Here is a 115,343-nt window from a genome sequence, read left to right on the forward strand (position 1 = left end):
AAACTTTCTTTCTATCCATCTGAACCAAAATCAACTTCTCTGTTTGAGAAAAATTCATAATCAGCGGAATCTTTTTTGTAAGAAAGATTTCCAGTGCACTTAAACGTGAATTTTCCTGTTCTAAGAAATGCTGAAGTTCGTATTGTTCACCGACTTTGGCCGTGTCGCGGTCTTTTCTTTCGTGTTCTTTGTACTCTTCACTTTTCACATAGTCTTCAAAGACATCTTCAAAGCCTTTAAGGCCTTCAAAAACTTCTTTAGAGACATTGGTCGTTCCGATTTTTTTACTCATCTATTAGGCCCTTTCTTTCGTTTTAGTTTTTGGTTTATCGTAGAAAGCAGAGTTGAGCACTTCTAAAAAATGCAGCTCTTTAGTTTCAGAATACAGTCTTCTTTGAGTGTCAGAGGAGTCTCTTAGCTCCTGGATGATTTTATAAAGCTGAAGGTTTTTAATTTTATCCACTTTAAGGGAAAGCTTGTTTAGGAGCTGCAGCTCTTTGTTGTTAGGACGTTTGACTTTTTTAAAGTAGTGTTCCGGCAAATCTTTCACTGATCTCACAGTTGGGAAAAGTGTTCTGACAGTTTTTGTAGTGATGATATAAAGCGGGTAAGGGAAGCGTGGATGCAAGGCCGCTTCGAGAATCACTTGCTCGAGGTTAATGATGGCATTTTCCAGGTCTGCACCAGTGTAATTTGTAAGATTGATATAGCAGGGAACCTTCCCGATGCGGGAGTCTTCCACTACTAATTGTATATCTGAAAGAGCAGCTCCCTTTAGGAGTATTTCTTCAAAAATTGGGATTTTCATGCGCCATCCATTTCGTTATTGAGACAAGTTCTACTTCAGTATAAACTAAGTGAAAGTGATCTCCAATTGATGGCAATTTTAAGGGCAACATGATCAATTTTCCCTACATCTCGCTTCCCGAGTATTATACTCGATTATTAGTGAGCAATATTCAAAACAGCACTCAGGTAAATAACAACCTGGAGATGTACATCAATGAGAACAAAGAGCTCAATGCTATCGTCAAAAAGATCTTCCGCGATATTGATCCCGATGGATTTTTAGGAAAGATTCTTTCGATCTCTGGATGGAATGGCATCAGAAACCGTCTGGCCGCTGTGTTCTTAGAGCACGCGATGACAGGCAAGTTTCCAGAGATGGCCAACTTGAACCTTGTGACAGACTTAGTGTCTGTCGAAAATAAACTCCGTCACTTTACTCCCGCAGGAGGAAACCGCGCTTTTCTTCTGGCGTTTTATGCCAAGATGTCACTGATTCATATCAAGATGAAGAGTGATTCAAGAGAGCTGACTCCGCTGATTATTAAAGACGAGCATATCGAGTTCATGAAGCTTTCAAAAGCGAAGTCAGTTCGTATTGACTGGCTGATGTTACAGCTGATTCAGTTCGAGCAATTTTTAGGACAAGAAAGGCTTTATGGCCTTTTAAAAAATGAAACAAGATACGCCTCACTTTTTTCTCTACTATCAAGAGACGAACAAACCCAGATGATGAACAACTTCCTGGCGTATGGCGCTTCGATCAACGATCCCGAAATTTTCACCAGTGATGTCTCAACTCAATAGGAATTTTTATGAGTAACAGTATTTGGAATTTACTTAATGACCTTAGTAAAAAAAATGGCATTACAGAAATTCTCATCAATGGCCCTAAGAGTGTATTCGTTGAAAGAGGCGGAGAGTTCATTCAGTTAAATGCGAATATCCCGGCCAGCGATATCAAATTATTCATTAAAGAAGTTGCAGACCTCAATCATAAGCACTGTGATAACGATAATCCGATCATGGATGGAACTCTTCCGGATGGGTCGCGTATCAATATCATCAATGAGCCTTTCGTTAACGGAAGCCCAGCGATCTCCATTAGAAAATACTTAAAATTCATTTCTAGTTTTGAAAACAATCCGACAGTATTTGGATTAACTCCTCACTGGATTGATTTCTTAAAGGCCATTATGGCCTCGAGATTAAATGTGGTTGTTTCAGGTGGAACAGGAGTTGGTAAAACAACTTTTTTAAACCTGATGATCAATGAAATTTCTAAACAAGAACGAGTGATTGCCATTGAAGACACGCCTGAACTTTCGATCAATATGCCGAACGTGGTTCGTTTAGAGTCCGGTGCAAAAGCAATGCAATCAAAGTCAGCTCTTTCAACCAGAGACCTGGTGAAAAATACTTTGAGAATGAGACCTGACCGAATCATCATCGGTGAGACTCGTGGAGGAGAGTTGTTTGATTTACTTCAAGCAATGAACACAGGACACGATGGAAGTATGACCAGCGTTCACGCCAGTAGTGGTGGTGAGTGCCTCTCTAGAATGGAGACATTGTTTTTACTTTCAGGTATAGAGATCCCTTTGAATGTTGTAAGAAGACAAATGACTTCTGCGATTCAATTTATTATTCAACTTGGACGAGACAAAGAAGGCAATCGAGTTATAAACGAAATTATCGAAATATGCGGGATGGAAGGTAATACAATGCTTATTCAACCTATAGCAGTCAGAGAAGAAGGCTTCCTTGAGTTCAAAGGTATTGTTCCTAAGAACATGGAAAAACTTCATCGCATTGGTGGACTTCCACTGAATTTTTTTGAAAACATGTAGTCCTTTTTTATTGGTGAGATAATTTTACCGATTTGATAGAACAAAGATGCGACGTATACTAAAGTATGTAGTTTTAGTAGGAGCTCTTAATGTCTTCGATCGTAAAAATGGGTACAGCGCTTTATTTAAAAGTTAGTGTTTCTTTGCAACGTGAAGACATGGATCGTCTCGAAGAGATCTACAAAGAATTTCAAAGAAGCGGGGATGAATCCTTCGTATTTGATTTTTCAGATCTAAGATCAGTAAGTGAAAAGGCCTGCTACTTATTGGCCTCTATTCAAGAAGTCGCTCGCAGTAAAGGCAAAGTTTACGTCCTTACACCAAAGACGGTAGTGCTCGACCAGCTACTCGAATTAAAAATTATTAAAATTTCTGAAGTTTATGAAAACCGAGCGCTTATTGCTCAGGCCATGAAAAGCAAAGTGAAAGGAAATATCCCGGAACTTTAAGCTTAGTAGAAGTCTTGAGTAGTGAATCCTTTTATAATGGCCACACCCGCACTTGTACCTAATCTTGTCGCTCCAGCGGCCAGCATTTTTTTAGCTGTTTCAAGATCTTTAATTCCACCACTTGCTTTGATTTCAACAGTTGTCGAAACACTTTCTTTCATTAAAGTGATATCTTCAATCGTTGCCCCACCACCATTAAAGCCGGTAGATGTTTTAACAAACTTTGCCCCTGCTTTTTCGGCAAGCTGACAAGCGACAACTTTTTCTTCGTCAGTTAAAAGTGACGTTTCGATGATCACTTTAACCACTTTTCCTTCAGCTGCGGCCACGACATCACGGATATCTTCTTCAACTAATAATATTTTTTGTGATTTTAGCGCACCGATATTGATCACCATATCGATTTCATCAGCACCATCTTTTATGGCATGAGCAGTCTCAAACGCTTTAGTGGCGCTAGAATTGGCCCCAAGAGGAAAACCGACCACTGTACAGACCTGAACCCCAGAACCTTTTAAAAGCTCTGCACAGGTCGCTACATAAGAAGGATTTACACAGACCGAGAAAAAGCGGTAGGTTTTTGCTTCTTCAATCAGATTATGGATCTGAGTGATGGTAGCGTCTGGCTTCAAAAGAGTGTGATCAATGCTTCTCGCAATTTTCTCTTCAACAGTTGCCGTTTCCATAGTGCTCCTTTACAAATTCAGTGTATTTCACAACACTTCTAGTATGATAAAGTCACGGTGGTTTTACCATCCCTTATTTATTTTTATTTTCTCGCTTCTAGCGTTGGCGCTGTCGCTGTTTCTCTATATCCGCTCGTATTTGCAAGTCAACGAGGCGCTGCAAGACGTCGTTCTCAAATACAACCTGAATGCCAAGCAGATTTTCCAGGGAGAAACCTGGGTTCTCATTTTGACATTGTCACTTTTAGTATCAGTTATTCTGGCAGGACTTCTGATCATTTATATCTACTACCAAAAAATGATTCAGCTTTATCGGTTACAACAAAACTTCATTAACGGGTTTACCCACGAGCTAAAAACTCCCATTGCCTCCCTGCAATTATTTCTTGAAACATTTTCTCGTCATGAATTAGAGCGCACTGAGCAGCTCCGTTATCTCGATTACATGAAACGCGATACAAAACGCTTGTCTGACAACGTAAATCGCATATTACAGCTTGGCCGTCTTGAAGACCGCGACGTGAAGGCCGAATTCAGAGATGAAGACGTGGTTAGCGTCATCAGCGATTTTATTAAAAATACTCCTCATCTTTTTGATGAGGGCAGAGTACTTTTTGATAGTTCTTTAGAAAGTTATTTCATGCAAATCGATTTTGCTTTGTTTGAAATGCTGCTGATGAACTTAGTAACCAACGCTTTTATTTATAATAAATCCCGCGAAAAAATCGTTACGATCAAGCTTGAAGTTATCGGTAAAAATTTAGTGATGGATATTATCGACAATGGTATTGGTTTGGATAAAACTGAATTAAAGAGAATTTTTAAAAAATTCTACCAGGTGGGGAAAACTACCAAAGGATCCGGTCTTGGTCTCTACATCGTTCAAAGTATCGCCAGACTTCACAAAGGTGAAATCACGGCCTTCAGCGATGGCATAGGAAAAGGGACGACATTTAGAGTAATTTTTAAAGGAACTCAGTAAGCATATGGCCATCGTTACACACAATACAGCTAAGAAAATTCTCATCATTGATGATGAAAAGCATATCGCTGAAGCGATTAAACTCAACCTTCGTATGTTAGGCCATGATGTTCTTCACGCCATCAATGGACTTGAAGGATTAAATTTCTACAGCGAATACAACCCTCAATTAGTCATCGTCGATTTGATGATGCCAGAAATAGATGGTTTCGGAGTTATTACCGAAATCAGAAAGCGCGATGCTAAAATTCCTATTTTAGTTATTTCAGCAAAAGAGCAAGTAAAAGAAAAAATCAAATGCTTAAGCCTTGGTGTTGATGACTATTTATCAAAGCCATTTGACCTGGATGAATTTTTATTACGAGTAGATAGACTCTTAACGAGAATGGAGTGGAACAATTCAACTCCCGAAGGAAAACACGAAATTGAAGTTAATGAAGTAGAAGCATTAGGGGAGAGTTTTGACTTCGGTGATCACACTGTAGATTTTAAAAACCTTAAAGCATTCTGTTTTAAATCGACTAATCCTCAAACCTTCGATCTGACATTACAGGAAATAAAAATCTTAAAAGTCTTTTTCGCCCATCCTAATTTGCCAATGACCAGAGAAGAGATTCTGGAGACCGCTGTGGGGTATCAGCCTGGCGTGAGTACGCGAACTTTAGATAATTTCATTGTGCGTTTTAGAAAGTATTTTGAAACTGATCCTAAAGATCCGAAGTTTTTTAAGAGTGTCCGCTCTGTAGGCTATCTTTTTGATAAGTCTGGCGAGCAGTAAAGACTCTGTTTCTCCACAGATTACGCACCCGCACATCACTTCTTTTTGACAGACAAAGTGATCTAAATTACTCTTTCCATCACATTATTATTAAGGAGTTAAAATGGGTCTTCTCACAGGGAAAAAAGCATTAATTCTAGGCGTTGCAAACGACATGTCTATTGCATGGGGAATTGCAAAAGCTCTAAAAGCTGAAGGCGCTCAAGTTGCTCTTTCTTACTTAAATGAAAACTTACAAAAACGTGTTGATCCACTAGCGGCAGAAGTTGGTGCAGATTTTACATTCGAAATGGATGTAACAAATAACGAGCACTATGAACGCATTCAAAAAATCGTTGAAGAAAAATGGGGCAAGTTCGATATTCTTGTTCACTCACTTGCTTTCGGCGATAAAGCAGATTTAAAAGGACGTTTTGTTGAAACTTCTCGTGAAGGATTCAAGATGGCCTGCGATGTTTCTGCTTTCTCATTAATTGGTCTATGTAATGCTCTTAAAGGCAACATGAACGATGACTCTTCAGTTATCGCGATGACATACCACGGATCAACTAAAGTTCTTAAAGGATATAACGTTATGGGAGTAGCGAAAGCTGCACTTGAAGCGTCTGCAAGATATTTAGCTGACGATCTGGGTCCTCAAAACATTCGTGTAAACTGTATTTCAGCAGGTCCAATTAGAACTCTTGCAGCTTCAGCTGTTCCTGGTCTAAAAGACTTCTTAAAAGTTATCGAAGAAAAAGCTCCGATGAGAAAAAATGTCACTCAAGAAGATGTGGGCGGGACAGCTGTGTACCTGTCTTCACGACTTTCTTCAGGTGTAACGGGACAAGTTATTTATGTTGATTCAGGTATCAACATTATGGCGCAATAATACAATTAAGTTTTCGTCTTAAATACGTCTCCTGAGGCCTTGGCTTCAGGAGATTTCTAAACCACTCCGTTAGACATTTATCCAAATGTGAATTAAACTTATTTATATATTTAAGCTTAATGCGTGCATTTTTTTAAAGGAGTATGAAAATGTTTAACAAAAAAAACTATCTTATTGCTGCGGGAGTTATCTCTTTCACAGCGCTAGGTACATTCTTAGTTTTGAAACCTGTGCATAACAACACAGGAAGTACTCTTCTTTCAAACATTCTTGCGGTTAAAACTTACTCGCTTAACGAGTTGGTGAAAGGTCTTGATTGGAATAATGACGGCTACGAGATCATGGTTAATCAGACCATGACAGATGAGCTGACTTTCCAGCAAGTTCAAAAAAGTCTTTTAAACCCACTTGAAAAACAATTTACAAAAACTGGCGAAAAAGATTTTCAATCTTTCTTCACGAAAGAAGGCGTACAGATTTTTGGTATCAATATTAATCCTTCAACTGTAGTTGATGAACATGATGGAATAAAAAGACTTTCATGGAATGAAACAACTCCAACAATTACAAAAGAAATTAATTTAAATAACTACGCTGCTAAGTTTTCACATGTTGAAGATTTTAGACTGGATATAAAAAACTTTAATATCTCAATGGATGACAGAAGAGATTCGGATGCCACGACTTCTAAAATGGTTCTGGAAGGATTCATGGATCTTAGAGGTCAAACGACTGAAGGCACTCGCCGTCAGGACGTAGGGCCGGTTAAACTGGTTGTAAAATTAGTTGATGGTGAATGGAAAATCCAGGAAATGGCCTTCAAGAATGTCGTGACAACTACAAGCAGTAGAGCACCGGCATTTAAATCAGAAACAGCAACCGCTTTCAATGAAGGAGCACCTTCTGTTTATCTTCGTCGTGAAGCGATTAGAAGAGGTGGGTATGCATTATCTCTAACAGACATCAATCAAGATGGTGTTTTAGATATGTACGTTGGAACTCAACAAGAATCAGAAATCTGGATGTTTGATAAAACAAAAAACAAATATGTCAGAAGTATGCAAGAAGCTTTAAAAGGCGAGAAGATGGTAAAGACTGCAATCTTCACTGATCTTGATAACGATAAATTCGAAGACCTTTTTCTAACGACATTCAATCCAATTTATCAAGGTGATGGACAGAATGAAGACCTGGTTCTTTATAAGAATAGTAAAAACACACTGACAAAAGTGGTTGATCCAGCAAAAGGAATGAGAAAAATTTCTACTTATTACCCAATGCCAGCAGTGGCCGGAGATTTTAACGGAGATGGGCTAACTGATATCTACGTAGGATTTCCAGGGAAAAAAGATTTTACGTTCACTAATTTATCAGGTCATGAAATTGACGGTGATATCGCAGTTCAAGGTTTATTCATGAACCGTGGAAGCATGACCTTCAATGGAAATGAAGCACATTTTCCAACGATCAAAGAAGGTAATAGACAGCACTTGTTTCCACACGCTGCTTTAGCAGTAGACTGGAATAAAGATCACAATATAGATATCGTCGTTATCGATGATCAGGAAAATTTAAGTCCGTTTTATTTAAATAAAGGGAATGCTAAGTTTGAACAAGTCGCAGAGAGAATCGGTATCCGTGATACATTAAATGCTATGAGTATCGCGGCCGGAGATTTTAATAATGACGGTCTGATGGATTTTGTAATGACATCAATCAGTCTTGATGCCGGACAGAGATCTGAAAATGCGATGATTAATCACTGGCATAAAGTAAAGGACAAATTTAGAACTGGAGTATCTGGAAACGGAATCAGATTATTTCAACAAGCAAAGAATGGAAACTTCGATGAAGTGACAAATATGGCGGGACTTAATTATCCAGGTCAGGGTGCCGCTGGAGTTGAATTCGTAGACTACAATAACGATGGTAAACTTGATATCTATCTTGCAAATGGATTGTGGTCAGGTAACGATAGAAACCAAGAGGTTGGTCATTACTTCATTAATATGATAAGAAAAGAGTTAGGTGCAAATGAAGCTGATTTAAAAGACCGCGCTGACAAGTCAGCAGCTTCGCCATTCATGAACTTGCTGATCGACTTTAGAGGAGATATTTTCAACTCAAATCTATCAGGAGATAAAACTTTATCACTTGGTGGATACCAACGTAATCGTCTTTACAGAAATAACGGCGATGGAACTTTTACAGATGTCGCTTTCATGGAAGGCGTAGATTCAATCAGTGACGGATATGTTGTAGCATTAGGTGATCTGGATAGAGACGGAAAAATGGATATGGTCCTTAGAAATGGTGACCCTGCTCAAAAGGATTACACATTCCCGGCCGTAGAAGTTTTACATAACAATGGACCGTGGGAAGGAAAATCAATTGATCTTGCTCTAAAAAATAACAGAGGCGTAGATGCTATTGGTGTTGGTGCGACGATTGAATATGAAGGTACTACTCAGTACAGACAATTAATTTCAAATAATGGTGCAGCTCAAAGTGAAAGAGTTCTGCATTTTGGAATTGGTAAAAGGGACACGGTTCCAAAACTTACGATTCACTGGGCGTCGGGCGATAAAGTTTATACAAACTTAAAGGCAGGCAGACATGAGTTTTCAGAAATCTCATCTATTTTAAGTCAGCAATAAATAAACTCCCTCTTGTTGATTAAAATTATCAGCAAGAGGGATATTTGATAGTTACTTGCATTTTCATCATCTTATCTAGATAAAATCTAACCAAATCCCATTTTCCATTGGACCTGGAACCTTAAAAAAATGCTATAATAAACCTATGGCGCTTATACGAGTGCTATAAAAGGAATTTATTATGAGTGAGAGCTGTTCACACGATCACGGAGTTGGTCACCACGATCACAATCACACTATCGAGTATGATCCAAAAAATACCGCCTTCAAACGCGTCCTTTGGATTTCACTTATTCTAAACTTCGGAATGTTTTTCGTTGAACTTATTTACGGAGTTCTTTCCGGCTCATTATCACTTCGCGCTGATGCCATCGATTTTTTAGGTGATGGAACAAATTATTTCGTCACACTTTTTATTTTAAACTCGGCCATTCAAACGAAAGCAAAAGTCTCATTAGCTAAGGCCTTTTTTATGATTGGTTTCGGAGCATGGATTTTGGTTGAAGCGACAATGAGATTTTTTTCTCATCAAGTCCCCGAATCATCCATCATGAGCTGGGTAGGATTTGCAGCTCTTTTAGTAAATGCTTTTTGTGTTCTTTTATTATACAAATTTAAAGACGGCGACAGTAACATGCAGTCCATCTGGTTGTGCTCTAGAAACGATGCTATCGGGAACGTGGCCGTTATTGGGGCCGCGGGAATGGTCTACTGGCTTGGAACTCAATGGCCCGATTTAGTGGTCGCTATATTTATGGCCGGTTTAGCTGTGCACTCAGGTTTTCAAATCATCCGCTCAGCTAGGAATGAATTGACTCATGGCCACCACACAGGTAAACCAAAGCTCAAAGAACATAAGCATGGTGCCAGCTGTAACCATGATCATTAAAGACTAGAGTGTATGGTAAAAAAACTTCATCAATCAGGCCTGAAGCTAACAGGTATTGCTCCTAATATTCTTCTTACTCACGTTATCAATACGGCACCTTTTTTATTTGCCGGTGAATTGGATACGAGCGGACCAGAGCGCGAGTTTTTAGCAAAACTCGTGTTCTACAAAAAGAATTTAAACGCTCTAAAAAATATCGACCTGACAGAATACTTTCATATTTGTATGGCCGCTCATTGGACGACAGCAGGAACATTTGTTCCAACTGACGTCGACAACCAAATCCGTGAAGGACTTTGGAAACACTCTGATATCAAAAAAAATATCGAAAGAATGGCGAAACTTACGATCGCTTCATGGACTTGGGATTACGAACAAGTCACAAATAGAAAATCATACAACCCTGAGCGCGGACAAGTGATGAGTACGCACGAAGGAACATGGTTGTCTGTGGCCATCGGTGCCTATAATGCTTTGATGAAGAATAAACTTTTTGATCTGGCAAAAGATGTGGCCGACGTTATTCTTGCTGAAGCTGATAAAGAAGAAAAACTTTTATTAGAGCTTCAGGAAAAAAGAGATCACGTAAATTTTCTTAGATCGTCAGCTCTAATGGCCCACAACTTCGGCGACCTTGATCGAGTGATTGATCAATGGGAAATGCCGGAAGACGATGCTTTTAGAAAACGCATTTATAAGTTAGGCCATAAACTTAACGACGCTCAAAACCCAATTCTTGTTTTCACCGGACAAGTTAATAAAGCATTCTGTTCAGTTGAAAACCACCGTCACATGTCGATGAGACAACCAAAATGTCTTCGTCGTTCAAATAAATTTTTAATTCCAGTTGGACCATTCATGGACAAGTGGGGAAGAGATTTAGGAGAGTCCAAGAATCTCACGTTAGATGAGAAAGGCGAGATCATTGCGGCCTTCGTAGAAGGTTTTAAACGCCAGGATACAGCACTTGGGTATGTTCGTGCTTATCATGGATTGTTGAGTAAATTACCTAATGGACTTGAATCTCTTGAGCAGAATCTTTCATACGATTTCGTACAAGAATTAAAAACATCAAAGTTTGGTGAGCTCGCAAAAATTTCTGAAGAAGAGATGATAGCGGATTACAAAAAACGTTTGGATGACTTCATTTGTCCAGTAACCAATATGAAATTCTAATGGAGTCGCATTTGCATTAATCTTATTGATTGCCTGAAAAAAGTTTTTTCGGGGCAAGAAAGGAGATTTGTATGTCACTCAAAGCGTGGTCCAGTTCACTAACTCCCGGTAGAGCAGTACCAGAAAATTATATTTTTAATGGTATGGGATGCTCGGGAAAAAATATTTCACCTCCCATTGAATGGAAAGATGCCCCTGCAGACACCAGAAGTTTTGCAGTCACTGTCTTTGATCCAGATGCCCCTCAAGCTGGGGGATGGTGGCATTGGGCAGTCGTGAATATCCCTCCTGAAGTCCATCTATTACCTGAAGGCGCTTCAACTAACGACGCTCTTCCAGAGGGCGCAGTCGAAGTTGAAACTGATTTCGGAATAAAACATTACGGTGGCCCTTGCCCGCCAAAAGGAGATCGTCCACACCATTACATTTTTACGGTGTACGCTCTGAAAAATAGACAAGTGCCAGTCACGCCCCATTCGACGCCCGCTAGCATTAAAAAGCTCCTTGAGCAGGATTATTTAGATAAAGCGAGCTTTACAGTTGAGTATGGCCGAAAGTGAGATGTGAAATTGATGATTTACGTTTTTATAAGCGATTGAAGCTTACACCTGATTCTGGTAAAGTAGACCTATGAGTTATAAAGCTTTAATCCATTTTCAAATCTCTTCTCGCAAAACGATCGCACTATAAGTTCGACTGGGCCTTATTAACCTCAGTCACCCCATACATTGAATCTCTCTTAACCCCTAACAACAGGAAGTCCGTATGTACGACGATGTGATTTTACTCACAGAGCGCGACTACTTAAGAATTAGACACATTCTTAGTACTCAAAACTCTGATGATTTCGAAAACTTAGAAATTGAAATTGAACGCGCAAAAATTATTGAAGAAAAGGAAATTCCTTCGGACTTAGTTCGAATGAATACGACTGTAAGATTCATGACTCTTCAAGATGAAAAAGAAATGAAGCTCACGCTGGTTTTTCCAGAGGACGCAAATTTCTCTGAAGGAAAAATTTCTATTCTTGCTCCACTAGGATCAGCATTGATTGGTCTGCGAGTGAACCAGGAAATTAACTGGATGTTTCCGGATGGAAAAACGAAAACGATTAAAATTTTAGAAGTTCTCTAAAATGATTTTGCCAGACTTGGAGAGGACTCTGAGTCTGGCGGATTTGTTCCTATGCTTATCAATACTTGATTTCACTTCCCCAATCATATTAATAATAAGAAGAGATTAGATTCCTCCTTGTTTTGTTTATCTTTGCAATTTTACATGGAAATAGCGTTGATTGATAAATACGTCAAAATGACGTATAATGAGGAAGTCCTGTGTATAAAGTTGATTTTACTTTAGTTGATAAAGATCTTTCGAGGTTGCCAAAATATATAAGAGACAAAGCTTATGAGTGGGCAGGCTCTGTTGAGTATGCAGGTTTGGAAGAGATGAGAAAGAAGCCTGGGCTTCATGATGAACCCTTAAAGGGAAGATTGGCAGGACTAAGATCAGTGAGATTAAATCGTGCCTATAGACTTATTTATAAATTAGAAAAAGAAGCTATCATCCACGTTATTGTTATTGAGGTAAATAAACATGAATACTAAATCAACTACCAGATTCGGAATCAAAAATTTTGAAGCTAAGTTTGGTAAATTAACAATCGCCAGAATGTTAGAGGCACACCGCCTGGCAGATGAAATATCATTAAAGGATATGGCCAAAAAATTAGGAATGTCTCCTTCGAGTCTTTGCGATTTAGAAAAAGGTAGACGAATTCCAACACCCAAGAGGGCAGCAGCTTTAGCTAAAAAATTAGGAGTATCGGAAAAATTTTGGATTCAAACTTCCCTGCAAGACCAATTAGACAAGCAGGGATTCGATTTGAAAGTATCAGTAGCTTAAATTAATAAACGAAATTCTTATGAATATACTCAACAGTCTTCTTCACATTTTCTTCAGGAGTCTGTTGAAGCACCCCATGCCCAAGACCACAAATCCAACGATCAAGATTTTTAAGATCTTTAAGCGGTTCCCAGAATTGAGCAAGTTTTTGCTCAACTAGAGGCCATTCATAGTGAAGGTAGCTCGGATCAAAGTTCCCTTGAATCATGTAATCGTTCCCAAGCGTCTTTAGCGCTGTCGGAAGCGACATTCTCCAGTCAATCCCAAGCACATCAATATTCTTATCTTCAATCGACTGAAGGTAATCAAGGTGAGTTAACTTAGAGTAGTAAACAACTTTCTTAGTTGGATGACGTTTCTTAAATTCCGCCGTCACTTTACGAAGCACTGGAAGAATAAATTCTTTAAAGTCGGGAAGAGTTAATTCCCCAACTGCTGTATCAAATAAACAAACAGCGTCCGCTCCACCTTCAGCTTGAAGAGACATCTCTTCAATCAGGTTTGTGAATAATAATTCACAGAACCCTTGCCAGCGTCCATCGTAGAATCCTTTTTTAGAACTCGTTAAGTTCCCAGCATGAGATCCTTCAACAGCGTATGTATAAAGAGTCCATGGTGCTCCAACAAAACCTAGTAGAGATTTAGTTTGCGGAAGAGCAGCACGAAGAAGCACAGTCGCTTCTTTTTGAAAGTTAAAATAGTTTCTCGGTTCAGCTAGAAGCTTACAGTTTTTTAAATCAGCAATCGATTCAAGTTTAAACTTCAAAATCGGGCCTGGATTATAAGTTAACCCCAGTCCCATTTGCTCTAGAGGAAATAAAAGGTCCGAAAACAAAATAGCAGCATCAAAGTTAAAATCGTTGATTGGCCCCATTGTGATTTCACAAGCAAGCTTTGGATCCTTACACATTGTCATGAAGTCAGAATCTTTTTTGATGTTCTGATAATGAGAGTGGTAACGGCCTGCCTGGCGCATGAACCACACCGGCACTTGAGTTTTGTTGTCAGCTGTCTTTAAACGATCATTGAATAATCCCATTTCTTAATCCTTAATATCTATTGAACAATTAATTTATAACCAATACTTCTTATACTTTGAATTTCTAAACTCTTTTTCGAATCAGTCTCACACCATTTACGAAGCTTAACGATATAGTTATCAACTGTTCTGTTTGATGGAAATTTATCTTCCCCCCAAATCTTTTCAATAATCTCTTCGCGGTCAACAGCTTCATTTTTCTTTGTGTAGAGTAATTCTAAAATCGCGCACTCTTTTTGAGACAGCGATAAAATATCACCTTGAGCATCCTGAACTTCATAACGCTTAAACCAGATCTTTAAAGGACCGTGGTTAATCTCTTCAGGAAGTTTGCTAATCTCACTTTGAGACGAAAGGATTCTATTTAATCTTAAAATCAATTCCTTCAAAGCAAACGGCTTTGTAATATAGTCGTCAGCTCCAATTTCCAATCCTTCCACTTTCGTTTCCGGATCATTCAGCGCTGATAAAAATAGCAACACAAAATCTTTTCTTATTTTTCTAAATTCGCGGGCCAGGTCAAGTCCATTGCCATCAGGCAAACCGATATCCATTAAAATGACACCCGGTTTTTGTGAAGCAAAAAGCTCACGAGCAGTTTTAGCGTCCTTTGCCCAAAAACATCCATGCCCTAAACCTTTCAGGTATTCAGACAGGGTTATCCCTAAATTTTCTTCATCTTCAACAATGAGGATATTAAGCATTGATTTCCTCACTACGTTTAAATGTTAAATCAAACTGCAATCCACCGGCACGGGGAGTGACTGTTAAATCACCATCCATCTTCTCCAGAAGTTTCTGACTTAAATAAAGTCCGATTCCAGATCCCTTCGTTGAGTTGTGCTTGTAAAAAATCGTCCCAAGTTTTTCAAGTTCACCTTTAAACTCACCATGATCAAAATAAGAAAATTTAAGAACTTTCTTATCTTCAGTGATTTTAATTTGAATCTTCTTACTTGTTGTATGAATTCGAGTGTTCTCTAAAAGATTTTTCATAATCAACTGTAGGGCGAATTCATCCACTTCAATTGACCCCAGCGTATCATTAGCGATAATTTCCACTTCATGATCAGGAACCCAGGTCTTAGCAAGTTTCTTGATGAAAGGAACTAATGATAGGGAAGTGAGATTTAATTCACCACCGCGCTCAATTCTAGACAACTGCAGGATTTTATCCATTTGAGTTTCAAGTTTGGCCGTATCATCAATCAATCTTCCAATTAATTTATCTAAAGTCGGATCATTCTTTGATTCTAGAATTTCGTTGATCACTTCACCTTGAAGCCTGATGCTCGCTAGCGGAGTTTTTAATTCATGAGTAAGTGAAGCAAAAAACGCCTGAAGCGATTTTGTCTTCCCTTGGTCTTTTAAATAAAGAATTAAAAGCGAAAATGAAAGCAGCATAAGCAATACGAGAAAGCTTCCACCTTCCCATGCCAGCATTTTTGTAATTCTTGGACGATCCGCGTGTCCTAAAAAACTCTCAAAGTTGATCATGACATAAACCCACCACGCACCAATCAAAAGCAGAACTCCCGCCCACAAAAGTGAGAGCGTAAAGAGCATCTTCGATGAATTGTTAAATGGGTTCTTCTTAATCATTATAGTTTGAAGTCCAGTCTCTTCGCCAGATCTGCCACAACACTATCATCGTGAGCTAAACTCACAAATCCAACTTCGTAAGCATTTGGTGCCAGATAAATCCCGCGCTCTAACATCACTTCAAAAAGCTTATTAAAGTTTTCTGTAAGGTTTGCTGGAATATCAGAGATCTTTGTTACGTTATCTTTTGGAACAATCCAAAATAGTGAAGAGTATGTTGTCACTTGGAACATTGCGAATTCACCATTGTTATATGACTTCATCCAGTTCGTAAGTAATGTCGTAATCTTTTTTGTTTGCTCTTCAATTTTTTTATAAGCTTCAGGAGTCATCTGCTTTAATGTTGAAAGACCACCAACCATTGCTAGTGGGTTAGCTGACAACGTTCCCGCTTGGTAAACTTTTCCAATGGGAGCAAGGTGTTCCATAATAAACTTAGAAGCTCCAATCGCTCCCACTGGTAAACCACCACCGATGATTTTTCCAAGAGTCACGATATCAGGTTTAATCCCTGTCACTTCTGCCATTCCACCGAAAGCAACACGGAAACCAGAAATAACTTCATCAAAAATTAAAAGTGATTTGTTCGCTGTCGTAATATCGCGAAGGAATTGTAAAAATTCTTTCGGTTGAACCATCAGACCATTGTTAGCTGGAAGAGGCTCGATAATGATGGCCGCGATTTGATCTTTGTGATCAATAAAGCATTGTTTTAATCCGGCGATGTCGCCAAGTTCTAAAATCAGTGTATCGTGAGCAACACCTTCTGGAACACCAGCAGATGAAGCTTCAGCTTCTCCAGCAAGACCAGATCCAGCTTTAATCAGCATTGAATCAACGTGCCCGTGGTAGCAGCCATTGAACTTAATAATTTTGTTTCTTCCTGTTACTCCACGAGCAAGGCGAAGCGCTGTCATAACAGCTTCAGTCCCAGAGTTCACAAAACGAAGTTGCTCAACGTGAGGCAGGCGAGAGATCAGGTATTCAGCAAGCTCTAATGAATAAGGCTCGCATGCTCCGTAACTCCATCCACGAGTTAATCCTTCTTGAAGAGCTTTTTCAACGATAGGATTTCTATGTCCTAAAATCATCGGTCCAAAACTCATACAAAAGTCGACATAACTTTTATCTTCAACGTCGTAAATATAGGCACCTTCAGCGCGCTTAAAAAAGCGGGGAGTGCTTGTTAATCCCTTAAAGCTTCTAACCGGCGAGTGAACTCCACCTGGAACAAGCGTTTTAGATTTTGTAAAAAGATCAGTTTGAATATTGCTCATATGTAATCCTTAAGATTGGGTCCATGACTTGAACTCTTCCATTCCGGCCATCGGAAAGACTTCAATGCCATTTGATTTAAATAAGTCGTATGTTTTTCCAATTCCACAAGCGTGAAATTTAGATTTAATTTCCGGAAAACGATTCACGTAAGCTTCGTATTGGAAAAAACTTGTCCAATAAAAAACTTCAGTCTTTAAAATTTCAGATTTAAATTCTTCTGAAACAGTTTCGTTAATTTCTCTTTTATAACAAGCAATCACTTCAGCATCAGTTAAAGTACTTTTCGCTTCATCATTAGATAAAACAATTAAAGGTGCTTTAGTGTCGACCATTAAAGAAACCGCATGAGAGGCACGAAGGTTTTGAACTTCTTCATCACCAATAGCGTCTGCAGTCGCATTTACCCAGTACCCAAGAGCGGCCAGGTCTTTCATGGTTTTTGTTCCTGCGGCCCAAACAGACCCAGGGTTACTTCCAGAAATAGCGTCCAGGCAGTACTTACTTGTAATATAAAGATTAAGCCCCTGATCTAATGTCACTTGAATATTCTTTTTAGAAATCAATTCATCATTAGTAGGGTGCCCGTTAAAAACTTTTGGAGCAGTAAAAAAAGCAGGGAGGTTACGTCCTTCAAGTTCAATAAATGAAATTTCTACTCCATCCAGATTTCCATGATGGTTATGAAGGAAGAATTCACCTTTCGCACTTTCAAGTTTACGAACATTTATTCCAACAGCAAGGTGACATCCACCTCCGTATTCATTAAATGCTTTTCTCTCACGGGCCACTTCTTCTTTTGTTTTTTGATCGATCATAAGCGCAAGCTTTCTATGAAGCTCACCACCATCAGAGCGCTCAGATTTTGTTTCAATCGCTAAAGCTCCCTGAGAAGCTGACGAAGTGAACACCGATTGTGGAAGAATCATAAAGTTGATTCCATCCAGAAGTCTTTTTAACTCCTCTAATGAAGAAGGAGTCAGAGCAAGTCTTTCAATCCCGGGAAGAGCTAAAGTAATCGCATCGTATTCACCATCTCTTAGTTTCTGAATACGTGTATTGATATTTCCACGAAGCATTTTTGTTTTAACAACAGCGTTTTTTCCTTTCGGTAAAAACTCAGCAAGATTTTTTTCAAGGTTTACAACTCGTCTTGGTGACGATGTCCCAACGATAAACTCTGTTCTGTTTTTAATTGTAGGAATGGTTTCGTTTTTAATGAGTAAAATATCGTGAGCAAAAGTTCTTTTTGTAACGGCCGCAAGAGTGATGCCTTCAGGGCGAATAGATCCTAAGTCTTTATATGAGTGAACAACAAGATCCACTTCACCTTTAAGGAGTGCTTCATCCAATTCTTTAGTGAAGAAGTTATTTCCTTCCATCTGCCAAAGAGGTTGAGAGGTTTGAATATCGCCTTGAGTTTTAATCGTGACTAACTCGAAAGTGTCGCCAGTGATTTTTTCTAATTGATCTTTAACTTGTCCGCATTGAGTAAGTGCCAGAAGGCTTCCGCGGGTTCCGATTTTATAATGAGTAGGCAAAATGTAACTCCTCCCAATCAAATGGTGTGCTGGATAAAATAGGTGTTCCGCGCTTTTGCGCTAAGTGAAGAATGGCATTCTTCGCTTTATTCACCTTTTCCATCTTTTCGATATTGAGCTTCGCACTTTGTCTGAAAATATCTTCCAGACGAAGGACGCCGTCTCTTTCTGTGAGATTAGTTTCTATCACAGAGGGAGAGCCTAGATCAATAAAGAGCTTCATTTGTTGAGTCAGAGTTTCAAGAAAATTGAGACCGAAAAACTTTGAAAAGAAAATATCATCGAATAAAACGTCGTTTGCACCAATAGTATTTACGATAAAAGGAAACTTCGCATACGTGTCTTTGTCGCCCCAGCCAATAGCTTCCAGGCCGTATGCTGCACTAAGCTCAGCAACGCGTTCGTTGTTTCTAGCAGAGATGAAAACATTATGTTTTTTCTTAAGCAGTTTAATTAAGTCTTCAGCAAGAGTCCCAGATCCTAAAACAAGAACATCGCCATCGTTAACAGCGCTGTGAATTAGTTTTCTAGCGATCCCTGCGTAAGTAAGCTGACCAATCTCAGTTAAATGATCAGTGCGGACTTTTTTATTGTCCTGGAAAAGTTTTTCCAGAATCGACATGACATGTGTATTTCTCTCAGGAGTCTTTAAAAATTCCTGATAAGCATCTTTAAATTGACCGACCACTTCATACTCAGCAACAACTTCCGAACGAAGCCCACAAATTGTTTCAAGTAAAAAAACGTAAGCATCCTGTCCTTCGAAAATATCTGTAATGACATCTTCTCTAAGAGCATTATCTCTTAAATGTAAAAACGGAGCTTCACCAACGCCCATAATTAGGGTACGCTGGCACGTCTTCAATACGAACACGTCACCCTTAGATGGGTTAGCATGCGAATTGGCCTTGAGGTTAATGACGGTTAAATTTTTAATCATAAGTCTTAACTAGTTATAACTCCCGCTACACGCCGATTTGTCATAAAAGTGTAGGTTTTATCATTTTTTATTATCAGAATTTTTGTGTTATTGTTTGGGCCTATGAACATATTTCAGAGAATCAGTTACCCCTTAAAGCAGGCTTTTTTAGCCTTTGATAGGAAAGTAGACGGATCTATTAGTTTTTTCGTGAAACATTACGGTAAAAGCAAATTTATGATCGCCATGTCTAAGAAGGCCCAGTATCTGGGTCTCGAAAAACTTTGGTATAAAGGACCGAAGGCCTTCGTATATTTCTTTTTGTTTTATTTAGTGCGTGACACCATTCTTTATATTCTTATTCCGATCTTTTTTGCCCGTATAGCTACAAATTAATTTTGTCAGTCTATTCAAACAGTTCTATTCTTTAACGTATTTTATTTTTTTGGTTCATTCCAACGGGAGAAGTCATGGAATTAATGTTCAGTCCTAAAGAAATTTTAAATAGAGGTATCGGTCTTACTTTTGACGATGTTCTACTAGTGCCAAGATACTCAGAAATTTCTTCAAGAAAGCACCCAGTGCTTAAAACACAAATTACAAAAAACTTTACGATCGACCTGCCGGTGATTACGGCCAATATGGATACGATTACTGAAACAGAAATGGCCTGTGCAATGGCGCAAATGGGAGGGATTGGATCTCTTCACCGTTTCATGACAGAAGCTGAACAAGTGGCGATGGTAAAAAACATCCAAGCTTATATGAAAGAAAAAAATCTTAAGACTCCAATCGCTGCAAGCATTGGTGTGAAAGAAGAAGGGATGAAACGTGCTGATCTTCTGGTTGAAGCAGGTGTTCAGATCATCACTTTAGATATCGCTCACGGCGACTCTATAATGATGCTGGAAACTCTGGACTACTTAAAAAGAAGATTCCCACAAGTCGATGTTATCGCCGGAAACGTTGCAACAGCTGACGGAGTAAAACGCATGATCGACCGCGGAGCTGACGCTGTAAAAGTTGGTATCGGGCCCGGATCAATGTGTACGACAAGAATCATCACAGGACATGGTGTTCCTCAGCTTTCAGCAATCGCTCTTGCGGTTTCAGTTGCAAGCAAACACGGAATCCCGGTTATCGCTGATGGTGGATTAAAAAATTCTGGAGATATCGTAAAAGCACTTTGTGCTGGAGCTTCTTCTGTAATGGTTGGATCACTAGTCTCAGGAACTCTTGAAACTCCAGGTGAGTTAAAAGGTGGAATGAAACAATATAGAGGAATGGCATCAAAGGCCGCTCAAGTTTCATGGAGAGGGGACATGCCTCAAGGTATGGCCGCTGAAGGTGAATCAACTCAAATCCCATGCAAAGGATCAGTAACAAATGTTATTGAAGAATTAATGGGAGGACTTCGTTCTGGTATGACTTATATTGGTGTAGATAATATCGCAGCAATGTCTGAAGCAGGACTTTTCATTCAGATGACGGCATCTGGAATGAGTGAATCTAAACCTCACGGAGTTCGCTAGTCATGGATATTTCCAAGCTGATTAAACTTTCAAAAATGGGAGGCTTTTTTGGAGGCATTCCCAATTTCTTTGATAACTTCAAAGAGATGGAAGAAATCGTTTTAAGCTATCCAAAATTAAAAGATCGTTTAGGAAATAAAGAAGACGATACTGAAAAAGCATTAAAATGCTTAAAAGAAATCAGATCGGAGTTATCACTTCCTTTTCTAAAAGGTTTTGAGAAATTTTTAGATGCTTCGCTAGGACAAATCTACGACGGAATTAATTTCAACGATAATGGTTACAACCTAAAAAAACTTTCGAAAGAAAACAATATCGTTTTAGTGCCCAATCACCAGTCTCACGCAGATTACTTAGCAATCAATTACGTTTATTTTAAAAAATATAAATCACCACTCTTTGTAGCTGGTGGAAACAACCTCAACATTTTCCCCATTGGGCCAATGTTCCGCCGTTGTGGATGCTTCTTTATAAGAAGAACTTTCGCCAACGACATCATCTACAAGTTAACTCTTGAAGCTTACCTTTACTACATGCTGGTAAAAGGAAACCCAATCGAGTTTTTCTTTGAAGGTGGACGCTCTAGAACGGGAAAACTTCTTCCGCCTAGATACGGTTTATACCAAATGTTAATTGAAGCTCACCAGGCGATTCCTGAAGATAAGAGACGTGATTTAAAATTCATTCCAGTCTCAATCGTTCACGAATACGTTCCAGAACAAAAATCTCTGGCGCGCGAGCTCGATGGTGGAAAAAAGAAAAAAGAAAGTGCCGGCCAGGTTTTTGGTCTGGTGAAACTTTTATCTTACCAATTCGGAAACGTGCACATCAATATCGGGCATCCCGTTACGATGCCACCAGTTGATCACGCCAATTTAAAAGCTCAGACTCAAAAAATCGCTTTCGAGTGCTTTTTTGAAGTCGGGAAAAACATGCGTGTGACTCCAACTTCACTGCTTGCGATCATCCTTTTAGATGAGCCGTCAGGAGCATTGAAGTGGGAAGAGATTTTAACGAAAGCTCGTCACATTATCACTTATTGCCAGAAATTTAATGTGCCGATTACCGACTCATTAAAACTAGAAAATATGGAAAAATCTCTTGAGAGATCAATCGATATTTTAATCGGAAATAAAAAAGTAGAAGCGATCGGAAACCCTAACGGAAACCACGTTTTTTACTCAATTAAAGACGATTCAAGAAAAGAAATTCTTTATTTCAAAAACACAGTTCTGCATCACTTTTTAGTGCCGTGGATTGTGAATATGGGATGGGTAAACCTTTTCTCAGGTCACATTTCAAACGTTGATGATCTAAAAAAATTCTTCATAGTTCAAAGAAAACAATTGATGCATGAATTCTATTTACCGACGGTAAAAGTTTTCTTGAGTGAGACACTTGCAATTGTTTCGGACGCTGTCGGAAGAGAAATCACGACTCTTGAAGAGTGTATGGAGCTTTCTCACAAAGAACTTTATTTAATTCTGGCAAAGGTGAGTTTATTCTCGCGCGCTTGTAATTATTTACTCGAAGCTTATTACGTTTGTGGTTTAACTCTGACTGCTCTTTCTAAAGAGTATAAAGAAGGCTTTAAGATGGAGACATTTTTAAAGCGCTACAAAGAAGCTTTTGATAGCGAAAGAAAGCTTAAACGTATTATTAAATACGCTGAAAGTTACTCTGTACCACTTTCTAAATCGAGCCTTCAGTACTTCATCCATACAGGGGTTGTAGCGAGCAATAATGGCTATTACACGGTTGCAGACTCAGTTAAGTTAGCTGAGACCCTGGCAAAAGTTGAGTCTGATTTAACCAGCCAGCTCAGCATCAATCTTCTAAATTAATATGGCCGCCTACAAAATAAAAAAGTCAGCACGTCTACGAAAGCGCTTCATTCAAAGTGAAGCGCTGGATAGATTCGAGTCATGGTTTGATATTTCCGAAAAATTAAAAGACCAGATCAAGACCGACTCAACTTTCCAGTTGGTCGGCGACAAAACTGTCATCAGCATTAATCCAAAGACAGGAATCAGTCACGTACTGGTGGAAGTCCTTGGTATTCCAAAGGATGGGTTTAAAATAATGGATCAGGAGCCTAGTGAGTTACTCCTATATGCCTGCCCGGAAACGCCTTTTGAAATTGATTTTGAATCAGTAAAAGTGCGAGCTAGCGATTTGATGGGCGTTATAACTCACCGCTTGGAAGACACCTTTCATATTGTTTCCGATGGATTAAATTTAGAGCTTCATTTTTTTATTCAAAAAGATTATATTCATTCATAGTGTTAATAGGAGAAGACTTTTTTATAACTAAAAAGTCTCAATCAAGAGGTAAATTATTAAAGACAACCAGAATCCAAGTCCAGGTGCATTTCAAAGACCTTCTTTCAACAATTCAAACAAAAACCAAGGTCCACGTGTTAACGAACAAATCAGAATTCCTGAGTGTCGTTTACTAGGGGATGATGGGCACGCTTACGGTGTTGTTTCGATGGCGGAAGCAAGAAGAATTTCTGATGAAGCAGGCCTAGATTTAGTTGAAGTGTCTCCAACGGCACAACCTCCAGTTGTAAAGCTTATTGACTTCGGTAAATACAAATACGAACTGCAAAAGAAAGCTCAAGAAGCGAAGAAAAAGCAGATCGTTATTCAATTAAAAGAAATTCAATTGAGACCAAATATCGAACAAGGTGATTTAGATACAAAGCTAAACCACTGCAAAAAGTTCTTAGACCAAGGTGATAAGATCAAAATCTCTATGCAGTTCCGCGGACGTGAAATGTCGTACCGTGATGCAGGGATGGCGAAATTTAAAGTAATTTTGGCCCAAATCACTGAATTCGGAGCGACTGTAGAGTCTGAGCCGAAAATGATGGGGAATAGAATTATCGCTATTTTAGCTTCAACTCGTAAGCCACCAGTTAAAAAAGCTGGGGAAAGCGACGCTGAACACGCTCCAACTGAGCAAAAAGCTAAAAAGGATTAAGAAAGTCTTTTACAGACCATGAAATTCTTGGTATTTATACCTGCTTTAAAAAGTATTAAGTGCATTATTATTAAATAGATCGTTTATATAGCGAGTTTTGGGAGTATTTTTATGCCAAAAATGAAAACAAGAAAATCAGCTGCTAAGAGATATAGCGTAACTGGTACAGGTAAAGTTAAGAGAAACAAGTGTGGTCTACGCCATAAACTTGAGCACAAGTCTACGAAAGTAAAAAACAGAGCAGGCGGACCAGCACTAGTTCACCAATCTGAGCACGAAAAAGTAAGAAGAATGTTACCATACGCTTTCTAATTAGAAGAAAGTCGTATAGAACGTAGAAATAAAAGAAAGAAACTAAAATAGACCGATAGTTTGGGCCCAAAGAGTATAAAAACTTAAATACCCCCAAGCATCGTTACAGGAGAAGGTATGGCACGCGTTAGAAGAGGTTTTAAAGCTAGAAGAAGAAGAAATAAAGTTTTAAAGATGGCAAAAGGTTACAGCTTTGACCGTCGTACAAAGTACAAGCACACAGCTGAAACTGTTAAACGTGCTCTACATTACGCTTACGTAGGAAGAAGACTACTTAAGAGAGATATGAGAAAGCTATGGGTTGTCAGAATTTCTGCAGCTGCTAGAGTTCTTGAAACTTCATACTCAAAATTCATGGGTTCAATGAAAACTAATGGTGTAACAATCAATAGAAAAATGCTTGCAGAAATTGCAGCAACTGACTTTGCTGGATTTACAGCAATAAAAAACTCACTTAAGAAGTAAGTTAAAAAGCTCCAGTGGCGCTTTTTAGAGATGAACTTTTTAAATGTTTAAAAAATTAGTTAAATAATAAAAAAGGCCCTCGAAAGAGGGCCTTTTTTATTTCTGACTTAGTTTATTTTTTTTAAAATCATCAACCACATGTTCAAACGTTTTCTTCCCATTCATGTAGTGAATACATTTCCCATCCGCATGCAATTCAATCGTCCCTTTTACTTCAGATCCTAAGGGCATTGAGAGGGCATTAGTGTTGTTATTTTTAGTAATGACACCATCGATATAGATATTTTTAATAATGTCTTTATCGAACTGATACAAGCTTCTCTGAGTGGCGATGTAATGTGGGTCCATGACTGATGGCCTAACTGTTTCGTGACAAAGCCCAACCAGGTGACCAAGTTCATGTAGAAGAATTGTTGGTAGGTCGTAAGTAAAATAACCAGCATTGGCCATAACGATGCTCGATCCAAAGTCGCGGTAGTTAACCATGATATCGGCGTGAGTAAGATCGATATACTGTCCAAGTCCAGGTGTGCTGGTAACGACACCGTAGAACTGTGTGATGGCAATGGCACCAGATGAAATTCCAGTGAACCATTGATGAGATTTATAAATTCCAATTTCACCATCTCTAAAACTTGCAGTATCTGCAAAACCAGTTGTTGCGGCCACTGGGAAAGGGACTGTTAAAAGAGTTTTGGGAGAAGCGGCCACGTTCCACACTTGTGCCATTTGCTCAAAGCGATTAAGCCCGTTTACTTCATGAGCGGGAATGATGTCTCCAGCGAATTCTGAAGAGAGTTTAATTGTAAGAGGTAGTCTGGAGTCACTCCATTTTCCTATTAAGCAAGAAGAGCCAGTAACAGCACCTAGCGCCGATTGTGTCGTCGTCGTGGACTGCTTGCAGGCCGTAAGTAGGAGAGTGAATGTGAAGAGAAATAAGAGCTTCTTCATTACCCTTATTATCGGGCAACAGTGGAAGAAAATGAGGGCAAAAGTTAAAGCTTAGGCCTAACTTTTGCCCTATGATGAAATTACTTAGTGTTGGCCTTTTTATGGTCAGCTAAAAACGTCTCTAAACCAGCTGTAGTCAAAGGATGTTTATACAGGGATTTGATAACAGAAAGTGGCATTGTCCCTACGTCCGCCCCAATTAGAGCTACTTCTCTAACGTGAGTCACGTTACGGATACTTGCTGCCAGGATCTTTGTTTGGAATCCGTAGATGTCGTACATTTGGCGGATTTCAGTGATCAGGTCTAATCCGTTTTGACCGATGTCATCCAGTCTTCCGATAAATGGAGAGATATAAGTCGCTCCCACTTTTGCGGCCAATAGGGCCTGATTCATTGAAAAGCAAAGAGTCACGTTTGTCTTAATACCTTTTGCAGAAAAGTGCTTACAAGCAGCGATTCCAGCTTCTGTTAATGGAAGCTTGATAACCACGTTTTTATGGATTTTAGAAAGCTCTTCACCTTCTTTAATCATACCATCTACGTCGGTTGCTATAACTTCAGCAGAAATCGGCCCGTCGATGATTTCTGAGATTTCTTTGATAACGTCTTCTTGTTTGCGTCCCGTTTTAGCAATTAAAGATGGGTTAGTTGTCACTCCATCAATAATACCCAACGAAACTGCTTCCTTAATTTCTGCAATTACACCTGTATCTAGAAAAAATTCCATAAATCCTCCATAAAAATATATGCAATGAGAGTACTGCTAGGGGTTTGGTTCATCAAGTTTTTCCCACTGGGAGAGAAAAAAAAGTGCGCTATACTAGGAGTATGAAGTCAATTTTGCTTTCTTTATTAGTGCTCACGATCAACTCATCAAATGCTATTGAGTCCAAAGAGTCGCGCGCTCTTAATAGTTTGACGGTGCGTTCAGACGCCAAAAACAATGTTCCGAGAACAACACTTAAGATTGATGCTGACTCTTTCTACGATATTAAGTTCGACTACGATACATTCTCAGGGCGTGTCACAGATAGAGATGCAACTTCTTCAATTGTAAAAATCTCCAGCGAAAATAAAAACACAAAGTTTTTCCGTGCAGGGGATTTAGTCGAATTTAAAATTCAAAATAATAAAGAAGGTGAGTACTGCCAGGGCTACGTTCGAAGCCTGGAGCCCGATTACTTTGTTATGTACGCGAAAGATCTTTTCCCATGTTTCCCGAAAGAAGAATACTTCCGTCGTGGAACAGTATTGTTAATGCATTCTGAAAAACTGGGCCAACGTGTTCGCGAAGCTTCAGTTTACAGAGCAAGTTTATTAAATAAGAAAAAAGATTTCATGACTCAGTTAAACGATATCAACAACGGCATCTGGAACTTTGAAGAAAGAAAAGTCATGATGGCCGCAGATTTTGATCGTCGTATTGCGGAGATGGAAAAAGAAAAGTTGCGAGCTCTTGATGAACTTTTAACAAATAAGAACGATGAGATTAAGCTTCAACGTGAACTAGCTTTCAGATTAGATAACGTTGATAAAGAATTAGATTTCTACCGTATTGAAAAACATGAACTGATGTTTGATAGATGGCATCTTGATAAAGATTTAGGTTACCCGGTTTACGATAAACCAGAAGAGATCAGACCGACTCGCGCTAGTGGTGAAAAATTTATCGTTGATTAGTTATCGTTTAAAAGATCTTGATACTTAGATCTTGCAAGCTCAAGCTGGCCAGACTCTGCCAGCTTAATTAAATTCACAATTTTTTCATTCCAATAAGCTGAGATACCACTGCTTTTTGCAAGCGTTGTAATTTCTCCATTCAAAAATTCAATCTCTGTTTTTCTCTTAAGCTCTAGATCCTGCCACATTGATAAACGTGCTTGTGGGTCGATTTTAAGCTCTGCTTTTGCCACAATGTTATAAATGGCGTCTGGTAAATTTAATATGAAAGGGAAGGCCCCTATTGGCAGAGGAGAGCTGTTTTTAATTTTGATTGAATTCTTATCCAAAACAAATAAGGCCTCTTTGATAACTTTAGAAAGTAGTTGGCGCTCTTTTTTATTTCTGAGTTGTTCAATAAGAGGGACATTGGAAAGTGCATTGATGGCATTATTCAAATTTTTAATCAGTTTCCCGTATTGAATCTCAAGAATGTTCTCTACGACTTCAGCTTGTAGACCTTCAATTCCTGCTACATTTTCACTGAGATAAACATGACCGCTTGAAGTTTGTTTAAAATGTGAACCTTTATCAATTTGAATAATATTACAAAGAACCATGCCACTCACAATTTTATTAGCAGGTAAGGCCGCTTTTAAAACCTTCGCGTTGCTTAATCCATTTTGCAAACTAAGGATCACCGTCTCTTTTGTGATCTTAGATTTTATTTCATTGATGGCCGACAGAGTGTCATGAGATTTCGTCGTGATAATAACCAGATCAAGCACAGGAAGCTCTGCAGGCGATTCTACCCAGTTTATTTTTTTAGCTTCGTGATGAATGGAGTGGTTTTCAAGTGACGTCACTGTAAGCCCTGAAGCTTTTATTTTCTCACCGAGACGAGCACGTCCTAAAAAGAAAACATCAGGATTGGATTTCAGCAAATATCCACCGACGAAACATCCAACGGCACCCGCACCAATGATTCCAATTTTAAAGGTCATGGTAGGGCTCAGCGTTTTTTACGATTTCCATTTCTTCATTGAGTCTTTTTAACCAGAAGTCTTGCAGCCAACTATAGGCCTCAGTTAATGTCTTATGTGGCCTTTTAAAACCGGTTGGTTGTTTACTTACCTTTAGCATTGCATACAAAAGATAAGGAACGTAATCGACTTTTTTTCTTAAATAAGAAGAGGGCACCATCGGAATTCCACGATCGTGATGGAAATTGAACATAAAAAATCCAATCGCGTATTTCAATTCTTTATTATCGATTTTTTTTCGTTCAGCATCTAACTCTATTTTCCAGCGGTCCATTCTTTTTTGAAGTTGTGCGTACTGCCCTTCTGAAAGATCGTATTTGGCCATATATTGCAAGCGTTCTTCATAGATGGCCGAAGAGTGTCTTAAATCATGGAGCCAGAAGTCACCCGATGGTCTGACAAATCCATCTGCCGCAGCAGGGTTAAGGGAGATACCATTGATATAAATATCATGGGCAAGAAGCCTCATGAAAATATCCGGGCCAAGATGATCTGGTGTCGGTAGGGATAAGATTTTAAACTCATCCTCGTCGGCAAAAGCTTTCTCAAATACGGGTTCTGCACTGATAAAGCCTTCAACAGGACTATGTTTATGGAAGACTTTAAAGTTTCGTTCTTTATAGAGTGAGTACTCTTCTTCAACCGTAAGTTTATTGTAACCTTGTAAGTGGCGGTCAATCGCCAGCATAATGCGGTCTCTGATATTTAATTTCTTTTCATCAAACATCCCGGCCATTCGTGAATAGAAGAAACTAATTTCCTGAAGAGCACGGTAGTCGATTGCTTGATTTTGAAGATAAGAATCTAATTCAACTTTAACTTCTTCGAGGTATTTCAGACCAAGTTCCTGGTCTTCGAGAAGTTTTTTCTTGGCAAATAATTGAGGGAATTTTGCTTTAAACCATTCAGGGGCCATACTATTTTCGTCTGCCAATTTTAAGCGATCAATATTTGCAATGAATTCTCCTTCTTTAATATCCAGCTGATTTCTCAATTCTTTTATAACGGGCATTCCATATTCACTGAAATCAAATCGGTAAGGGTCATTGGGAGTTAATGCTTTTTGAGCAATAAATCTGGCCTTGATTCTTTCAAAGTAATCTTTCGGATCTTTTAAAATAGCTTCGAAGTTTGGATACTTTTCTGAAAATTTTAAGTTGGTATCGACGTAGGCCTTTTGGTCCATCAACTCTTTTGTAATCTCGAGACAACTTTTATCAATTGAGGCGAGGGATCGCTCTTGAACTGTCGAATCGACAGGTGCAGTTGAGCAAGAGATGAAAAGAGAAAGTAATAGAAAATACAGTATTGTTTTCATAAGAGCTTATCGGTTTTTTGGAGATTTTTATGAGAAGAGCAGGAAGACTGAGAGGATTAATCGGACAATTGTTGTTGTAATTAATTTAGAAACAAAAAGGCCCTCTTTCGAGGGCCTTTAAAATTAGTGCTTTCTATAGTTATTGTAGATGTCTTCCAGAATGTCTTCGTTATAAAGAAAATTCGGAGCATGCTCAATATAAAGTTTCAGGTCGTATGATGGAGCTAGTCCCAACCATTCTTTAATTAAAGAAGACCCTTTTTCTTGCTGAATCCATTTAAAGATACAAGCTTGGCGAAGTGACTTCGGAGTTAATGTAATCATTAACTTGTTTCTATAGTCTTCGAATATGATTTCAATTCCTCTAGGCGAAAGACCTCCAGAAATAATTCTGTATGGGTTTGCATAGAATAGAAGATTATCAAATTGAATTTGAGATTTTGTTTTCATCTCATCAAGGATGACCTGGTAGTCATTGTAAACTTTTTCGAAAATCTTCGGAAGAGTTACAGTGTAGGCATCTCTTTTGGGATGGTGGATTAGCACGCGTGCTTCACCATTGATGATTGTGATGTCAGTCGCTTTTAGCTCTGATAAATCAGAAACTTTTAAACCAGCTCCGAAGATAAGAAGGAAAAGAATTTTATTTCTTTTGCTTAGTAGCTCCTGAATTTTATCTTGCGAGTGAGACTCTTCAACTAAATAAGTCCAAAGAGTTTTAACATCGATAAATGGAGTCGGGCGTGGGATGTCTAAAAACTTCGGCGAAGTAGGTAGTTTTCTCACTGGGTTTGACGTCACTAAAGATTTGTTTAAAAGGAAGTCGAAGAAAATTCTAAGCGCTTGAACGCGTCTTCTTCTTGAGTTGTCCGAAGAGTATTTATTTTCAAGATACTTTCCGTAGTTAGTAACTAAAGACTGATCAAAATTCTTAACTGCTACAGAAGCGTATTCTGTATTCAGGTAAAAGTTAAAACAATCTAAGTCAGTTTTGTAGTTCTTAAGCGTGTTTTGGCTTTTTCCCTGAGTTCTCAGGTTTCTGTAAAATTCTTGTTGTAGCTCGAATAATTCAGGGCCAGGCGTGCTTGTGATCAGAGGAGCGCTCTGGTCAACGCCGATAGCGGGGTCAAATGTTGTGTTTGTACTCATAATTAAATCGTCTCTCTAGAAAGTGTGTGTGTGTGAAGACTAATTTCAAAGTGTTAGGGGGGCATAGTATCAAAGCTTATAAATATTAACAACCCAAAAAAGAGATTCTTGATAACGCACGAGAGAAGTGATAAAAAACGCACTGAGATAAAAACATTCAAATATAGTGAGCTTCCCAGTGCAAGAGACGACCTTTAATTCAGCAAATCAGGCAGATGGCGCCGTCCATTTTTCTGATACACAAGCGTGGCTGAATGCACTTTATACTGAAGCGTCACTCAAAAAATTCGATCAAAACGAGCTGTATCATATTATTTCTAGCGAAATTAATTTTGAAACTCTTGAACAAAACATCAATTATAAATTCCAAGATAAGAAAAATTTGATTCTAGCTTTAATGCAATCAACTTTTTGTTACGAAATGAAAGATCCTAATCTTCAATCAAATGAGCGCCTGGAATTTTTAGGTGATTCATTAATCAACTTTATCGTTGGTAAAAACCTGTTCCATAAATACCTCAGCAACAACGAAGGGGACCTCTCAAAACTTCGTGGGGCCCTTGTAAACGAAGAAAAGCTAGCAACCCTGGCACGCACTATTAGTTTAGGGCCATATATTTTTCTGGGAAAAGGCGAGCTTAAGTCCGCGGGAAATGATAAAGACTCTATCCTGGCAGATACCTTTGAGGCGCTATTCGCTGCAATCTACTTTGATTGCGGAAATCAAGTGGAAGTTTTAGAGAGAACTTTTACACACATTGTGATTTTATTCGAAAAAAAGCATACAAAAGACTTCTATTCAATGGATCAGCTTGAGGTTTTTGATACTAAATCAAAACTGCAGGAATTAACGATGGCCAGCCATGGTTTATTCCCGACTTATAGATCAATTGAATTACCTAACAATGGTGGCTTCACTGTTGAGATTTGGCTGGGACAAAAGAAGCTGGCCGAAATGACGGGCCCTTCGAAAAAGAAAATTGAAAAGCTATTAGCGAAAAAGATAATCGACGAAAAACTCTACTAAGAATTTAAGTAGTATAAACAAGAAAGGAGACGAGAATGTTACTAGAAGATCAACACCCGCATAATAAGGCCATCATGGTCGCAGTATTAGGGGCACCAAACGTAGGTAAGAGTTCACTGATCAACTGTTTACTAGGAACAGACCTGACAGTTGTAACGAGCAAGCCACAAACAACAAGAAATAAATTTCACTGTGTATTCACAGTAGACCGTACAGAAGTTGTTTTAGTAGACACACCGGGTTTACATAAATCAAGCCAGGAATTTAACAAGCGCTTAAATGAACAGGCACGTGAAGGAACAGAAGGCGCAGACCTTAACTTTCTTCTAATCGATATCTCAAAAGATATTTTAGGCCAGTTCACAGACTTCAAAGAAAACATCCAACAAGAACTAGGACCAACTTGGGTTCTATTTACTAAAGCTGATAAAATCGAAGACTCTGAAAAGCTTCCACTAGCTGAAGTTTTCGAAAAAGGTAAAACAGTTTTCCCTAACCTTGAAAAATGGTTTTTAATTTCTTCGAAAGAAGGGGTTAACATTCACAGTTTAACAGGTGCTCTATGTGATAAAGCTGCTCCAGGGCCGCATTTGTATCCAGATGGAGATGTTTCAAACAAGAACCAAAGATTCTTTGTTACTGAATACATCCGTGAGCAAGCTTTCGAACTATTAAAAGATGAAGTTCCTTACGAAGTCGCTGTTATCATCGACGAGTACAAGGAATCGAAAGGAAAAAACAATCCAAGTGAAATTGAATCACATATCTCTGCTTCGATCTTAGTTAACCGTCCTTCTCAAAGAGCGATCGTTATCGGATCAAGTGGTTCAATGATTAAAGAAATTGGTATCAGATCAAGAAAGAAAATCGAGGTTATGACTGGTGGACCGGTTCACCTTAACCTTCACGTAAAAGTTTCGCCAAAATGGTTTACTAACAACTTCGTACTAGAAGAAATAGGTCTACCACGCGCGAAAGATTCTAACCGCGTATGGAGAAAGAAATAATGTCATCACAACAATACCACCGCACGATGGTTGTTTCCTTAATTGGAAGACCTAACGTCGGGAAGAGTTCAATTTTTAACAGACTTATGAGGAAAGCTCACAAAGCAATCACTCATGATAAACCAGGGGTAACCCGCGACCGCCACTATGGTATCGCGACGTTTGAAGAGCTTGCTCATACCCGTTCAGTGGAAACTATTTTAGTAGATACAGGTGGATTTTATCCAACGAAGATCGAAGAAAACGTTCCAAAGAAATACGATCAGGTCATGAATAAGTTTTTTAACATCATGACTGAACAGGCCCGCATCGCTATTAAAGAATCGGATTTAATTCTATTCGTAGTGGACTCTCGTGAAGGTGTTTTACCTTTCGACCAGGCCATTGCTGATTACATTCGTACACAAAGAAAAGAGTTTTGGGTTTTAGTTAACAAGTACGACACTGATAAACAAGAAGGCGAAGAGCTGGAGTTTTATCAATTAGGAATTGGCGAAGAGCAATTATTCAAAATTTCAGCTGAGCACGGTCTTGGTCTTCTTGATTTAAAGCAAGCTATTCATAAGAAGGTTATTGCTTTTGAAGAAAAAGAAAAAGATGAAATGTCTCAACTGCAAAAAGGTGTAACACCAAGAGAGAAAGTTGCTGCACGTTTAGCCCTAATTGGGGCTCCTAACGCTGGTAAGTCGACAATGCTTAACCTTTTATTAGGTTCAGAGCGTGCTCTTGTTAGTGATATCGCCGGAACAACTGTTGACCCGATCGAAGGATTCTTCGACGTATTCTTTGGTAAAGAAGCAAGCCTTCTTGAAGAAGATGTTATCTTCGCTAAAACTGACAATCTACTGTTCCAACAGTACGAAGAATTCAGAGCGAACAACGCGGAAGTTTATGAGTCACTTGCAAAAAGTTACAACTTAGAAGAAGAGGGAACGAAAGGAACTCCAATCTATGATGAAGAAAACTACTTAAGTGATGAAACTCCTTTATACGACGAAACTGTTGAAGGTGATTTAGACGAAGAGTTCGAAGCAGAATTTGATGAAAGCGAAATCGATTTCGATTCAGCTTTATCAGATGACGAAGTAAAGAAAACGGAAGACGAGTTATACGATACAGTTTTTGCTGTTGAAGATAGTACTGACTTCGATCTTGAAGACTCTGAAGATGTTATGACTGATGGTTACTCACAAGAGTTACTAGCAGCTGAAGCTCAACTTGCAAAAGAAGCTAAAGAAGAAGGATCTCAGTGGCGCTCAATGCACATTGTAGATACAGCTGGTATTAGACGCCAAAAAGCAGTTGAAGGCTTTATTGAACAACAATCAGTTTACCGCTCACTTCGTTGTATTACTGAAAGTGATATTATCATTTTCATGATCGACGCAACTGTTGGTATCTCTCACCAGGATAGACGTCTTTTAGATATCGCTCTTGATAAAGGGAAGTCTTGTATTGTGTGTTTAAACAAAGTTGATCTTTTAAAAGATAAGCTTGTTGATGAAGCAGCTAAAAAAGAATGGATTTCCGATCTTAGATTAACTGTTCCATGGCTTGCTCACTGTGATTTAATCCCAGTGTCAGCGAAGTACAATAAGCACATCTGGCGCTTAAAAGAATCAATTAAGAAAACTGTGTTAATCAGAAACAGAAACATTGGTACAGGTAAACTGAACCGTTATGTTTACCAACTTGTTGAGAGTAACCCGGCACTAATTAAGAAAGCAGGGAAGAGATTAAAAGTGAAGTACGCTTCGATGTTAAAGTCGAGCCCACCGACATTCTTATTCTTTACCAACCTTTCAAAAGATATTCCTGATAACTATAAGAACTTTTTAAAGAATGGTCTTAGAAAGGAATTCACTCTGGACAACACTCCGATCCACCTTATTTTTAGAACAGGGGAAGATCTGCAGAAGCGTTTAGGGAAACGAATGAAAGAAGTGACATAGATTTTAATAGGGCCTGCTTAAAGCAGGCCTTTTTTTTGTCTCTAATTTGTTGCACCCATTTTTTTGGGGCAGTAAACTTCTAATCATCTTCTATTTATCCTCTAGCATTTTTAATCAATTATAAATTTTCCCACAACTTTTAGAGGCGTTTTTTACACCTGTGAAATAATCATTAAAAGTCGCAAATGCATGATGATGGGGAGTTCTATGGAAAAAGTTAATATTCATGGAAAGTACGATGTCTTAATGGTCGACGATAATTTAGAGATTTGTGATGTCATGAAATTTTACCTGAGAAGGATTGACACGATTAGAAGTATTCTCACTGTTCATGACGGCATGAGTGCCACTCAGAAGCTGCGCAATCAGAGCTTTGATCTGATCTTACTTGATATGAAGCTACCGAGAAAAAATGGCTATGAAGTGCTGGAGGAGTTTAGGGAGAATCAGTTCAATAGCATTTCTAAGGTTCTCGCTATATCCGGGACGCTGAGTACAGATATTTTAACCATTGCTGCTTATCACGGTGTGAGATCGTTTTTAGTAAAGCCATTTAATGAGGCCCTCTTCAGAGGAAAGATTGGGGGCATACTCACTTTGGAGGAGGAAAAGAATGTTTCGTGAGCACTGTCATTGTTAGGCAATTATGACCATTCAATATTTTTTATGTAATTTTTATGAGCTATGGAAGAATAGACTAAAGGACTTTTGTCAGTGGGAGTTTTGAAATGCTCGAGTTACTTAATAAATTCGGTCTCTATAATGTTTTAATGGTCGATGACGACCTTGAGCTTTGTGAAGTCATGAAGTTCTATCTTTCAAAGATTGATTCAATTAAGAGCATTGTAACCGTTCACGACGGAATGAGTGCTGCTCAGAAAATCCGCAATCAAAAATTCGATCTTATTTTACTCGATATGAAAATGCCTAAGAAAAATGGTTATGAGATGCTGGATGAATTCAGAGGGAACCCTTTTAATTCTGTGAATAGCGTTGTCGCCATGTCGGGGACGATGGATATGGAGATCTTAACCATTAACACGTCTAATGGGATTAAAACATTTCTGATTAAGCCTTTTACCGAGGACTTATTCTTAGAAAAAATTAAAAAAATTATTACGATTGAAGCGAATAAAGTTGGTAGAGCTACCAGTTGAAAACGTAACTTAACATTGTACTGTAAGCATTCCCGCTCAGGTTTTCAAAACCGTATCGGCCAGGGACTAAAGGAGAATACTTCGTTGTATTTTTATCGAAGAAGGCCACTGAGTGGAATAAAAATTCTAAACCGATATAAGACTCTTTAAGCTCAATAGGGAATTCAAGTCCGAAACCAGCTCCAGCACCAAGACCGCCACCTTTATCATTGGGAACTTCTTTTTGATCGACGTATTTGTTAGACGTATACCAGTATTCCATACGTGCAATCAGGTAAGGGTTAGAGTAAGTGATGGCCGTTCCAAGGTTGGCCGTGTCGATATAATACCTATAAGCAAAGAACACTCTAAGCATGCTGACTTCAACCAGACCAGGAGGGCATCCATTAGGAGCACACTTGGCACTTGTTTTATCAGGGAACGCTAGAACGGCATCTTTTAAAAACATTGAGTGTTTTGAAAATTCTAATCCAAGTCCATAAGCAGATTGGAAGTCTTTGAAGAATGTGAATGATAAACCATAAGTAGGAGGCAGGTTTTCGTAAGCAAGACCGCGGTTCCCGTCAAATGTTGTTAGACCAAGTGAAAGGTTGAATGAAAAGAATCTTCCATAGCGATAGAAGCGTTCGTCTTCAACGAGTTTTGCGCTTTCTACATCTTCGTTAAAATCAGTAAAGATATCTCCACCAACATTTAAGTCATCATCATCCGCCGAAAAAATATCGTTGGAAGCTTCTTGCGCGTGAACGTTAACGGTTGTTGCGGCAAGGAGGATGAATAAAAGTGTGGTGATAATTTTTTTCATAGGTAAAAGTGGATCCCTGCTACGAGAAAATTATTTCCAATTGTTTCAAAAACAAAATCTTTTTTCTTGTTAGCTGAAACACCGAACTCAATACTAAAGCCCAGTGAGTTTAAACCTGTAAAATGGAATTCACTTCCGAAACTTAAATCGAATTGGAAACCTGAATAGCTTTTTCCGTCGATTTTGTTTTGAATAAGAGCACCAGCTCCAGACATATAGAAATTTAATTGTGGTTCATCGAAGATATTGCGGTAAAGCTTGATTCCTACGCCGTATCCACCATCTTTGTCAGATGTTGAAAGTCCGGCCATTCCACCGTAAGCAAATGAGCGACTCTTTTGCATTTTGAACGATAGTGCAGGGAAATTGTTTTTGAGTTGGTTTGTCATCCCGACACCCAAGCGGTTAGTTTTTTCTAACGCGTGAGCTCCTGGAACAAAAAACAGCAAGCATAATGCTAGTAGAGCGCGGCCCATCATGGGCATTTTCAGTTTTTGCATCGGTACAATCCTTTCTACCTAATCAATGTCAGATGTGCATCTTGTTAGATGATCATTTATATATTTATTTATTCTAACTAAGCTCTCTATTTTTGACAACTTAACAAAGGCTTTTTACAATAACTTTGTTAAAAAAAAACACAAACTTAAACCTGGGTATTAAATGAATAGTACAACGACGACTTCTGCTAACCACGAATTGATTAACGAAAACAAGATTCAAGGCTCAATTGCTAAGAATAAAGCAGCAATTTACACGATTTTTGGTGTGGTTGTAGCACTTGTAGTTGGTTTCGGACTATTTAAGACATTTGCGGACAAATCAAAAGCAGAATACAACTCAAAGATCTTTGCATTTGAGTCGACTACTCTAAAAGACTATATCGCTAACCCAACTGACCCAAAAGCGGCAAAAACGCTTGAAGATGGTGTTGGAAACCTACATATGCAAATGGGTGAGTATTTAGGACTACTACCTGTAGTTATCAAAGCGAGTGACGCTCTAGTGGCAAACTCACACTACACAGAAGCAAGATCACTTCTAGCTATCGGTGAAACTATTGCAAGTGATCCTTACTCAAAATACTTCATCCTAAGCCGTCAGGCCGTTGTGTATGAAGACCTTGGAGAAGATAAACTAGCAATCGAAACGCTGGAAAAAATGACTTCTCAATCAGTGAAAATTTTCGAAGGGAAAACTTACCTTGATCTTGGACGCCTTTACTTAAAAGCTGGGAACAAAGAAAAAGCAAAAGCTAGTTTCACTCACGTTGTAGAAAAAGCAAAAGATGAAGTTGAATTCGTAAAAATTGCTCAGCTTTATTTAGCTAAGATGTAATTGATTCCTTGTTGCTCCTTTTATTTGGATACTATAAATGAAAAAATATACCCTGCCTTTAGTTCTACTTTTTGTTGTTGCACTTTCATCGTGCTCGACAATGAAGCAATACGCTCCGAAAGCTGATGTGGCAGAAAAGGCGAAACTTACTCCATCATGGATTAAGAACCTTGACCCTGTGTATGACAGTGGGAATCTTCCTATTGGCCTTCAGTCTCCGTTAATCAACGAGGGGATTGTCTACGCCGGCCATAACACTGGTTACATGCAAGCTTACGAATTAGAAAATGGGAGAGTGATCTGGAGTGAGTTCGACGGTTCTGCTTACCATGCAGGAGCGATCGCTTACAAAGATCAGGTTATCTACGGAACAGTTCAAGGCCGAGTAATTTCTCGCCATGGCATCCTTGGAACAATTAAGTACTCAGTTGACCTGGGAGCTTCAGTTGAAACAAAAGGTGTTGTTTATAACGGTCGCATTTTCTTCCAACTAAGAAACCACCAGGTTTTCTGTCTGGATGTTGAAACGGGAAAAATCATCTGGGGATATAAGCGTTCAGTTCCATACTTAACGACACTTCAGAGAGCTTCGACTCCAGTAGTTTACAAAGATAAAGTTCTTGTTGGTTTTGCTGACGGAACTTTTGCGGCCCTTTCAGTTGATGAAGGTGTGCTTCTTTATGAAACAAAACTTACGACAGCGACAAAGTTTGTCGACGTTGATAACGCTGCTTTCATTTACGCTGACAGAGTTTACATCTCTCCAGCTGGTGGACACTTAAGTTTAATCGATCCAAATTCTGGGAAGATTTTAAGAACGTCAGACTTTGCGACATCAAGAGCTCCGGTTCTTCGTGATGACCAGTTAATTTTCGGAACTCCAAATGGAGAGATCGTTTTAACTGATAAAAATTTAAACCCACTTAAGACTATTAAAATCTCTAAGGGGACTATCACTTCAATCGTTCCTTATAAGACTTACTTTGCTGTATCAACAACAGCGGGTGAGATTAAATTATTGGATCAGAAATCATTGGAAGTGGTGGAGACGTTTAGTTTAGGTCACGCGTACTCAGCAGTCTTTGGGGACATGATGAGTACACCAGATGCGCTAGCGGTTCTGTCTTCTAGAAATCGTCTTTTTATTTTTAGGTAACATGTAGACCGAACTCTATTTAAAGTAGAGTTTGGTTTTACTTCTTCGAAAGAAGTAAAAAAGATCCGCAGGATCTTTTTTTCGGTCTACTTCGCTGAACGTAGGTGGTCAAAGTATTCACGGGCCCACTCTACGTTCAGTCTTGTCATCAACTCATTAGAGTACGGCGCAGATACATCTTTCTTTTTTTCAACTGAAGCAATTGATCGAGTGATTTGTGGTTGGATTTTTTCCACTGCAGTTACCAGCGCAATATTTGAAAACACTGTCGTTTTAAGAAGTGTGTTCATATTTTTTTCAGCTGGAGGAAAGTTTGAATTCTTAATATGCGTGATCATATTTTCATAGATGTAGTAGTTATCACTCACACCGTATTCACATAGCTCTCTGATTTCAGCATATGTTTTAGATAAGTGAATATCTAAAGCAGTGTGAACCAGTTCATTCATTTTTGAATCATTAAGTTTAGATCCTTCAGAGCGGAAGATATCAATCACCTTCGGAGTGACTTCATTTTTCGCTAGAGGAAGAGAGAGTTCAGGGTGATTTGAAACATACTCAGCATCGTTGAGTTTTGTTGAATCATAGACAAACTTTTTCGTGCTTTTCGCAGAGACGCGAGACGAGAATCCTGCCGGTCTTCTATCGTTGTGCTCTATTAGTGAATTGTGGAAGTGCGGGCAAATTGAAACTTTCGGAGCATCAAACTCAGAAGCGTACTTATTCATACTTTCGTATTGTCCAAATAGAGTTAAGAAATAAAGCTTCTTGTTTGAAAGAGTCGCTTCATCACTTTGAACTGATTCAACACTTACACCTTTATCAGCACTCGCTGGAAGGCGAGATCCTTTTTGCGTTGTGAATTGAAACCCAGAAGTTGTGATCTCTGGAACCTGGTTTACACCGTATTGTTTGGGAGTATAGCGGGACATCTTAGTCTGGTAACTTTCCGGGCTTGAGCATGATGCCAGCACAGTTAAAGATACAGTCATTAATACAAGGGTATTTTTTTTCATAAGAAGCCTCTTTGCTTTAATCCCTGGCCCAAAAAGCTGGCAGAGATAAAAAGTTATCGGCGGATTATGAAAAAAACTTACGAGTGAAAGTGAAGAATTTTTCGTTCACTCGTAAGTATTGAGGTTTTTTAATTACTGGCCAAGTACGTAGGCAAAAACTAGCGGTGCTACAATCGTAGCATCTGATTCAATGATGAATTTTGGAGTAGATTTATCAAGTTTTCCCCAAGTGATTTTTTCATTTGGAACCGCTCCAGAGTACCCACCGTAGCTCGTTGTTGAGTCAGAGATCTGGCAGAAGTATCCCCATAGTGGAGTGTCTCTCTCAAGATCTTGTTCAAGCATTGGAACAACACAAATAGGAAAGTCACCAGCGATACCACCACCAATTTGGAAGAATCCAATTGATGAGTTTTTAGAAACTTCTGTATACCAGTCAGCAAGTCTCATCATTGTCTGGATACCAGAGTTCATTGTGTGAACGTTTTTAATTCTTCCGTCCATACATGCAGCTGTGTACATGTTTCCGTTAGTCGAATCTTCCCAACCTGGTGTGTAGATTGGAAGATTTTTTTCCATAGCAGCCAACATCCAAGAGTTTTTTGGATCGATTTGGTATTCTGATTTCAGAGCACCTGATCTTAAAACTTCCCAGAAGTAGTAGTGTGGTGGGTGAGACTCACCAGCAGCATCAGCTTTTTGCCATTCTTTGTTAATTAGAGCTTCGATCTTTCTCATCGCTTCGTGTTCAGGGATACACGTGTCTGTTACACGGTTTAAACCCTTTTCAAGAAGTGCCATCTCATCGTCAGCTGTAAGTGCACGCCAGTCTGGAATGCGGTGGTAGTGATCGTGAGCTACAAGGTTATAGATATCTTCTTCAAGGTTTGCACCTGTACAGCAGATTGCATGAACTTTGTCGTTTCTGATCATTTCAGCAAGAGAGATTCCTAGTTCTGCTGTAGACATTGCTCCAGCAAGAGTTACGAACATCTTCCCACCGTTGTTTAAGTGAGTTTCCCATCCAACAGCAGCATCAACTAGTGAAGCCGAGTTAAAGTGTTTGTAGTTTTTTACAATAAATTCCGAAATAGGTCCGCGTTTCATAATTACCCCTGTCATTCTCGTTTATTTACTTCAAGTATGTATAAGATTTTAAGCAGCTCTCATAGAAGTCTACTAATCTAACACCTTCACGTGGGTTGATTTTCCCCGAAGCGATTTGGCGGTCGATGTTCTTCTTCATTGTGTAGGCCATAGCTTCCGGGTTGTACTGCATAGCTGCCAGTACTGATTCAGAAGATGATCCTTTAATAACTTCTTCAATGTAGAAATCTGTTGGATCCTCATCATCACAGAAAACGTGGACTTCATTTAAGCGTCCAAATAAATTGTGAAGATCTCCCATTACGTCCTGGTAAGCACCCGTTAGGAATAATCCAATATGATATTCTTCATCGGGTCTTAGCTCGTGAAGAGGAAGAAGATTTCTTGTTTCATTGATATCGATGAACTTGTTGATCTTTCCGTCAGAGTCACAAGTAATATCTACAAGTGTTCCTAAAACTTCTGGTTTTTCATTTAAGCGTGTGATCGGAACGATTGGAAGAAGTTGTCCAATGGCCCATAAATCCGGCGCAGATTGAAAGATAGAGAAGTTACAAAGGTACTGAGGAGCAATCCCTTCGTCGATGTCGTAAAGATTCTCAGGAATGAATTCCATTGTAGGAAGTAGTGCTGAAATCTTTTTTGTGATCTTCCAGAAAAGTGTCTCAATGCGAGCGCGCTCTTCTAACGTCAAGATACCAAGTCTGAAAGCGTTGATTGTCTCACGCTTAAAGTCCAGAGCATCGTTATAAACTTCCTGAGCGTTTTCTTCATTGATAGTATCAAGAAGGTCTCTCATGTTGGCCACTAAGCTGTGGTCACCAGCAACAACGTCAGTTTTATAATTCGTGAATGATGTTTCGATTTTATCGACAACATTTGTAATCACGCATGAGTGGCGTGCAGTAATCGCGCGACCTGACTCTGATACGATATTTGGGTGTGGTACTTTTTCAGCATCACAGATTTCTTTTAAAATATAAACAATGTCAGAAGCGTAGTCAGCTAGCTTGTAGTTCATTGATGAATCACTTGTCGATTGTGAACCGTCATAGTCAACACCAAGACCACCACCAACATCGAAGTACTCAAGAGGAGCACCGATTTGAACCAGCTTCGCGAAAATTCTTCCACCTTCGCGGATAACTTCTTTAACGGTTCTGATGTCAGTTACCTGAGAACCAATATGGAAATGAAGAAGCTTAAGTGAGTTGATGTAACCTTCGTCTTTTAGGATTTGAACGCAAGTTAAGATCTCAGCAATCGTTAAACCGAATTTTGCCTTTTCTCCACCTGAGTCTGCCCATTTTCCAGAACCTTTAACAACCATCTTCGCACGAAGACCGATGATAGGCTCAACGTTCATTTCACGAGAAAGTTTTAGAAGTGTATATAGCTCTGAGAACTTTTCAATAACGACGATCGCTTTTCTTCCCAGTTTATTTCCAAGAAGAGCAAGGCGAAGGTATTCTTCGTCTTTGTATCCGTTAAGAATTGTTAGTGCATTTAAATTTTCATTGTAAGCTAAAACAGAAAGTAGTTCTGGTTTTGATCCAGCTTCTAATCCGAAATCGTAAGGCGCCCCAGCGTCTACAATTTCTTCAACAACTTCTCTCATCTGGTTAACTTTAATTGGATAAACGCCTTTGTACTGGCCGTTGTATCCTGCTTCACGAATAACATCTCTAAAAGTTTCATTGATAACTTTTACGTGTGATCTTAAAATATCGTGGAAACGAATAACGATTGGCAGAGGAATGTTCTGCGCTTTCATTTCTTCTAAAACTTCGGCGATATCAATACGTGGACCGTTTTCTTCACGGTGTGGAAGAACACAAAGGTGTCCTGCATCGTTGATATCAAAATACCCATCGCCCCAACGGCTGATATGATAAACACTGTCTGCCTCTTCCTTAGACCAAGGCTTAGGTGTGCCTGTTTTTTCGTTTTCCATGTCCGTGTCACCTCTAGTAAAACCAAAATTTTATTAAGGCCAAAACATAACGTATTTGGGAGGTTTGCACAAACAGTAATTCTTAAATTTTAAGGGTAACTACCACTGGGTAATGGTCTGAGGGAAGTGCGTACCTTTGAAAGGTATCCTGTGGATAGGGAACGACCACCCCGTGGACGTCACGGTAGTGATAAATGCCCGATTCTTCTTTTTGAACCTTAGAGTGAAGCTCGGGAGGAAGCATAATATAATCGAGCTGTGAGGCCTCTCTGACGTTTTCGCGGTTAAAATGAAAGTAGGAAAATCTATTTTCCGCCGGCTCGCCAATGACTTCCAGCACATCTTCCAGGTCACTATTGGTGTAAAGATCTCTGAATTCTGGCTCTGTCAGGTGTCTTTGGGCCTGACCGTTAAAGTCACCGCTGATAATAATCGGCACACCTGGAAACTCTTTGCGTCTTTGATTGTAAGTTTCCACTAATTTTTGCAGCTCTGCTTTTCTTCGAAGCTGGCCGTTATAATCGATTCCTTCTTTATCGAGTTTCGACTTTAAATGCACCAGCATTAAAATATATTCTGTTTTGTTGTCTTTTAATAAACGAAGTTCAGCGATATCGCGGGAAAATCTGTGGAGCTTTAATCTCTTCCCTTGAGTCTGATGTTCAGTGATCTCGTGAGGGTAATTAAAATTCAGAGGAGTTTCTCTGTGGCTTAGTAGCTGGTGAAAATGGCCAAATCGTTTATGAATTAAATAACCCATTTCAATACCGCGGTCTGAATTCCCCGGTAGAAGTGCTGTGTAGTAAGCGTCGTTTAAATAACGTTTATTAAATAAGTCCAGACTATGAAGTCCACCGACTTCAACCAGCATCACAATATCAGCATCGATTTCTTTAATCGTTCTGCCGATCCATTCAACTTTATCCAGAGGTTTTTTATAACCCTCGCCCGGGCCTTGATTCATGAGAAAAAGATTTTCAACGTTATAGAGACAAAGTTTCAATTACAGCTCCGACCAAATAGTATTGGTTTGTAAGTTTTAGAATTTTTGTCCCAGATATCCATGCAATGGTAGCTTTGATAAAAAGTCGGCGAGGGCGCCTCACGCATAAAAAGATCGACTTGCTCTTTCAAGCACACAACTTCTTTTGGCAGCTCTTTAACAATCTGTGGTTTGGTAATTCGGATGTCGCCATCACGATTGATTAAAAAACCATAGTACTTTCCATCATCTTCTTTTAAATAATGAAGTGACCCATTGTCCATAAAAGTCGGGATATCTCCTCTGGGAACAACCATTGAGAAGACTTTTTTATTATTATCTACTAAAACCACGCGTGGGAAATAGATGTTTGTGTACTCTTTTAATTCACTGGATCTTAAATTTTTTCTAAACAACTCACTGATGTAAAACTTGGAAGCTTCCTGTTTATGTTGCTTGCAAGGAGAGTCCCACATCATGATGCGCGGAAGAACTCCGGCCTCTTCCATGGCCCAACCGGCCACAGGAACGCCATTGTTTTTTTGAAGATCAGCGTTGAATTTAGATTCTGAAATTTTGCTGCGGTTAAATTCATCAAGACTATCAAGCCACTGACGTCTCACTTCGCCAGTGTTTTTCTGGCAGTAAGCATTTTCCGGGCAACCTGGGTATTCTACTTTTGAGTATTCGAGTGCCGCAAAAGAGGACGTGATCGAAAGCATAAATGAAAGTACGATTAAGTGCATGGGCATCCCTAAAACTGATACTTAAATTTAACCTCATTTTCGATGGAATTTCTAAACTTATTTCGTCCTTCCATCCAATTAATTTCGCTGCGCCAGCCTTTGAGTTTAGCGAATAGTCCGAAAGTCGCTCTATCGAGCATTAAAAACTCCTGGCGAGGAGATTTTCTGCCTTTGAAGTTGATGTCCTTAAGGAAGTCTTTGAATAGCTGAAATGGGTTTAAATCACTTATAGGACGTGTTCCCGGTAGCGTGTATGGCTCATAAAGATCTTTGATGAGCCTGTAGTGACGAGCAAGCATTTCCTCTTCTTCGTCAGCTTTAAACATGTCGAGTTTTTTAGCGATCTGAGAATAGATGTCCAGACGGTCTTCTTCTAAGGCCATTAGTAGACCGACGTAGTCGACAACAAAGTCGTGATCAAATTCACGAGTCGATCCAAAATCCAGAATGATAATCTTATCTGGTTTAAAAAGATAATTCCCATTTTGCGGATCTGTGTGCAGGCGTTTTAACTCAAACAATGAATAGAGGTAACTTTCGTATAACGAAGTCCCCAAAAAGTTTTTCTGCTCATCAGTGTAGTGGAGACTGTCTTCAAAGGAGTCGCCTTCCACCCATTCCATCGTGAGAATCTGCTCTGAGCAAAATTCTGGATGAACCGCAGGAATCACAATCATTGGGAATTTGTCTTTGTACTGCTCTTTGAAGTATTGCAATTGCTCCATTTCATGGAGGTAATTGCATTCTTCTAATAAAGACGTTTTAAGTTCTGCAATCATGTTGTCGATGTTGGGTTTATTGGCATAAAGCAAATGAACCAGTTTGTCGATCTTGTGCAGATTTTGAAAATCATACTTAATGGCATTGACGATTTTCGGGTATTGAATTTTTACCGCGACTACTTCGCCAGTGTGCAGGCGAGCGCGGTGAACCTGACCGATACTAGCAGCAGCGACAGGTTTAAGATCAAATTCTAAGAATAGTTCTTCTGGAGATTTCTTGAAATTTTCAAGAATCATTTTTTTTACTTCTTCAGTGGGCATTGAAGGGGAGTTCTTTTGAAGATCGCGAAAAAGCTCCGTGATCTCTTTTGGTAAAAACATATCTTCTGAAATCGAAATCATCTGGCCGAGCTTCATCATCGCGCCTTTTAATTCACCCATGGTCTGGATAATTTCTTTGGACGCTTTAATTTTTAACCCCATATCTCGAACTTCCGGATTTTTATCCAGAAGATCCTGCGCTTTATTTTTTGCCATATCCACAGCAAGTTGCGCAGACGCCTTGGTAAGGCTTGTCCCTACACTCAAGAAGCGTGAAAGTTTAGAGGATTTAAATTCACTCATTATCTTTTCTTGTTTTTCTTCATGTCTTCGATGCGCTCTTGTCCGTCCTGGTAACGTCTTTTTTCGTCATCAGTTTCAGGGATTAATCCTCTGATTTGAATCGGGCGACCGATATCATCAAGAGCTACGAAAGCAAGGTAAGCTGTTGTCGTGTGTCTTGTGATTCCAGTGAATGGATTTTCAGCAATAACTTTTACACCAACAAGCATCGATGTTTTTCCCACGTAGTTAATGCTTGCTTGAATAAGCGCGTGGTCCCCAATTTTCATTGGAGCTTTAAAACTAATATCATCAACGTGGACTGTTACAACCGGACGGTTCGAATGTCTCTCTGCAACCATGGCAGCGGCCATATCGATCCATGACATAACCACGCCCCCGAAGATCGAGTTTTGTGGGTTAGTGTCGTTGGGCATAACGAGAAAACGCATTTCAACTGCGCTCTCGGCAACAGTTTTTGGTTCATTTTGATTTTTCATGAATTCCTCAAAAAGATTGTTTCTTATCTGAGTAAATTATAAACTCTTTTTATAAAAAGAGATATAACTAGTGCCGTAAATAGAACGACCGCCAGAGTGGCCCCGCTGGGAAGTCCAAAGGCATTTGCTAGGACAATTCCAATGATGGCCATGACTGTTGAAAAAATCGTACTCACGACAAATGTCTGCACAATATTCTTAGAAAATTTAAGTGCGAAGAAGCCGGGAACCAATAAAAGTGTTTCCACCAGAACCGTTCCAGCGAGTTTAATACTCGTAACAATTAAGAAAGCGAGTAAAACAAAAAAAGTGTAATGGTAGATCTGCGCTTTAATTCCTGAGGTAATTGCTCCTTCTTCATCAAAAGTAAGAAACAACCATTTTTTTAATGGGATCAAAATAACCAGCGCAGTTATCAATAAAATTCCAAATGATAAATACAGGTCTTCAACGGTTAAAAGCAAAATATTCCCGAAGAGAAAGCTGAGTAGATCACTTTGATCTTTAGCAAACAGAGTGTGGATAATAATACCTAAGGCCATCGTCGATGTATAAAAAATCCCGATCATAGAATCATTGGGAAGTTTTTGGCGAAACGTTGAGTACGCTAAAAATAGTGTGAGAAAAATAGTGATGAGTAACGTCGATACAAACAATGGCAGAGCTTGTGCTGCTTCAAATAAACTCATCGAAATCGCCAGACCCAGTAGAGTCGAGTGAGAGATGGCCGCACCCATAAAAGCATTTTTTCTGGCAATGATTAAAGGAGAAATTAATCCGCAAGTCAGTGCGAGAAAAATCGTTCCCAGTAGAGCGTAAAGTAAAAAATCGTATTGGAAAAAGTCGGTAATCATAGAACTCATTACTTTCTCCTGATGAACGTATGAGCGTCCGCTTTCTTTTCACCATGATCATGATTACAGAAATGGTGGTCGTGAGTGTGCTCAGTTTCCAGGTCTTTTTCATGAATCAAAAGATGCTCAAATTCACAGTGATAAATATCTTCCAGAATGTTTTTTGTCAGGAAGTCACGGTGGTCATGCCAGTGGTGATGACGGTTAAGGCATAAAATATTCTGACAGCTCTTGATGATTTGATTGATGTTGTGATCGACAATCATGACAGCAGTGTTGTCACGTTTTTTAATCGTTTCAATCAAAGTTAAAAGTTGATCCTGTCCATTACTGTCGAGACCTTTTGTCGGCTCGTCTAATAAAAGAAGTTTTGGTTTTTGCACCATCGCTCTGGCAATCAGGACTCTTTGCTTTTCACCACCAGAGAGTTTCGATAAAAGGGCATTTTTCTTATGAGTCATGCCTACAAGTTCTAAAAGCTCGTCTACTAATTTAGGGTTCTTAATTTTATAAAGTGAAACCGTGAAATCTATGAACTCATAAACTTTCACTGGCATCGTTGCGTTTAGTTCACTGCTTTGAGGAACGTAAGAAAATAAGTTGTAAGGATATTTGGTGTAACCAGATAATGGTTTTTCATCGAAATAAAGTTCGCCACTCGTGGGTTTTAAAAGTCCCGCAATGATTTTCATCAGCGTTGATTTACCGCCACCATTGGGGCCAAGCACACCTAAGCTTTCACCTTTTTTTAAGGTGAATGAAATATCTTTTAAGATAGGTTCGTCATGACCTTCATAGCTAAATGAAATTTTGTCAGCTCGAAGAATGATATCGTTCATTATTTAATGACCTTAAGCTTGTCGTTAAGCTCATTTAAAATAGGGAAGTAACTTTGAGTTTCAATTGGTGCGGCCGTATCAATATTAATTGTCAGGTCGTTTTTTCTTTTTTTCGACATAATATTTTGAGGGACATTAATGCTTTTTTCTTCAACCCAGATGACCTGTGGTTTTTTGAGAGCATCATATAATTTCTTAACAGAAGTCGGTGTGGCCTCAGAATGGTGACCCGATCCTTTGATGGCCACAACATTTGCAGAGTTCTTGCTTAGAGTTTCTAATAATGGAAGTAGAGCATCGTGAGTGAGAACCACTGGCAGCTTAAGAGCAGTCAGAGTTGTTTGCAGGTCATTTTCAATTTTCACCGCTTCAGTTGAACAAGATTTTTTGCTCGGAAGAACGATTAATAAATTGCTGGCAATCAATTGCTCTTCAAGTCTCGTTTTTAGTGCACAGTAAACTTTTGGGTATAACCAAAAATGAGAAAGTGCTTCATGAGTGGCCCTTGGATAAAGAGCGTACTCGTTTTTATCCATTGGAAGATTAAGTGTTTTAAGGGCAATGATTTTTGATCTTTGGTAATTAACTTTTTTAATCCATGGATTAAGTTCCACAGGTCCGGCGATTAAAATGTCGGCCTTAATAAGACTTTTTACTTCAGCAGACGAGGGCTCGTACTCATGAGGGTCACCAGCGATGGCCACCAGGTTTTGAAACTTAAAATTCAACATACGATTTTCAGTGAAAATCGTATGCGCCAGAGCGCACAGCTGAGGGTGAGAACACGAAACAATCGTATCCGCTTTTACCGCTGGTAAGTAGTTGATTAAACTCGTGAAAATGGCCAGTTTTAAGATGTGTCTCATAGGCGGCCAATCTAACAGAAAAAAAGGGCGTTGCAAAGCGTTTATGCGAGCTATTTGCAATAGTAGTGATTGTCCCAACGGAAACCATTATCAAATGGGAACTTACCAACGTTTGTACTACCTGGTTCCGAATCAATAATTGAGTCCACGATGCTTATTGGGAATGTTAGAGTCGACCCATTCGTTGTTGAGTAGACAGAGTATGGCTCAGGAGGGAATTGTCCGAATGATCCACCGTTACCGACAGTTGCATTCAAGCAATAAGCTCTACCAAGTTCTTCAAGTTTTAAGTAAGTTGAAGTACGCATTTTTGGTTCACCAGTGTACTGGTTGAAATCGATTTCAGCTTCAGTTCCAGTAACGATTAATCCACCACCTGGCTGAGTATCGCCAACACCTTCGCTTGAAACGAATTTGTTGAAGTACACGTTTAAGTCTGTACCTGTTGGAAGTTTACAAGTTGTCACACCACCAACAGTTGAAGCAGTTGCCGAACAACACTTCGCTGCTGACGTCGTTGTTTTCCCTAATGGAGTACAACAAGCAAAATCTTTGGCAGAGAAGACTGCACCGTGAGCGAGTTTATCCTGATAAGTGACACGGTTGAAACCTGCACTATCTCTATTACCATAACCTGGCATTGTATCGCTGGTGCTTCCACCTTCTTCGTCATAATTTAGAACCGTATCGTAAGCATTACGGAATGACATGCGCTTGCTGGTTTCAGCTAGGGTCCCATCCAATGGCTCATATTCAAACTGAGCTCTTGTCTGGATAGAAGAATTAAAAATTCCTGGGACAAGTCTATTTTGATCCGAGTTACAGTAAAGTGGCTCATAAGTAATTTGTGGAATACCAATCAGCTCGAGTTTCGCTAATTTTGTTAAGTAGTAATATGGATTCCCTGGAGTTGTTACTTTAGTTCCTTTTGTCGATTCGATCGTTCTGAAATCGATAACGACAGAAGCGTATAACCAGTCACGTCCCGGAACTGCACCTTTGTTACCACTGTAGGCCTTAACGTGGATAACCGGACGATTACCAGTTTTTGTTCCAGCGGTAAGACACCATCCTTCATTAACTCCGGCACCCATTTTATCAACTGGCTGACCAGAAGTTGTAATGTCTGTGACTAGAGGACAAGTCGCGTTTCCATATCTTGAACCTGTAATATCGACAACGAATGTACTTTCATCTTCTCTAACATATTTTACCCATACTTTTGAAATAGTAGGAGCGCATGGTTCACCAGCAGCGTATCCACATGGGTGTGAAGCAAGCCCAGTTCCTGTGTAATAAGGAATGTAAGCAGGAAGGTATAAACTCACGCCGTAGTCGAAGGCCTGATCAATAAAAAATGTTAATGGACGTTTTGATCCATCAGGGAAAATGTAAAGGTCATAAGGAGGCATTTGCGGGAATGTAAAAGCAAATGGCTGATAAGGTACATCTGCATTCATTTTGAAAGTGTAGTTACCACTTTCAAGATCACCCACTGGCATTGTATCAAGACGTGTCTCTCCATTTGCTGGTTGGTAAGATCCAGATGGGAAAGAGTAGTCAGGCTCTACACTGTTTTTTGGATTATAAGATTCTGGTTGAGTAATTGAATAACCAGAAACATCTTTATAAAGAATTTGCATACACCCGGCCTGTCCAGGTGACTTACAAAAGTATTCATACTCGCGCTGATAAGTTGATTGAACAACCATATCGGCAGCGTTACCAAAACTGCTGTAGTCTGATGAAGCTAGTGGAGAGCGGAAGTTTAAACATGTAAAGTTTGACGTCTCTAGTGTTAAACGATTTTTTACTTTCCAGTCATGTGTTCCGTCAGCGAATTTTCTTACCCATCCGCCACCACAACAAGTCAGTGATCCTGTCTCATTGATAACTTTCCACTGGTTTGCAAGTGGAGTTGAGTTGGCGTTTACGTTTGGAATTGTACTCGCTAAAGAAAGCGCCGTAGGTGATGTTGAATAACGCGAGTAACGGTTAGTTGCAGATGGATTTAAGTAACTTAATTTTTTCGTATCAAGAGTTACGTTTGTTCCCATGTTTTCAGGAATAATTGATGATGGCCCTGACGTAAACATCGTAAAGTCTTTTCCGATTTCACGGCAGCAACGGTTCTCACTTAATTTATAGTCTTTATAATTTGTTGCTCCAACAGCAGGAGCAGGTGTCCCTTGTCCGCAAATAAGAGATTCTTGCCAGTAGTTTTGTTCTGCGCCCGTTCCACCAAAATAGGCAAGTGCCATTGATGAAGCAGCATCTTCGTGCATTTTATTCGGCCCACAATCAAGGTCTGTATGGCAAACAGATCCTGCTCTTCTTAAACAAGCATCAGCAGCAAAAATCGGGTTAGTGATATTGCTTAGAAGCTGAAGAGATCCACCTTCAATATTGGCGAAAGCAGAAATTAAAGTCGTGCTGTGTTTTGCTTCAGCACCACAAGAGTTCTGAAGTCTTTTTGCCGTTGATGGAAGAGGAGTTGTGCTGTTGTATGGAAGGTAGTTAAGGTCATCACCAAATGCCGGACATGATGTCGTTCTTCCAATACCAGCGGCCGTTGAATCACATGAAGCAATCTGGTTGATATAGTCTGTTCTTTTTGCTGTATCAGGATTTGAGTGAGCAATCGATTCAGTTGTCGATAGAGATTTACCTGGTCTACAGATCCCCATATCATCAACTTCACTCGCATTTAATCCTAATGCATCAGAAGCACCATTGTTTTTAATGTTAGCGATGATTTCAGTTGCAAGAGTTTTAGTTGCTGTTACATATTTAAGCGGACGACCTAAAACGTTTGTGTCCATACCAAAGAAGATGTTATCAAATTCATTTGGAGAGCGTACAAGTTCATCGTTAAAACGATTTGTTGTTAAAGCTGCACAATAGAAGTTAGGCGCACATGTTAAGTTCTTTTGATTGAATTTTCCATTAAGGGCCGTGTAGTCGCGAACACATGGAGCACCAGCACCACGGTACACGCAACGTTTAGGGCTTTCTCCAACAGTTGTTGTCCCTGCAAGGATTTCAAAAATTGTTCCTACTTTTTCCTGAGAAGCGATTTCATTTCCGGCAGCATCATATAATGGCCAACGAGATCTGTATTGAGAAACGTCCGCACATGTATACTCCCAACCAAGTTGAGTCACACAATCAGTGTCTGTTGAACACTGGTGGTACTGCTGACAAGTTCCTGCAGTGTTTTGTTTTGCATCTGTAATGGCAAGAGTAGGGTCGTAGTCGAAATCGGCCGCAACACTTGCTGAGACATCAGGAATGATATTAACCACTGTATCTGTACGATCAGCTAAATCTAAGAATGAACTGTTGTAGGCCAGGTATAATTTTGTTGTCGTCGCAGTAACTCTTCTTCCTGTACCAACTGCAAACCAAGAGACACCATCAAAAGATCCAATTAAGGCCCCTTTATTAAATCCATACCAGTCTTTTTGGTAACCATTAATATAGAAAGCTGACTGAGTTTTTAATCTGTTCATGCGCTGAGCTTGAACTGTTGATTCTTTTTTATGAGTAAAAGGAATCATTGTGACAGGCAGGTAACAAGCACGTCCAAAATGTGTATCTTCATAATTACCTAAACTCGTATTGGTCGAGTAAGTATCTCTTGAAGTTGTAAATCCTGAAGCACGTAGACCAACACCGCCAGTACTTACCGGGTGAGCAGTGAAAGACCTGAACCAGCTGTCTTTTGCACAACTCGAACACGGCGTGAAGTATCCGCTTATCGCAGATAAAATATAAGTTTTTCCAAGTTCAACGGCCACCATTTTAGAAGGCTGAGTTTGAGTCAGACCAACATTCATGCGACCTAAAACTGAGTTAACGTTATAGCTGTTATTGACTGGAGAAGCTTTATTGGCCTCATCAAGGTAGTAGAAATCTAATCCTTCCTGAAGCACAGTTGAAGCAACACCAGTTAGTGAATCGTAGCTTGCTCCCGTTGTTGAGAAGAATCTATGAGGAGCACTTCTGCTTGAAACCGAAACATTTAAATTAGTAATTGGCCCGATTGGATTTTCTGGAACTGGAGTGTAACAGTAAAAATCGACAATGTTGGCCACTGTTTCTACTGAAGACTTATAAAGAGGTCTTACTCCCCAGTCAGGGCATTTAATAGCTCTTTCATCATCAGTATAAGTTGTTGGGCAACCACAAGCGATAGCAAGTTTCTTTTTAGTTGATTTGAAATCACTTTCAGCAGCACCTGGAAGACATAGGTTATATGTTCCGGAAGTCGCAACTTGATTAATACACTTATAGTCTGCAAGGTAGGCGGCTACACGTTGCTCAGCTGTACTCAACGGTGTTGATGTATCAGGAGTTGTCGGTGGAGGGTTGTGAGAGATGTTCGTACAAATATTAAAAATATTGGGGTAGTTTAAAAAACTTAATGGATTAGAAGCGTATTCACTCATCGCCTGAGGGTATTGTGGATCAGATGATGCCATCGTTTTTAATGTCGCATCCTTCACACATTGCCCTTCTACACAACAGTCAAAGCCTTTCGCTTCACACGAGCTGTTCGCGCAAGTTGATCCTGATGAACCAGAGTTTGATTGAAGGTCAACTTTAAGACCGATAGAAGAAAAAGTAATTTTTGTCGTAGGGATTTGAGCAATCGTAAGATTGGCCAGGTTGCTTTGAAATAATTTTAGTGAAGCAGAAGTTAATTGTGTTGTCCCTAAACATGACGGGCAAATTTCACTAAGTGAATAAGCAGCAGCACCAGCGCTCACACCATCAATAGTTGCCGTTCCACAAGTGGCAACGTTTTCAGCTCTACTTGGAATATCAATACGGAAAAGTCTTTCAATTGATTGAGTTTTATAATTATTTACAGAACTAGGAACTGCACGAATACGTAATTGCTTATAAGAAGCACCGTAGTTGGCGACCAGGCAGTATGATTTTTGATTTTGGTAATAAGCAAGATTGTTTGTTGGATCAATACTTAATAAAAAACTGTGAACGTTTGATCCGCGAAGATAGATAATGCTGTCGCTGTTCATGTTAACAGTAATTGTCCCTGTGACTTTAGCAGAAGTGAACCAGTAAAGGGCCTCATCGCTGGCGAAAGTAGGAGGTGTTCCAGTTGTAGTTGTGTTGGAAGATGCAGTCGTCGATTTTTTCTTATTTGCTGGTTTCTCAGCAATACAACTTTGTAAAAACAAAGCTGTTATAATTATAAATAGGATGTTGTGTACGTTCTTCATCAATCTACTTATCGTCCGCTGTAAATTATCAGTTAAAATCTTTAAGTTACGTGAAGGCTATAGGTATATTTTACCTTTCTTATCCGAGTGGGACGCACAGTTTTTATGCTATTTCAGTGGCATGACTAAGCTCTTAGAATTAAAAACATTTTTGGGATAAAGCAAATTTTTGGTGAAATATGGAAACATTGAGGATGCCAGCAATCGGTGGCAGCAGACTAAATTGCTTGCCTATAGACCGAAATTAAAGCCGTTAGAGCTAGAAGTCATCGATGGAAGTGTCGTATTTGTTGCAAACGGATTTCCGTAAGAAAAATAGTTGTAGTTATACATCCACGGAGATGAATTGTAGATGTCGACATTATGCAAGTACTGCTTCTGCATAAGCGCCTGGTCAGTCAGAGTCTCAATATTATTTTTCATCTGGTAGTTACCAAACCAGATTGGAAGAGCATTGGGAAGAATTGGAAGAACACCTTCTCCAACAACTCGCCATGTAGACTTCTTTTTTACTGCCGTGTAACCAGTAGGAGACTTGGAGTCGTACTCAACATAATTGTCTTCGTGGTATTTTTCCCACTTCGCATTTTGTTTTGAAGCGTACTCTTGATTTTTTACTTTAACAGTATACTCGCTGGTAATACTGCCACAAATCTCAGGGTAGCTGCGACTAATGGAACTGTTGTTATTACATGTATCAGTGAAGGTCTTCATTCTTTCCGGGCCAAAAGTACAACCTTCTTTATCCATCGGCATTTTTATTTCATGTGCATAAAGAGCTTTGGCAATCAGACTTGTCGAATCACTTAGGCCTTCAATCTTTGAGAGTGTCATGAATTGAGTTGTACAAGAATTTGCACTCATTACCAGACTTTCATCATAATTGCTTCTTACGCTACTTTTTTCTTTTTCACAGCTGCAAAGATATTTTTCAGCAACGTACTGTTTTAAATTTTCAGTGGCAGCAAAGTCATTATCACCAGCGAGTTTTTGAATTTTTACATTCAAGTCAACTACCTGATCATAGTGAGTGTTCTTCATTGTTTTAATTTGAGGGATAAGTTTCTCAACCAATCCTTTACAGACTTTAATTTTCGCTTCTTCGTTTTCAACTTTTACTGAACTGTCGAAATTACAATCTCTATTAAAGACAGCAGCGTCTTTTTTTGCACCATCAATGGCATCTTGCTGAATTTTTTGTGCAGCAACAGCACCTTCTTTGGTTTTAAGATCAATTCCAAGAGCGGCCATTGTATCTTTCGTGGGCTTTTCGTAAAAGAAGTTTTCAACACCGTTAAGGTCCGTTTCTTTTAAAAGCATTGTTTCTTTTGTTTTTTCTTCAACTGATTTTTTAGTCAGGTCCTCAACACTCGTCTGTGATGCTCTTAAGTTTTCTTTGATCGTCTGGTTGATTAAAGTGTAGTTTTGCGAGTATTTAGCTAATTTTGCCTGAGTTTCAGCAAGAGACTTCTTAGTTACTTCTATTGATTCTTTCGATTTATCTGTATCGAAGTTCGTTAAAGTCTTTTCCAGGTCCGTTTTATTATTTTCTTTTGCAATCTTGATAGCATTGTCACTCTTCTTAACTGTCTGAGTGAATTTTGCAGTTTCAGTACCGATCGATTCGATAAGTTTTTTTCTATCTTCGGGATTTTTTAAAATTCTTGCACATGCATCCAATGAAGGTTTTGTATCTTTATTACTTAAACACAGAAGCAAGTCTTCTCTTGAAATCTCTTTCGATAATAATTGAGTCATCAAAGGAGAGTCTTTATCCAGAGAATTCAGCAACGTTTCCGGAGAAATATCATTCGGGATATCGCTTACAATTTTTTTAACTTCCTGTTTTAAAGATTCCTGATCATCTGCCGGCAGACTTGAAGAAACTTCCTGAAAGTTTGTCAAAGATTCCTTAAGTTTTTTGACTTCACTATGTTCAGGATTTTTATCGGCCTTAAACATAGAGGTTAGACTATTGGAAATGTAAGTAAGTTTTGTTTCTGGTTTCGCAGGCGCAACTTCTGGAGCTGCAGCTGCTACAGCGTCTTGTTTGTTAGCAATTGAAGAAATGGCATTTAACATAAGGCCATGTCTCATAACAGATTTTGCATCATCTAATTTCTTAGCAATGTCAGCGTTACTTTTTGCATTATTCGCTGCTGCACTGGCGACACTTTCAAGGTAGCGGTCTTTAATCGCCGTGACGTCATTGATTAAATTATCGTAGTTTTGCAGGTCCTGGATTTGTTCTTTGTAGATGGCGATCTGCTCGAATTTGTCTTTGTTGGCGTCTTGAAGTTTCGCCATCATCGTTTCAGCACCGTTGGCACAGAAGGCACCAGGGTTGTAACCGTGAGGAGTCGTTTTTTCGTTAAAACGGTTTTCTGGTTTTACTCTCGTTTTGTCTTTTTCCTGTGCATATAAACTCACTGGCCCCAGTGCAAGACTAGCGCATAAAGTGAAGGTGAATAGCTGGTGAAAAGACTTCATAGTGCCTAGCTTATCGGTAGGTCGAGCAAAATACTAAAGTATTAAATGAAATGAGGTTAAGACCTTGAATTTAATTCAACATCTATGCAAAATGCATTTAGCAGAAGGTGACCGGAATTTTTGGCAGTTTAGCCGTGGCCAGAAGTCATGAACGAATCATGGTCTTGAAGTCTTTTTCTTTGATCTTTAAGCGAAGTGAAAAATTCTTCTGAGATTTTGATTGTTTCATTCAGGTCTGGAGTTTTGAAAATCAGATCCCTAAAATAGCTGACGTTATTATATCCCGCTGCCATCCAGATTAAATGTTTTCTGATTGAAACCAGAAGAGTGTGATCGCTATGAGCGTAGTCGCGTGAGTACTCGATAAGTTTTTTAATAACTTCTAAATGGTCTTCAGGAGTAAAGAACATATCATCAGTAGGAAGCATGTATGGTTCTAAAAATAAAAATGGATTTCTTAAAGGACCACGTCCAAGCATCAAAGCTGTGCACTTTGTTGTGTTCATTTTTTCTTTAACAAAACTCACTGTGTGTAAATCACCGTTACCGATAATATCCAGAGGAGATTTCGCTCCTAACTGCTCAAGGTATTCCCAATTGGCAAGGCCTGTGTACTGTTGAGCGCGTGTGCGTCCGTGAACGGCAACAAACTCAATTCCTTCTTCTTTTGCAATGTGAATAACTTCTAAAGCGTTGATCGTATCGTGATCCCATCCCGTTCTGATTTTAATCGTCAGTGGAAGTTTAATCGCTTTTTTTATCGTGCTGAAAAAATGCGGCAAGGTGCTCGTGTCTTTTAGTAGTGAAGAACCTGCTCCAGTTCCCACAACTTTTTTTACCGGACAGCCCATATTGATATCAATAAATTTTGGATTAAAACTTTCTGCGACTTTAGCAGCTTCGGCCATGGCCTCAGCACCTTCACCAAAAAGTTGCAGACCAATATTTTTTTCACGTGGATCAACTTTTAACATTTCTGTTGTACGCACGTTTTTGTAATTGATTCCGTGACAAGAGATTAACTCACTAACAGTTCCACCAGCTCCAAGGTCTTCCATCAGCAAACGAAAAGGTGCAGTACCAATCGATGACATGGGTGCCAGTAGTAGAGGTGAGTCAAAAGAGAGTGACCCCATTTGAATAGGTTTACGACGCGCCTTTAAGATGTCGATTTTCTTTTGAAGTTCTGGAGTAAATGGTGCATTCTTTGTCATGAAAAAATAGGTAACAGAGACTATGACGTCCAGTCAATGGAATCGCAAAAAATGAAAAAAATTTCATCCTCAAAAATGGTTATTTTTGATCACGACGGTACCCTGGTGGATACGGAGACTCCTGATTTCAAAGTTTTCCCGGGAATTAAAGAACTTTTAGTTGATTTAAACAACGCTGGTTTTGAGATGGCCGTTTGGACTGCCAGATCACATCGCTCAACTGTTGAGAGCCTAAAAAATGCTGATATCGCAAGCTTTTTTGGAGAAATCTACGGGCACGACGACGGAATAAGCAAGCCTCACCCAATGGGCCTTTCGCAAATCACCAATGGAATTGATCGTGAATCGGTGATTCACATCGGCGACAGTCTCGGAGATCTCGATGGAGCAAATGCTTTTGGAATTGCGGTCATCGCGGCTTGCTGGAATAGCACAAATCAGGTAGAAATTTTCAAACGTAAAACGCCTTTTGTTGCCATGACGCCCGCAGATTGCAAAGTAATCATCGCCAAAAAATTTAACGTGAACTTGTAAATATATTAGGAACTGACATGTTTGATACTTTAAGTGAAAAATTTTCGAATGCTTTTAAATACGTTCAAGGGAAATCAAAAATCTCTGAGAGCAATATTGAAGACACTCTAAAAGAAGTCCGCACGGCGCTTTTAGAAGCTGACGTAAATTTTAAAGTTGTAAAAGATTTCGTGAACGCTGTTAAAGAACAAGCGATCGGTGAAAAAGTTATCAAGGGTGTAAACCCAGGTGAGCAATTCGTAAAAATCATGCACGATGAGCTGGCGAAAATCATGGGGGACGCCAATGAAGAAATCAATCTTGAGCGCCCGGGAATCGTTCCGATTTTAATCGTCGGATTAAACGGACAAGGGAAGACAACTTTCTCTGGAAAACTTGCTCTTCACTTAAAAAATAAAAGAAAAAAAGATGTGCTTTTAGTTCCGGCCGATACTTTTCGTCCAGCTGCTAAAATGCAACTTCAAACATTAGCAAAACAAATTGAAGTTGATTGTTTCGACTCTGATTTAAGTATGCACCCAAAAGACATTGCTCTTGCTGCTATTGAAGAAGCACAAAAGCGTCACAAGTCTGTTGTCATCATCGATACTGCAGGACGACTGCACGTAGATGCTGAACTAATGGAGCAGTTAAAAGAAGTAAAAGCTGCTCTGGCATCAATGAACCCGGAAGTTCTGATGGTAGCTGACGCTATGACAGGACAAGCTGCTGTAGAAGTTTCTAAAACTTTCCACGACGCCATCGGTGTAACGGGAATTGTTTTATCAAAAATGGATTCAGACGCTAAAGGTGGAGCTGCTCTTTCTATTCGTCACGTAACTGGTGTTCCTATCAGATACGTTTCAATGGGCGAGAAGATGAAAGACCTTGAGCTTTTTCATCCGGATCGTTTAGCAAAAAGAATTTTAGATATGGGAGATGTTTTATCTCTCGTAGAAAAAGCACAAGATAACATCAACGAAAGCGATGCTGAATCGATGATGAATAACTTTAAGAAAGGAAAATTCACTGTTGAAGATTTCTTAAAGCAAATGGACATGATGAGCAACCTTGGCTCAATGGCCTCTATTTTAAAAATGATCCCAGGAATGGGTGGAATGCTTCGCCAGATTGGGGATTTATCTCCAGCTGAAAACGAAATGAAGCGTATGAAAGTTATTATTTCATCAATGACCAAAGCTGAGAGACAAGATTACAAGTTAATCAAAGAGTCTCGTATGAAGAGGATCGCATCTGGTTCAGGATGTACTGAGCAGGCCGTAAAGGACTTCCTGGGCAAGTTCAAGCAAATGGAACAGATGATGGGTGGAATGTCTGCTATGATGAATGGCGGTGGCTTTCCGGGGATGCCAGGCATGCCGGGAATGGGACCTAAGAAAGGCTTTAGACAAGACCCTAACGCTATGCCGGATTTTCCAGGAATGGGCGGCAAAGAGAAGAAAAAGGGTGGAAAGGGACCTTGGGGAAAGGGTTACTTTTAATATTAAGCTTTTATAATTGACTAATTGGCCCAATTGTTTTATTTATTTGAATCTGTTTTTTTACTTTTAGGAGAATTTTAGATGTTAACTGTTAGACTATCGCGTGGTGGAAGAAAGAATGATCCTGTTTACACAATCGTAGCTACTGACTCTCGTAAATCAAGAGATGGTGGTTTCCTTGAGAAACTTGGTCAATACAATCCAAAAGACGCTACAGCATTAAAGAACGTAAAAGTTGACCGCCTTAAAGCTTTACTAGCTACTGGTGCAACTATTTCTGATACTGTTAGAACACTTCTTAAGAACCAAAAGATCGCTCTTTAATTAGCAAATTTGCTTTTTATTAGATACGTTTTTGGAGGTTTCTTGTGAGTGAACTAAAAGACCTTATTAGTTATGTAAGCAAAGCGCTTGTTGACATGCCTGAAGCTGTTTCAGTTAATGAAATTGTTGGAGAGCAGACAACTGTGATTGAACTTAAAGTGGATAAAACCGATTTAGGTAAGATTATTGGAAAACAGGGCCGTACTGCTAGATCACTAAGAACGATTCTAAACGCAGCGTCGACAAAATTAAAGAAGCGCTCTGTTTTAGAAATTATTGAATAAATTCTGTTTATTCGCCTATAATTCAAGTCGAAATGAAGAAGGAAGCCTTTTTGGCTTCCTTTTTTTTTATGATTTATTACAAGAGCTTAGCGCTTTTTACTGTCTAAAAAATCCGAAAGTATCTAAAATAGAACAATGAAAACTACACCGATCATTCTTATTGTAGACGACGACCCCGACCTCTTGGATATGTACCAAGAAGTGATCGTGTTGGAAGGAGTAAAAACAATTACCGCTCTCTCTCCGAAACTGGCCCTTGAATGTTGTAAGAACAATCCCGGAATCCAAGTCATCATTTCAGACGCCCATATGGGAGATGTTTCTGGAATGGATCTCTTAAAAAGCCTGAAAGATTATTATGAAACCATCCCCGTGTTCTATCTTTTGACGGGTGCTTTCGATATTAATGAAGCCGAGATCATTAAAAATGGTGCAAGAGGGCTCATTTTAAAACCATTTGACCTAAATGAAATTTTAGAGAGAATTAAAAAGGATATTAAATTCTAAAATTTTAAAAGTTGGGTTCATGGAAGAGATGGTTGTTACTAAAAAGGTCGATGCATTAAACCGTGCTGGTGCTGAAGAGTTTCTAAAAATTTGTGAGCAGTTCCGTTTAGGAAATCTTCCCACAGAATCTCAACATCCAAAAACATTAAATCTTTCAAACGACGCTAAGACAAATGTAGCGCGTGCGATTCAAACAATTAAAGATATCGACTACGGTGTGTTCCAGGAAGTTCAAAATAAACTTCCTGAGCTTGGGCTTTTAAAAGAAAAAGTCGCAGCGACGATCGCAAACGGAGGAAATATTTTTCTTTGTGGTTGTGGAGCAACGGGGAGATTGTCGTTGGCACTTGAGACGATCTGGCGCCATCAGCATAAAAATAATCCTAAATTAAATTCTCGCATTGTGAGCTTCATGGCCGGTGGTGATGTCGCTCTTATTCACTCGGTAGAAAAATTTGAAGACTTTCCTGAATTTGGTGAAAGACAATTAATGGAATTAGGATTTAAGGAAGGGGACTTACTTATTTCGACAACTGAAGGAGGAGAAACTCCTTTTGTTATTGGGGCCACTGAAGCTGCGTCGAGAATTAGTTCGAATTCTCCATTTTTCTTATACTGTAATCCTGATGATATTTTAAAAGCGACAGCGATTAGATCGAAGAACGTTATTATGAATTCTGATATTCATAAAATAAATGTGACTGTTGGGCCGATGGCACTGACAGGAAGCACACGTATGCAGGCGACGACGATTTTAATGTATTACGTTGGGCTGGCGATGTGGTTTTATGATCGTGACTTTTCACTTATCTCAAGCGAAGTGAAGAGTATTTTATCGTTTGTTGAAAAAACTGATTTTAATTTTTTAAAACCATTTATCGAAAAAGAAAGTGAGATCTATCAAAATGGTGGGTATCTTCTCTATGAAACTGATGCTTATTTAGGGATCAGTATTTTAACTGATACGACTGAGAGATCACCAACATTTAGTTTGTATCCGTTTGAGAATCAAAAAGATAAAGATAAAAATCCATCGTTGTCTTATCTCTATTTTAAAAATTCAAAAGATGGAGTGACAGCTTGGAATGATCTTCTTTTAAGATCACCACGTACTTTTCATTGGGAAGAAGTGACAGCTCAAACTTCTGGAGAGCGTTTAGCTGGATTTGATTTCAGTGAGAAATTTCCTGAGATGAGAGCTGCTTATTTAAAGAGCAAACAACACCATTTCAAAATTTATTTTAATGAAGAAAAAAACCATATTCAGTTTGAGCTTGATAATCTGACTCACACGCTGGAGTTAGGAGAGTTGAACTTTTTATCAGCGCATCTTGTGCTTAAAGTCCTGATGAATAACCTTTCTACGACTATTATGGGGCGTATGGGAAGGTATGAATCCAACCTGATGACATGGGTTAGGGCGAGCAACAATAAGCTGGTGGATAGGGCCGTTCGTTATGCGACGACACTTCTTGCTCAGAAGGGAATTGATGTCCCTTATGAAAAACTCGTTCATACATGCTTTAAATTAAAGGATCAGATCCCTAGAGACGAGGCCCTGGTTTTAAAAATGGTTGAAGAATATAGCAAATAAATCCTGATCATAATTGTCGGTGGCTTTAGCTTAAACTAAATCCACCGCAATACCGATAAATCCTTAGGTATTCACTTAGGGAAATCAATGAAAACAACCTTGATCGCATTATTACTTCTTGTAAGTCCGAAAGGATTTTCAAAGACTATTGATTATAAGTGCGATTTCGTCTGGAAGACGCTTTCGGAAAATGCCTCATTCAAAGAGGTATTAGTGAAAGATAAGTTCACTCAAAAAATAACTGAAGGAATGAATGCCATCGTTACGGTCAGTGAAAAAACTAAGATGTTATCAGTTAAAGAAATCTACAAGGATAATGAGAAGAATTTTGTTGAATACAGTTTTTCTTGCGAACAAACATTAAATTGTAGTGGTCTTAGAATCAGTGTTGTTGATGGCAAAAAAGAAACACAAAAAATCGAGTCTGTGAGTACCAGCACATATGGTTTAGGAAAAATTGATTCGCGTGAGCTTTTCCAATATAAAAACATTGTTTCTGGTTTTTCCTTTGATTACATCGTTTATAAAAATGAAGCTTCTGAACCGATGGGGTTGAAAGTGAGTTGCAGGAGTCAGAAATGACGATGAAGATTTTTTTATTCTTATTTTTACTTCATACTTGCTTTCGCTTAAGTGCTCAGGAAATTGAAACTTCTGGTTTTGTTGAGTCGTTTAATAAAAAAACATTTGGCGCGAGTACTATTAAAATCAGAACTCCACAAAAAAATATTGAACTCAATTATGACAAGTTAGATAAAGAAACTCAAAAACGTTTGACTGATCCTAGTGCTAAAAAAATAAAGCAAACCTTTAAATACAATAAAGCAGCAGTGATTAAAGAGTCGAATCCTCCAATGGGCCTTCGAAACGATTGTTCTGAAATGCCAGTGAGCATGGGGGAGATCGAAGACATTGCTAAAAATAGTACTGACATGGTGGATTTCTTAAAGAAAATCCCTGAAGGGTCTCTGCAAGGTTTTACTTTCGTCACCAATAGTTTAAGTCTGCATCGTGGACAAAAAGATGCCAATGGCGAAGGGCAAGTGTCTTCAATGTGGCCGCGAGTTTTACGTACCTCAATGGATGGTAAAACGACAGTGAGTTTTGTCTGTGATCCAAAAAATCCATCGTATGGAAAAGTAGAGATCATTAATTTTGATGACAAAGAAAAAGCATTCAAGACAACTGAAATTGATTTTGGTCATCCGACTGGCGCTAAAGTGGCCCCTGCTGATCGCGTTCATAAAGATCCAGTGAGCTGTATAAGTTGCCACGCTGGAAGTGAAGTGAATGGTAAGGCCGGACTTAAGCCTAACTGGCCGGAGTACTATCAATGGTCGGATTGTAAGAGTGATCGCAATATTCAAATGTATGGCGGTAACGATGACAATATGGAGCAAGGGCAGTACCGAAAAAACGGATTGTATAGCAGGCAGGATGATTGCAGTAATGAAGATTTTCGTAGTTCAACTGAAAGGGAGCAAACAGATTATTTGAAGTTTCGTGAGAAACAAAAAAATAATGCCTGCTTTAACAGTCTTCCATGGCCAGATCAAACTCGTGACGAAGGCTCTGTTGAAGCGCAAAACTGGACTCATAAATACTACCCTTATATGGCGTCTTCGCTGAAAGTGGGAAGTGACCCGAGTGATCCAAAAAATGTTGAAGGTATTTTAAACATCTCGATGAGATCAAATCTTCGTTTAACGTTTACATACTCGTATTTGATGGCACAAAAAATTGCAGCGGATCTAAGAAAAAATCCTAATTACAATGCTGTCAAATATGCACTGGCAATGGAGCAGGCCGGATGTGAGATTGATAAATCTCTCTATCAGCAGATGAAGGATCTTCTCTCTTTGAAAGGTGATGATCCAGATGCTCAGAGTATTGAGGTTAACACTCCTTGGACTAAAGCTTTCGCTGATAAGAGCGGGCTTAAGAATTCCGATTGGAACATGGAGTTTAATGATAAGTATAAAAATAAGGCAGACTATAATTCAGCTATTCCGGGTAATACATCTAATTTAAAAATTACAGATGCAGTCGGGGGAGAAATTCTAAAAGATTTAAGCCAGAGCAATCCGATTTTTGCCAATGCCGACCAAGAGATGATTTCTAAAGGAGCGCAAAAGGCCTTTGGTGCAAAATACAGTTGTATTGATGAACTGGGTGGCGGTATTGACCCTAAGATGGATAGTAAGAAGTTTGGTAATGGTAAATTATGCGCTCTTTTGGCAAAAGAGAATGAGAAGGCCTTAAAAAATTATAAAGAAGCTCAAGTCGTTTGCGAAAATTGTAATAAGGTCGATACACCAAAAGTGAGTAAGGATTTATCTGATTCACTTGAAGTGATTGTCAGTAAGTTAACAACGGAGCAAATCGCCCGCGGAAAAAAACTAGTTGAAGCTGATTCGAAAGGGAAGTGTGTGACTTGTCATTCGGCGAGTGTGGATTTACTTCCGAAAGATTTCCGATTTATTCCAAGCGAAAAAGATGCGAATAAGGCAGAATCTGTGGCGATCATCAGGGCCCGTAAGGATGAGATCGCCAAGAAAATTGAAAATCGTTTAATTAAAAATAAGACAATGCCGCCAATGGAAAACGAACTTACCGATCAGGATCGTCAGGACGTTAAGGCGTATTTATTAAGTATCGCTGCCGGGAAGTAGAGATTAAGATTTTTTCTTTTTCTCTTCTTCTAGAAGCGCCTTAGCTTTTGCAGCTTTTTCTTCTTCTGTTCCTTCGTTCATCCCTTCTTTGAATCCTTTGATTGAAGCACCAAGCGTGCGTCCAAGCTGAGGAATTTTCTTTCCACCAAAAAATAGAAGAGCGATTGCCGCAATAAGAAGTCCTTCTGTAAATCCGATACCCATGGGTCAATCCTTAGTAAAGTTTAGAAAGCTCCATCGAGTATTTCCCGGGAGCATAATTTAATAAACGTGATTCTTTTACGTGAACATATCTTTTGTTTTCAGAAGAGTAGTTGGCAAAAGGGAAGATCGCGATTCCACCACGTGGAGTGAATTCACCAACGACTTCGATATAATGTGGCTTCATTAGTTTAACTAAATCATCACAGATTTTTTGAATACAGTCTTCATGGAAATCTCCATGGTTTCTGAAACTGAAAAGATAAAGTTTTAGAGATTTTGATTCAACCATCTTTTTATCAGCGATGTAGTTGATGAAGATTTTCGCAAAATCAGGTTGTCCTGTTTTTGGGCATAGAGATGTAAACTCTGTGCAGATGAATGTAGTCCACGCTTCTTTGCCTGGATTTTTGTTATCGAATGCTTCTAAGACTTGTGGCGCATAAGTATTTGGGTACTCAGTTTGAGCTTCACCCAGTGCGAAGTTTTTTAATTCTTTTTGTCTAGTCGGTTTCGAGGCCTTAGCAGGTGCTTTATTGGTCTTTTTCATATGGTTCCCATAGTCGTCGTGTTCATATTTTGTTATTACTTTATAACATTTAAACACGAAGGAATAAAGCTGTGAGTGAAGGTAAAACAAAAGTTGTTTTTGTACAATTGGGTTCACCCAAAAGTCCTGAGATTAAGGACGTAAGGGCCTTTTTAAAGGAGTTTCTGGCCGATCCACGAGTGGTCGATATCAATCCAATCCTCTGGAAACTCATTCTAAATTTGTTTGTCCTGCCATTTAGACCGGCACAGTCGGCCAAGCTTTATAGAAGAATCTGGGACGGGAAGAGCTTTCCGCTCCTGACGATTACCCGTGATTTTACCTCTAAAGTCAGAAGTTTTCTTAAATCCCCTAAGGTGGAAGTCAATCATGCCTTCTTGTTGTCGACGCCAAGGGTGTCTGATGTATGGGATGAGTGGGAGAAAGATCCGACGCCTGCGACTAAGTTAAAAGTTATTCCCATGTTCCCACAGTACTCTGAATCGACTATTGCTTCAGGGATTGATGGGCTTGCTCACGTGATTAAGGGAAGAGTTAAAATTCCAGAAATCAGCGTAGTGACAAATTTCCATACTTCAAAAGCATTCATTGATAACTCGGTAGCGCAGATTGATGACTACCTGGCGAAGTTTAAAGCGAAGGGTGTAACGATTGACCGTTTACTTTTAACTTTCCATGGAATTCAAAAAAGAAGAGTCGTGCAAAAAGGAGATGCCTATTATCTTCACTGTTATGAAACTTTCTTCTTATTACGCGAGCGTTTAAAAAATATTGACCACGCTCATGTGACGATCACATTCCAGTCACGTTTTGGTTCAGAAGAATGGTTAACTCCATACACTGAAGACACGGTCGTAAAATTAGTTAAGGAAGGCGAGAAGAATCTTGCCGTTTATTCTCCAAGCTTCGTAGTCGATTGTTTAGAGACATTAGATGAATTGGGAGTAGAGTTAAAACATACTGCTAATGAGGGTGGTGGAGATATTCACTTCATCCCATGTCTAAACGACAGCGATAACTGGTGCCGAGACTTTGCAAGCTTCGTTGAAAACCAATGTATCGCTGATAGTGATACACGAGAAAAAGATTTTTATACTTTAGAAAAAAGCGACTATAAGGAATTTGAAACTATGAGTGCAAAAGAACTTAAGCAAAAATCGACTCCGCTAACACCGGAAGCGAAATCATCAATCTTCATTGTAGGACTTACGATCTTTTTAGATTTAGTTGGTTTCTCAATTATTTTCCCACTGTTTCCAAGTTTAGCGAAACACTACCTTGAAGTGGACTCACAAAACGTTTTCCTTCAAGCGATCTTTGGTTCAATCCAATCAATTTCAAACTACACGGCGAACTCAACAAGTTCTTTTTCAGGAATTGTTTTATTCGGTGGGATGTTAGGAGCAATCTATTCAGGACTACAATTCATCGCTGCACCTCTTTGGGGAGCATGGTCGGATCGTATTGGTAGAAAGCCAGTACTTGTCCGCTCAATGGCCGGAATGGCCGTGGGGTACGCGATCTGGATTTTCTCCGGATCGTTCACACTTTTAATTATCTCAAGAATTATTGACGGTATTATGGGTGGAAACATTTCTACTGCAACTGCCGTTGTGGCCGATGTAACAACAAAAGAAAACCGTTCTAAAGGAATGGCCATCATTGGTGTTTGTTTCGCTCTAGGATTTGTTGTCGGGCCCGCTTTCGGTGGAATTTTATCGTTAATCGATTTAACGAAAATCTTTCCTGGATCTGTAGCATACGGAATCAACCCATTTTCTATGCCAGCTCTTTTTGCTTTCTTACTTTCTATTTTCAATACAATCTGGATTAAAACGAAGTTCAAAGAGAGTTTACCGGAATCAATGAGAGGAAAAGTTCACACAGAAAGAAGTGCAAACATCTTCAAACTTTTCAAACCACTTCCATACCCAGGTGTTAACTTAGTTAACATGGGATACTTTGCTTTCCTTGCTGCTTTCTCAGGAATGGAATTCACATTAACTTTCCTTGCTGCTGAAAGACTAAATTACACATCAATGCAAAACGCTTACATCTTTATCTACATTGGATTCATCATTGCTTTCGTACAAGGTGGAGTTGTGAGAAGAAAGGCCGCTGATGTTGGTGAAAAGAAGATGGCCTTAATTGGTATGGTTTCACTTATCCCAGGACTTTTATTAATCGCTATCGCTTACTCGTCACTAATGCTTTACGCTGGATTATTTTTCTTAGCGGTAGGGTCTTCGATGATCATGCCATGTCTTACAACTCTGGTAACGTTCTATACTCCGCCAGCTGAACAAGGGCGCAGTGTAGGGATCTTTAGATCAATGGGAGCTCTTGCTCGCGTTGTGGGTCCAGTTGCAGCAGCAGTGATTTACTATAAGAGTGGATCGGCAGCACCTTATTATATTGGTTCTGCATTTTTATTAATTCCAATTTTCATGGTGGCGAAACTTCCAGAAGTTATTCACCACGCTGATGCTTAGGATTTTATGAAATTAGGTTATGTAATTTATTACGTATCAAGTGTTGAAGAGACAATTCTCTTTTATGAAAAAGCTTTTTCTATGAAGAGAAAATTTGTTCATGAGTCAGGAGAGTACGGAGAGCTTGATACAGGAGAAACGACTTTGTCATTTGCGAGTTTCACGATGGCAGACTCTAATGGGATTGGGTTTAAGAAAAGAGATCCATCATTCCAGTCTTCTGATATGGAGATTGGGCTAGTCAGTGAGAACGTAGCAGAGTCTCATCATAGTGCTGTGGCCTCTGGTGCAGTGGAAGTAAAGAAGCCTGAAGTAAAACCTTGGGGACAGACTGTCAGTTACGTTAGAGACCTTAATGGGTTTTTAATAGAACTGTGTTCGCCGATAAGGCAATGACTTATCTAAGGTTCAAACCAATCAATATTTATACACATTAATGTTTCAGAGGAAGAATCACGTGCTTTCTCTGTAACTTCTCTAATCGTCTGAACAATTTTTTCTCTAATCCAAATTTTATCTTTCTTAGAGATAACCATGGGCCCCGTATAAAAAAGAGATTTTTTATCTAAAGAGTCGAGTCATCTTTAATACTTAAATTATGAACAGCACATAAGCTATCTAAAATAACTTTCACTGTGTAGCTTGCTTTATAAACATACCCGTTAACAGTGTAGACATTTAAAACTTCAGAAGTTTCTTTAGTTACTTGAGCGCTTACTTTTTCTACCTTAGATGAAACTCCATCAATATCAGAAGATTCAAATCCATAACTGCGTGCCACTTGATCAAGGTTCATTTTAGCAATATCAAGAGCTGCACTACTGCAATCATCAGCAAAAGAAACAGAAGAAATAACAAGAGATAGAGCAATAATTAACTTTTTCATTGTGGGTCCTTGTATGTTTTTTAGTTGTTGTGGTTATTCATGACCACTTTAACCTAACCCAATAAAGACAGTAATTTTTTGAATTTATTACACGATCTATTATTAAAATTAAGAATTAAACCTCGAAAAAATCCACACATATCGACTGAAGTTTCTCTTCAGGCGAATCTTTAACGATTTTTCTGGCCTCATCAATGGCCTTGATAAAGATTTCTCTTACTTTCACAATATCTTTTTCGCTAATAGAGACCACATTGGAAAAATGAAGATTGCCAGGTTCATTAACGTCAATGGCCTGGAGAGCTTTCATGCGCCAGTTAGAGTGGTGACGTTGAATGTGAGGGGAGTCTTTTGATAAGTGAATCCTTGTGACTCCAATTGAATAGGTATTGCCAGTTTTTGCCACTAACCCCGTCGAGGTTAGAAACTCCAGTACATCGAGAATTTTATCTTTTGAAAGATTGAGTTTTCTGGAAATAGCTCCCGCTGATTGAAATTCTTTAATTGTCACCAGAATGTGAACAGCAGAATAAATCCAGCTTGAGTAATAAATTTCCTGATCAACGATTTTTAAACTCGCCTTAACATTTGTACGCTTTTTTAGGTCTGAGTTTTTAATGATCAATTCATCAATTTCATTTTTATAAAAAGTTTTTAAATCTTCGCTTCCAGCTCTTTCAAGATGAATCAGAAGCAGGAAATATCTGCTTTCTTCTTTTGAGTGATCAAAAAAAGTGTTGAGCTTTGATCCTTGTTCAAGAGTGAAGTTCGTTTCAGTATTTAGAACTTGAGAGATATAAGTGTTTTGGCAGTTTAAAAACTCTGCCATCTTTAGTTTCTGGCCACGCCCTTTTGAAGGCATGCTCTTAATTTTTTCATTTAAGTAGGTTTTGTAATGAGAAAATTCGAAGATTGAAGCATTCATTTGGGGCATACCTTGTAAAAACTACTACAGTCAAAAAATTGTTCAAAAAGCTATTGTTAACCATTATGTGTCTATGTATTCAAGTGGTTAGGTGTTGTAAGTTCAGTGATAGCTGAATTCTAAGTTAGATTTTAGCATAATTATACGTTTTTTAAAATACCCTCTCATAGTAAATCTCTGGCAAGAAAAAACAGTGCTACTATCAACCAGTTGGAGAATTTATGAACTTAAAAAATATTATGATGGCAGGGATCCTTCTTGTGGGTCTAACAAATTTATCGCACGCAGTGGAAGGAGGAGACTCTGGAGGCGGAGGCGATGCTACAGAGGCCCGAGTTGATGAAATCAGAAATGATATCTTTAAATGGGTTAATAATGGTGGTCCATCGAATCTGGACTATCCGTCGGATTTAACAATTGAGACTTATGTAAAAAAGATGTCAGAAGTTCTCGTTCCTAAATATGTTGTTGTGGGTTTTACACAAAAAGAAGTTTTAGTCGGTACTTCTGAAAAAACATGTAAGGGATATGTAGATCAAGAGACAAAAAGAAAACACATTCTTTGTAATATTCCTCGCTTTCAAAATACTTCTGAATCAGAGCAATACAGACTTATTCACCACGAATATGCAGGACTCGTAAATGTAGAAAAAAATGATGGTGAGAGTTCAGATTATGTTATCTCAAACCAGTTAACAGATTTCCTTGTTGAGAAAACAGTTTTAAGACTAGCGATTAAAAAAGAAGAGCCGGTTGATATTTACAATCCGAAAAGAGTCATTCTTAAAAATGTCGTCATTTGTTCAGTTATGTGCAATGAAGAAATCACTGGCCACTTAGGGCATGATCTAGCGAGAATTGGCACTATCTATTATGCTGAAGCAACTGAAGAGAATAATCATCTCAATACATGTATGTCTAATGCAGAATCTCTTCCGCTATATTCAGATCGTATGGATGAAAGATCAGTTAAGAATTGCACTAAAGCTTTAACAGGAAAATTTCGCTGGAAAAGTGTTGATATAGACACTCACCACCCTGATGAAGCTGGAGCTGAGGACTGGTATTTATCTATAAAAGTTAATCCGAAAAAAAAGAAATAAAAAAATGACATCAGGCCTTGAGTGAGTCAAGGCCTAACATAAAAATGGATTGTGTTTTTTCTCTTCAAAGATTCTCGTCATCCCACCATGTCCGGCAATGACTCGTGTTTCATCCGGCAAAGTCAAAAGTCTCTCTTTTATAGATTTGATAATGAGATTCCCATCTCCACCAGGCAGATCACTTCTTCCAATCGATCGCTGAAAAAGAGTGTCACCAGCGAAAGCTATCGGCTCATCAAAGTATTCAGTATAAAAAGAACAAGACCCAGGCGTATGCCCTGGAGTATGAAGTGTTTTTAGAAATGTCTTAATTTCCGGATCTTCAAAACTAAACTCTTCACCATCTTCAAGATAAGCGTCCAGCGGTTTTGGAGAACCCACGATTTGCCTGAAGAACATCCCTTGCTGAGGAAGCATGTCATAGAGAAACTGATCACCTTTATGCAAATGTAGTGTGGCCCCAGTCGCATTGGCCACTTCAGTACTTCTTCCGATGTGATCGAAGTGGGCGTGAGTGTGAATCAGTTTTTTAACTTTGATATTCAGGTCTTTAATTTTTTGCAGAATAAATTCGTGATCATTTCCCGGATCGATAATAATCGCTTCACGAGTTGTATCAGAGTAGAGGATAGAGCAGTTACATTGGTAACTGCCCACAGGAAAACTAATTAAATTAAGTGAGTTTTTTTTTAGGATCAAGGACTATTCGCCGGAAGGGAAAACTCGTCTAAATGAAATTTTCTCATTAGTTGCTATTAAGAAGTTTAAATACTGCTGCGGCAGTATTTAATTTCCCTTCTCCATTTCGATCTGAGACTGAATAAAGTTTTGAACACCAATTTGCTTTAATAGCGACAATTGAGTTTCTAACCAGTCAACATGCTCTTCTTCACTCTCAAGGATGTGAAGGAAAAGATTACGAGTTACGTAGTCTGCTTCAGACTCAGCTAACTTGATACATTGTTTTAAGTGAGGAACAGCTTCGTTCTCAACAGAAAGATCCGCTTCCATAACTTCTTGAACAGTTTGCCCGATTCTAATACGGTCAAGCTTCTGAAGATTTGGAAGACCTTCTAAGAAAAGGATACGCTTGATAAGTTCATCAGCGTGTTTCATTTCATCAATTGAAGCTTTGTATTCAAGGCGACCTAGTTTTTCCAGTCCCCAGTTTTGTAACATTCTTGCGTGAAGAAAATATTGGTTAATGGCCGTTAACTCTTTCGTTAGAACAGAATTAAGAGCATCAATGATTGCTTGGCTTCCTTGCATAAGTAGACTCCAGTAAGTGTGGTGTGATTGGAGACAATTATGAGTCGGATTTTTTAGTTTTGGAATCTAAATTGTTTTGATTTTCGAGGATTTTTTTAACAGCATCGACTACACACGATCCGCATGAATCGCCAATTCCTAGATTTTTGAGAATTTGCTCTTGTGAATTGTGAGAAGGCCTGATTTGATCAAGCAGCATTTTCTCAGTTATCCCTTTACAAATACAGATATACATTTGGTTTTCCTCTTATAGTTGTATCTTAAATCAAAAGTATGCCAAGTCAAACATTAATCGCACTGGTCTAATAAGTGCTTAATATCATGAACTTGGGGTAGGTATTATATACCTGTCAAAAGACCTGACACCCCTCTGAATCTTTTACAGGCCGCCCCAGGCCGGTCTTTTTCAGCGCTACAATTGAGGCATTAATTTAAATGCCGTGAGGGCCATGTATGAAGAAGACGATGCTTACTCTTTCTCTATTAGCGACGACTTTAATGAGTTCAAATGTATTTGCAGCTAATGACAATCCATTCATTAGTAAGAGTACGAAGGCCCACAATATCGTCCTGCTTAATCACGGATTAGGTTCGTTAGAAGAGCGTCTTCAGATGATTGATCGTGCAGAGAAATTCATCGACGTTGAATACTTCATTTATAGAACAGATAAATCTGCAAAACTTTTTACTCAGGCGCTTATTAAAAAAGCTCGTCAGGGCGTCAAGGTCAGAGTGTTGCTTGATTACTTCATGGTTAAGAGTGACTTCTCTCCTTACTATGCACATGAATTAGAAAAAGAAGGTGTCGAAGTTAAGTACTTTAACGTAACGGCGACAGCGAATTTATTTTCAGGACAATATAGAAACCACAGAAAAGTTTTACTGGTTGACGGTAAAGAGGCCATCACTGGTGGACGTAATATTGGAGATGAGTATTTTGACTTAAGTGCAGAGTACAACTTTATGGACCGCGAACTTCACATTGAAGGTGAGTTAGTTGAAGCGATTCACAAAACATTTGATGAGACATTCGCTGCTAAACTTAGTGAGTACGTTTCTCGCGGAGTAAAACCTAAAATTACAGATGCTCGTTATAAGAGAGGGGATGATATCGTCCTTGCTGAACAGTTTGATACAGACTTAAAAAACTGGCAGGCAAAAGTATCTGCAGCAGAAAGTTTCATGAGTTCACCTCTTGATTCTCGAGTTGAAGCAGAAATCAGAGAGAAAGGGAAAGATGAATTAAGCAAAGAGTATCGTGGTGTATGTGACCAGATTTCATTTCACTCAGAGTACCCGACGATCGGAACAAAAAATAGAAAAACCAACAGAGTTGTAAAACACGATATTTTTGAGCGTATCAATAACTCAAAAGAATCAATCATGATGGACTCACCATACTTCATCGTGAACGATGAATTAGGAACAACTCTTGATAGTGCATTAGCAAGAAAAGTAAAAGTTGAGCTTTTAACAAACAGCTTAAACTCGACAGACGCGATTTACGTGTACACAGTATTTGATAGCATTATCCCAAAATGGTTAGAAAAAGGACTGGACTCTTATATCTTCACAGGGCACAGACCAAAATCATATGAAGTGGTAGAAGACCTGGCAGGAGAAGCGCGTTTTGGTGTTCACGCTAAGACTTTTATTTTTGACCACAAAGATGTTGTGATCGGAACGTATAACGTTGACCCAAGATCAGCAAACTTTAACTCTGAAATGATTGTTTCATGTGAGAACAATAAAGAATTAGCAGACGCTGTTCAAAAAGATATCGACTCTCGTCTGGTTAACAGTATTCACCTGGACTCTCAACAGGCCATCAAAGATGCCGAGTTTTACCAAACAGGGTTTAGCAAGAAGATGGTGTACTACTTCCTTAAAGGACCTTCAAACTGGTTAGATTATTTACTATAAATAAGCGAGCAGCTCTCGGGCAATATTATGTCCCGAGAGCTCTTCTGCCTGCTCAAATCCTGGAACTGCATTTACTTCTAAAACTAAAAGCTGTCCTTTACTCGTCTCCAATACATCAATCCCGGCATAATCAAGTCCACTGTGCATATAAGCGTGATGAGCGATTTTTTCCAGCTCTCTGGGGATTTTTTTAAGTAGTTTTCCATTAGATCTTTTAGCATTTCCGCGGAAGTCTTCTTTGGAAATATTCTTTTCAATACAGGCGATGATTTCACCTTTGACAAATAAAGCGCGCCATTCTTTTTTGTGGGCCACATAAGGCTGGACTAAAAAGCGCTGGTCTCTCATAGCATGGAAAGTTTCCAGAACACTGATAAGCGATTTATGACTTTCTAAAATATTGACGCCAATACCTTGGTTGCCACGACTCATTTTCAAAATATATTTTTGATCAGGGGCAAGATCTCTTAAGTCCGACTCAAGGTTCTCATTCATTGACCCACGATAAAGCAGAGTTTGAATCGCCGGAATATTGTGCTCATTAAAGAATAGGGATTGAGCATCTTTGGACCTGAAAACTTTTAAGCGCTCAAGTGGGTTAGTTACATTGAAGCCCGAGATTTCATGATGCTTCGTGACTATAAGGTCAAAATCATCATAATTAGTCCCTGTTGTACGGTGAAAGTAGTGGCCGGTTTGGGCCTTTAGTTTCATCGGCACCTGAAATTGATAGGGGTTAAGATAGATTGCTGAGTGTTTCAGTTTACTGGCCTCTGCCATTAATCGCTTCGTGGTAAAAAGGTCGGAATTAAGGCTGGAGATAATAATATTTGTTTTTGCCACGATCACTCACTATTTGGATTGAATTCTTTAATTATTGTTAGCTATAATATCATCCATAATGAAATCTCGTCATGTATTAATTCTATTTAGTGCTGTTTTGCTTTTTGCAATCAATCTGCACGCACAAACAACTCCAGGAGCGACAGCTCCGGCCGCACTTCCTGCGACTGCAGATGGAATGACTCCGGCAATAAAATCGTACTGTGAAAAACTCGATGTAAGCTTCAAGAAGTTTGGATGGGACAAAAGTCAGTGTACTGACTTCAAATGGAACCACTACAGAAACTCTGTTTTAGGTGACCCTCTTATGTGGACCGTCTTTGGTGACGTAAGCGATGAGGAGCAACCAAGCTTTAAAGATAAAGACGTGACAATCATTATGTGTGGAGTTCACGGTGATGAAATCACGCCGATTAAATTCTGCTTTGATTTAATGTATTACCTGCGCTCAGCTTACACTGACCCGGAAAGATCTAAAGAGTTCGCTAATAAAGTTGTTCTCATTTCTCCGTTAGTGAATCCAGATTCATATTTCAAGAAGAGGCCTACTCGTATGAATGCGAGAGGGATTGATCCTAATAGAAACTTCCCAACGAAAGACTGGCAGACAATGGCCCGTCAACTTTGGTTGTCGAAATTTAAAAGAGACAAGAGAAGAAACCCAGGTGAAAAACCAAACAGTGAGCCGGAAGTTGTCTTCCAGGTGAATCTGATTAAGCGCTACAACCCGGATAAGATTGTTTCTGTGCACTCACCATTAACACTTCTTGATTACGACGGCCCAAGCACTGCCATCACTAATGGGATGGACGGTATTAAAGCTCATGAGCTTTTAATCCAGATGAGTAGAGATGCTTCAGGCTACAACATTAAAGACTATCCATTTTTTCCAGGCTCGCTTGGGAACTGGGCAGGACAAGAAAGAAATATCCCGACTTATACATTAGAGCTCCCATCATCGGACCCAAGAAAGAACGGTGAGTACTGGAACCTGTTTGAATCGGCCATGCATAAAGTAATTGTTCATAACCTTCGCCAAAATATCGCTAAGGCCCCGGTCATGGATGATCCAACTGTCACAAAAGAGGCGACTCCGGCCGCTATCGCTATCCCTTCACCCAACTAATTTGGTCACCTGCAAATTTTAATTGGCATATAATTCAAGTTTTAAAAAAAAGTGGCGATAAGACTCTTAAGTTGATCTGTAGATTAGTTAGGAGTGAACCATGCTAGCAAGTTTTTCTGAATTTAAGTTTTACCAATCATTCAGAATTCCTGTTGAAGAGGCCGACGATCTTAGATTCTTGGTGCAAATGGCACGAGAAAAAGGCGGTCAGGAAGAATACATCGACGATGCAAAGTTGATTGATATCTCTTTAACCGGATTAGGTTTTGCGACAGCTGAGCGAATTTCAGTCGGTCGTGAAATTACCATTTCATTACAATTTAAAAAACATCACATGGATTTAACAGGGAAAGTCGTGCGCGCTTTCTCTCAAACATTAGATGATCAAAAAATCATTTACGGTATTGAGATTGAAGAAGAAAAGGGGATTGCAAAATTCCTTGAGCACTATATTTTAGGTTTCTCTTCTGAGAGACTTAAAAACTGTTTAATTGATTCAGCAATTAAAGAGCGCTATACAAAAGCGACTGATGGTTTTGAGATTTTCTCACTGCTATTATCACTCTTTAAAGACATCACTCACTTTGGTGATAAAGAAGGATTCATCGAGTCTATGCTTGATGAAGTTATCCGTATTTTAAATGCTCAAAGAGCTTCTTTATTTTTAATTAACCCGGAAACAAATGAGCTTGAAGCTGTTTGTGCTTTAGGGATTAGAAAAGAGCAGTTGAAGTTCGACTACCGCGTAGGGATTGCTGGATCAGTATTCACTACAGGAGTTGCTCTTAACATCGATACAATTCACGATAGCACGCGCTTTAACGAAGCTTTCGATATGAAGTTTGGTTTCGAGACAAAATCAATTATCTGTCACCCGATTCACAACCGTGAAGACAAGATCATTGGTGTTATCGAAGTTTTAAACAAAAGAAATGAAGATAGATTTTCGATTGAAGATGAAAAGACGATGAAAGTTTTATCGCTTATTTTCTCTTCTGTGTTTTATAACTTTACGCCGATGTCAGATAAGTCGCTTATCAGAAGATTCTCGAATCCATTTGATAGAAAGAACGCGCTTATCGGTAGAGTGCCTCACGTCGCATCTCTTAGATCTACAATTGTAAAATTGAAAGACATTGAAGCGCCGGTATTAATTTTCGGAGAGCGCGGTGTAGGTAAATCACTTTACTCAAAAATTCTTCACGTTGAAGGTCAACGTGGATTAAAAGGTTTTGAAGTCATCAATTGTGCTGATAAAGACCAGGACTTTGTTGGAAGACAATTGTTTGGGCCGGATGAAACAGAATGTAAGTTGATTACTTGTCAGGGTGGTACTGTGCAGCTGCACGAAATTTGGGCCTTATCTCCAAAGCACCAAAAAATGCTTTTAGAGACGATGAAGTCACGCCATATCCCTGAGACAAAATTTAGTTTAGACGTACGTATTGTTGCAACGACAACGAGAGACTTAGGTCTTCTTGTATCGAATGGTGACTTTGATAATGAGCTTTATGAATACATTTCAAAAGCGACAGTATTCATGGAACCACTTCGTCGTCGTGGAGATGATATTGAACTTCTTTGCGATTATTTCTTAAAACTAGAATGTAAGAAAGAAGGGCTTCTACTTAAATCATTTGCTCCAAAATTAATGGAGAAATTGAAGAAGTATGACTGGCCAGGAAACATCAAGGAATTAAAACTTTGTGTGGAAAGAGCGGTTCTATACAACCCTAAGTCACACGTTATTACGGATATTGAAATTGAAGACTCAGCTTCACCTCTTGTGGATCTTTCAGAGAAGAAGAGAATGTTTGGAGATCTTCCGTTCGTAAGTGATCACAGTATCGCCCTTAAAGACCGTATGTCTTTGGTGGAGCGCGAAATGATTCACGCCGAGATCAGAAGATGCAATGGGAATAAGTCCAAAGCAGCAAAAGCGATGGGAATAAGCCGCGAAGCTCTAAGAAAGAAACTTCTGATGAGTACGGATATTTTAAAATCCCTGAATCTTTCTGAAGATGAACGATTAAGATTCTTAAAAGAAGACGATGAATTTGCGAATGCGGCCTAATAGGGGATAGAATAGCTCTATGTCCTTTTTAAGCCCATTTTTTAACCATCTCAATATAAAAGACTTCATCGACATCCTGATCGTTGCGATTCTTATATATCAACTATTGTTGATTGTAAGAGGTACAAAAGCAGCTCAGATGATTGTCGGTCTGGGGTTTCTCTTCGGTCTATTTTGGCTCGGGATCACGTTTAAGCTTTACTCGCTTAACTGGGTCCTGGCGCATTTTTTCGACTCATTTTTCATTATCGTTGTGGTGTTATTCCAGGATCAGTTCCGAAGTGCTCTGGCCTCGGTTGGGACTAGAAGAAATATCCTGACAGTCTTTTCAAAAGACGTTCACGATTTTGAAATCGATGAAATCGTCGAGGCCTGTGGAGCTTTGTCGCGTGAAAAGATCGGGGCACTGATCGTTATTGAGCGCACACACGGTTTACTCAACTATATCAATACCGGGACTCGTCTGGATTCACGTATCCATTCGGATATTATTTATTCAATCTTTGAATCGAGCTCGTCTCTGCATGACGGAGCGATTATTTTACAAAACTCAAAACTGACAGCAGCAGGATGTTTCTTGCCCCTGTCGAAAAATTTCGATATCGAGAGACATTTAGGGACCCGTCACAGGGCCGCTTTGGGATTAACTGAAGTAACCGACGCATTAGTTATCACTTGTTCGGAAGAAAGTGGTAAGATTAATCTATGTGTAGAGGGCGTATTTTATTTGTGTAAGACCGAAAAGGAGCTTGGACAATATCTTCGTCATATCTGGAGCAATGAAAGCTTAGACAGTGCTCTACGACCTATTAAGACCAAGGATATCGTTCGTTGAAATTAGAAAAAGCGCAAAGACATACTCTGAAGATCATCGCGATATTTTTTGCCGTGTCGTTGTGGTTCTATGTCTTAAACAGCGAGCCGGTAGAAGTCGAAAAGAAAATCTCCATTGAATTTTTAGTTCCCAAAGGATTTGCGGTTTCCAGCAATACAGAAAGACAATTACAGTTGAAGTTAAAAGGCTCAAAAGCTTTTATCGGAAACGTTTTTTCTAACAAAGAAAAACTGGTGATCGACTTGGTGCCTTATTATAAAAAGTTTGGGAAGAATTTCAAAGTCCAGTACCTTCCTTCTCAGATTTCTGTGCCATTTGGTGTCGATATTCTTGAGATGCATCCAAAAGAAGCGACGATTGAAATCGACCGTCTGGTTCAAATGGAGCTACCGGTAAAAATTCAGTATATTGGTAATATGCCCTATGACCGCAAATTTAAAGAAGTGAGTATCGACCCACAAAATATCATGATCAGCGGGCCTATTGATGTGATTAGAAAAATGTCACACCTGGAAACAAATCCGGTGAATCTGTCGAGTATCGAGAAAGATGAGGGGACCATAACTGTTCCTATTGATGAGATTGACCCACGTCTCTCATTTGAAGAAAATCCTAGAGTAAAATTAAAATATAAAGTACAACTGACCATTCCAAAACGTGAGTCTGTTAAAAAAGAGTAACGTTTTAAAACTAGTTGTTAAAAAGGGACATGTATGTCGGAGAGAAAACTTTTCGGGACAGATGGAATTCGCGGTAAGGCCAATGCTTACCCAATGACAGCAGAGATTGCAACCGCTCTTGGGCGCGCTGTAACTTTTCACTTCCAATCCATTAATCCCACAAATACGAAACCTGTAATCATCGTTGGAAAAGATACGCGCCTTAGCTGTTACATGCTTGAGATGGCCTTTGCTTCTGGTGTGTGTTCACAAGGTGGAGAAGTTATTTTAACAGGTCCTCTTCCTACGCCGGGAGTTGCTTTCGTTACTCATAACATGAGAGCAGACGCTGGAGTTATGATTTCAGCTTCTCACAATCACTTCCAGGATAATGGGATTAAAATTTTTGACGGTAAAGGAAATAAACTTCCAGACTCTGTTGAAATCGAACTTGAAAGACTTATTTTAAATCCTGACCTAATGCCGGTGAAATACGCTGGTCAGTTAGGGAATGCTGAAAGATTAAAAGAAGTTTATGGCCGCTACATCGTTCAAGTTAAATCAGCTCTTGCATCTGATTATGACCTGGATGGAATGCGTATCGTTTTAGACTGCGCCAATGGTGCCGGTTATAAAGTAACACCAATGATCTTCCAGGAATTGGGAGCAGAAGTTTTCTCAATCGGGATTAGCCCGAACGGTGAAAACATCAATAAGAACTGTGGCTCTCTTCACCCTGAAGCAGCTCGCACAGAAGTTTTACGCTACAGAGCTGACATTGGTATTTGTATCGATGGTGACGGCGACCGCGTAAGTGTTATTGATCAAGAGGGAACTCTGATTGATGGTGATAAACTGATTGGTTTATTTGCGAAGCTACTACTTGCTCGTGGAGAACTAAAAAAAGGCGATACAGTTGTCGGAACAGTTATGTCGAATCTTGGATTAGAATTATACGTTCAGTCTCTGGGATTAAAATTCCACAGAACAAAAGTTGGTGACAGATACATCATCGAATATATGCGCGCGAATCATTGTATTCTTGGAGGAGAGCCTTCAGGACATATTATTTTCAGCAAACATTCAACAACGGGTGACGGATCTCTTGGTGGATTAAAAGTTATTGAAGCAATGAAATACTTCAATAAATCACTAAAAGACCTGGTTGCTGAAGTGACACTTTTTCCACAGGTTATTAAGAACGTTGTGGTAAAAAATAAACCGGTGCTTGAAACAGTAAAATCAATTAACGATGCTACAATTGAAGCTGAGAAAAAACTCGATGGCCGCGGGAGAGTTCTTCTTAGATACTCAGGAACAGAGCCACTACTTCGCGTAATGGTTGAAGGTGAGAACGCTGAGTTGGTTGAAGAAGAATGTAATCGTTTAATTCAAGTTGTAACCAAAGAGATTGGTTAGTCATTATTTTAGGGAGAGCTGTCCATGATACCTCGTTTAGGAATTAACATTGACCACGTAGCAACTCTAAGACAAGCACGCGGGGAAGATTACCCAAGTGTTGTTGATGCTGCTCAAGTGTCACTTTTAAATGGTGCTGACCAAATCACAATTCACTTAAGAGAAGACCGTCGCCATATTCAGGATACTGATGTGGAAACTGTGCGCCTTGTGACTAAGAGATTTGGAAAACCACTTAATCTTGAAATGGGTGTGAATCCTGAAATCGTAGAAATTGCTATCGCTTCAGGCCCTGAGTGGATCTGTTTAGTTCCGGAAAAACGTCAGGAAAAAACCACTGAAGGTGGATTGGATCTTTTAGATGATGCTAACTTTATCCGCATCGAAGAAGCCGTTAAGAAATTAAAGTCTTCTATTAAAGACGTGAAGATCTCACTTTTTCTTGAAGCAAAAATTGAAGTGCTTATCCGCGCGACTCAATTAAATATCGACGCTGTTGAAATCCACACTGGAGAGTACGCTCGCGTTTTCTCTAACGGAGACGATATTGGGCGCTTCATTGAACAATACAAAGCTGCTAAAGAATTTTTAACTAATAATAAGATCGCGACTCACGCAGGTCACGGTTTGACGGATGAAAGTGTTGTGCCTCTTCTAGAGCACAAAATTTTCGAAGAATACAATATCGGTCACTGGATCATTTGCCATGCTCTATTTAATGGACTCTCAAACACTATAAAGAGTCTTAAGAGCGTTTTTGATTCTCATCCCCTAAAGTAGGTAACTCATGTCTGTCGTTCGCACTTGGAAGAAGGTATTAGAATCTGATTTGGCCAATATCGCCCTTGAAATGAAAGAGGTGATTGAACCCCCTAGTGTCATCATTTTAGATGGCCCGGTAGGAGCAGGAAAAACGACATTCACAAAAATCTTTTTAGATAGAAAAGGGACCGCAAGTCCAACGTATTCGATCATCAACGAAGTAGACAACCTTCTTCATGCTGATCTTTACCGTATCGAAAAGAAAGAAGAACTGATCCACCTCGAAATCCCAATGTATCTGGAAGAAAAAGATTATTTTCTCATTGAATGGGGGATGCCATACCTGCACCAATTGCAAAGAATAATAGGTGATGAATTCAAATACTATCAGCTCAAAATCGAGATAAACGAAAACAATTCACGCAATTTTTTGCTTACAAAGATCACGTAATAGATTTGTTCATCGGCAAACTTTTCCGATCAAAACGCTCCAATGAATTATTTTTATATCAATAAATTGCATTGTATCAAGTGACCTAATCCATCGGTTTTATTGGGGATTTACCCGATCTTAACGCTTAAGACTACCTTAATTTCAATACCTTACCATCAAAAGTTCGAAAATAGGTGGTTGACTTCTGTGTTTCGTACACGTCATACTATTCTTGTTAGGTTGGTTCTTTGAGATAGAATCAGTTAGCTAGAAAGGATTGCACGGATGAGCAATTCTACCAGTAGACGACACACGCATTTCTCAAGAATTATTTCTAAATCAGGTTACGATCAATTGGATTTTTTATGGAGGAAGACCAATGAGACTTACATCAAAAGGGCGTTACGCAGTTAGAGCAATGTTAGACCTTACTACTCATTCAAATGGGAATCCGGTAAGATTACAAGAAATTTCAACAAGACAGAACATCAGTCTTCACTACTTAGAACAACTTTTTAGAAAGCTAAGAAATGGTCAAGCAGTTAAGTCGGTTCGTGGTCCAGGTGGCGGGTATGTACTTGCTAGAAACCAAGACCAGATCACAATTAAAGACGTATTAGACTGTGTTGGTGAAAACATCAACCCTGCTCGTGATATCGTTGGATCAGAAGCTGAAGCAGCGAACTCTCTTGAGTTCCACCTGTCGAAGAACTACTTCATGAACCTTGGGATTATCATGAAAGAATATCTTGCAACAACTTCACTTGGTGATCTTGTTCGTAAGACAAAAGAAACTGAAGCTGAAGCTGGAATTGGCGCTTCATCTACTGACTCAGCTGGAATTATGACTTCAGCGATCAGAAATCCGATTGGAGAGATCAATCAGTAATCGTTTCTATTTTGACTACAATGCAACGTCCCCGCTAGCGAAGAGAGTTACAGATTATCTTCATAGCGGGGATTTTCTTTTTGGGAACCCGGCGTCCCTTCATGCTTCAGGCAAGAAATCAAAAAAGCACATCAATGAGACTATTGAGTACCTCTTTCAGTTGTTTAATTTAAAAACGGACACTCATAAATTATTTTTTCACTCAGGAGCTTCTGAGGGAATCAATTCTATTTTTAAAGGGCTCGCTTTTAAATTTTTCAAAGAAAAGAAAAAGGTTAGTTTCTTTTTTTCTGAAGTCGATCACGCGTGCGTGGTTCAGCTAAAAGAAGATTTAGAACTGCTTGGTCATAAAGTGATTTTTTTTCCTGTGGATAAAAACGGACTCTTCGATCAAATTGAATTAACAAAAAGTATTTTGAACGAAACCAGCGAAGGGCGTGAGTCGTATGTAAATTACACTCTCATCAACAATGAAACTGGTGTGATATGGCCGCTTCAATGGGCCGAAGAAATCAAAAAACAAACTCAGGCCTTCATTCACGTAGATGCTGTTCAGTTAGTCGGTAAGATGGCCAACTGGGATATGCTTTCTCCTGAGCTTGATGCCTATACTTTTTCCGGCCATAAATTTGGTGCGCTTAAAGGAATTGGTTTTTCTTTCGTTAGTAATGACATTGAATTTTCTCCACTGATCGTCGGTGGCACTCAACAAGACGGCCTTCGTGCCGGAACTGAGAATGCTTTAGGCGTTTATTCTATTAAGCTTGCTCTTCACGATATGAAAGAACAATTTGTAGCGTCTGAAGTGGGCGTAGCAAAGGATGAAATAGAAGAGGCCTTGGTTGAGTTCCTTGGAGACAAGGGAGAGGTTGTGGCACGTGCTGCGCCTTTTAGAAATCTCAATACTATTTTCTTAGTTATCTACGGACAAAAAGCAGAAACACTAAGTGCAAAATTCGATATGATGGGCGTGGATCTTTCTACGGGGTCAGCTTGTTCGTCAGGGATTATTAAAGAGAACCGAGTGTTGATGGCGATGGGGTATTCTTATGAGAACTCCAGGTCTTCCATTCGCTTGTCGTTTTCTCCATTGATGAAGAAGTCGGATGTTGCCGGTTACGTTGAAAAAATAAAATCTATTTTAGCTAAATAAAAAAATGCAGCCGAAGCTGCATTTTTACTATTTTTGAATATGTAGCGAGATGAACTTTTTTTTAAGAGTTTATTTAGCCATCGAAGGACGCGCTTCTAACTAGCGACGTCTATCACCAGTAAATCTTAAAATAATAAGAAACAAGTTAATGAAGTCTAAATACAATGTAAGCGCACCAATCACAGTTAACTTAGATCTCTCTTCATCACTGTAAGCATGCTGCCCCATTAATTTAATCTTCTGAGTATCGTAAGCAGTTAATCCAGCAAAGATTAAAAGCCCAACTAAGCTAAACACTAACCCAGCAGCTCCACCCATCATTGATGGAAAGAAAATTGATAGAAGTGAATAACCAATTAATCCAAATAATCCCATTGAACAAAATGTTCCAACCGGCCCCAGATCTTTTTTAGTGATAAAACCAAAAGCTGAAAGACCCGCAAACCCACAAGCAGTTGTGAAGAATGCTGATTGAATACTAGCTTGAGTGTAGATTAAAAAAATTGTTGAGAACGTTACACCTGTTAATGCAGAGTAAAGCATAAACAGACCAAGTGCCATTGCTGCCGTCATTCTGTTGATCATGGCAGATAAACCAATAACCACACCAAATTGAGCAATAATTAAAACCCAAAACAATCCTCTGTTCGTTGCGATTGTTGTCGCAAGAGCTTCGTTTGTTCCGATATATGTAGAGATACCTGCAGTAAGAAGAACACCAATGCTCATCCATTGATAAACTCTTGTCATGAATCCCGCTTGAACTTCAGTGCGTGATCCAACATCTAAACTAGAATATTTTCTTTGATTACTTTCCATAAAACCATCCTTAAAAAGTAGTATGGAAATTATACTCCTAAAAATTCTTGATACGAAGCTTTTTTAAGTCCTCTAAGTTCTCAAGATTGGACTTTTGGCGCATCTCAAGCAAGATCCAGGTTTCCTTAGAATCATGTTTTGAGATTCGCATAAAAAAATTTGCTAAAAGATTGTTAAGATATGTCCACATTGTAGTTCTCCCATGAATTACCTTTGAATTGATCAGAATGTAATGGAATGGGAGAGCTACTTCCAGTTAGGAAATGGTTAATGTTTGATTGAGATTATTTTTTAGAAATCGCCTTTTAGAATCGGCAAGATCTCTTTAATACCATAAGCAATCATTTCAATCGACATTGATAAAAGAATTAAACCCATAATTCGAGTCATTACGTTCAGACCGATCTGGCCAAGTTTTTCACCGATTTTTTCTGCGTACATTAAAATGAATTTAATGCAAAAACCGACAATTAAAATCATCAATATACCAGCAATCCAGTGAGCAGGAGTCGTGAAGTTTTTTGCATGAATGATAGATGTTGAAATCGCACCTGGCCCCGATAGAAGAGGAATGGCCAGAGGAATGATTCCCAACTCTCTCTCAAAATCTATTGATTCCATTTCTTCGCTGTTAATTTTTGAATTTGATTGCTGGCCGGAAATCATACTGAAGGCGGTGGTTGTTAAAAGGAATCCACCGGCGATAGTAAATGATGCGATTGAGATACCAAAAAAATTAAGAACATATTGTCCAACAATCAAACTGATTAAGATTGTCACAGTTACTGCTGTCGCCGTGTGATTGGCCAGCTTTTTAACGTTTATTTTTCTATGATTTTTTACAAATCCTAAGAATACAGGAATAGCACCCAGGGGGTTGATAATTGAAACCAGCGTGACCGCAAACTTCAGAACATCAGTGATAGCTGGAGTAAATTCCATTATTATTTCCTTAAAACTTTCGACTTAATTTTATTAATCACTGCCTGAGATTCTTCGATGTTAATCATGTAGGTAAGTGCGAAATACAACACACCAAATACACCTAAGATAATAATCGCCCTAGGAATTGGAAGAGTCAAAAAATGTGAGGGAATAAACCATTTAATACTTAACCCAACTGCTGCAGCAATTAGAGCACATCCCCAAAGTTTTGATTGGTAACGCCAATTAACTCCAGTCTTGCCGATAATGCCGTTAAGTTTATTTTTTAGCAGCATGAATTCAATCCATCCACTAAGCCCTGCAGAAGAAGTCAGTCCAGCAGTTGCATAGGCAGGATCACTTGTAATCATTGGAGCGAATTTAAAAGCGAACAGGTATCCTAATATCGTTGTGAAGAAAATTCGCACAACTGCAAAATTCAGTGTTGTTCTCGTATCTTTTAAAGAAAAGAAAGTTGATGAGTAGAGACGTCCGATGGTTGAAGCGAGAAGACCTACGCTTGATCCGATGAGAACGATCCAAACCACACGAGTGTCTTGTGACGTAAATTTCCCAGTTTGGAAAAGGGCCGCAACAACGATGTCACCTAGAATAATAAAAGCGGCGATTGATGGAATAATAAAAAAACTGATTTTTTGGATTCCATTTTGAAGTCGAGTGCGAAGTTTTGCGTAAATTTCTTCTTGAGACCCGAGAATTGAACTCATTTCTGGAAGCTCACTTGCAGAAATGCTCATCCCGAAAAGCGAGATGGGAAGTGTGTAAAGAAGTTGAGCGTAAGATAAATTTGAAACAGCACCAGACTGAAGCAAACTCGCCAGAACGTTATCTATGTATGAACTGACCTGAACAACTCCACGAGAGATAACACTTGGAACGAAGTTTTTTAAGATGATTCTTACATGGAGCACTTTTGTGTCCAGTCTCGGTCTGAAATATTTTAGAAGTTTAATAGTCGTCGGTATTTGAATCGCAACTTGAAGGAAACTACCAAGAACTAAACCCCAACCTGCGATAATGGCCAGGTCGTATTGAGAAGTTCCTTGTCCGTAAGCGAGAAGTGTCGCGAGAATCGCCGCGTTCCAGATGATAGGAGCAGCGTATGATAAAAAGAAGCGACGGTGACTGTTTAAAATTCCCAAACACCATGCCGACATAACAACCAGCCCGGTACCAGGAAAGAAAATCTGCACAAGCTTAATTGTCAGTTCTCTTTTTTCACCTTGAAATCCAGGAGCAATCGTATCAATTAAAAAAGGTGTAGCAACAATCCCACCAATAACCAAAAGCGATGTCATTAAGAACATCAACGTACCGATCGTCATGGCAACTTTTGAAGCTTCTAGATGATCATGTGGATTTTCTGTATTCTCATTATGTTCACGTGCCAGAAGACCCGCATAAACCGGAATGAAGGAAGCAGAGAGTACACCTTCACCGAAGAGGTTCTGTAAAAAATTAGGAATTTTAAGTGCGGCCTTAAAAGCATCTCCGGCATCAGAGTTACCGAAATAGTGAGCAAAAACGCGCTCTCTTAAAAGACCTGCGATCCTGCTGAGAAAAATCCCAAGGCCGACAAACAAAGCACCACTTCTTTTATTTTCATTTTTTTTCATAGTCACTTTATTAAAGATTTTCTTATAAGAAAGATCAATGACTATTTATGTTTTTTAAAACAAATCCACAGACACGCATTTTCATGCCAACGTCTTTTTGGAATTCAGGTATAGGGGCAACATTCCAGTTCCATTCTTCGCTAGGTTTTGGAAGACTCAAATGCTCATAGTTGTGATCTGTCTGAATGACTTTATCATTCTTATCATAATAAAAAGTTTGAGTGTCAGTGATTAGGATGGCATTGGTATGAAAGGATTGAAGGTAAGTCAGATGGTTTTGTGTCACACCTTTTAAAAAGGTTTCAACCTGAGCTTCGGTGAATCTTTTTTTTAACTTTTTATAAATGAAAGTTTCAAGATGCAAGGGGAGTTGAGACATTACATTCACAGATAGAACCAGGCCCCAGTCTTCGTCGACAAACTTCGCAGGAACCTTGTCCTTTAGCTTTTTATCAACTCTCAAGGCCTCTTCAATCTCAGTGATCTCGTGCTCAATAAACTCTACATTAGTAAGATGAGCAACAGACTTCTTCGTCGATTTCAAATGAACAATATCCACCAAAACAACTCTTTTAAAAGTTTTTGAAAGAAGCTCTGTCGGGATTTCATGGAGAGGCCCGGATCCTAAAACCAAAACAGAATCATAATGACGGGCATTTTTTAATTCGGCCGCAATGAACTGCTTGCAAGAGGCGCGGTGAGTGGCCCAGGTTTTTTGACAACGTTTTTCGCGGGATAAAAGTGAGATGCTTTCGAAGAGGTGACCAAATGTTTTGGCCTCTTTGAGGGTAGGTCTTTCAGATATATAAGTAAGTAATTCTCGTATCAAAAAGAAGACCCCAAAGGATTATGTTTTTGATACGAGTATAAAACTTAAGCGGCCTTTTTACTAGTCGTCTTAACGTTAACGTAATTGACATAAGAAGGAATTCTTTGTTGAAGAAGATCCCATACAATTTTTTCTTCCAGGCCATCAACTCGAGCGCATCTGATAAGCTCTTCAACTCTTGAGTCTAATAGTTCGTAGTCGATTGTAGAGCGGTAAACGTGCTCACATTCAACCAAAACGCCTTCGATTTCTTCTTTGTACTGTGCAATGAGTGTAATTGTAAAACTGTCGCGATCCATGTATGCCCCTTCTTTTTTTCAGCGGAGAGCTGATAAGAGGCATATCGGATATCTGAGTAAAATACTTTAGTAATTTATATAATATGTCTAACTAAACTAGAAGTTTCTATGCTTTAGAATGAACTCCACACGTCTATTCACGTTGATTCCTTTTTCTTCTTCCTCAGAAGATACCGTCGCACTCGATTGCGCTACTGGAATAAGCTTGTCCGGCATAACGTTGAAGTCTTTAATGAGAGACGTTCTAATCGCCATCGCACGCTTAAAAGAGAGATCCCAGTTCGCCTGATCAGTGGCCCCTTCACCTTTTTCAGTATGGCCGATGATGGAAACAGTTCCTTCGTAATCTTTGAAAACGTCAGCAAGTTTCTTCAGGTAGTTTTTCCCTTCATAAGAAATTTCAGTTGATCCAAACTGGAAGACAACGTTTCCAGGAATCGCAAACTTTAAATATTCAGAGTTGTAATCAGCAGAGAAGGCATTCCCGTCAAAAAGTTCATCGACAAGTTTTGAGAGAACTTTGTGTTCCTGTAAATAAACCGGGCGTGGGCGAGCAGGTTCTGTGACGTCGGCCTGGTCAAATCCACCTTCTTGTCCGTTAAGTACAGAGTAAGAAGTATTGGGTGCACTTCCAATTTTACCCACTGAATCCGATCCACCTTTAAAGATAGTTGCAGAGGTAAAATAATCGGAGATGGCTGCTTTCGTTTCTTCGTCGGCCCCCATAAGCCACATAACGAGGAAGAAGGCCATCATCGCAGTCATGAAGTCGGCGAAGGCAACTTTCCAGGCACCACCGTGAGCTCCGGCGTGACCTTTGTTAATTCTTTTTATAATAATTGGCGCTTTTTCGTCTGCCATAATGAAATTCCTTTTTCAGTATGTTTTTAAATTACTAAAAGTAAAACTCTTAGTACCAAAATACGTCTCTTAAACCATTTCAAGCGACGTAAAAATGCTCCAGTGGAGCATTTTTTTTACTTTTTACCAGCGTTAGCCGTCGCTTCATCTACTTCTTTAAATGAAGGGCGGAATTCCGCGGGAATACTTCTTCTTCCAAATTCAGCACATACTTTTGCGTTTACACCTTTTGCAAAGGCAAGAAGGCAAATCTTGGCCGTCACCATAAAGCGCATTTCTTCTTTTAAGTTAGATTCAACTTTAGCAACAAGTGGCTGTAAGTATCCATATGAGAAAAGAATTCCCAGGAAGGTACCTACCAAGGCCGCGGCAACCGACGCCCCGATGACTTCCTTACCTTGAGTCAGTTTTCCCATGGTAATAACGATCCCGAGAACGGCAGCAACGATACCCAGACCTGGTAGGGCATCCGAAACTCTGTTGATCGAAGCAACGAGAGTGTGCTCTTCTTCTGTTACGATCTCTAAATCGGCATTCATTAAATCTTCTAAGTCATAAGGAGATAGTGATGAAGCGATCTGAACTTTCAGCGTATCGCAGATAAAATCGATGGCATGGTGATTGTGTAAAACAGCAGGGTAGCGTTTGAAAATTTCTGAGCCTTCCGGATTTTCAACGTGAGGTTCAATTGAAATCGGGTTAGCTGAGGCCATCTTAATTAACTCGAACATACACTGAAGTAGTTCGATGTAAGCTGCTTTATTGATCCCAGTTCCTTTCATGGCCTGAATAGATCTCGCAAGAGCTGCTTTCATGATGTATGGGCTGGTTGCCATAATCATCGATCCAACTGCCGCACCACCAATGATGAGGATCTCTGTAGGCTGCCAAAGAACTGCCAGGTTACCATGGTGGAGAACATATCCCATGATTACGCAGACAGTAGTAAAAATCGCACCGATGATAGTGAACATAAAATCCTCCAATTGATTTGCTATCTTATCGAAAGATCATTTGAAATCTTTAATAGTTGGAGACTTACGAAGTGTATTTAGGAAAAAAACGCAACAGCGCTTTAAAATGATCAGGTATTTCGTTTGAGAAAATAGATTTAATCAGGAATGTGGGACTAGTCGTCCCACTCAATATCAGAGTTGATTGTCACTCCGGAAACAGTCTTTTCTTTTTCTTTCTTGATGAACGGAAATGTAACAGGCGTCGTTCCTTCAAAAGTTTCTTCAAAAGCGATTGTGATGGTTCTTGGAACAAACTCCATCAACATTCTCAGGTAATCGCCGTTTTTAATTGTGTCCATGACCGCAGTGTCTGCTTCAGGGTCTAAATCAATTTCCATCATTGGCTTAGAAGAAGTATTTTTAACGATAAGAGCGGCCTTAATTTTCTCGCGCGGGATTTCACTCGTCATGTTCCATGAACCGAAATGAAAGTAGTCCAGGTAGAAAAATGATTTTTCGTATTTAAACTTGCGGGGGATCATTAGGGATTGCAGGAATTTTCTTGTCGACGGGTCTTTAGATTTTTTAGCTAACTTTTCAGCTAGGTAGCCATCTTCAACGCGGATAATGTAAGCACCTGGGTTTCTCGTTGATTCAAACAGTAGGTACTGGAATCCAACAGAAAACAGGGTAAAAAGTTTTTGTTGTGTTAAATGAACGTGTACAGCGTCAGTTTCGATCAGCGTTTTAACGCCTTCGTAGAGGTCTTGTTTGCTTAGATCTCCGCTCATAGTCAGTTATGCCTTTAATTGTGGGTTGAGGTATTAAATTACCAGAAAAAATTTTTAGAGAGTTTTAGTGATCTTGTCAATTCTTTGCTGCTCCTTGTTTATCTTTTTTCACTCTGAATAGAGCGATCTTTGTTGACTCATCTCTCTAAATTTCTTATTATTCGACACTAAAATTAAGTTTAAAAAAAGTTACAAATAATTTTTTAGGGTAAATAACCTTTTTGGAGATGAGTTATGAAATTAATGGCCAAAACTAGAAACATTGGGATCTCAGCCCACATCGATTCAGGGAAGACAACTCTTTCTGAACGTATTCTTTTTTACTGTGACAAGATTCACAAAATTGAAGACGTACGTGGTGGTGGTGCCGGGGCAACTATGGACCACATGGAACTTGAAAAAGAAAAAGGGATCACGATCACTTCAGCTGCAACTACAGTTCACTGGAGAGGGATCGACAACGCAGGAATTACATTTGCTGAAGGCATTGATAAAGACTGTCGTATTAACGTAATCGATACTCCGGGTCACGTTGACTTTACAGTAGAAGTTGAGCGTTCACTTCGCGTTCTTGACGGAGCTATTCTAGTTCTTTGTTCAGTTGCTGGTGTTCAATCTCAGTCAATCACAGTTGATAGACAGATGAAGCGTTACGCTGTTCCTCGTATGGCCTTCTTAAACAAGATGGACCGTATGGGTGCTAACCCTCATAAAGGTGTAGCTGCTCTAAGAGAAAAACTTTACCACAATGCAGTTTTAATGCAGTTACCAATCGGTGCTGAAGAAAACTTCAAAGGTGTTGTAGATTTAATTACAAGACAAGCTTACTATTTCGACGGAGAAAACGGAGAAAAAGTAAGAGTTGAAGCAATCCCTGCTGACATGCTTGATGATGTTGAAGCATTCAGAGAAAAACTTCTTGATGCTGCTTCAAACTTTGACGACAACATGGTTGAAAAAATTCTTGAAGGCGGAGACATTACTGAAGCTGAAATTCACAATGCAATTAAGATTGGAACTCAGACTTTAAAGTTAACTCCAGTATTCATGGGATCAGCTTTCAAAAATAAAGGTGTTCAACTTCTTCTTAACGCTGTTTCAAGATACCTTCCGTCTCCACTTACTTGTAAGAGACCGATCGCTATCGACAACGATACGAAAGAAAAAATTGAACTTATTCCAGATGGATCTAAGCCACTTGTATGTATGGCGTTCAAGATTACTGACGAGCAATTCGGACAGTTAACTTACACTCGTATTTACCAAGGGACTTTAAATAAAGGTGACACGATCATCAACACACGTACTAAGAAAAGAGTACGCGTTGGTCGTCTAGTTCGTATGAACGCTAACGACAGAGAGAACATTGAAACTGTTGGACCAGGGGACATCATCGCTATCATCGGTATCGATTGTGCTTCAGGGGATACATTTGTTGGTGACGATAAGTGGGATCACATTTCATGTGAAGGTATGCACATTGCTGCAGCTGTAATCGAACTTTCGATTTCAGTAAAAGATAAAGATCAACAAACTCGTCTTTCAAAAGGTCTTTCACGATTCATGAAAGAAGATCCGACGTTTCATGTATACACAGATGAAGAATCTGCTGAAACACGTATCGCTGGTATGGGAGAGCTTCACCTTGAGATTTACGTAGAAAGATTAAAACGTGAATACAACTGTGACGTTCAAGTTGGTGCACCTCAGGTAAACTACCGTGAGACGATCAGACAAGAAGCTAAGTTCGATTACCTACACAAGAAGCAAACTGGTGGATCTGGACAGTTCGGTCAAGTAGTAGGAATGATCAAGCCTCTTCTTGAAGAGAAAAAAGAAAATGATGAACAAGTGTTCAAGTTCTACAATGAAATTAAGGGTGGATCTATTCCAAACGAATTCATTGCATCTTGTGAAAAAGGTTTCAACGACGTTATGGATAAAGGACCTCTTGCAGCGTTCCCTTTAATCAACGTTGAAGTTTACCTACAAGACGGTCGTTACCACGACGTCGATTCATCTGACTTAGCATTCCGTATTGCTTCTCGTATGGCGATGAGACAAGCTGTAAAAGCTGCTTCTCCAGTTATCCTAGAGCCAATCATGAAAGTTGAAGTTGAAACTCCAGATGAGTACCAAGGGGGAGTAATTGGTGACCTTTCTTCTAGAAGAGGGATTATCCAGGCTTCAGAATCTAACGATACAGGTGAAGTAACAATCAACGCTCTGATCCCGTTATCAGAAATGTTCGGTTACTCTACAGTTCTTCGTTCAATGTCAGCTGGTAAAGCTTCATACACAATGGAATTCGCGAAATACGGTGAATGTCCAAACAACGTGGCTGAAAAAGTTATCGCTGAAAGAAAAGACAAACTAGCTGCTCAAGCTGAATAGTTTGTTTTTAACAAAGATTTAATAAAGGGGCCCCTTTTTGGGGCCCTTTTTTTTTGTCTTTTTTATAAGTAAGCGAGTTTTTACATGGCTACTTTTCTTTTCTATTTATATTAGGTAAACCTAATACATTATGATTGAAACATCTCAACTACAGACATTAGTGGCCGTAACCCGCGCAAAAAGTTTCTCTAAAGCAGCAGAAGTGCTGGGAGTTACTCAATCGGCGATCAGCCAAAGTATTAAAAACCTTGAATCGAAACTTGAAGTAAAGATCTTCAAGCGCTCAGGAAAAATGGTGGTTTTAACCGCTGAAGGTGAAAAGCTCTACGCGCTTGGAACTCAGTTCCTGCAAAAAATGGAAGACACTCTGGTTGAAATCCAGGGCGATAAAGATACGATGCAAGGGAAGGTGACCATTGGTACCCTGACTGGAATCGGGAAGACGTGGCTGGCAAAAGAAATCGTCTGGCACGCTAAAGAAAACCCAGATCTAAAGCTATCAGTTCGCATGGGTCACCAGGAAGATTTGATTGCTGACTTCGATGCCAACAAATTAGATATTTTGATTATGCCGGAAGATGATGTTCCTCTTCATGGTGAAAAAGAATTCTTCTTAGAAGAAAAATCAACACTCGTATTTCCAAAAGAAATGAAGGATCAGTTCTTCAATAAAAAATTAACTCTGGAATTGCTAGAGACGATTCCGACTATTTTATTCGAACAAAATGACGTTTTATTTTTAAAATGGTGTAGATCGAAATTCAAAACACACCCGAAAAAATTAAATGTTCGTTTTACTGTAAACTCTCACGGACACATGCTTCAGGCCGTAAACGAAGGTCTGGGGATTGCTGTTGTTCCCAATCACGTATTGAATCGTTCATTCTTTAAAGACAAAATTATGACACTTGGGGATGAATTCGAAGTACCGAGTGGGAAGCTTTATATCGTCTACCATAAAGAGTCAGAAAATTTAGTCAGAATTAAAAATACTATTGATAGACTACTCTCACATCGTGATACATTTAAGATATGACGATTGCCTCCCTTATTCCGAATGAGCTGAAAGACCTACTTCGCGAGATTGAAGGACTTGGTTTTTCTTTGTGTTTGGTCGGTGGGACGCCGAGAGATTATTTCCTGAATAAAACGTTAAGCCATGACCTGGATTTTGAAATCAGGAATCTTGAGGCCAGTGTTTTACGCTCTTTCTTAAAAAATAAAAAAATCAATTATACCGAACTTCCTTATCAGATCACGAGAGTGGATTTCCATGGTTTCGACCTGGAGTTTTCTACTCCGCGAATTGAGCGCCAGATTGCTGGAAATAAAACTCATCATCATTTTGAAGCGGAACTGAGTCCGACACTTTCTTATCAAGAGGCCTTTAAGCGCCGCGATTTTACCTTGAATGCTATTGGGGTAGAGCTGGATATGAAAAATAACTCAGAAGTCGTGGTAGATCCTTATGGAGGCATTAAAGATCTGAAAGATCGAGTGCTTCGTGAGATCAGCGATGACTTCTTTTTGGATTCGGTTCGTTTTCTAAGACTGATTCGTTTTTCAATTAAATACGATTTGAAAATAAGCGATTCTATAACGACTCGGCTGAATGAGTTTGATTTAAGTGAACTCTCAAAACATCATTTCATTGAAGAGATGATGAAATCAAAAGTCCCCGGTTTGTTTATTAATAAGTTTAATCAAATGGTGGCGGACTTAAAACTTTCAATTCCTACTGAATTTAAAATCTGGAATGGATTGAAATTTACTGGTGATAATAAAACTAAAGACGATTTATTAGTTTCTTCTTTTTTACAAAAAGAGGAGAGTGCTAAATTGGTTTCAGCTTTTTTCTTAATGCCGGAAAAACGGGCGAAAGATTTAAAATCGTTTTATGATTCTTTTATGATGGTTAAAGCGGCCACGAAAGAAGAATTAACAACGCTTGCAAAACAATCAATCAACGAGCTTACTGATCCAGGTCTTCTGAAAGAGTTAAAAAATTTAGAAGAGAAAAAAGAATGGCAAAAATATTTCACAGGGCCATTACTTGTTTCATGGAGTGATTGGGATTCTATTAATGTAGATAGTCTTGAACTGGAGAGCATTCCGGTTAAAATGAGATCTTATTTACGTTTTCATAAAGCGCTTCAAAAGAGTTTTAAAGCATGATCGAAATTGTGACATTAAATAATTTGAATGCTGATCAAAAGGAAGTTCTGCTTAAACAAGTAGAAGAAATCTTCTTTTTATCCTCATCACTTAAAACGTTTTCATCTGAGGAGCGACGTAAGGCCTTCTATAAAAGATGGTGTGGTGACTACCAGACTCTTTACCCGGAAGAATTTTTTATCGCAATGGAAGAGGGCAAAGTTTTAGGTTACCTCTCTGGCTGCTCGGACTCAACTCGTGCAATGAACGAAGTCAGTGTCCCCGGATACGCAGTTTTTCACGACTTGTTTTTAGCTTTTCCGGCCCATCTCCATATCAATTTTCACCCTGATGCCAGAGGAAAAGGTCTTGGTAGTATTCTGATGAATCACTACATGAACTTTTTAAAACTGAATAATGTCATGGGTGTTCACCTTATCACTTCACCTGATGCCCAAAACGTAAGCTTTTATCATCGTCTTGGATTCACCACGACGGTGACTCGCGAGTTTAATGGAATGCCTCTGCATTTTATGGGCTGCGTTCTTATTCCTGAGTTCTAAACTCAGATAACAGATACTTGATCAGTACTAGATATTTTCCATTTAGTAATTTTGTGCTACACTTAATTAAGAGATTCATGCGAACGTGTCGCAGTGAATGACAAGGATTGAATTATGGTCGATATACATTCAATTTTGGCCGATCACCGCTCGAAAGCTAAAACTGATGATACTCCAGAAATCGGTGGTAGAAATCAAGAGCTAGGCCCTTCTACGTCTGAAATTCCAGATGTCTTCTTTGATAAAATTATTGTTGATTTTAAATTAAGCCGCGTTGAAATCCTGGTTCTTATGTATATTTATCGTAGAGTTTGGTGCTTACCAAACCTACATCGCTCTCACGGTATCTCCCAAATGATGTCTCACACAGAAATGGCCAAAAATCTAGGCCTTGCGATAGAAGATATTTACTCGTCTCTAAGAAAGCTGGAAGAGTACGATTTTATTCGCACAATCAGGGCCGGGCAGTACTTCTCACGCCGCTTTTTTTCTAAAGAAATGGACGCTTCTTTTGGCCAAACATACGACGATTTCGAAATTTAGTGGTATGACTTCTCCTATAATCAATTTGTAGGACGCGTATGAATTCCATTATGAATCATCCAGATTTACTTTCTCACCATGAACATTTAAGTAATCACTCTCTTTATCAAAAGATAAAAACAGTTTCTGATTTACAAGTTTTTATGGAGACTCATGTTTTTGCTGTGTGGGATTTCATGACTCTTTTAAAGAGACTGCAAAACGATATTACCTGTGTGGCGATTCCATGGAATCCAAGTCCGTATCCAAAAAATGTTGTCCGTTTAATTAATGAAATTGTTTTAGGTGAAGAAAGCGATAAAGACCGCGAAGGCCTGGCGTGTGATCACTTCACACTTTATCTTCGTGCTATGAATGATCTTGGTGCAGACCCTGATCGTCTGCTGAATTTTTCGAAAGATTTGAACTTTGATAAATGGACTACAAAAGCTGAGCGCGATTTTGTAACTTTTAATTTAGACCTGGCGATGAAAGGAAAAACTCACGAAGTCGCGGCCACATTCTTCTTTGGAAGAGAAAAATTAATTCCCGACATGTTTACTTCAATATTAGGAGACCTCTCAAAAAATCTTGATGAGAGTGCCCAAACAAATTTTCCTAACCTGAAATATTATCTTGAACGTCACATTGAAATCGATGGTGGTGAGCACTCTCATCAGGCACAAGATTGTCTTGAATCTCTCTGCGGAAACGATGAAAAAAAATGGGAAGAAGCTCGTCTTGCTGGCGTTCAATCTCTTATCTTACGAAGCGCATTGTGGGATGAAGTTGAAAAAAAGATAGTGTCAAAATAATCTCACTTTAAATTATATTTTCTTACATTCGATTCTTTTAAAATTTTTTCATTAACATTGATGAAGTTAATACATTTTTCAATTAGGAGGAAAAATGAAATCAATTTCAATCATGGTGGCAATGCTTTGTGTATTCGCCATAAATACGAATACAGCATTCGCAAAATCAGCAGACGCTTTCCAGAAGCGCTTTCAAGTTATTAGAAGTGACGACGGAAAATTAATCGGAATTAGAGACAGGACTATGCCGGTTAAGTTTGAAGTTGCACCATACGTGAAAATGATTAAGTCTCAGCTAATGGCAGAGCAATCGTTAATGGCACAAAACCTAGCTAACGGTGAATATGAATCTCAAGTAAGAGCTGTTCTTGAAGAAGATAGAGCTTATTGGGGATCAAATGGTGTAGCTTCTAAAGACTACGATACATACGTTCAAACAACACTTGATTCATTAAAGCAGCTTGCTGTTTTAAACGTTGATGCTGTTTTTACAAATCCAGCTTTCAATGAAGTTGTTTCTAAGTTCGAAGGGAAGATCACTGATGCTATCCTTCTTTTAGACCCAACTGTTTTATCAAACGTACAAGACCCAACTTTCTTTTATAAGAGAAACGTAACTTATAAAGCAGTTTCATGGGCCCTTGATTTCGCAAGAAAGAGACTAAGTAGTGTTCCAATGTTAAACACTGTTAGTTACGTAGTAGTTCAAGTTGAAAAACTAATTACTGAAAGAAGAAATTTTCACCAGAACATGCTTATGCATTATCTTGAAAACTTCGATGAAAAAGAACTTGGTTTAACTCACGATGAAGTGAACATGATCTGGTCATCAATCTATGAGTCTCGCATTCCATGGTACGCATACTGGGAATCAAACAACGCTAAGACGAACTGGATGAAATACGGAACAACAAACTTTTATGCTAACTTCAGAGCTGGAAGTGCAAACCTTGCAAAAGCTGGAAGCCTTTACACTGAAGTATCTGACCGTATGAACTATGCTTTCCAAAAAGTAACTTACAACAATGAAAAAGTTGTTGTTAACCTTTTCGATAAAGAATCAATGTTCCAAAATCGTCCGGCAGTTGCATTCAACTACGACCGTCCAACATCAATTGCTAGAAAGCGTATTGTCTTAACTCTTGCTCAACTTGGATTAAGTTTTATTCCAATGAGTGCATCAATTAAAGACACGGCAGGAAGCTTCATTAAGTCTTACTATGCTAACCAAAAGATCACTGAAGGTGCTCTTTATGGATACTTCGAATCAATGGGGGACGACTCAGGTATGGTGCAAATTAAAGCACAATACATGAACCCGTTTGATGGATTAACTTTAAACTAAGTTTTTCAAAAAATTTCTTCCATAAAAAGGGCCCCTTATTGGGGCCTTTTTTATTTATCTTTTTCATTGCCACCTCCTGCCTTAATCACCAGAATTAAATGAAGCAGCAGTTGTTCTATGGAGGGACTTCATGAAAATTCTATTAAGCTTTTTTGTTCTGTCGATTTCAATTAATTCATTCGCCCAGGATTCATGGATTGATAAAGTTATCTACGGTGTAGATGACCGCAAAGATATTTTTGAATCGACCAATGATATGTATAAGCAGCTCGCGAACTCAACGGCGGCGATGATTTCTGATTCATCTCTTGTCTCTCGTGAAGATGATACAGTGCTGGTAAGTAGTACGACACTTGAGCAGGATGGAATTTGTGCTGACGCTCGTTTTGCAAAACAAGTGGCAGCTGCAAACTGTTCTGGATTTTTAGTGGGAGATCAATACCTGGTCACAGCAGGACACTGTATTCAGGATCTCGATGACTGCGAAAGATACTCGTGGGTTTTTGGTTATGCTAATGTGACAGAAGAAAAACTAACTCAGATTATTCCTAAAACTGAAGTATATAAATGTAATAAAATCGTATCACGCGTTTTAGACAGATCAACTTATAACGATTTTGCTCTTGTGAGACTAGACCGCGTTGTTGCAGGCCATACTCCTTTAAAATTTAGAACGACTGGAAAAATTGCTGATAAGGCAGGTCTGGTTGTTATCGGGCACCCATCTGGACTTCCAACAAAAATTGCTGATGGGGCAAACGTCAGATCGAATACGAATAAGTATTACTTCCAGGCGACTCTTGATACTTTCGGTGGGAACTCGGGATCGGCCGTATTTGATTCGACAACGGGGGTAGTTGAGGGGATTTTGGTTCGTGGGGAAACTGACTATGTGAATGATCCTATTCAAAACTGCTACCGTCCTAAGGTGTGTAAGGTCACTGAATGCCGTGGGGAAGACGTTACGAGAATCACTAACATCAAAGAATTACAAAAAATAATTCGTAAATAGTAAGTAATTATTTCATAGTTTGCCCCGAGAGATCGGGGTTTGATGATAAAGTCTGGCGTCCAGTTTCCCATGGGAGTTTGAGTGCGCCAGATTATTTGTTTATCCCTATTTTTGACCTTCACGTATGCTTCAGTCTTAGAAGCAAAAATCAATGTTGGTTCATCTGGTTTAAATTCTATCTACGGAAAAGACGACCGCGAAATTATCACCAATAAATCAGACCGAAGAATTCAGGAACTAAGTAAATCAATCGCCTTGATTGTGCCAGTTGATGTTTTAGATATTGGTATGTTTAAAACGACGATAAAGGCCGCTAGTCTGCAAGAAACAATGAAGATGTGTGTGAGTGAGCATTTTGTAACAAGACCTGCTGTATCAGGCTGTACTGGCTTTTTAGTCGCACCCAATATCCTGGCGTCTGCGGGACATTGTTTTATGGATGAAAGTGACTGCGCGACAAAGAAAATTATTTTTGATGTGGATTCAAAAGAGCAAAGTCGAAAAGGCTATAGCGTAAATTCTAATGATGTTTTCAGCTGTTCCCGAATCATCAGCACAATGTACGATATGAATGCTCCGGGGGATCAGGACTATTCGTTGATTGAGTTAGACCGTACTCCTAAGCGTCGCGAACCGCTTAAACTGAATATGAGTAAGAAGATCGACAACACTGCCAATGTTTTTATGATCGGTCACCCGTACGGAATGCCATTAATACTTTCTCGCGAATCAGCGATTTTCAATAACAATGGTATATACCAGTTCACGGCCGGGCTTGACTCCTTCGAAGGGAACTCTGGATCTCCGGTTATTAATTCTAAAACAATGCTTGTTGAAGGAATTCTCGTCAATGGACAAGAAGATTTAGTTTATGACCCGAAAAATGAATGCTATCGTAATAAAGTATACGATGGAAAGGGTGGCGAAGGCGTATTCAGAGCATCTGAGCTCCCTCCATTTTTAAAGTAATCATTTTTTTAAGGACATTTTATGGGTCAAGTAGGATTTGGATCTTACCGTGTAAGCATTCGCTCGAAAGAGCACCGTCAATCTTTAGTGAAAGCATTGGAAGCAGGTTGTAGTCTGATTGATACTTCTGCCAATTATACCAATGGTGAATCAGAAGAGTTAATCGGATCAGTTTTAAAAGAACATCCCAATTTCAAACCGATCATTGTCACAAAAGCTGGGTACATTCAAGGAAGCAATTTAGCTCTTATCGACGAATTGAATGCAAAAAATCTTGCAGTAGATGATTTAGTGGATATCAGCGACACATTAAAACACTCTATTCATCCTGATTTTTTAGAGAGTCAATTAACTCTAAGTTTAAAAAGACTGCAAAGAGACTCTGTTGATTATTTTTTATTACATAATCCGGAATATTATTTTCAGGGAGAAAACCCGACACAAGAAGAGTATTACGCTCGCTTGAAAAAAGCGTTCATCTATTGTGAAGAAGAAGTAACGAAGGGAAGAATCAAACATTATGGAGTGAGCTCTAATAATTTTACTCTTCCGATCAATGACCCTCAGGTCACTGACCTAAGCAAGATCCTTATGATCTTAGGTGAGATTGGTGCCAAGAATTTTAAGATGGTTCAATTTCCATTTAACTTAATTGAAATCGGTGCACTTGAGAAATTGGGTGACTATGGTGATGAGAGTTTACTGGAACTATGTATGCAAAATAATTTATTGAGTGTGGTGAATCGTCCACTTAATGCCTTCACACAAAATAACCTGATTCGCCTGGCCACATATGAAGATATGTATAAAGACTTAGACGAGAAAAAAGCAGAAGCGCTTTTTGAAAAATGCATGCAGATCCTAAAAGATAAATGGGCCGAAGGTAGTGATGAAATGACAACGGCCGAAGATTTTAATGAAGTGAGCATGATTAAGCAGTTCACAGGTTTATGGAATACACTGCAGACTCCAGACGCAGTTGAGCAGGTTTATTTTGGCCACTTTTTTCCATTCATCGCACGCGTATGGGGCAAGGCCCTGACTCCTGTTGAGTCTCAACCATTTTATGATTTAATGGAAATCTCTCAAATTTATTCCCGTAGAAACTTGTCAAATAAAGCGATCGAATTTAAAAAACAGGCCCAGCAAATAGGACTTCTTCCAGATGAAGAAAACAGACCATTTGCCACAATGGCGATTGAAACCTATTTAGATTATGGTTTTGATTACGTTTTAGTGGGAATGAAAAAACCTGAGTACGTCGATCAGTTAAAACATCTTTTCTAATATAAGCTCATGATCGAGAAAATTTTGCCGATGAATCCCTTGTACACAAATACAGGGGAATCATATGCAATTATCAATCTTGCCAAAGATGATGGCAGTCATCGCACTTTCAACAATAATATCTTCAGCATTCGGAGCTGAAAAAGTTCTTTGTGTTGTCACAAACGATATCGATAAAGAAGTCGGAAAGATGGTTGTGGACTATGATGAAGAGTCTCGTGTTGTTACTCATTTATATAAAGAAAGATGGGTGGATAACAAGAGAGTTGAGCGCGTAGAAATGAATTCGAAAGACCTGCTTGGTGACGGGATTGTTTTAAATAGAAAAGATAAATACATTACAGTTCGCATCTATAGCCATAACTTTGATGAATCAAGTGGTGGAGTTCTCTTCTTAGATACACTTTATAACGGTGTAAACGGTCAGAGAAAAGAGTATACGATTGAAGCGACGATGGATGGTAGTGATGCGGTTATGACTTATAATAAGCAGCCATTTAACCGCATGCACTTTGTAGCGAAACGTTCACCAATTCTTGGTGTAATTGGAATTGAAAAAGTTAACTTTACAAAATAGTTTTATAGAAGCTGAACCCTATACAGGTTCAGCTTCTTTATTACCTTTTGAGTAATTTTTCGTAATGATTAAAATGATGATCTGAACTAAGAAGAAGCTTCCTAAGAACACTGCTCCACCTTCACTGAATCCATAAGAGTGAAGTCCTGATGCCAGGATGTAGTTAACACCAAACCACGCCATCATTACACTTAAGAATGCAGCAGCAGTCACTGTCATAAAGCGGTCGTTTTTAATCCATGAAGTGTAACGTCCGTGAAGAATCGCTGTATAAAAACACAGAACGATTAAGCTCCAAGTTTCTTTTGGATCCCATCCCCAGAATCTTCCCCATGAATAATCGGCCCACACACCACCTAAGATAATCCCGGCAGCAAGCATTGTCGTTCCCCACTTAAGAGTCGTGTAGATAACGTCAGCGTGGTACGCTTCTTCTTTTCTATCCATTTTGCCAAGACGACGTTTGATTAAAACAGTGTTGGCAAGAATCCAGCTCAGAGCAAGCGCTCCGTATGAAAGAATAATTGTTGTTACGTGAGTTGATAGCCAGAAGTTATCGCGAAGAACCGGAACTAGAGGAGAGATCGTCGCCGTTAGCATTCCGTTGGCGAAGTTAATCATCATTAGAGTACAAACGTTGTAAGCAAGACCCATATAAACAAAAAGTTTTTCGTTTTTAAAGTGGCCAAGAATCAGACCTAATAAAAGGGCACCGGCACCAGAGAATAAAACAGTCTCATACATGTTTGTAATAGGAGCGCGTCCTGAAACAATCACTCGAAGAGTGATCAATGTGATCTGTGTAAGAATTGATAAACTTGCAAACCCTAAAGCGATCTTGAAGTTTTTAAATAGCACGAGACAAGCAAGAGCAAGAATAGATAAAAGCATGGCCACGCTAGCAAGACCTGCTTTCGCATAATAATACTCAACCATGTATCTTGTTCCGAAGGCCTGATCGTACATGACTTTCGTTCTCAGCATGACTGGAAGGAATGGGTCCATCGGAGTCAGCTCTTTTTGAGCGACAACTTTATCTTCAGTTAAATAAGCTGTTAAAGGCAGCCAGTTTAAAACTGTTCCTTGAACGTCAGCTAGGTACCAGTTGTTTCCTGATTTGATTTCTTTATATAAGAAAATATTGTTGAAGAGTTTTTCCATCGACTTCTTATAAGAGTCGCTTACATCAGTTCTTCTTGCTTCGTTACGAACATCGTCTTCCATCGCGACTAAAGTGTCGTAGGCCACTAGGTGTTCACCTTCAGGAAGATTTAAATGTTTAATGGCATCAACGTGTTCGATTTTTGCCATAAGCTTGATGTCACTTGGAAGTCCCATGCCGTTAAGTGATAAAAGGCAATAAGCTTCAACGGCCGAAAGATCACCAACTTTTGCTTTACCAGTTAAGGCCTTCATCGCCTCACTTGCGTGAACGTATAATGGTTTTACTCGTCCACCTTGTTGAGTGGGAAGTGTTTCAAGTTCTGGTTTACAAAAATATGTTTCAGCTGATTGGCTGGCATTGCTCACTGTCAGTAGTGCTAAAAAAAGTAAAGTTTTCATTAGGCAGTAGCTCCTTTTTTTCTTTTGTTCAGATTGTAGTGCCAGATTCCACCGAACACCAACATTAGTGAACCAAGGTATTTTAAGAATCGACCTTGATCAACGTTGACTGCTAAAGTTGTACTATAGTTCCCGCCGCTGTCTTGCGAATACGACGCTTGATAAAAAGTGAATCCTAAATGCTTCATTGGATTGTTCATGAAGACATGGTGGTTTGACATTTTCCCATCAGAAAATAATTTTACGAAAGACTCGTAACTTGCCGGGTTGTTTGTCCCAGGGTCTTTATCCATTTTAAATTGAGTCAGAGCTAATTCGAATGGAAGAGTTAAGCTTTCTTTTGTCACTTCGATGATAACTTTTTTACCGCTGATGATTAAGCTTAGTGGAGAGTAGTTAGTTGCCCAATACTCTTTACCTAAGATATTTAATCTTACGGCACGGATGTCACCTTTAATAACCACACCATTTTTTTGAATCGGCACAGTGGCCACTGGAAGATTGAAAGGAACTAATTTTTCCTGGTGATCCTTTAATGTGATTTCTGCTCCCATCCAGGGAAGAGAAACACTGTCACCTTTTAACTTAATATCCTGAACTAACCATTTGTTGTCAGCTTTAGAGTAGTAAGCAAGTTTTTCACCGAATAAAAATAGGGCCGGCTTTTCCTGGAAAAGTTTCTTTGAGAATGATCTATAGATTGATTTTTGATCGACCTGGAAACTTGCGTCTACCGGGAAAGGTGAGAAGTCCGGGAAGAAAGTCACCAGTTTTTTGTCTGCCATGGGAATGACGACAAAACGATTCTTAGCAGTCGTTTCTTTTACCGGTATTCTTTTTTCTTCAGGAGTAAAACATTCTCCCGTTTCAGAGTTCCAGATAATAAGACCAGATGGATTTTGTTGTTCAAAACAAGTCGCTAGGTTAAGCGGCATATAATTAAACGTTAAAGGTCCCATCGTTTGCGTTGCCTGGAATTCCTGACTTGCTTCTGGGTGCAAAGTTAAAAGAATTTCTTCAGAGGCAAATGGGTTTTTGAAAAAGTATTTAGACGATTGAACCGGAAGCTCTTTTGGATAAGTATTGATCGAGTCTGTCCAAACGAATTTCCCTTGAGCAAATGGAATGTACTCAACAACATTGATTCCATCATAGTCTTCGTTAATTTCTTTGGCGAAAGCACTATAAGGAAGCTCAGACGTCACTTGTTTTCCTTCTTCAGGGTAAGTGAATTTTAAAACGTCTTTAGATAATACAACCTGACGGTTAGGCTCATTTGGAGCAAGAGTGATACTTCCATCAACACCGGCAATATAAGTGATCATCGATCCGACACCTATAATGATAAGGCCTGCATGGATTGTGTAGAATCCATAAAGTCTTTTCTTAGGCGGCAGTCTTAAAAACGCAGCGAAGATAATCGACATCAACATACCAAACTGAATCAGCATGAAGGCGAAAGTTTTGTACACAGTACGATTTGCGAAATCTGTTCCGTAGTATGATTCTAAAAAAGTTCCGATGATCATTGAGATAGAAAAAAGCAAGATGATAACGACGGCAAATTTTAATCCACCAATAGTGCGCTCTACTTTATTCCAGTCTATTTTTAATAGTCTTTTCACAGTTGTAGTTCCCTAATATGTAATGATTTTTTATATCATAAACACATTGGACTACGCACGTTTAAGTTTCACAATTAGCATAAGAAAACCAAAGAGAATTGGCTGGTGAACCAGATAAATAAAAAGAGAGTGCTTGCCTAAATAGTTCAGAGATTTAACCAAAGCATTACGTGGAAAATCTACCAGGTAAATTCTTTTGTGCGCGGCAAATATCCCAATTAAACTAGCACCTAACCAGGGAAATGGTGAGATGTAATCCCACGATGAATGGGGCAGTTGAATCCATGGAATGGTTACATCAAAAGTAATTGAAGGAATGAATAAACAAAGTCCCACTGCAAGTGCTTCCCATGGCCTTTTCAAAAATGGCAAAGAAAAGACAGAAACAACGGCGATTGCGTGCAAAGTGCCAAAATAAATCCAGTTCTCTGGAAAAAATTTATAAGTGACGACACTAATGATAGTCGCCCAAAACACTAACAGCAGTAAACGTTTACCAAAGGACTTCCACTTAATGCCATTTCTATGAGCAAGGCTTAGTGCAATCCCTACCGCAAATAAGAATAAAAAAACAATCAGGCGTGGGAAGAAATACCAAAAGGGTGCGTGGACGATATCGACACTGATAAATCCAAAATAATCCAAGTCGAAAGAAAAATGAAAGATAATCATCAAGACGACAGTGAAGCCTCGAAGTACATCGAGAAAAATAGAACGGTCTGAATTGTGTTTAACATCTTTCATAATTATGTTTATGATTATTTCATGAATACATCATCAAGCAAAAAGAAAACGTTAAAGATTAGTCTCTTTTTAGTGGCAGTTCTCTTCCTTGTCGTCCTGGTTGGCGGTTATGAGTTTGTCAAAGCGAGAGTCCCTCAAATGAGCGGAGAGCTCAATTTAAGAAATCTCTCTGCACCGGTGGAAGTGGTCCGCGATCAAAACGGAATCCCTCATATCACAGCTAAAAACAATCGCGACGCATTTAGAGCGTTGGGCTTTGTCATGGCCAGTGAAAGACTTTTTCAAATGGAAGTAAGCAGACGTCTGGCAGAAGGGGAGCTGGCCGAACTCTTCGGGCAAAAGGCCCTGGCCTCAGATAAACTTTTTAGAAATCTCGGTTTAAAGAGTGAATCGGAGAAGATGATTAAAAGAAAACTGGCCGAAAATTCTTTTGATCCCGAAATGGTGGAAGAGCTTGGTGCTTATTATGACGGTGTAAACCAGTTTATTGAAAAAGGGCCGATGCCCATTGAATTTGTCATGCTGGGACTTAAGCCTCGTCCTTTTTCAATGGTCGACGGACAAAGTTTCGTGGGCCTGATGGGTTTTAGTTTTGGTATCGCTATAATGACAGAGCCACTTCTCACTAAGCTTGTCACGAGAATTGGCGGAGACCTGGTTGAAGACCTAAGAAATGAAAAAATTCCGGGAAACCTTACAAGAGTTGTAAGTGTTGAGCAGAATATTACTGAATCTGTTTTAAAAATTGTGGCCGATCTTGAAAATGGTTTTAATTTATTTGAAGGATCAAATGGCTGGTTGTTATCCGGCAAAAAAACAGTTTCCGGATCTCCTATGCTCGCTAACGATCCCCATATTTCATACTCTCACCCGGGAATTTGGTTTGAGGCACATATAAAGACGCCGACGTTTGAAACTTACGGGCATTTTTTATCGCTGATTCCGTTTCCGATTCTTTCACACAATCGCGAGCGTGCATGGGGTCTGACGATGACTCTGACAGATGATATGGACATCTTTAAAGAGAACGTTGATCTGAAAGAAAAAATTTATGTATATAAAGGAGAGAAGAAACCTCTAACCTCACGTGTTGAAGTGATTAAAGTGAAAGGCGCTCCCGATTATGAGATGACGGTTTTTTCCACTCACCACGGGCCGATTTTAGATCACGCACTGAGTGATACGTCGGCGGATAAATCATTATCGCTTCAGTGGGCCTTCTATGATGAGGCCAATGACCCGTTCACGACGGTCTTTAAAATGGGCCGGGCAAAAAACATGACAGAGTTTAAAGCTGCTGTTGCAACTGGAAAAGCTCCCGGACTCAACATTCTTTACGCCGATAAAGAAAATATTGGCTGGTGGATGTTTGGAGAAGTCTGGAAAAAAAGACCGGGGATTAAATCAGATTTTATTTTAAATGGTGAAAACGGTCAGGATGAAATCCTGGGCTCACTGACCTTTGATGAAAAGCCACATATGGAAAACCCGGCAAGCGGCATGATCGTTTCGGCCAATTCAAGACCAGAGGGATATCCTGCTAATTTACGAGGGGACTGGCAACCGGATGATCGTTATAAGACGATTGAAAATGTTTTATCTCATAAAGAGAAGTGGTCTCCTGAAGAAACGATGGAGCTTCAATCTCTCAGTATGAATTTTGAAAATAAGCTTTTGGTTGAAACTCTTCTGCGCGATACCAATTTTGCCTCTGAAAGTGAGAGGAAGTCTTACCAGAAGTATTTCGAGATTTTAAAAAGCTGGAATCTAAGTTCTGAAATCGAAAGCATCGCGCCATCGATTTACTATTCATGGACGAGAGAGATTCAAAAAAAGTTACTTAAAGATCTGACGGAAGATGAAAGAGAAGTGTTCGCTAAAGTTCCAAATGGATGGATTTTCCTGAAACGTGTTGTTTTAGAAAAAGAGTCACCATGGTGGAAAAAATACGACCGCGGTGATCTTTTTAGAGAAACTCTGGCCCAAACAATTGTGGATTTAGAAAAGAAGTTTGGAAAAAACACTGATAATTGGCAGTGGGGGAAGCTGCATACGATTGAGTATGCCCATCCTTTCGGAAGAATTAAACCATTGAACTATGTTTTTAATTTAGGCCCTTTTCCGATTCCTGGTGCTACACAAGAAGTAAATAATCAAAAGGTCACAAGCTTTAAAGGGGACTTTGAAGTGAAAGCGGGGCCATCTACCAGAAGAATTATTGATTTTTCTCACCCCGAAAAATCATGGGGGATCTTGCCAGCTGGAAACTCTGGTCACTTACTTTCTCCCTTTTATAATAATCAGGTTAAAAAGTTCATTGCCGGCGAATATAGAGACCAGCTGCTGGATTTAGACGCGAAAGATGTTCGTTTTAAATTGATCCTGAATCCGGCCCAATAATTTAAGAGTAAAAAACAGCAAGCGGCGATTTCGATTCAATTTCGATTTTGCCGCTTCCCACATTTGAGAGGCCTCTAGAGCTTAGTGTGGGGAGCTTAAGCCAGTTCTTGGACTTATAAAGGCACGCTCCTTTGATCTTAATCTGGTTGTCTTCAAAACTTCCCAAACTAAAAATCCCCTGAATCTCCACATCAATTTTTCCTTTTGGGAAGAATTCAATTTTATCTTCAAGCAGGATTTGAGCGTCTGTCGTTTTAGTAAAACGGGAAATTTCCCCTAAATTAAAGAACTGATGATCGAGGCGCCCACCTAAAAAACCGACAAACAAGAAGGTTTGGATATGAGTTTCTTTGCTCATTAGATTTAAGCAGTATGACAAATCAGAAAGATTCTGATCATCCTTAAACATGGTCATGGGTTTTTTTGAGCTGTCGCCATCTCCGATAGATTCGGCCTTCTTTATAAGAAGTGGCGCCTTTTTTTGGAATTTCTCCTGATGAATCAGGCCACCATCAACAAAAAACAACTTAACCTGAGCACGTTTTAAAAACGGCGTCAGCACTTTCCATTTAAATGAAGTGGGGCCGACTACGATGATAGTCGTGGGAAGTTTTTCTGAGTGTTTTTGCTTTTTTGTCATGTTAGAGTGATCCAAATATTAAGCATTATCCAATGCCCACTATAAAGAAGGCGTCATCAACTTGAAAGTAAATTTAAACTCCATTTCAAACCGAGCACAGAGTTTTTTGAAAAATCCCAGCTTTTATAAAGCAGGATTACTTTCTGATTTCGTCGTCACTGTTGATGGAAATGACAAGATTTTGACAGCTTTTCATGGGAAAAATGCCGATGATGTGGACTTTATCATCGCTTCAGTGCTGGCAAAATTTTCCGAAAACAGGAAAATTTTGGATATATGGAAAATAAATTTTCGAGAAATCGAAAGTTTTTTACGCGACGAAAATCATTTGCCTGCCTTCACTGAAAATATCCCCGAGCTGGAACAGATTCTTAATTCGAACAAAATTTCTTTGGTCGGTTCTGCTGTCAAAGCAAAGCTTGGAACGGAAGCCGAAAACCTTTTTTCCCTGCGAGAAAATTGGAATCAGCTAAGTTTAGCAGCTAAAAACCAGTGGGCCCAGAAGCTTTCAGCTGCGCTTGGATGGGAGCTCATCCTGTGCGAAGATGAAGTTTTAACTGTCACATCGACGCCGTCAGGAGTGGATGAAGCAGGCCTTTCAATCTTGATTAGCACCGTTTTAAGTGGAGCAGAAACGCTTCCCCCTATGAAAGTGGTTGCCGTCTAATATTCTTTTAGAGTAAAATTCATTACAGTTTAAGATTATTTCTTTTTTATCTTCTTAGAGGTTTTAATGAATCGTTCTCTTTTAATGCTTTCAGTTTTAGTTTTATCTGCCTTTTCAGCTTCAGCATTCGCTCAGGATGCAGCTAAAGGAAAAGTTCTATACGCTACATGTATCCAGTGTCACGGTGAGAAAGGGGAAGGAAACCCTGCTCAGAAGGCCCCAAAGCTTTCAGGACAGCACGACTGGTACGTTATTAAGCAAGTCACAGAAATCAAATCTGGAGTGAGAAAGAACCCAGAGATGCTTCCATTCATCACGAAGCTAACTGAACAGGACATTAAAGACCTGGCGGCCTATATCGTGACTCTATAATTCACTAAAAATAAAAAAAGACTTATTAATCGCAAAGGATTGCCATGAAGTTAACTTTTAAAAAGGCCAAGACGGAAAAAGATATCAAATCGATTCACGATTACAATATCGACGCGTTCTCAGATTCCCCAGACTTCAAATGGACATTTGATGAGATTAAGAAAGAAGTGGCCGACGGATGGGAGCTGCACTCTTTAATGGAAGATAGTGAGGTCGTGGCTGCAGTCTTCTATAAAGAAGAGGTAGACTCGCTTTTAACTAAGAATACGGCCATTAAGATCGATCATCAGGGGGCAGGACTGTCTCACGAAATCAAAAAATTCTTTGAAAGAGTAGCGCGCGAGAAGAAATTAAAGCGTATCTACCACTACTGTCGTATCGACAATTTTAGAATGTATTCACTGAATGAGTCTCATCAATATAAGAAAACTCCTAGGAAATTAGGGCCTGATGGACTGGTGGTTGAGTGGGTAAAGACACTCAATTAAGACTTTTTCCTAGGGAGTTTCATCATTTTCCCTAGGAAAAAAAACAAAAAAAAGTAAAAAAGTTGCTTTTTACTCTAGACATGATGAAAATTTTCGAGCAATAATTTACTTACAAACGAATTTCTCGAGGGAAAATCACAAAAAAAGTGAAACCGATCTCAGAGTACCTTAATAAAAAAAGGAAATCTCATTGGGAAAATCTCTAAAGAGAAGCTCGAAAAAAAAGTTTGTATGATTAAAAAAAAACGGTTACTACTTTCTATAAACACTTTTAGACAATCAACAACATGTCTAATTAAACGGAGGATTCACCATGGCAGTTAAGAAAAAAGCAAAAGTTGCAACTAAAAAAGCAGCTCCAAAAGCAACTAAAAAAGCTCCAGCAGCTAAGAAAGCAGCTCCAAAAGCTACTAAAAAAGCAGCTCCAAAAGCTACAAAAAAAGCAGCTCCAAAAGCTACAAAAAAAGCAGCAGCTCCAAAAGCAGCTAAAGCAACTAAAAAAGTAGCAGCTCCAAAAGCAGCTAAAGCAACTAAAAAAGTAGCAGCTCCAAAAGTTAAAACTGCTCGTAAGCCAAACGCAGCTTTCATGAAAGCACTTACTCCTTCAGCTATCCTTGCTGAAATCGTTGGAGCTAAGCCTCTTCCACGTACACAAGTTGTTTCAAAAATTTGGGATTACATTAAGAAGCACAACCTTCAAAACCCAAAAAACAAAAGAAACATCATCGCAGACGACAAACTAGCTAAACTTTTTGGAAAAAAAGAAGTAACTATGTTCGAACTTGCTGGGATCGTTGGAAAACACCTATCTTAATTAATTAAGAAAGTTCTAATAAAAAAAGGCTACCTTCGGGTGGCCTTTTTTTTTGCTATTTTTTTAGAAATTCAAAAGAAGTTGGGGGTAGCTTGAACTCAAAATTTCGAAGTGTGGTGTTTTAGGAATTTTATTGCGAAGTAAAAATGCTCCATTGGAGCATTTTTTCAAGCTACTTACGTAGACCTGAATATGAACGCTGAACCGAATCACTTACCCACTCAGTATTCTCAGACTTTTTCAAATCACTGGCCGTTCTCAAAAACTCATTACACTGCAAACTAGAAGCAATATTCCCCGTAAACTCATCCTTATTCTCTAGATACTTCACACAGCTCTCACCGTAAAAGTTCAAATACTCCGGAAAATTCTTAGCAAACAGGTTAATAATGGCCTTATTGCGAGGCAGACTCGCATCTTTAAAGATTTTATCAGGAATCAATGGCAGTGCTTTGATTTGTGCCAGGATTTTTATTCTTTTCGTGTACTGAGTGCTCAGGTCTTCAATCTTTTTCCACGCCAGATTCATTTTATCGCCGACCACAGGCCCATCAAGCATATAAAGAACCGCGTATAAGTCTTCTTCTTCTTTTGTAAGCTTTCCAGAAGCTGAAAGAAGGTTCATGGCCATCTCTTTTTCCAAACCGTTTGTAACGGTCGATTGGAGCCCCAGGCGAAGAGAGGGAATGATCTTCCCGAAACATTTCTCAGGAACAAAACGCTTAATTAAGTTTTTATAATTGCCGTCAAAGTCAGCTTCAAAGCTTTCTTGCGTAAGCTTTTTGATCACTGCTCTTTGAATATCTGGCTTTTCACAATAAAGATTGGCGATACTGTCGTTGATGGCCCTTTGATAAAACGGCCAGCTGCTCAGTGTACTTGGGTAGCGTTCAATAAGTTTGGCAAATTCCAAACCGACGTCAGCGTCCTTTTTAGAGAAGTACCAAAAAGAATTCAACTCTGAGTCACAAGTTTTAACTCCTGCGATTTTTTGAGCGTCTTTTTTCTCTGAGGCCTGATTGTAGCACTCACTAAAGAACTTTTTAGCGTAAATGGATCTTTTTAATTGAAAGAACTCGTCGTTAAACAAAGCACTTGAGCGTCCAATGTCTTCAATTTGCTTGAAGGCCTCCATGCTGAAGTCTTTAGTTCTCGTTTTGTAGTCGACAAGCTCCATGGCCATGGACTGGTACATATCCTTCCACAATTTTTGACGCTCGCTAGGACGGATGTCGTTGACGTGCATAAGGAATTCCTCGAAATTCTTTTCCTGCTCTAAAACTTGAAGGTCTTTGAGAGTGTAAAGATTCGCGGCATTCAAAATTGTCAGTGAATGGTAAACCAAAAGGGATCCAAGGGTCATCATAACTAAATTTTAGGGAGAGAAATGCTATTAGTCAAACTCCAAAAAGAGCAACCTTAACTATGGTCGAATCGCGCCTTTAGAGTTATCTTTGGGGTCACTTATTTTTTTAATTTCATCCCTTTACGGAGCCTAGTATATGCCATTAGTGCCTGAGAATTTTCTTATGACTATTAGAAAGGTCAATCACCATGACTGGAGCTTTTTCTTCTATGAAGAATTTGCTGACACATTCATGGGAAGTGACGATGTTATTCACGCTGACGTCTTAGCTGAGCTTAAGCCGTTCATGGAAAACCTGACAAATAACTTCAGAACACAAATGGTGTTTAGATCAGTTCCATTTTTAGTTGGATTTTATTTCAATAAAAAAGAAGTGCGCTTTTATACGCCAAAACTTTCTCAAGAATTATTCCTTCTTCAGCAAAGTGAGATTCTTGATTTAAATATCCCTCAGGTGAAAGATCTTAGAGCGCATGCTGAAATGGCCGCTTCTCTTCAGGTGAAAAATTTCCCGACGGTTATTGAAGACCTGATTAGAGTTGATGGTCTTCCTGATTTACTAAAAGA

The 115,343-nt window shown here is 39.2% G+C and carries 115 protein-coding genes (2 of these 115 cut by a window edge); 65 read left to right on the top strand and 50 right to left on the bottom strand.

Annotation, left to right across the window (positions count from 1 at the left end):
* Positions 1 to 292 carry the 5' portion of a hypothetical protein gene (locus SHI21_RS09320; RefSeq protein ID WP_323576096.1) on the bottom strand. Its footprint begins 89 nt before the window's first position, so the window shows 292 of its 381 coding nt (coding positions 1-292); it begins with the start codon at positions 290 to 292; the stop codon falls past the left edge of the window.
* A 3-nt stretch (positions 293 to 295) separates the two neighbouring features.
* The gene (locus tag SHI21_RS09325; protein ID WP_323576097.1) at positions 296 to 808 is read right to left on the bottom strand and encodes a hypothetical protein; all 513 of its coding nucleotides are present in this window, start codon (positions 806 to 808) and stop codon (positions 296 to 298) included.
* Between the two features lie 140 nt (positions 809 to 948).
* Between SHI21_RS09325 and SHI21_RS09330 the strand changes: the two genes are divergently transcribed.
* The 3 genes from SHI21_RS09330 (at position 949) to SHI21_RS09340 (ending at position 3,085) form a co-directional block, all read left to right on the top strand.
* The gene (locus tag SHI21_RS09330; RefSeq protein ID WP_323576098.1) at positions 949 to 1,593 is read left to right on the top strand and encodes a hypothetical protein; all 645 of its coding nucleotides are present in this window, start codon (positions 949 to 951) and stop codon (positions 1,591 to 1,593) included.
* Between the two features lie 8 nt (positions 1,594 to 1,601).
* Positions 1,602 to 2,636 carry a CpaF family protein gene (locus SHI21_RS09335; protein WP_323576099.1) on the top strand — a complete coding sequence of 345 codons (1,035 nt, stop codon included), beginning with the start codon at positions 1,602 to 1,604 and terminating at the stop codon, positions 2,634 to 2,636.
* Positions 2,637 to 2,725: 89 nt separating this feature from the next.
* The gene (locus SHI21_RS09340; protein ID WP_323576100.1) at positions 2,726 to 3,085 is read left to right on the top strand and encodes a hypothetical protein; all 360 of its coding nucleotides are present in this window, start codon (positions 2,726 to 2,728) and stop codon (positions 3,083 to 3,085) included.
* A 2-nt stretch (positions 3,086 to 3,087) separates the two neighbouring features.
* Here the strand turns inward: SHI21_RS09340 and deoC are convergent, their stop codons facing one another.
* Positions 3,088 to 3,771 (bottom strand): deoxyribose-phosphate aldolase, encoded by a 684-nt coding sequence (gene deoC / locus SHI21_RS09345; protein WP_323576101.1) that lies wholly within the window; start codon positions 3,769 to 3,771, stop codon positions 3,088 to 3,090.
* A 43-nt stretch (positions 3,772 to 3,814) separates the two neighbouring features.
* On the opposite strand from deoC, the gene SHI21_RS09350 reads away from it, so the two are divergent.
* From SHI21_RS09350 to SHI21_RS09395, 10 genes are all read left to right on the top strand, one after another.
* Entirely contained in the window at positions 3,815 to 4,753 is a 939-nt protein-coding gene (locus tag SHI21_RS09350) for a sensor histidine kinase (protein ID WP_323576102.1), read from the top strand.
* A gap of 4 nt (positions 4,754 to 4,757) precedes the next feature.
* Positions 4,758 to 5,531: a response regulator transcription factor gene (locus tag SHI21_RS09355; RefSeq protein WP_323576103.1), complete on the top strand. Its 774-nt coding sequence runs from the start codon at positions 4,758 to 4,760 to the stop codon at positions 5,529 to 5,531.
* Between the two features lie 103 nt (positions 5,532 to 5,634).
* A complete protein-coding gene (locus SHI21_RS09360) occupies positions 5,635 to 6,402 on the top strand; it encodes an enoyl-ACP reductase FabI (RefSeq protein WP_323576104.1) in 768 nt (255 codons plus the stop codon).
* A 149-nt stretch (positions 6,403 to 6,551) separates the two neighbouring features.
* A complete protein-coding gene (locus tag SHI21_RS09365) occupies positions 6,552 to 9,059 on the top strand; it encodes a CRTAC1 family protein (RefSeq protein ID WP_323576105.1) in 2,508 nt (835 codons plus the stop codon).
* 181 nt (positions 9,060 to 9,240) lie between these two features.
* Positions 9,241 to 9,948, top strand: coding sequence for a cation diffusion facilitator family transporter (locus tag SHI21_RS09370; protein ID WP_323576106.1), 708 nt, complete (start codon positions 9,241 to 9,243; stop codon positions 9,946 to 9,948).
* A gap of 12 nt (positions 9,949 to 9,960) precedes the next feature.
* Positions 9,961 to 11,124 carry a hypothetical protein gene (locus SHI21_RS09375; protein WP_323576107.1) on the top strand — a complete coding sequence of 388 codons (1,164 nt, stop codon included), beginning with the start codon at positions 9,961 to 9,963 and terminating at the stop codon, positions 11,122 to 11,124.
* 71 nt (positions 11,125 to 11,195) lie between these two features.
* Entirely contained in the window at positions 11,196 to 11,684 is a 489-nt protein-coding gene (locus tag SHI21_RS09380; RefSeq protein WP_323576108.1) for a YbhB/YbcL family Raf kinase inhibitor-like protein, read from the top strand.
* A gap of 205 nt (positions 11,685 to 11,889) precedes the next feature.
* Entirely contained in the window at positions 11,890 to 12,258 is a 369-nt protein-coding gene (gene rnk, locus SHI21_RS09385) for a nucleoside diphosphate kinase regulator (RefSeq protein WP_323576109.1), read from the top strand.
* A 200-nt stretch (positions 12,259 to 12,458) separates the two neighbouring features.
* Positions 12,459 to 12,731, top strand: coding sequence for a type II toxin-antitoxin system RelE family toxin (locus SHI21_RS09390; RefSeq protein ID WP_323576110.1), 273 nt, complete (start codon positions 12,459 to 12,461; stop codon positions 12,729 to 12,731).
* Positions 12,721 to 13,029 (top strand): helix-turn-helix domain-containing protein, encoded by a 309-nt coding sequence (locus SHI21_RS09395; protein ID WP_323576111.1) that lies wholly within the window; start codon positions 12,721 to 12,723, stop codon positions 13,027 to 13,029. The genes SHI21_RS09390 and SHI21_RS09395 overlap by 11 nt, the downstream gene beginning before the upstream one ends.
* Before the next feature lies 1 nt (position 13,030).
* Here SHI21_RS09395 and SHI21_RS09400 read toward each other — a convergent pair whose 3' ends face one another.
* From SHI21_RS09400 to SHI21_RS09425, 6 genes are read right to left on the bottom strand one after another with little or no spacing between them, the layout of a single operon-like run.
* A complete protein-coding gene (locus SHI21_RS09400) occupies positions 13,031 to 14,068 on the bottom strand; it encodes a uroporphyrinogen decarboxylase family protein (RefSeq protein WP_323576112.1) in 1,038 nt (345 codons plus the stop codon).
* Positions 14,069 to 14,085: 17 nt separating this feature from the next.
* On the bottom strand, positions 14,086 to 14,772 hold the full coding sequence (locus SHI21_RS09405) for a response regulator transcription factor (RefSeq protein WP_323576113.1): 687 nt from the start codon (positions 14,770 to 14,772) through the stop codon (positions 14,086 to 14,088).
* Positions 14,765 to 15,670, bottom strand: coding sequence for a sensor histidine kinase (locus SHI21_RS09410; RefSeq protein ID WP_323576114.1), 906 nt, complete (start codon positions 15,668 to 15,670; stop codon positions 14,765 to 14,767). The genes SHI21_RS09405 and SHI21_RS09410 overlap by 8 nt, the downstream gene beginning before the upstream one ends.
* The gene (gene hemL, locus SHI21_RS09415) at positions 15,670 to 16,947 is read right to left on the bottom strand and encodes a glutamate-1-semialdehyde 2,1-aminomutase (protein ID WP_323576115.1); all 1,278 of its coding nucleotides are present in this window, start codon (positions 16,945 to 16,947) and stop codon (positions 15,670 to 15,672) included. The genes SHI21_RS09410 and hemL overlap by 1 nt, the downstream gene beginning before the upstream one ends.
* Before the next feature lie 9 nt (positions 16,948 to 16,956).
* On the bottom strand, positions 16,957 to 18,486 hold the full coding sequence (gene hemC, locus SHI21_RS09420; protein WP_323576116.1) for a hydroxymethylbilane synthase: 1,530 nt from the start codon (positions 18,484 to 18,486) through the stop codon (positions 16,957 to 16,959).
* Positions 18,470 to 19,426 (bottom strand): Rossmann-fold NAD(P)-binding domain-containing protein, encoded by a 957-nt coding sequence (locus SHI21_RS09425; protein ID WP_323576117.1) that lies wholly within the window; start codon positions 19,424 to 19,426, stop codon positions 18,470 to 18,472. Before SHI21_RS09425 ends, hemC begins: the two co-directional genes overlap by 17 nt.
* A gap of 449 nt (positions 19,427 to 19,875) precedes the next feature.
* Between SHI21_RS09425 and guaB the strand changes: the two genes are divergently transcribed.
* From guaB to rplT, 6 genes are all read left to right on the top strand, one after another.
* Positions 19,876 to 20,937 (top strand): IMP dehydrogenase, encoded by a 1,062-nt coding sequence (gene guaB / locus SHI21_RS09430; protein WP_323576118.1) that lies wholly within the window; start codon positions 19,876 to 19,878, stop codon positions 20,935 to 20,937.
* 2 nt (positions 20,938 to 20,939) lie between these two features.
* Complete coding sequence (locus SHI21_RS09435) at positions 20,940 to 22,781, top strand: 1-acyl-sn-glycerol-3-phosphate acyltransferase (protein ID WP_323576119.1); 1,842 nt, start codon at positions 20,940 to 20,942, stop codon at positions 22,779 to 22,781.
* 1 nt (position 22,782) lies between these two features.
* Positions 22,783 to 23,220: a hypothetical protein gene (locus SHI21_RS09440; protein ID WP_323576120.1), complete on the top strand. Its 438-nt coding sequence runs from the start codon at positions 22,783 to 22,785 to the stop codon at positions 23,218 to 23,220.
* A gap of 55 nt (positions 23,221 to 23,275) precedes the next feature.
* A complete protein-coding gene (infC, locus tag SHI21_RS09445; RefSeq protein WP_323576268.1) occupies positions 23,276 to 23,923 on the top strand; it encodes a translation initiation factor IF-3 in 648 nt (215 codons plus the stop codon).
* 111 nt (positions 23,924 to 24,034) lie between these two features.
* Positions 24,035 to 24,235 (top strand): 50S ribosomal protein L35, encoded by a 201-nt coding sequence (gene rpmI, locus SHI21_RS09450; RefSeq protein WP_323576121.1) that lies wholly within the window; start codon positions 24,035 to 24,037, stop codon positions 24,233 to 24,235.
* Between the two features lie 117 nt (positions 24,236 to 24,352).
* Positions 24,353 to 24,700 carry a 50S ribosomal protein L20 gene (gene rplT, locus SHI21_RS09455; RefSeq protein ID WP_323576122.1) on the top strand — a complete coding sequence of 116 codons (348 nt, stop codon included), beginning with the start codon at positions 24,353 to 24,355 and terminating at the stop codon, positions 24,698 to 24,700.
* 96 nt (positions 24,701 to 24,796) lie between these two features.
* Here rplT and SHI21_RS09460 read toward each other — a convergent pair whose 3' ends face one another.
* Together SHI21_RS09460 and fsa are read right to left on the bottom strand one after the other, a co-directional pair.
* Complete coding sequence (locus SHI21_RS09460; protein WP_323576123.1) at positions 24,797 to 25,651, bottom strand: matrixin family metalloprotease; 855 nt, start codon at positions 25,649 to 25,651, stop codon at positions 24,797 to 24,799.
* 80 nt (positions 25,652 to 25,731) lie between these two features.
* Positions 25,732 to 26,379 carry a fructose-6-phosphate aldolase gene (fsa, locus tag SHI21_RS09465; RefSeq protein ID WP_323576125.1) on the bottom strand — a complete coding sequence of 216 codons (648 nt, stop codon included), beginning with the start codon at positions 26,377 to 26,379 and terminating at the stop codon, positions 25,732 to 25,734.
* Between the two features lie 101 nt (positions 26,380 to 26,480).
* On the opposite strand from fsa, the gene SHI21_RS09470 reads away from it, so the two are divergent.
* A complete protein-coding gene (locus tag SHI21_RS09470) occupies positions 26,481 to 27,332 on the top strand; it encodes a hypothetical protein (protein WP_323576126.1) in 852 nt (283 codons plus the stop codon).
* Here the strand turns inward: SHI21_RS09470 and SHI21_RS09475 are convergent.
* The 3 genes from SHI21_RS09475 to SHI21_RS09485 form a co-directional block, all read right to left on the bottom strand.
* Positions 27,329 to 28,315: a 2-dehydropantoate 2-reductase gene (locus SHI21_RS09475; protein WP_323576127.1), complete on the bottom strand. Its 987-nt coding sequence runs from the start codon at positions 28,313 to 28,315 to the stop codon at positions 27,329 to 27,331. The genes SHI21_RS09470 and SHI21_RS09475 overlap by 4 nt on opposite strands.
* On the bottom strand, positions 28,305 to 29,672 hold the full coding sequence (locus tag SHI21_RS09480; RefSeq protein ID WP_323576128.1) for a hypothetical protein: 1,368 nt from the start codon (positions 29,670 to 29,672) through the stop codon (positions 28,305 to 28,307). Before SHI21_RS09480 ends, SHI21_RS09475 begins: the two co-directional genes overlap by 11 nt.
* Positions 29,673 to 29,795: 123 nt before the next feature.
* Positions 29,796 to 30,821 carry a tyrosine-type recombinase/integrase gene (locus tag SHI21_RS09485; protein WP_323576129.1) on the bottom strand — a complete coding sequence of 342 codons (1,026 nt, stop codon included), beginning with the start codon at positions 30,819 to 30,821 and terminating at the stop codon, positions 29,796 to 29,798.
* A 166-nt stretch (positions 30,822 to 30,987) separates the two neighbouring features.
* Between SHI21_RS09485 and rnc the strand changes: the two genes are divergently transcribed.
* From rnc to SHI21_RS09510, 5 genes are all read left to right on the top strand, one after another.
* Entirely contained in the window at positions 30,988 to 31,848 is an 861-nt protein-coding gene (rnc, locus tag SHI21_RS09490; protein ID WP_323576130.1) for a ribonuclease III, read from the top strand.
* Between the two features lie 35 nt (positions 31,849 to 31,883).
* Positions 31,884 to 32,855 (top strand): GTPase Era, encoded by a 972-nt coding sequence (era, locus tag SHI21_RS09495; RefSeq protein ID WP_323576131.1) that lies wholly within the window; start codon positions 31,884 to 31,886, stop codon positions 32,853 to 32,855.
* Positions 32,855 to 34,807, top strand: coding sequence for a ribosome biogenesis GTPase Der (locus tag SHI21_RS09500; RefSeq protein ID WP_323576133.1), 1,953 nt, complete (start codon positions 32,855 to 32,857; stop codon positions 34,805 to 34,807). The genes era and SHI21_RS09500 overlap by 1 nt, the downstream gene beginning before the upstream one ends.
* A gap of 207 nt (positions 34,808 to 35,014) precedes the next feature.
* Positions 35,015 to 35,431 (top strand): response regulator, encoded by a 417-nt coding sequence (locus tag SHI21_RS09505; RefSeq protein ID WP_323576134.1) that lies wholly within the window; start codon positions 35,015 to 35,017, stop codon positions 35,429 to 35,431.
* 104 nt (positions 35,432 to 35,535) lie between these two features.
* The gene (locus SHI21_RS09510) at positions 35,536 to 35,964 is read left to right on the top strand and encodes a response regulator (protein WP_323576135.1); all 429 of its coding nucleotides are present in this window, start codon (positions 35,536 to 35,538) and stop codon (positions 35,962 to 35,964) included.
* Here the strand turns inward: SHI21_RS09510 and SHI21_RS09515 are convergent.
* Positions 35,954 to 36,769 carry a hypothetical protein gene (locus tag SHI21_RS09515; protein ID WP_323576136.1) on the bottom strand — a complete coding sequence of 272 codons (816 nt, stop codon included), beginning with the start codon at positions 36,767 to 36,769 and terminating at the stop codon, positions 35,954 to 35,956. The two genes, SHI21_RS09510 and SHI21_RS09515, sit on opposite strands and share 11 nt — an antisense overlap.
* A complete protein-coding gene (locus tag SHI21_RS09520) occupies positions 36,766 to 37,269 on the bottom strand; it encodes a hypothetical protein (RefSeq protein ID WP_323576137.1) in 504 nt (167 codons plus the stop codon). The genes SHI21_RS09515 and SHI21_RS09520 overlap by 4 nt, the downstream gene beginning before the upstream one ends.
* 163 nt (positions 37,270 to 37,432) lie before the next feature.
* Between SHI21_RS09520 and SHI21_RS09525 the strand changes: the two genes are divergently transcribed.
* Both SHI21_RS09525 and SHI21_RS09530 read left to right on the top strand, forming a co-directional pair.
* Positions 37,433 to 38,107, top strand: coding sequence for a tetratricopeptide repeat protein (locus SHI21_RS09525; RefSeq protein ID WP_323576138.1), 675 nt, complete (start codon positions 37,433 to 37,435; stop codon positions 38,105 to 38,107).
* 37 nt (positions 38,108 to 38,144) lie between these two features.
* Positions 38,145 to 39,263 carry an outer membrane protein assembly factor BamB family protein gene (locus SHI21_RS09530; RefSeq protein ID WP_323576139.1) on the top strand — a complete coding sequence of 373 codons (1,119 nt, stop codon included), beginning with the start codon at positions 38,145 to 38,147 and terminating at the stop codon, positions 39,261 to 39,263.
* Between the two features lie 86 nt (positions 39,264 to 39,349).
* On the opposite strand, the gene SHI21_RS09535 is transcribed toward SHI21_RS09530, so the two are convergent.
* From SHI21_RS09535 to SHI21_RS09595, 13 genes are all read right to left on the bottom strand, one after another.
* Positions 39,350 to 40,279 carry a hypothetical protein gene (locus SHI21_RS09535; RefSeq protein ID WP_323576140.1) on the bottom strand — a complete coding sequence of 310 codons (930 nt, stop codon included), beginning with the start codon at positions 40,277 to 40,279 and terminating at the stop codon, positions 39,350 to 39,352.
* A 132-nt stretch (positions 40,280 to 40,411) separates the two neighbouring features.
* Positions 40,412 to 41,386: a deoxyhypusine synthase family protein gene (locus SHI21_RS09540; protein WP_323576141.1), complete on the bottom strand. Its 975-nt coding sequence runs from the start codon at positions 41,384 to 41,386 to the stop codon at positions 40,412 to 40,414.
* 25 nt (positions 41,387 to 41,411) lie between these two features.
* On the bottom strand, positions 41,412 to 43,340 hold the full coding sequence (gene speA / locus SHI21_RS09545; protein WP_323576142.1) for a biosynthetic arginine decarboxylase: 1,929 nt from the start codon (positions 43,338 to 43,340) through the stop codon (positions 41,412 to 41,414).
* 82 nt (positions 43,341 to 43,422) lie between these two features.
* The gene (locus SHI21_RS09550) at positions 43,423 to 44,343 is read right to left on the bottom strand and encodes an endonuclease/exonuclease/phosphatase family protein (RefSeq protein WP_323576143.1); all 921 of its coding nucleotides are present in this window, start codon (positions 44,341 to 44,343) and stop codon (positions 43,423 to 43,425) included.
* Positions 44,340 to 45,068, bottom strand: a complete 729-nt coding sequence (locus SHI21_RS09555; RefSeq protein ID WP_323576144.1) for a hypothetical protein — start codon at positions 45,066 to 45,068, stop codon at positions 44,340 to 44,342. Before SHI21_RS09555 ends, SHI21_RS09550 begins: the two co-directional genes overlap by 4 nt.
* A gap of 8 nt (positions 45,069 to 45,076) precedes the next feature.
* Positions 45,077 to 46,414 (bottom strand): ABC1 kinase family protein, encoded by a 1,338-nt coding sequence (locus tag SHI21_RS09560; RefSeq protein ID WP_323576145.1) that lies wholly within the window; start codon positions 46,412 to 46,414, stop codon positions 45,077 to 45,079.
* Positions 46,414 to 46,893, bottom strand: coding sequence for an acyl-CoA thioesterase (locus SHI21_RS09565; protein WP_323576146.1), 480 nt, complete (start codon positions 46,891 to 46,893; stop codon positions 46,414 to 46,416). The genes SHI21_RS09560 and SHI21_RS09565 overlap by 1 nt, the downstream gene beginning before the upstream one ends.
* 23 nt (positions 46,894 to 46,916) lie before the next feature.
* A complete protein-coding gene (locus SHI21_RS09570; RefSeq protein WP_323576148.1) occupies positions 46,917 to 47,756 on the bottom strand; it encodes a metal ABC transporter permease in 840 nt (279 codons plus the stop codon).
* A complete protein-coding gene (locus SHI21_RS09575) occupies positions 47,756 to 48,586 on the bottom strand; it encodes a metal ABC transporter ATP-binding protein (protein WP_323576149.1) in 831 nt (276 codons plus the stop codon). Before SHI21_RS09575 ends, SHI21_RS09570 begins: the two co-directional genes overlap by 1 nt.
* On the bottom strand, positions 48,586 to 49,452 hold the full coding sequence (locus tag SHI21_RS09580; protein WP_323576150.1) for a metal ABC transporter solute-binding protein, Zn/Mn family: 867 nt from the start codon (positions 49,450 to 49,452) through the stop codon (positions 48,586 to 48,588). Before SHI21_RS09580 ends, SHI21_RS09575 begins: the two co-directional genes overlap by 1 nt.
* Before the next feature lie 50 nt (positions 49,453 to 49,502).
* On the bottom strand, positions 49,503 to 54,701 hold the full coding sequence (locus tag SHI21_RS09585) for a hypothetical protein (protein WP_323576151.1): 5,199 nt from the start codon (positions 54,699 to 54,701) through the stop codon (positions 49,503 to 49,505).
* Between the two features lie 231 nt (positions 54,702 to 54,932).
* On the bottom strand, positions 54,933 to 57,191 hold the full coding sequence (locus SHI21_RS09590; protein ID WP_323576152.1) for a hypothetical protein: 2,259 nt from the start codon (positions 57,189 to 57,191) through the stop codon (positions 54,933 to 54,935).
* Between the two features lie 128 nt (positions 57,192 to 57,319).
* The gene (locus SHI21_RS09595) at positions 57,320 to 58,405 is read right to left on the bottom strand and encodes a tRNA dihydrouridine synthase (RefSeq protein ID WP_323576154.1); all 1,086 of its coding nucleotides are present in this window, start codon (positions 58,403 to 58,405) and stop codon (positions 57,320 to 57,322) included.
* Between the two features lie 51 nt (positions 58,406 to 58,456).
* Here SHI21_RS09595 and SHI21_RS09600 point away from each other — a divergent pair, with 51 nt between their 5' ends.
* The 8 genes from SHI21_RS09600 (at position 58,457) to SHI21_RS09635 (ending at position 65,801) form a co-directional block, all read left to right on the top strand.
* Positions 58,457 to 58,939, top strand: coding sequence for an HAD family hydrolase (locus SHI21_RS09600; protein WP_323576155.1), 483 nt, complete (start codon positions 58,457 to 58,459; stop codon positions 58,937 to 58,939).
* A gap of 17 nt (positions 58,940 to 58,956) precedes the next feature.
* A complete protein-coding gene (gene ffh, locus SHI21_RS09605) occupies positions 58,957 to 60,420 on the top strand; it encodes a signal recognition particle protein (RefSeq protein WP_323576156.1) in 1,464 nt (487 codons plus the stop codon).
* 81 nt (positions 60,421 to 60,501) lie between these two features.
* Entirely contained in the window at positions 60,502 to 60,744 is a 243-nt protein-coding gene (gene rpsP / locus SHI21_RS09610) for a 30S ribosomal protein S16 (protein WP_323576157.1), read from the top strand.
* 44 nt (positions 60,745 to 60,788) lie between these two features.
* A complete protein-coding gene (locus SHI21_RS09615) occupies positions 60,789 to 61,028 on the top strand; it encodes a KH domain-containing protein (RefSeq protein ID WP_323576158.1) in 240 nt (79 codons plus the stop codon).
* A gap of 135 nt (positions 61,029 to 61,163) precedes the next feature.
* Positions 61,164 to 61,535, top strand: coding sequence for a response regulator (locus SHI21_RS09620; protein ID WP_323576159.1), 372 nt, complete (start codon positions 61,164 to 61,166; stop codon positions 61,533 to 61,535).
* Between the two features lie 28 nt (positions 61,536 to 61,563).
* Entirely contained in the window at positions 61,564 to 63,129 is a 1,566-nt protein-coding gene (locus tag SHI21_RS09625) for an N-acetylmuramic acid 6-phosphate etherase family protein (RefSeq protein ID WP_323576160.1), read from the top strand.
* A gap of 87 nt (positions 63,130 to 63,216) precedes the next feature.
* Complete coding sequence (locus SHI21_RS09630) at positions 63,217 to 63,711, top strand: hypothetical protein (protein WP_323576161.1); 495 nt, start codon at positions 63,217 to 63,219, stop codon at positions 63,709 to 63,711.
* Entirely contained in the window at positions 63,708 to 65,801 is a 2,094-nt protein-coding gene (locus tag SHI21_RS09635) for a c-type cytochrome (RefSeq protein WP_323576162.1), read from the top strand. Before SHI21_RS09630 ends, SHI21_RS09635 begins: the two co-directional genes overlap by 4 nt.
* A gap of 3 nt (positions 65,802 to 65,804) precedes the next feature.
* Here the strand turns inward: SHI21_RS09635 and tatA are convergent, their stop codons facing one another.
* Entirely contained in the window at positions 65,805 to 66,005 is a 201-nt protein-coding gene (gene tatA, locus SHI21_RS09640) for a twin-arginine translocase TatA/TatE family subunit (RefSeq protein ID WP_323576163.1), read from the bottom strand.
* Positions 66,006 to 66,015: 10 nt separating this feature from the next.
* Positions 66,016 to 66,552 carry a preQ(1) synthase gene (queF, locus tag SHI21_RS09645; RefSeq protein WP_323576164.1) on the bottom strand — a complete coding sequence of 179 codons (537 nt, stop codon included), beginning with the start codon at positions 66,550 to 66,552 and terminating at the stop codon, positions 66,016 to 66,018.
* A gap of 71 nt (positions 66,553 to 66,623) precedes the next feature.
* Here queF and hemH point away from each other — a divergent pair, with 71 nt between their 5' ends.
* Both hemH and SHI21_RS09655 read left to right on the top strand, forming a co-directional pair.
* Positions 66,624 to 69,044 (top strand): ferrochelatase, encoded by a 2,421-nt coding sequence (gene hemH, locus SHI21_RS09650; protein ID WP_323576165.1) that lies wholly within the window; start codon positions 66,624 to 66,626, stop codon positions 69,042 to 69,044.
* 6 nt (positions 69,045 to 69,050) lie between these two features.
* Positions 69,051 to 69,440: a VOC family protein gene (locus SHI21_RS09655; RefSeq protein WP_323576166.1), complete on the top strand. Its 390-nt coding sequence runs from the start codon at positions 69,051 to 69,053 to the stop codon at positions 69,438 to 69,440.
* A 169-nt stretch (positions 69,441 to 69,609) separates the two neighbouring features.
* On the opposite strand, the gene SHI21_RS09660 is transcribed toward SHI21_RS09655, so the two are convergent.
* Both SHI21_RS09660 and SHI21_RS09665 read right to left on the bottom strand, forming a co-directional pair.
* Positions 69,610 to 69,930: a hypothetical protein gene (locus tag SHI21_RS09660; protein WP_323576167.1), complete on the bottom strand. Its 321-nt coding sequence runs from the start codon at positions 69,928 to 69,930 to the stop codon at positions 69,610 to 69,612.
* 115 nt (positions 69,931 to 70,045) lie between these two features.
* Positions 70,046 to 70,855: a DUF4423 domain-containing protein gene (locus SHI21_RS09665; RefSeq protein WP_323576169.1), complete on the bottom strand. Its 810-nt coding sequence runs from the start codon at positions 70,853 to 70,855 to the stop codon at positions 70,046 to 70,048.
* A gap of 221 nt (positions 70,856 to 71,076) precedes the next feature.
* Between SHI21_RS09665 and SHI21_RS09670 the strand changes: the two genes are divergently transcribed.
* Positions 71,077 to 71,958, top strand: coding sequence for a hypothetical protein (locus SHI21_RS09670; protein WP_323576170.1), 882 nt, complete (start codon positions 71,077 to 71,079; stop codon positions 71,956 to 71,958).
* Positions 71,959 to 71,991: 33 nt separating this feature from the next.
* On the opposite strand, the gene SHI21_RS09675 is transcribed toward SHI21_RS09670, so the two are convergent.
* From SHI21_RS09675 to SHI21_RS09685, 3 genes are all read right to left on the bottom strand, one after another.
* Complete coding sequence (locus SHI21_RS09675; RefSeq protein ID WP_410198818.1) at positions 71,992 to 72,654, bottom strand: MBL fold metallo-hydrolase; 663 nt, start codon at positions 72,652 to 72,654, stop codon at positions 71,992 to 71,994.
* A 90-nt stretch (positions 72,655 to 72,744) separates the two neighbouring features.
* The gene (bfr, locus tag SHI21_RS09680) at positions 72,745 to 73,227 is read right to left on the bottom strand and encodes a bacterioferritin (RefSeq protein WP_323576172.1); all 483 of its coding nucleotides are present in this window, start codon (positions 73,225 to 73,227) and stop codon (positions 72,745 to 72,747) included.
* A 37-nt stretch (positions 73,228 to 73,264) separates the two neighbouring features.
* Complete coding sequence (locus tag SHI21_RS09685) at positions 73,265 to 73,462, bottom strand: (2Fe-2S)-binding protein (protein ID WP_323576174.1); 198 nt, start codon at positions 73,460 to 73,462, stop codon at positions 73,265 to 73,267.
* A 218-nt stretch (positions 73,463 to 73,680) separates the two neighbouring features.
* Here SHI21_RS09685 and SHI21_RS09690 point away from each other — a divergent pair, with 218 nt between their 5' ends.
* On the top strand, positions 73,681 to 75,150 hold the full coding sequence (locus SHI21_RS09690; RefSeq protein ID WP_323576175.1) for a phospholipase D-like domain-containing protein: 1,470 nt from the start codon (positions 73,681 to 73,683) through the stop codon (positions 75,148 to 75,150).
* Here SHI21_RS09690 and SHI21_RS09695 read toward each other — a convergent pair.
* Positions 75,145 to 75,930 carry an ATP-grasp domain-containing protein gene (locus tag SHI21_RS09695; RefSeq protein WP_323576176.1) on the bottom strand — a complete coding sequence of 262 codons (786 nt, stop codon included), beginning with the start codon at positions 75,928 to 75,930 and terminating at the stop codon, positions 75,145 to 75,147. The genes SHI21_RS09690 and SHI21_RS09695 overlap by 6 nt on opposite strands.
* 121 nt (positions 75,931 to 76,051) lie before the next feature.
* On the opposite strand from SHI21_RS09695, the gene SHI21_RS09700 reads away from it, so the two are divergent.
* The 9 genes from SHI21_RS09700 (at position 76,052) to SHI21_RS09740 (ending at position 85,343) form a co-directional block, all read left to right on the top strand.
* Entirely contained in the window at positions 76,052 to 77,119 is a 1,068-nt protein-coding gene (locus SHI21_RS09700; protein ID WP_323576177.1) for a M14 family zinc carboxypeptidase, read from the top strand.
* A 100-nt stretch (positions 77,120 to 77,219) separates the two neighbouring features.
* Positions 77,220 to 79,193 (top strand): sigma 54-interacting transcriptional regulator, encoded by a 1,974-nt coding sequence (locus tag SHI21_RS09705; protein ID WP_323576178.1) that lies wholly within the window; start codon positions 77,220 to 77,222, stop codon positions 79,191 to 79,193.
* Between the two features lie 19 nt (positions 79,194 to 79,212).
* Positions 79,213 to 80,028: a diadenylate cyclase CdaA gene (gene cdaA / locus SHI21_RS09710; protein ID WP_323576179.1), complete on the top strand. Its 816-nt coding sequence runs from the start codon at positions 79,213 to 79,215 to the stop codon at positions 80,026 to 80,028.
* Positions 80,025 to 80,708, top strand: a complete 684-nt coding sequence (locus SHI21_RS09715) for a CdaR family protein (RefSeq protein WP_323576180.1) — start codon at positions 80,025 to 80,027, stop codon at positions 80,706 to 80,708. Before cdaA ends, SHI21_RS09715 begins: the two co-directional genes overlap by 4 nt.
* A gap of 33 nt (positions 80,709 to 80,741) precedes the next feature.
* Positions 80,742 to 82,106: a phosphoglucosamine mutase gene (gene glmM / locus SHI21_RS09720; RefSeq protein ID WP_323576181.1), complete on the top strand. Its 1,365-nt coding sequence runs from the start codon at positions 80,742 to 80,744 to the stop codon at positions 82,104 to 82,106.
* 24 nt (positions 82,107 to 82,130) lie between these two features.
* Positions 82,131 to 82,886 carry a pyridoxine 5'-phosphate synthase gene (locus tag SHI21_RS09725; protein WP_323576182.1) on the top strand — a complete coding sequence of 252 codons (756 nt, stop codon included), beginning with the start codon at positions 82,131 to 82,133 and terminating at the stop codon, positions 82,884 to 82,886.
* A 7-nt stretch (positions 82,887 to 82,893) separates the two neighbouring features.
* A complete protein-coding gene (gene tsaE / locus SHI21_RS09730) occupies positions 82,894 to 83,319 on the top strand; it encodes a tRNA (adenosine(37)-N6)-threonylcarbamoyltransferase complex ATPase subunit type 1 TsaE (protein WP_323576183.1) in 426 nt (141 codons plus the stop codon).
* Positions 83,320 to 83,680: 361 nt separating this feature from the next.
* Entirely contained in the window at positions 83,681 to 84,190 is a 510-nt protein-coding gene (locus tag SHI21_RS09735) for an Rrf2 family transcriptional regulator (RefSeq protein WP_323576185.1), read from the top strand.
* Positions 84,171 to 85,343, top strand: a complete 1,173-nt coding sequence (locus SHI21_RS09740; protein ID WP_323576186.1) for a cysteine desulfurase family protein — start codon at positions 84,171 to 84,173, stop codon at positions 85,341 to 85,343. Before SHI21_RS09735 ends, SHI21_RS09740 begins: the two co-directional genes overlap by 20 nt.
* A 99-nt stretch (positions 85,344 to 85,442) precedes the next feature.
* On the opposite strand, the gene SHI21_RS09745 is transcribed toward SHI21_RS09740, so the two are convergent.
* From SHI21_RS09745 to SHI21_RS09780, 8 genes are all read right to left on the bottom strand, one after another.
* Entirely contained in the window at positions 85,443 to 86,162 is a 720-nt protein-coding gene (locus SHI21_RS09745; protein WP_323576187.1) for a Bax inhibitor-1/YccA family protein, read from the bottom strand.
* 291 nt (positions 86,163 to 86,453) lie between these two features.
* Positions 86,454 to 87,104 (bottom strand): MarC family protein, encoded by a 651-nt coding sequence (locus tag SHI21_RS09750; protein WP_323576188.1) that lies wholly within the window; start codon positions 87,102 to 87,104, stop codon positions 86,454 to 86,456.
* Positions 87,105 to 87,106: 2 nt separating this feature from the next.
* A complete protein-coding gene (gene murJ, locus SHI21_RS09755) occupies positions 87,107 to 88,723 on the bottom strand; it encodes a murein biosynthesis integral membrane protein MurJ (protein ID WP_323576189.1) in 1,617 nt (538 codons plus the stop codon).
* 34 nt (positions 88,724 to 88,757) lie between these two features.
* Positions 88,758 to 89,552, bottom strand: a complete 795-nt coding sequence (locus tag SHI21_RS09760; RefSeq protein WP_323576190.1) for a hypothetical protein — start codon at positions 89,550 to 89,552, stop codon at positions 88,758 to 88,760.
* 44 nt (positions 89,553 to 89,596) lie between these two features.
* On the bottom strand, positions 89,597 to 89,851 hold the full coding sequence (locus SHI21_RS09765; RefSeq protein WP_323576191.1) for a hypothetical protein: 255 nt from the start codon (positions 89,849 to 89,851) through the stop codon (positions 89,597 to 89,599).
* A gap of 96 nt (positions 89,852 to 89,947) precedes the next feature.
* The gene (locus SHI21_RS09770; RefSeq protein ID WP_323576192.1) at positions 89,948 to 90,712 is read right to left on the bottom strand and encodes a flagellar motor protein MotB; all 765 of its coding nucleotides are present in this window, start codon (positions 90,710 to 90,712) and stop codon (positions 89,948 to 89,950) included.
* A gap of 116 nt (positions 90,713 to 90,828) precedes the next feature.
* The gene (motA, locus tag SHI21_RS09775) at positions 90,829 to 91,686 is read right to left on the bottom strand and encodes a flagellar motor stator protein MotA (RefSeq protein ID WP_323576194.1); all 858 of its coding nucleotides are present in this window, start codon (positions 91,684 to 91,686) and stop codon (positions 90,829 to 90,831) included.
* 155 nt (positions 91,687 to 91,841) lie between these two features.
* Positions 91,842 to 92,459 (bottom strand): hypothetical protein, encoded by a 618-nt coding sequence (locus SHI21_RS09780; RefSeq protein ID WP_323576195.1) that lies wholly within the window; start codon positions 92,457 to 92,459, stop codon positions 91,842 to 91,844.
* A gap of 234 nt (positions 92,460 to 92,693) precedes the next feature.
* On the opposite strand from SHI21_RS09780, the gene fusA reads away from it, so the two are divergent.
* From fusA to SHI21_RS09835, 11 genes are all read left to right on the top strand, one after another.
* The gene (gene fusA / locus SHI21_RS09785) at positions 92,694 to 94,853 is read left to right on the top strand and encodes an elongation factor G (protein WP_323576196.1); all 2,160 of its coding nucleotides are present in this window, start codon (positions 92,694 to 92,696) and stop codon (positions 94,851 to 94,853) included.
* Positions 94,854 to 94,983: 130 nt separating this feature from the next.
* The gene (locus SHI21_RS09790; RefSeq protein ID WP_323576198.1) at positions 94,984 to 95,889 is read left to right on the top strand and encodes a LysR family transcriptional regulator; all 906 of its coding nucleotides are present in this window, start codon (positions 94,984 to 94,986) and stop codon (positions 95,887 to 95,889) included.
* On the top strand, positions 95,886 to 97,028 hold the full coding sequence (locus SHI21_RS09795) for a tRNA nucleotidyltransferase/poly(A) polymerase family protein (protein WP_323576199.1): 1,143 nt from the start codon (positions 95,886 to 95,888) through the stop codon (positions 97,026 to 97,028). The genes SHI21_RS09790 and SHI21_RS09795 overlap by 4 nt, the downstream gene beginning before the upstream one ends.
* Positions 97,025 to 97,570, top strand: coding sequence for a GNAT family N-acetyltransferase (locus tag SHI21_RS09800; protein WP_323576200.1), 546 nt, complete (start codon positions 97,025 to 97,027; stop codon positions 97,568 to 97,570). The genes SHI21_RS09795 and SHI21_RS09800 overlap by 4 nt, the downstream gene beginning before the upstream one ends.
* A 114-nt stretch (positions 97,571 to 97,684) precedes the next feature.
* Positions 97,685 to 98,113 carry a hypothetical protein gene (locus SHI21_RS09805; protein WP_323576201.1) on the top strand — a complete coding sequence of 143 codons (429 nt, stop codon included), beginning with the start codon at positions 97,685 to 97,687 and terminating at the stop codon, positions 98,111 to 98,113.
* Between the two features lie 38 nt (positions 98,114 to 98,151).
* Complete coding sequence (locus SHI21_RS09810) at positions 98,152 to 98,907, top strand: DUF3050 domain-containing protein (protein ID WP_323576202.1); 756 nt, start codon at positions 98,152 to 98,154, stop codon at positions 98,905 to 98,907.
* 94 nt (positions 98,908 to 99,001) lie between these two features.
* The gene (locus SHI21_RS09815) at positions 99,002 to 100,252 is read left to right on the top strand and encodes a hypothetical protein (protein ID WP_323576203.1); all 1,251 of its coding nucleotides are present in this window, start codon (positions 99,002 to 99,004) and stop codon (positions 100,250 to 100,252) included.
* Positions 100,253 to 100,382: 130 nt separating this feature from the next.
* Positions 100,383 to 101,264, top strand: a complete 882-nt coding sequence (locus SHI21_RS09820; RefSeq protein WP_323576204.1) for a trypsin-like serine peptidase — start codon at positions 100,383 to 100,385, stop codon at positions 101,262 to 101,264.
* An 81-nt stretch (positions 101,265 to 101,345) separates the two neighbouring features.
* Positions 101,346 to 102,233, top strand: a complete 888-nt coding sequence (locus tag SHI21_RS09825; protein ID WP_323576205.1) for a trypsin-like serine peptidase — start codon at positions 101,346 to 101,348, stop codon at positions 102,231 to 102,233.
* A gap of 21 nt (positions 102,234 to 102,254) precedes the next feature.
* Entirely contained in the window at positions 102,255 to 103,520 is a 1,266-nt protein-coding gene (locus SHI21_RS09830) for an aldo/keto reductase (protein WP_323576206.1), read from the top strand.
* A gap of 64 nt (positions 103,521 to 103,584) precedes the next feature.
* Positions 103,585 to 104,097, top strand: coding sequence for a hypothetical protein (locus SHI21_RS09835; protein WP_323576207.1), 513 nt, complete (start codon positions 103,585 to 103,587; stop codon positions 104,095 to 104,097).
* Between the two features lie 18 nt (positions 104,098 to 104,115).
* Here the strand turns inward: SHI21_RS09835 and SHI21_RS09840 are convergent, their stop codons facing one another.
* The 3 genes from SHI21_RS09840 to SHI21_RS09850 are packed head-to-tail and all read right to left on the bottom strand — an operon-like array spanning position 104,116 to position 108,029.
* A complete protein-coding gene (locus SHI21_RS09840) occupies positions 104,116 to 105,660 on the bottom strand; it encodes a cytochrome c biogenesis protein (protein ID WP_323576208.1) in 1,545 nt (514 codons plus the stop codon).
* Positions 105,660 to 107,285, bottom strand: coding sequence for a cytochrome c biogenesis protein ResB (locus tag SHI21_RS09845; protein ID WP_323576209.1), 1,626 nt, complete (start codon positions 107,283 to 107,285; stop codon positions 105,660 to 105,662). The genes SHI21_RS09840 and SHI21_RS09845 overlap by 1 nt, the downstream gene beginning before the upstream one ends.
* Positions 107,286 to 107,336: 51 nt before the next feature.
* Entirely contained in the window at positions 107,337 to 108,029 is a 693-nt protein-coding gene (locus tag SHI21_RS09850) for a heparan-alpha-glucosaminide N-acetyltransferase (protein ID WP_323576210.1), read from the bottom strand.
* 21 nt (positions 108,030 to 108,050) lie between these two features.
* On the opposite strand from SHI21_RS09850, the gene SHI21_RS09855 reads away from it, so the two are divergent.
* A complete protein-coding gene (locus SHI21_RS09855) occupies positions 108,051 to 110,429 on the top strand; it encodes a penicillin acylase family protein (protein ID WP_323576211.1) in 2,379 nt (792 codons plus the stop codon).
* 1 nt (position 110,430) lies between these two features.
* Here the strand turns inward: SHI21_RS09855 and SHI21_RS09860 are convergent, their stop codons facing one another.
* Positions 110,431 to 111,069 (bottom strand): motility associated factor glycosyltransferase family protein, encoded by a 639-nt coding sequence (locus tag SHI21_RS09860; protein ID WP_323576212.1) that lies wholly within the window; start codon positions 111,067 to 111,069, stop codon positions 110,431 to 110,433.
* Between the two features lie 61 nt (positions 111,070 to 111,130).
* Here SHI21_RS09860 and SHI21_RS09865 point away from each other — a divergent pair, with 61 nt between their 5' ends.
* The 4 genes from SHI21_RS09865 to SHI21_RS09880 all read left to right on the top strand — a co-directional run bounded on the left by SHI21_RS09865 (position 111,131) and on the right by SHI21_RS09880 (position 113,410).
* Positions 111,131 to 111,736 (top strand): hypothetical protein, encoded by a 606-nt coding sequence (locus SHI21_RS09865; RefSeq protein WP_323576213.1) that lies wholly within the window; start codon positions 111,131 to 111,133, stop codon positions 111,734 to 111,736.
* Positions 111,737 to 111,802: 66 nt separating this feature from the next.
* Entirely contained in the window at positions 111,803 to 112,108 is a 306-nt protein-coding gene (locus tag SHI21_RS09870; protein ID WP_323576214.1) for a c-type cytochrome, read from the top strand.
* Between the two features lie 44 nt (positions 112,109 to 112,152).
* Positions 112,153 to 112,596, top strand: coding sequence for a GNAT family N-acetyltransferase (locus SHI21_RS09875; protein WP_323576216.1), 444 nt, complete (start codon positions 112,153 to 112,155; stop codon positions 112,594 to 112,596).
* A 313-nt stretch (positions 112,597 to 112,909) separates the two neighbouring features.
* Complete coding sequence (locus tag SHI21_RS09880) at positions 112,910 to 113,410, top strand: SWIB/MDM2 domain-containing protein (protein WP_323576218.1); 501 nt, start codon at positions 112,910 to 112,912, stop codon at positions 113,408 to 113,410.
* A 172-nt stretch (positions 113,411 to 113,582) separates the two neighbouring features.
* On the opposite strand, the gene SHI21_RS09885 is transcribed toward SHI21_RS09880, so the two are convergent.
* On the bottom strand, positions 113,583 to 114,776 hold the full coding sequence (locus SHI21_RS09885; RefSeq protein WP_323576220.1) for a hypothetical protein: 1,194 nt from the start codon (positions 114,774 to 114,776) through the stop codon (positions 113,583 to 113,585).
* A 163-nt stretch (positions 114,777 to 114,939) separates the two neighbouring features.
* On the opposite strand from SHI21_RS09885, the gene SHI21_RS09890 reads away from it, so the two are divergent.
* Positions 114,940 to 115,343: the 5' end (the start) of a bifunctional proline dehydrogenase/L-glutamate gamma-semialdehyde dehydrogenase gene (locus SHI21_RS09890; RefSeq protein WP_323576222.1), read on the top strand. The gene runs 3,736 nt beyond the window's last position; only the first 404 of its 4,140 coding nucleotides appear in the window; it begins with the start codon at positions 114,940 to 114,942; its stop codon lies beyond the right edge, outside the window.

Origin of the sequence: Bacteriovorax sp. PP10, from assembly GCF_035013165.1 — a bacterium.
GTDB classification, from domain to species: domain Bacteria; phylum Bdellovibrionota; class Bacteriovoracia; order Bacteriovoracales; family Bacteriovoracaceae; genus Bacteriovorax; species Bacteriovorax antarcticus.

Excerpts from the sequence above, each read along its gene's own strand:
- SHI21_RS09325 (WP_323576097.1), bottom strand. The coding sequence starts at position 808 with ATGAAAATCCCAATTTTTGAAGAAATACTCCTAAAGGGAGCTGCTCTT.
- SHI21_RS09335 (WP_323576099.1), top strand. The coding sequence starts at position 1,602 with ATGAGTAACAGTATTTGGAATTTACTTAATGACCTTAGTAAAAAAAAT.
- SHI21_RS09340 (WP_323576100.1), top strand. The coding sequence starts at position 2,726 with ATGTCTTCGATCGTAAAAATGGGTACAGCGCTTTATTTAAAAGTTAGT.
- deoC (WP_323576101.1), bottom strand. The coding sequence starts at position 3,771 with ATGGAAACGGCAACTGTTGAAGAGAAAATTGCGAGAAGCATTGATCAC.
- SHI21_RS09350 (WP_323576102.1), top strand. The coding sequence starts at position 3,815 with ATGATAAAGTCACGGTGGTTTTACCATCCCTTATTTATTTTTATTTTC.
- SHI21_RS09355 (WP_323576103.1), top strand. The coding sequence starts at position 4,758 with ATGGCCATCGTTACACACAATACAGCTAAGAAAATTCTCATCATTGAT.
- SHI21_RS09360 (WP_323576104.1), top strand. The coding sequence starts at position 5,635 with ATGGGTCTTCTCACAGGGAAAAAAGCATTAATTCTAGGCGTTGCAAAC.
- SHI21_RS09365 (WP_323576105.1), top strand. The coding sequence starts at position 6,552 with ATGTTTAACAAAAAAAACTATCTTATTGCTGCGGGAGTTATCTCTTTC.
- SHI21_RS09370 (WP_323576106.1), top strand. The coding sequence starts at position 9,241 with ATGAGTGAGAGCTGTTCACACGATCACGGAGTTGGTCACCACGATCAC.
- SHI21_RS09375 (WP_323576107.1), top strand. The coding sequence starts at position 9,961 with ATGGTAAAAAAACTTCATCAATCAGGCCTGAAGCTAACAGGTATTGCT.
- SHI21_RS09380 (WP_323576108.1), top strand. The coding sequence starts at position 11,196 with ATGTCACTCAAAGCGTGGTCCAGTTCACTAACTCCCGGTAGAGCAGTA.
- rnk (WP_323576109.1), top strand. The coding sequence starts at position 11,890 with ATGTACGACGATGTGATTTTACTCACAGAGCGCGACTACTTAAGAATT.
- SHI21_RS09395 (WP_323576111.1), top strand. The coding sequence starts at position 12,721 with ATGAATACTAAATCAACTACCAGATTCGGAATCAAAAATTTTGAAGCT.
- SHI21_RS09400 (WP_323576112.1), bottom strand. The coding sequence starts at position 14,068 with ATGGGATTATTCAATGATCGTTTAAAGACAGCTGACAACAAAACTCAA.
- SHI21_RS09405 (WP_323576113.1), bottom strand. The coding sequence starts at position 14,772 with ATGCTTAATATCCTCATTGTTGAAGATGAAGAAAATTTAGGGATAACC.
- SHI21_RS09410 (WP_323576114.1), bottom strand. The coding sequence starts at position 15,670 with ATGATTAAGAAGAACCCATTTAACAATTCATCGAAGATGCTCTTTACG.
- hemL (WP_323576115.1), bottom strand. The coding sequence starts at position 16,947 with ATGAGCAATATTCAAACTGATCTTTTTACAAAATCTAAAACGCTTGTT.
- SHI21_RS09425 (WP_323576117.1), bottom strand. The coding sequence starts at position 19,426 with ATGATTAAAAATTTAACCGTCATTAACCTCAAGGCCAATTCGCATGCT.
- guaB (WP_323576118.1), top strand. The coding sequence starts at position 19,876 with ATGGAATTAATGTTCAGTCCTAAAGAAATTTTAAATAGAGGTATCGGT.
- SHI21_RS09435 (WP_323576119.1), top strand. The coding sequence starts at position 20,940 with ATGGATATTTCCAAGCTGATTAAACTTTCAAAAATGGGAGGCTTTTTT.
- SHI21_RS09440 (WP_323576120.1), top strand. The coding sequence starts at position 22,783 with ATGGCCGCCTACAAAATAAAAAAGTCAGCACGTCTACGAAAGCGCTTC.
- rpmI (WP_323576121.1), top strand. The coding sequence starts at position 24,035 with ATGCCAAAAATGAAAACAAGAAAATCAGCTGCTAAGAGATATAGCGTA.
- rplT (WP_323576122.1), top strand. The coding sequence starts at position 24,353 with ATGGCACGCGTTAGAAGAGGTTTTAAAGCTAGAAGAAGAAGAAATAAA.
- SHI21_RS09460 (WP_323576123.1), bottom strand. The coding sequence starts at position 25,651 with ATGAAGAAGCTCTTATTTCTCTTCACATTCACTCTCCTACTTACGGCC.
- fsa (WP_323576125.1), bottom strand. The coding sequence starts at position 26,379 with ATGGAATTTTTTCTAGATACAGGTGTAATTGCAGAAATTAAGGAAGCA.
- SHI21_RS09470 (WP_323576126.1), top strand. The coding sequence starts at position 26,481 with ATGAAGTCAATTTTGCTTTCTTTATTAGTGCTCACGATCAACTCATCA.
- SHI21_RS09475 (WP_323576127.1), bottom strand. The coding sequence starts at position 28,315 with ATGACCTTTAAAATTGGAATCATTGGTGCGGGTGCCGTTGGATGTTTC.
- SHI21_RS09480 (WP_323576128.1), bottom strand. The coding sequence starts at position 29,672 with ATGAAAACAATACTGTATTTTCTATTACTTTCTCTTTTCATCTCTTGC.
- SHI21_RS09485 (WP_323576129.1), bottom strand. The coding sequence starts at position 30,821 with ATGAGTACAAACACAACATTTGACCCCGCTATCGGCGTTGACCAGAGC.
- era (WP_323576131.1), top strand. The coding sequence starts at position 31,884 with ATGTTACTAGAAGATCAACACCCGCATAATAAGGCCATCATGGTCGCA.
- SHI21_RS09500 (WP_323576133.1), top strand. The coding sequence starts at position 32,855 with ATGTCATCACAACAATACCACCGCACGATGGTTGTTTCCTTAATTGGA.
- SHI21_RS09505 (WP_323576134.1), top strand. The coding sequence starts at position 35,015 with ATGGAAAAAGTTAATATTCATGGAAAGTACGATGTCTTAATGGTCGAC.
- SHI21_RS09510 (WP_323576135.1), top strand. The coding sequence starts at position 35,536 with ATGCTCGAGTTACTTAATAAATTCGGTCTCTATAATGTTTTAATGGTC.
- SHI21_RS09515 (WP_323576136.1), bottom strand. The coding sequence starts at position 36,769 with ATGAAAAAAATTATCACCACACTTTTATTCATCCTCCTTGCCGCAACA.
- SHI21_RS09520 (WP_323576137.1), bottom strand. The coding sequence starts at position 37,269 with ATGCAAAAACTGAAAATGCCCATGATGGGCCGCGCTCTACTAGCATTA.
- SHI21_RS09525 (WP_323576138.1), top strand. The coding sequence starts at position 37,433 with ATGAATAGTACAACGACGACTTCTGCTAACCACGAATTGATTAACGAA.
- SHI21_RS09530 (WP_323576139.1), top strand. The coding sequence starts at position 38,145 with ATGAAAAAATATACCCTGCCTTTAGTTCTACTTTTTGTTGTTGCACTT.
- SHI21_RS09535 (WP_323576140.1), bottom strand. The coding sequence starts at position 40,279 with ATGAAAAAAAATACCCTTGTATTAATGACTGTATCTTTAACTGTGCTG.
- SHI21_RS09540 (WP_323576141.1), bottom strand. The coding sequence starts at position 41,386 with ATGAAACGCGGACCTATTTCGGAATTTATTGTAAAAAACTACAAACAC.
- speA (WP_323576142.1), bottom strand. The coding sequence starts at position 43,340 with ATGGAAAACGAAAAAACAGGCACACCTAAGCCTTGGTCTAAGGAAGAG.
- SHI21_RS09555 (WP_323576144.1), bottom strand. The coding sequence starts at position 45,068 with ATGCACTTAATCGTACTTTCATTTATGCTTTCGATCACGTCCTCTTTT.
- SHI21_RS09560 (WP_323576145.1), bottom strand. The coding sequence starts at position 46,414 with ATGAGTGAATTTAAATCCTCTAAACTTTCACGCTTCTTGAGTGTAGGG.
- SHI21_RS09565 (WP_323576146.1), bottom strand. The coding sequence starts at position 46,893 with ATGAAAAATCAAAATGAACCAAAAACTGTTGCCGAGAGCGCAGTTGAA.
- SHI21_RS09570 (WP_323576148.1), bottom strand. The coding sequence starts at position 47,756 with ATGAGTTCTATGATTACCGACTTTTTCCAATACGATTTTTTACTTTAC.
- SHI21_RS09575 (WP_323576149.1), bottom strand. The coding sequence starts at position 48,586 with ATGAACGATATCATTCTTCGAGCTGACAAAATTTCATTTAGCTATGAA.
- SHI21_RS09580 (WP_323576150.1), bottom strand. The coding sequence starts at position 49,452 with ATGAGACACATCTTAAAACTGGCCATTTTCACGAGTTTAATCAACTAC.
- SHI21_RS09585 (WP_323576151.1), bottom strand. The coding sequence starts at position 54,701 with ATGAAGAACGTACACAACATCCTATTTATAATTATAACAGCTTTGTTT.
- SHI21_RS09590 (WP_323576152.1), bottom strand. The coding sequence starts at position 57,191 with ATGAAGTCTTTTCACCAGCTATTCACCTTCACTTTATGCGCTAGTCTT.
- SHI21_RS09595 (WP_323576154.1), bottom strand. The coding sequence starts at position 58,405 with ATGACAAAGAATGCACCATTTACTCCAGAACTTCAAAAGAAAATCGAC.
- SHI21_RS09600 (WP_323576155.1), top strand. The coding sequence starts at position 58,457 with ATGAAAAAAATTTCATCCTCAAAAATGGTTATTTTTGATCACGACGGT.
- ffh (WP_323576156.1), top strand. The coding sequence starts at position 58,957 with ATGTTTGATACTTTAAGTGAAAAATTTTCGAATGCTTTTAAATACGTT.
- rpsP (WP_323576157.1), top strand. The coding sequence starts at position 60,502 with ATGTTAACTGTTAGACTATCGCGTGGTGGAAGAAAGAATGATCCTGTT.
- SHI21_RS09620 (WP_323576159.1), top strand. The coding sequence starts at position 61,164 with ATGAAAACTACACCGATCATTCTTATTGTAGACGACGACCCCGACCTC.
- SHI21_RS09625 (WP_323576160.1), top strand. The coding sequence starts at position 61,564 with ATGGTTGTTACTAAAAAGGTCGATGCATTAAACCGTGCTGGTGCTGAA.
- SHI21_RS09630 (WP_323576161.1), top strand. The coding sequence starts at position 63,217 with ATGAAAACAACCTTGATCGCATTATTACTTCTTGTAAGTCCGAAAGGA.
- SHI21_RS09635 (WP_323576162.1), top strand. The coding sequence starts at position 63,708 with ATGACGATGAAGATTTTTTTATTCTTATTTTTACTTCATACTTGCTTT.
- tatA (WP_323576163.1), bottom strand. The coding sequence starts at position 66,005 with ATGGGTATCGGATTTACAGAAGGACTTCTTATTGCGGCAATCGCTCTT.
- queF (WP_323576164.1), bottom strand. The coding sequence starts at position 66,552 with ATGAAAAAGACCAATAAAGCACCTGCTAAGGCCTCGAAACCGACTAGA.
- SHI21_RS09655 (WP_323576166.1), top strand. The coding sequence starts at position 69,051 with ATGAAATTAGGTTATGTAATTTATTACGTATCAAGTGTTGAAGAGACA.
- SHI21_RS09660 (WP_323576167.1), bottom strand. The coding sequence starts at position 69,930 with ATGAAAAAGTTAATTATTGCTCTATCTCTTGTTATTTCTTCTGTTTCT.
- SHI21_RS09665 (WP_323576169.1), bottom strand. The coding sequence starts at position 70,855 with ATGAATGCTTCAATCTTCGAATTTTCTCATTACAAAACCTACTTAAAT.
- SHI21_RS09670 (WP_323576170.1), top strand. The coding sequence starts at position 71,077 with ATGAACTTAAAAAATATTATGATGGCAGGGATCCTTCTTGTGGGTCTA.
- bfr (WP_323576172.1), bottom strand. The coding sequence starts at position 73,227 with ATGCAAGGAAGCCAAGCAATCATTGATGCTCTTAATTCTGTTCTAACG.
- SHI21_RS09685 (WP_323576174.1), bottom strand. The coding sequence starts at position 73,462 with ATGTATATCTGTATTTGTAAAGGGATAACTGAGAAAATGCTGCTTGAT.
- SHI21_RS09690 (WP_323576175.1), top strand. The coding sequence starts at position 73,681 with ATGAAGAAGACGATGCTTACTCTTTCTCTATTAGCGACGACTTTAATG.
- SHI21_RS09695 (WP_323576176.1), bottom strand. The coding sequence starts at position 75,930 with ATGGCAGAGGCCAGTAAACTGAAACACTCAGCAATCTATCTTAACCCC.
- SHI21_RS09700 (WP_323576177.1), top strand. The coding sequence starts at position 76,052 with ATGAAATCTCGTCATGTATTAATTCTATTTAGTGCTGTTTTGCTTTTT.
- SHI21_RS09705 (WP_323576178.1), top strand. The coding sequence starts at position 77,220 with ATGCTAGCAAGTTTTTCTGAATTTAAGTTTTACCAATCATTCAGAATT.
- cdaA (WP_323576179.1), top strand. The coding sequence starts at position 79,213 with ATGTCCTTTTTAAGCCCATTTTTTAACCATCTCAATATAAAAGACTTC.
- glmM (WP_323576181.1), top strand. The coding sequence starts at position 80,742 with ATGTCGGAGAGAAAACTTTTCGGGACAGATGGAATTCGCGGTAAGGCC.
- SHI21_RS09725 (WP_323576182.1), top strand. The coding sequence starts at position 82,131 with ATGATACCTCGTTTAGGAATTAACATTGACCACGTAGCAACTCTAAGA.
- tsaE (WP_323576183.1), top strand. The coding sequence starts at position 82,894 with ATGTCTGTCGTTCGCACTTGGAAGAAGGTATTAGAATCTGATTTGGCC.
- SHI21_RS09735 (WP_323576185.1), top strand. The coding sequence starts at position 83,681 with ATGAGACTTACATCAAAAGGGCGTTACGCAGTTAGAGCAATGTTAGAC.
- SHI21_RS09745 (WP_323576187.1), bottom strand. The coding sequence starts at position 86,162 with ATGGAAAGTAATCAAAGAAAATATTCTAGTTTAGATGTTGGATCACGC.
- SHI21_RS09750 (WP_323576188.1), bottom strand. The coding sequence starts at position 87,104 with ATGGAATTTACTCCAGCTATCACTGATGTTCTGAAGTTTGCGGTCACG.
- murJ (WP_323576189.1), bottom strand. The coding sequence starts at position 88,723 with ATGAAAAAAAATGAAAATAAAAGAAGTGGTGCTTTGTTTGTCGGCCTT.
- SHI21_RS09765 (WP_323576191.1), bottom strand. The coding sequence starts at position 89,851 with ATGGATCGCGACAGTTTTACAATTACACTCATTGCACAGTACAAAGAA.
- SHI21_RS09770 (WP_323576192.1), bottom strand. The coding sequence starts at position 90,712 with ATGGCAGACGAAAAAGCGCCAATTATTATAAAAAGAATTAACAAAGGT.
- motA (WP_323576194.1), bottom strand. The coding sequence starts at position 91,686 with ATGTTCACTATCATCGGTGCGATTTTTACTACTGTCTGCGTAATCATG.
- SHI21_RS09780 (WP_323576195.1), bottom strand. The coding sequence starts at position 92,459 with ATGAGCGGAGATCTAAGCAAACAAGACCTCTACGAAGGCGTTAAAACG.
- fusA (WP_323576196.1), top strand. The coding sequence starts at position 92,694 with ATGAAATTAATGGCCAAAACTAGAAACATTGGGATCTCAGCCCACATC.
- SHI21_RS09790 (WP_323576198.1), top strand. The coding sequence starts at position 94,984 with ATGATTGAAACATCTCAACTACAGACATTAGTGGCCGTAACCCGCGCA.
- SHI21_RS09795 (WP_323576199.1), top strand. The coding sequence starts at position 95,886 with ATGACGATTGCCTCCCTTATTCCGAATGAGCTGAAAGACCTACTTCGC.
- SHI21_RS09800 (WP_323576200.1), top strand. The coding sequence starts at position 97,025 with ATGATCGAAATTGTGACATTAAATAATTTGAATGCTGATCAAAAGGAA.
- SHI21_RS09805 (WP_323576201.1), top strand. The coding sequence starts at position 97,685 with ATGGTCGATATACATTCAATTTTGGCCGATCACCGCTCGAAAGCTAAA.
- SHI21_RS09810 (WP_323576202.1), top strand. The coding sequence starts at position 98,152 with ATGAATTCCATTATGAATCATCCAGATTTACTTTCTCACCATGAACAT.
- SHI21_RS09815 (WP_323576203.1), top strand. The coding sequence starts at position 99,002 with ATGAAATCAATTTCAATCATGGTGGCAATGCTTTGTGTATTCGCCATA.
- SHI21_RS09820 (WP_323576204.1), top strand. The coding sequence starts at position 100,383 with ATGAAAATTCTATTAAGCTTTTTTGTTCTGTCGATTTCAATTAATTCA.
- SHI21_RS09830 (WP_323576206.1), top strand. The coding sequence starts at position 102,255 with ATGGGTCAAGTAGGATTTGGATCTTACCGTGTAAGCATTCGCTCGAAA.
- SHI21_RS09835 (WP_323576207.1), top strand. The coding sequence starts at position 103,585 with ATGCAATTATCAATCTTGCCAAAGATGATGGCAGTCATCGCACTTTCA.
- SHI21_RS09840 (WP_323576208.1), bottom strand. The coding sequence starts at position 105,660 with ATGAAAACTTTACTTTTTTTAGCACTACTGACAGTGAGCAATGCCAGC.
- SHI21_RS09850 (WP_323576210.1), bottom strand. The coding sequence starts at position 108,029 with ATGAAAGATGTTAAACACAATTCAGACCGTTCTATTTTTCTCGATGTA.
- SHI21_RS09855 (WP_323576211.1), top strand. The coding sequence starts at position 108,051 with ATGAATACATCATCAAGCAAAAAGAAAACGTTAAAGATTAGTCTCTTT.
- SHI21_RS09860 (WP_323576212.1), bottom strand. The coding sequence starts at position 111,069 with ATGACAAAAAAGCAAAAACACTCAGAAAAACTTCCCACGACTATCATC.
- SHI21_RS09870 (WP_323576214.1), top strand. The coding sequence starts at position 111,803 with ATGAATCGTTCTCTTTTAATGCTTTCAGTTTTAGTTTTATCTGCCTTT.
- SHI21_RS09875 (WP_323576216.1), top strand. The coding sequence starts at position 112,153 with ATGAAGTTAACTTTTAAAAAGGCCAAGACGGAAAAAGATATCAAATCG.
- SHI21_RS09880 (WP_323576218.1), top strand. The coding sequence starts at position 112,910 with ATGGCAGTTAAGAAAAAAGCAAAAGTTGCAACTAAAAAAGCAGCTCCA.
- SHI21_RS09885 (WP_323576220.1), bottom strand. The coding sequence starts at position 114,776 with ATGATGACCCTTGGATCCCTTTTGGTTTACCATTCACTGACAATTTTG.